The following is a 115,343-nucleotide window of genomic DNA, read 5'->3' as shown; positions in this document are numbered from 1 at the left end:
ATGTTATCCGATTTTCTACCATGTCACTGACATCAGGATGATGAAACACTCTGACTTTACGTTGTGGCGTATCAAATTCAAGGATTACACCTGGCTCAAGACTGTCCAGAGCCATCCGGATCATGCCCTCCTCTGATGGACAATCCATTTTAGGCACGTGGTATTCGCTTATATATGCCCCTTCAAATAACTTGTCGTTGCTAGCAATATCTTGCGTTATATCAGTAGCATCTGCTTTGCAGTCACGGTTACATTTCTGGCTCATAGGTATACCTTGCATTTTTTGATATTGGCTTTCCCCCTCCCCGGCGGAGAGTCCTCGATACGAAAATGGGCGAGCTTTCAGCATTAATGGGGTGTTGGTTCAAACCATCTTGCTATTATAAAGTATTGCCGACTCCAAAATAGAGCCGGCAGATTGCTAGTTAGTGTTTCTCCTTCAACTTACCTTTTGAAAACCAGGCAAACAAAACGGGCAACACAAACAATGTTAAAAATGTGGCTGTTATCAGCCCGCCTACGATAACACTGGCAAGCGGTTTTTGTATCTCTGCTCCAACGCCATTTGATAGCAACATCGGTATTAGGCCTAACGCAGATGTTACTGCTGTCATCAATACCGGTCTAAGCCTGGATACGGCACCATCAAAAGCGGCTTCACTGACAGGTAGGCCATCCTTGATACGCTGATTGATACTTTCAACCATCACTACACCGTTAAGTACCGCGACGCCAAACAGGGTAATAAATCCGACCGAGCTGGGCACTGATAAATACTGCCCTGACAGCCAGAGTGAGAATACCCCACCAATAATGGCTAGAGGTACATTTACCAGAATCAGCATAGCCTGACCAACCGAAGCAAAGGCAAAATAAAGCAACAAGGCGATAAGCGCCAGCGATAATGGCACGACCAGCGACAGACGCTTTTGTGCTCGCTGTTGATTTTCGAATTGTCCACCTATATCCACGGAGTAACCCGTTGGCAAATCAACTTGTTCAGCAATCGCTGCGCGAATATCTGCTACCACGCTGCCCATATCACGCCCTTGCACATTGGCCTGAACGACTACTCTGCGCTGAACATCATCGCGGCGAACCTGCGGCGGGCCGGAAGCAATATTTACAGAGGCTACATCACCAAGGCGAACCCAGGCTCCTGAAGGTTCCTGCAAACGAAGGTCAGCAATAGTTTCGCGATCTTGGCGAAAACGTTCATCCAACCGAACATAGATATCATAACGTTCGTTACCATTGATGATTTGTCCAGCGCTGGCACCGCCAAGCCCATTTCGAACCACTTCCATGACATCCGCTACGTCAAGTCCATAACGAGACAATGCGCGGCGATTGGGCTTTACGACCAATTGAGCTTCACCGACAATTTGCTCCATGGCAACATCGCGCGTACCGTCGATCTTTTTGACCACTGCCTCAATTGCCTGCCCTTTTTCAGCCAGCACATCAAGATCTTTACCAAAGAGTTTTATCGCTAGTTGCGCTTTAACCCCCGATAACAGCTCATCCACACGGGTGGCAATTGGTTGTGAAAAATTGAACAGCAATCCGGGATGTTGTTCCAGCTTTTGCTCCATCAGGGATTGAAGTTCATAACGATTATCGGCGCTGGTCCATTCTGGCACTGGCTTAAGACCAATATAGATCTCAATGTTATTCACTGGCTCTGGATCACCGCCAATTTCGGCACGTCCAATGCGTGATAACGCATAGGTGACTTCCGGGAATTCCATCAGCATTGCTTCGAGTTTTGGAGCGACTTCAAGCGCAGTATCCAGGCTGGAGGACGGAGCGAGAGTTACCCGGAGGTTGACCGTTCCTTCTTCGAGTTCAGGCACAAACTCGGTACCCAGACGCGGTATTACTAAAGCTGCCGCAACCACGAGCGTTACAGCAATACCAACGACGACCTTACTGTGGCTCATAGCCCACGACAAACCCTTGCGGTAGAGTTTATCAAGTGGTTTCAAGACGAAACTCTCCCGCGGGCGTATCCCTTTGCGAAACAGGTAGGTGGCTAATGCTGGGACTATGATTAAAGCTACAACCAGCGCGGACAGCATAGACAGCATGATACTGATAGCCATCGGCTGGAACAGTTTGGCTTCGACCCCTTCGAAACTGAATAGCGGCATGAAGACAACTAAAATAATTGCTGTCGCAAAAAATATAGGTCTTGCTACCTCTCTGCCAGCTTCTTGCAAGCGTAAAGCAATCCCATGGCTATCATGAGCTGCATCAACAGGATCTGGATCATCCTGAACCATTGTCTGTCTATCTTTGTCATGGGTGGCATCGGGATGGGTCAAATGTTTGAACATGTTTTCGACCATCACTACAGAGCCATCCACGAGCATGCCAATGGCCACGGCAATACCGCCTAGAGACATTAAGTTTGCCGAAAGACCAAACCACGCCATCACCATCAAAGCAATACCGATGGAAATTGGAATTGAGATCAGTACCAGTAAGGTAGCACGCAAATTCATTAGGAACAGCGCCAAAATGACCACAATGAAGACAAACGCCAGTAACAGAGCATTGACAACGGTATCAACCGCTTGCGTCACCAGATCGGCCTGATCATAGTAAGCCTCGAACTTAACTCCTTCCGGTAACGCCTGATTAATACGCTCGATACGGGCATTAACCCCATCAATGGTGCTTTTGGTATTGGCGCCTAAACGTTTTAATACAATGCCTGAGACGACTTCGCCTAGTGTCTCAACTTTCCCATCCGAAGTTCGGCGTGTCATGGTCACTGCGCCCTGGCGGATTTCGCTACCCAGATTCACTTTGGCTACATCCGATACGGTGATAGTGGTGCCATCCACCGTTTTCAGGGGAACTTGACGGATCTGCTCCAGCCCTTGCTTGCCATGATCGAGCCAGCCGGTACCTCGGATCACCAATTGCTCCTGACCACGGTTCATATACCAGCCGCCAACATTGGTGTTGTTACGCTCCAGAGCCGCCATGATATCGTCCTGGGTCAGATCGTAAGATAACAGCTTTGACGGATTCAGATCGACCTGATACTGACGCACCTCACCGCCGAAAGACAGCACATCAGTCACGCCTTCGGCCGGGATAAGCAACAACTTGACCACCCAGTCATTTAAGCTGCGTAGCTCCATGGCATCGAAACCCGAACCGGGTTCGGCAACCAGTAAATACTGATAGACTTGCCCCAGCCCAGAAGTGTTTGGCCCCATTTCGGGTGTACCAACGCCCTCTGGAATCAGCTCTTTGGCAGCCTGAAGTCGCTCGAATACCAGTTGCCGGGCAAAGTAAATATCAGTGCCTTCCTTAAACACAACAGTAACGCCAGACAAGCCAGTCTTTGAAATAGACCTTACTTCTTCTACATCAGGCAGAGCGTACATGACAGCTTCAATCGGATAGGTTATCAGCTGCTCGACTTCCTCAGCAGCCAAGCCAGGAGCTTCAGTATTGACCGAGACCTGAACGTTGGTAACATCCGGAAATGCATCAAGATTCAGCCTTGGAATAATAAAAAAGGCGCTGACCGTTAGTGTAATGAGCGCAATCGCCACCAGCAAACGGTTAGTGACCGCCCAATCGACAATTCGATTAAACATAGAGTCTCCTTAATGCTTAGTGGTTATGCGGATCAAAACCGCCTTTGGCGATTTGTGAAGCAACAAAAAAGGCACCGTCGGTAACAATACGTGTTCCGGGAACAATGCCGTTAATTTCACGCAACGAACCTAGTGCTCGCTTTAGTTCAACTTCTTGAGAGCGAAACTGCCCTGGACTCTCTTCTACAAAAATTGCCCAGTCTCCATCGGGATTTCGCATCAGTGCTGACTCTGGCACAGCCAATACCGGCTCTTCTGTACGAAAACGGAAGAAGACCTCTGCAAACTGTCCCGGATGCAGCCTATGCTCCAGGTTGTCCACCAATAAGCGCACTGTTCGGGTTCGTGTAACGGGGTTTATGGTATGTGCTTCTTGGGATACCTTGCCTTGAATTCGGATATCACCAGCCACAATGTCAGCCAATGTACCGAGAGGAAGTGATATAGACTGATCTGCTGGAAGGTGTGCTTCGACCCAGAGCTGCTTCTCATTGGCCAGCTTGATCAGAGGAGAACCAGCTTCGACGCGCTGCCCCTGCTCGAAGTCGTCAGATAACACAGAACCATCGGTTTCGGCACGTAGGGTATATTCGCCCAATGCCTTAATATCTTGCGATGCCAGAGACTGCAAATCTGACTCAGCTAACCCATAGGCCTGCAACGTTGCCCGAGCAGCCTCCCAGCTGGTTTTGGCCTGGATATAACGCTGCTCTCCAACGGTTTTGCGACCGAGCTTGCGGACTCTTTCCCATTCAGGCCAAGCGGTGCGATAGTCTGCCTGGGCCTGCGCCACATCCTCACTGAACAGGGTTACCAGTGGCTGACCTTGTTCGACATGAGCGCCCAATGCTACGTGACGACGTAATACAACGGAAGCTACTCGCGGTGACACTATGTAGCTAGTGTATCCATTAGAAAGAACTTCCCCTGGTGCGTAGAACTCATAATCAACGCGCTCGGCAGTGAGAGGAGCAACCTGGATATCAGCAATCGTCATTTGAGTAGCATTTAGTGCCGTAGTGGCAGAAGCTTCTTCTTGATGCCCATGTCCATCTTCTTCAGTATTACTTTCGCTGTGTCCCGCATCATCATGACTTTCATTGTGGGAACTATCGCTAGACCCATGTTTTGTATCACCATGACGCTCATGTTCATCCGTGGCATTTGATGGGTGCTCCTTGTGAGACGCATCATCCTTATGCTCAATAACCTCTTGAGCAGGCTTGCTCTTATCATGTTCGTGCGCCTCACCACTCATCGTTTCTGCAAGCCCTATGCTTGGTGCAGTCATTGCGGCGCTTAGCATCGCTATCAATAATCTATTCATGTTCATTATCCTATCTTTAATTCAGTGGCTTAGTCGCAGTTGGTGCAACAGCTCTGAGCTGGCCGGAGTGCAGCAACACTTCGGTTAACGCAAGTTGTGTGTGCTTTTCGAGTGAGATTCCTGCCAGCAGGCTCTCCGAACGCTGGTTGAGAGCGAGCAGGTAGTCAGTTGTTGATAGATCACCGCTTCGCCACTGGCGTTCCAACAAGTCAGCACTATTTTCAACTCTGCCACGAGCCAGCTCGAGCCAGCGTCGGTATTGCTCGTCATAACGTTTCCAGGCAGCTTGTGCAGCCTGCCAGTCAAACCGTAGATTGCGATAAACGGCCAAGAATCGGGCCTCTGCTTCTAGTGCTGCACGATTAGCCACACGAGTTTCGGCACTGTAGTCATTACGTACATTCAAAGGAATCGAGAAGGTCAGGCCGACAGTATTTTCTCCACCGTCGCGACCAGCATTGACTCCAAAGGTCGGCTCTGCTTTGGCTGCGCGGCGGGTTGCTTCGGCCTCTTCCTTGATGGACTTCCAGCGAGCCTGAGCGCTGGCAACATAGGGATGTTGTAACAACTCCTGGTCAGTAATGGACACTGGCTCCGAAGGCCAGAAATCTTCGGGAATGCCTCCTTTTTCAGGAGTCCACTGTGGCAAAAGTTCGCGCACTCTGCTTTCGGCTTTTTGCAAAGCGACTTCAAGCTCAGCGACCTGTGCCAGCTGTTTTGATAAAGATAGAAAGGTGAGCTCAGCATCAATAGTGCCTATATCCCCTGCTTTTTGGCGCTTTTCAGCCACTTGCAATAATGCATTAAGCTGCTCTTTTTGTGCCTGAGCAATAATGGCGGCTTGATTACTGGCACGCCACTCAACCAATGCTGATAGAGCCTCAGCAGTCTTACTCATAACCTGTTGCTGATACTGGGCTTTGGCTGCTTGTCGGATAAAAGCCGCCTGCTGCTGTTTAGCACCTCGTCTATCCCACCAGTCAACCGTTTGAGAAACACCTACACGGTAGTTATTTTCTTCACCAACCTGTTCCAGCTCAGAAGATAACTCCGGGTTGTAAAGTGGCTGTTCCGCTGCGTCCGCAGTAGCTTCCGAGCCTTGCAGTTGCTCGCGGGCCGCGATGATGTCTGGGTGCTGCTTTATCTGTGATGCCAGCCAGCGCTCCCAATCAACGGGTTGCGCTTGCGCCGAAGCCGACAGCAAATAAATAACGGCACACATCGCATAAGAAACGGATAGTTTCTTCATGAAATTTCCTCACAATTAAAATCAAAGTACATCAGGTACAGCTGGGTTGGCATTTGCACAACGCTATACCTCAGAATAAAAGTTTATTTGTACTGTATTTAACTGATCGGAGGGGGATTATCAGGGAAGGCTATATGGGAACGGTAATGGGAAGGGTTGCCTAAAATAGCACCCTTTTGATAAAGAGAAGCAGAGATATCTTGGCGACCCAGAAAGAAAGGGTGTGATGAGCCATGACAGTGACAACAATGGTGGCAATCAAGCTGGTAGCTTTTGCTCTTTTCTGATTCTAACCAACGCTTGTCATCATCTGGTATTGGAGAAGAGTGAGCTTTTTGATGCTCGTGATCAAAAGTAAGATGCTCAGAACCGGATTGATGAAACTGATGAACGTCCGCCACAGCAACTACCGATTGCAGGGCAATCAATATGGCTAGAGCGAAAGTTAAAAGTTGACGGTTCACGGTAAAAAAGAGTCTCTACTCGTTCTCATAAATGCAGGGCAGTAGACTAGCAGATTATCAGTTAGTTCACAAAAGATAAGTGGATACTAACCAACTATTACACAGCTTTGTGCTTAAAGGCTAGCTTTTAGACTTGGCTACTTCCTGTTTTTTTGCGAGTTTCTCGGGCGATTTCAATTCCTCAACCTCATGCTCTAGCTGAACAACGGAAGTGTTTAGCTCATTGTTTTCTTTGGTTATAGCATCAAGTTGCGCTAGTAGCTCCTCTCTGTCAGTACTGGCTGACTGCACCTGTTCAGTTAACGCTTTTAATGAGTTTTGAAGTTCGCGCTGTGACTTGGCCAACAACCGCTTTTCGGTGATTAGCTCAGCGTTCTGACGGTTCAACTGCGTGAGTTCTGACTGTTGAGAGGCAATGGTTTGCCCCAGCTTTCGCTGCTCTGCTCGCAATCCCGACACTTCTTCAGCGTGCTTGCGCTCTTGTTGATCACGCTGTTCTTTAGCGGATTCGCGGAAGTGGCTCAAGTTGTCATAACTGTGTTGCAGACTCTTCTCCAGATCGATAATTCGTTCATCTTTTTGTCCACAAACGGCTGTAAGTTCTTTCAAGTCACTTTGAATACCTTGCAACTCAGTGTTCAGTTGCTCACTCTCACGGCTAGCAGTATTGAGCTTCGCCTGTAGTGAGTGAATGTTATCACTTAGAGCTTTATTTTGCTCTGTGGCTTGGCTTAACGACTCCTCAAGTCCTGACTTTTCTTGATTCCAAGACTTACGCTCTTTATCAAAGGCTTGCTCCATGTCTTCAATGGTTTTATTCGCTTCAGCGTTGAGCCTGGCAGCAAGCTGGCTTACCAGGTGCCCAATGGCGTCGGAGACTTTGACCTCGGTGAGTGTACCGTTAGTACGGGTCTTTTTAATGTCTTTGAGGTATTTTGAGATGGTGGTTTTGGAGCCAGTGTTACCCAGCTCAGCTCGTATTGCATCAATTGATGGGTTATTTACACCCTGTGAAGTCAATGATTTATATGCTTTTTCAACGTCAAATTGAGAGATGCCTGTGCGCGCCATTTTTTAAGTCTCTGATTATTTTGTAATGTAATACATAATATGTATATACATATTATTACTGTGTCATCTACGTGTCTATAGCTTTCGAAAATTCATTTTAGATAATAGTAGATTATCTATTGTGATGTGCGTTTTTGGGCGATATGATGAGGCAAAGCCGTACATAACACGCAATCATGCCCGATTCTAAAAATACTGATTTAGTCAGCTTTTACGTCAACGCCGCCACTCGAGAACACACGGTACGCAGTTACCGTGCCGCCGTTGAGCACTATGAGCGTCACTGGGGCGGCCTGTTACCTGCAACACCTGATGCGATTGCGCAGTACCTCAGTCACTATGCCGATAAGTTGTCGTCCAGTACCTTAGCACATCGTTTGGCCGTACTCGCTAAATGGCACAATGAGTACGGTTTTCCCGATCCCACGAAAGCTCCCCTGGTTAAACAGGTGATGAAAGGCATACGTCAAACGCATCCGTACCAACCTAAGCAGGCTCGACCGCTTCAGTTAGAAGAGCTCGACACCATTATTCAGTCGTTGGATTCATTGATTACAGAAAGTAAAGATTACTGGCAGCGCTTAAGGCATATCCGAAACAAAGCCATTCTGCTGCTCGGGTTCTGGCGAGCCTTTCGTGCAGATGAACTCACCAACATCTACATTGAGCACGTAATCGTGATCCCCAATAAAGGAATGTCATTGTATTTGCCAAACTCCAAAGGCGATAGAAACAATAAAGGTACGACCTATAAAGTACCGGCTCTGCAAAAACTCTGCCCAGTCACCGCCTATCAGGACTGGATAACAGCTGCTGAATTAACCGAGGGCCCACTGTTTATCGGGATCGATCGCTGGGGGCATTTCAACCAACACAATATGACGCCGAATACCATCATCAATATCGTGCGCGATTGCGCCAGGGATGCAGGGCTTGAGCATCCTGAGAGCTTTAGCAGTCATTCTTTACGCCGAGGATTTGCTTCATGGGCAGACAGTAATGATTGGAGTCTCAAAGATTTAATGGAGTACGTTGGTTGGAAAGATCCCAAAACGGCTCTACGCTACATAGATTCATATAATCGAATTCAGCAACGCTTTATTGAGCCACTCAAGTAGTGCAATACAATAAAACTGGAATGAAGACTACAATGTTCCACAGGCCTCATGAAATATGAATGTTAAGCATTAATTCAATATAGAGTGAACTTGAGCACGAAATGTCTAGGGCGGGTTCATTAAACTGCGCAACATTAAATATTACTATAGGTAAGGTGCAAGGTGTAGCGACTGAGCTAAACAGCTGAACCTTTAAAAGGTAACCAAATGATCAAGCCACCTAATTGGCCATGATATCCGTGGACGTTATTTTATATCTCTATGACAACAATCAATGAAACCGCTTACCCGCGCATTAAACCCAACATGAGTCAGTCTGAATTATAGTCTGTATATACACCGACACCAGAGGACATGGCCTATATTCGCCAGCATCGCCGGCGCAAATTAGATCAGCTTGCCCTGTTAGTTCATATTAAATTAACTCAGCGCTTAGGGTATTTTCTCAAATCTTCTGACATCCCAAACAAGATTGTTACTCATATTTCTGAGCTGATGAAAATGGGCGACACTCCCAAAAAGTACTTAGCACGCTTTGACAGGGGTGGGAGTCGAACCCGTTTAAAGATTTTAGTGAGGCGGTATCTAAACATTAAGCTTATTGAGAATAATAATACAGCAACATTATTGCTTCATAAGCTTTCATCCGAAGCATCAGAAAAAAAGCATGAGCTCGCTGATGTTATCAATGTAGTTATCGAGGAGCTGGTTAAACAGCGCTATGAATTACCAGGCTTCTCAACTCTGGTTAAACATGCCAAATCAGCTAAAAAGCAGGTCAACGATACCTATTTCAAGCAAACACATAAAAAGCTGAATCATGAGATGACAATTGAGTTGGATAAAATGCTCAATAGCTCTGGAAGAAAAACGCGCTGGGACTCGATTAAACGGGAGGTCAAAAAGCCTACAAATAAAGAAGTCAAAAGCTACCTTCAACATTTGAAATGGCTACAAGACTTGGTCGAACGATTGCCAAATATGGAATTCTTACCGTTAACGAAAAAACACCATTACACTTTAGAAGCTCGTTCACTGGATGCTTTTCACTTAAAAGAAATGAAGCAAGCTAAACGTTACACACTGATGGTGCTATTGATCCAGTCAAAATTAAGTCAATCGTTAGACGATGTGGCGGGTATCTTTAAGCGTAAACTGAATAAGTTGCACCAGTCTGCGGAGACTCGGCTGATGGAATACCACCAGGAGCATACTCAGCGAACGGAAAAGCTCATCAACCAATTTCGTAATGTCTTAAAAACTTATGGTGATAATGAAGCTGACATACAGCCGTCACTGGAAGATATCCGAAACGCCATGAGCGAAGAGCCATCAGTACTATTGGCAGAGTGTGAAGAGCACTTAGCCTATGCCGGAAATAATTATTATCCCTTCATGCTTAAATTGTATAAGCCGCAACGAGCCCAGCTTCTAAACTGTTTGGAGCTTTTAGAGCTAGGCTCATCATCTGAAGATAATTCGATCCTAAGGGCGCTAGAAATCATCTTGGAGTATCGAAATACCCACAAGCAGGAGCTCGGCCACTATGATGACTTTGTCGCACAGCCTTGGATGAACGATAAATGGAAGAAGCTGATATTCAACGCAGACACGAAAACGATTAACCGCAAATACTTCGAGTTATGCGTGTTGTCTCGGATCAAGAACGAACTCAGTTCAGGTGATTTATTCATTCGTTACAGCCAGGAGCATTCAGATTATCGTAAAGAACTAATCAGTTGGGATGAGTACGAACAAGGCCTGCCTGAATACACCAATATGCTAGGGTTTTCAGAGGATAGCAAAACCTTTGTGACTGAACTAAAAGAAACGCTTAGCGAGTTATCAGCTCAGGTGGACGAGCAATTTCAATCCAATGAGTTTCTAGACTTCAATAACGATCAGCTTGTGATCAGAAGACATCAGAATACTCCAGAGCCCAAACAGCTCAAGCAGCTGGATGAAGCCTTACGAGACTCTCTTGAGGAAAAGAGCATTGTCGATATTCTAGTGGAATCAGAGCAATGGCTGGACGCCCACAAGCTATTTAAACCCATATCAGGCTTTGAGAGTAAACTTGATAATCCGCGCAAGCGCTTTATTTCAACGCTTTTTTGTTATGGCTGTAATCTTGGCCCAACTCAAACGGCACGCTCCATCAAAAACTTAACCCGCAAGCAAGTTGCTTGGCTGAATCTAAAGCATGTCACTGAGGAGAAGCTTGAAAAAGCTATTGTGAAAACCGTGAATGCTTATAATAAATTTGAGTTGCCATCTTACTGGGGTACAGGCAAATCGGCCTCTGCTGACGGAACCAAGTGGAACGTATATGAGCAAAACCTGTTGTCAGAATATCATATCCGTTACGGCGGCTATGGTGGTATTGGCTATTACCATGTCTCGGATACTTACATCGCGTTATTCAGTCATTTCATTCCTTGCGGCGTCTACGAGGCTATCTATATTCTTGATGGTCTCATTAAAAATGAATCGGACATTCAACCTGATGTGATTCATGGTGACACTCAGGCTCAAAGCACGACTGTCTTTGGCCTAGCTTACTTACTCGGTATTGATTTGATGCCCCGAATACGGAACATCAAGAAGCTGGTATTCTATAAAGCGGATGGTCGCGTTAAATATAAACACATTAACCGATTGTTTAGAGGTAATATTAACTGGTCACTAATAGAGCGACATCTGCCTGATATGTTGCGTGTGGCGCTGTCTATCCAAGCCGGCAAAATAGCGCCATCGACCATACTCAAACGCTTAGGCACTTACAGTCGGAAGAATCGACTGTATTTTGCGTTTCGGGAGTTAGGACGAGTGATCCGAACAGCATTCTTACTGAAGTACATCGGTGATGTGGAGCTCAGGCGTACCATTCATGCAGCCACCAACAAAAGTGAAGAGTTCAATAACTTCACCAAGTGGTTGTTTTTTGGCGGTGACGGCATTATTGCTGAGAATGTCCGGCACGAACAGCGTAAGGTCATTAAGTACAATCAACTTGTAGCTAATCTGGTTATTTTGCATAACGTTCAATCCATGTCAGAAGTTCTATCGCAATTGAAGCACCGTCAAATCCCAGTTTCAGAAGAGGTGCTGAATTTTCTTTCACCGTATCGAACCGAGCATATTAATCGCTTCGGTGATTACCATCTAGATTTAAGCAAAAAAAGTAAAACTCTGAATTACAAACTGGATATCACAAAGAGCCAAGTTCCGTAGTAGTGGGTGAGTCGAGTTTGCATGATATTGAATACACCCTTGGTAATTACAAGGAGATACGGTATAGGTGTTAGAAGTGAAAGCTTCCGATAGACATATCTGATAACTGTGTGCAGATCAAAATATGCAACCAAGATTTTTGAAAGATTACTTATAATTCATGAGGTTAAGTATATTTTTGGTCGATTTGTAACGAATCGTGGCCGTACCTCAAATAGCGTACAACAAGCTTATGGCGAACCGAGTCTTGATTAAAAAACGACTCCCATTCGCGATGTTTTTCAGTGACGTCAGAGGGTAAAGGCATCGGCTTTTTTGAAATTGTGATAGCCCAGCTTAATCAAACTCTTCAATACCGCCTGTACTTGCGGAGGTAAAGGCGCCATACCATAGGGCATGGCGGATTTTGGATCAATTAAGAGGTAATCATCAATCTCACTTTTAGTCGAACAGGATAATCTGCGGTTGATATCCAGTGGGAAATTTTCAGGTAATATCCGACCCACTTGAAAAGTATTCTGTGATGTTACGTTAATGAGTCTGAATAGGACATCACCATTGTGCTGCGTGCCACCTGTTGCCGACATCCCTGACGTTATCACCTCATGAAACCCCAGCCTTCGCCTGTCGGTGACGGATTGATTATCTACAAAAAGCCTTGTGGTGATGCCTTGATGGGTTATAAACAGTTGAGACGTTGCACCGCGCAAAAGTCCATCGTAGGAGCTGAGTTTCAGTTGACATGGAGCTCATAGCAACCATGGCAGACCATACATCGGCAATTCAAAATTTTCTTTACGTCGGTTGATTTTGGCATCAACAAGCCGTCAGCCAAGACGTTGGCAGCAACAGACAAACTTCACCAGCTTCTTTATTAAATACAAGAATTTCACAACCAACGTTTAAGTATCATAGCCACACGTCCCTGCCACCTCGTTACACCATCACGCTTTTTCCAGTCGTTAAGTGATATACATTCCGACAATGATAAATCCTCAATGAACTGCTGCTTGAGCTTTCTCGCCAGTTGTTGGTCGATGGTTGCAAGGTTCAGTTCGTAGTTTGTGAATAAACTTCGATAGTCCAGATTGGACGTACCCACCATCGACCAATGATCGTCGGTCACCACGGTCTTTGCGTGCAGTACCCGGGGCAGGTATTCGTATATCTTTACACCAGATTCAAGTAGCGATGCATAAATATGTCGAGCGGCCCAGCGCGCTATGCGTACATCGGTTTTGCCGGGGACCAATAGCCGGACATCCACACCCCGCTCTGCCGCCTTGCATAATTGCCTGAGCGTATGATTGTCGGGAACAAAATAGGGTGTCGTCAGGTAAATATACTTTTTAGCCTTGCTAAAGGCTTCCCCATACACACAGCGCAGACGGTGGCGACAGCTTAGCGTTTGATTGTGCAGAAGTTTGCTACCTTCGGCCTTTTGTAGAGGCTGCGAACGCAGCTTCCCGTGCCAAAATGCATCAAACAACTGCGCCGCCACGCTGACAAGCGAACCATCAAAGCTCACATGGGTATCACGCCAACGGGCCTCACCATAGTGTTTGCAGGAATTTTCCTTGTGAATATTGAAACCGCCGAGATAGGCGATACGGTTATCAACTATCAGCAATTTACGATGATTGCGGTGGTTATAGCGCCATGGTCTGCGCCAGCTCCAACGGTGGAACCAGCGCAGTTCCACACCATTATCGCGCATGTGATTTTGCATCTTGCGCGAGAACCAGAACAGGGAACCCGCGGCATCGATATGAACTTTCACTTTAATGCCAGACCGCGCCCGTTCAATCAACGCCCGACAAAACTCTTGCCCCACTATATCATCGGCAAAAATATAACTTTCCAACTGTATGCTGTCTTGTGCCCTGTCGATCGACCTCAGCATCGATGCATAGAGTGCATCACCTTCAATAAAGAGTCGGAAGGACTCGCTACTCATGTGTGGCAGCTCCGTACACCTACAATCAGATGTATTCGTGTTCATAATGTTATGCAATTCCTAATTGACCTCTCTCAGTTATCAGAGTCCAGATTGGAAATCTCAATTAAATGCCACCACTGGCTTCTCCTAGGAATAAACATAGGCACTCGCTGCTGGTACGTTAGATACACTCGGCCAAACTCTGCCTGCGCTTTTTTTTCTTTTTTCCAACATGACGTAAGCGAACACAATCACGCGAAACAGGACAACAGAAAACAGCGTGAACTAATTGACAACACATCCGTCGAATAATGCAATAAACAAACTGAAATACTAAGGATGTCGAACCAAACCTGCAACCTTGCAGTATGTTGTAATAACTGCTGTATGCAATGTAAATCGCAAAGGCTATCACGATGCCAAAACCTATTGGGCAGGGGAAATCGGTATATTCGGTAGTTTATTATCTGATCTTTCTATCATCTATTTACCTTTTAAATTTTCAGAAGAATTCGTTTTCCGGCACCATACCTTACCATGGCCTAGCTAACTCGTTTGTCCATCAGCACCGATTTCAAGCACTTTATTGTCTAGATAATTTGGGGAGGAATAATCAAGTTCGTCGGTGCAGGGACGCCCTTAAATACCCGCCCTGCGAGATCAAACTTTGAACCGTGACAGGGGCAAAAAAAGAGTGCATGCTTAACTTCTGCTCGTCCATCCGGCTCATAGTTAGGCACGCAACCCAAATGGGTACAGATACCCACTGCCACAAAAACCTCCTTTTTGATACTGCGATAAGTATTCTTGGCGTAATCAGGTTGTTGATTAACTTCCGAATCCGGGTCCCGCAATTCTTCACGGTGACTTTCGAGATCCAGGTTCTTGAGATTTTGGCGGGTTCGCCGCAACACCCAGACCGGCTTGCCCTGCCACGCAACCGTAATCATTTGCCCCGGCTCGATTTTGCTGACACCCACCCTCACTGACGCACCCACAGCTCTGGCTTTAGAGCTAGGGTTCCACGACTGCACAAAGGGAATGGCAATACCAACCAATCCAGCCCCAGCCACAAACGAAGTGGCGCCTATCAAAAACCGACGCCGGGTTTCGTTGGGTTCATTAATATCGTTCATATACATTTTCCCAAGTTAACAAAGTGATTTTTAACTTTGAACAGTAGGCATCAATGCTGGTGCTTACCGTCTTCGTGTAGTAGTCGTTGCCGTCTATTCGAATGCAAGAACCACCTCTCGCCCGCTGCGATCAGTAACATCGTGATAAGAGCAACACCGATAACCCACGGGTCAGCGTTCAGTTTCACCCAAACAAAACCGAACAGTGTCAGCAAATCGAAAATAATGGCTACAATCGGTACCCAGCGCATTGCTTTAATTTCATCCGCCAAATAACGAATCACGCCCCAATGAATGGCAATGTCCATGACCAGATAAAAAACAATACCCAGGGCGGCTATCCGCGACAGGTCAAAAAAGGCCGTAAGAAAAATACCGAGTACCACGGTATAGGCAAGTGTATGTTTTTGGATACTTCCCGGCATGCCGAAATGTCTGTGGGGAACCAGTTTCATTTCGGTCAACATAGCCAGCATCCGGGACACCGCAAAAATACTGGCAAGAATGCCGCCCGCAGTTGCCGTCATGGCAATTGCGACTGTAAACCATACTCCGTATTCTCCAAGCGCTGGTCGCGCAGCCGCTGCCAGGGAGTAATCGCGAGTATCTATGATTTCACTCAGGGATAGGTTACTGGCTACTGAAAAGCCAACCAGGGTGTAGATGACTACACACGCAACAATAGAGATAACGATAGCTCTTCCAACATTTCGCTTAGGATCGATTACCTCAGATCCACTGTTGGTAATGGTGGTAAAACCTTTAAAAGCCAAAATCCCGAGAGCGGTAGCACCAAGAAAATTTCCGGAGACTTCAACGTTACCCATGTGACCGAAATCTAGCGCTAGGCTATCAGCCACCCACACACCGATAATGCCGAACACCAAAATTCCGCCAATCTTTAACACTCCGATAAACCCAGCTACCTTTTGAATAAAGCGGTTACTTAACAGATTGACGATAAACGCAAAAATAATCAGCCCCACACCCAGCATCGCCACCATTTGTCCGGATTCATCACCGCCGAATAATTGCATGGTATAGGAGCCAAACGTGCGCGCCAGGAAACTCTGCGCGATCACCATGGAGAAGTACATCAACAGGGCATTGAACGCTGTCGGCAAGCTGTCGCCATAGGCCTTATGTAAATACATTCCTATCCCTCCGGCTGAGGGATAGGCATTGGAAATTTTGACGTAAGAGTAGGCACTGAAAGAAACGACCATCGCTGCTGCCACAAATGCCAGCGGGAACAGTACGCCCGCCATTTCCGCCATTTGCCCGGTCAGTGCAAAAATGCCTGCGCCTATCATGACTCCTGTCCCCAGCATCACGGTACCGGAGAGCGTTAAGCTACCCTTATCATAGTGAGTCGTGCGATCTGTGTCTTGCTTCATTCACTCTCCTCCCGAACTTATTCTTTGTAGAACTTCTGCTACGATGAATTTGTCACTACACTGATTCGCTTCCAGCAAGCCCTGCGTATCCAATGTGCCACCGCGGTTGCGATACCCAAATGCCAAACAACGGTCACTACCCAGATCTAGAGGTCGACAAACACCTAAAAGAACCTCAGGCCGCATATGGGATACAAATACACGCAAGCGAACTGAGTTATCAAAAAATTGTGACTTCTCTACAAGCCTGCTGACAATGGCCTTTTCATGCTCGTCGCGTGGAATCCTAAAACGGCCAGGTTCAAGCAGGTATGTGATACGGCTGCCAATGCCATTATCTCGCAATGCCTGACGGACTTCATGGCACACGCGTAACTGGTAGGCTCCAACCGCCACCAGTTCCACAACGACGGTGTCATCCTCTTCCACTGTCAGAGCGCCCTCTTCGACCAATTGTTGAGCCTGTTCAGAGCTGAAAGTTGTCGTGATTTCCTGTTTGGGAATGGTCATCGCCCAAATTTGGCCTTGGCTCTGATAGCATGCATCAAGGCAGGCAACAGCAGTGCTAGCATCTGCGGGATAAACAACGCGCGTCATATCGCTCATTTCACCTAACAACACTTCACCAAACGATGAATCCTGATGGGATTGCTCATTTTTGCCATTCTCCCACAAATGTGAAGTAGCAATAACCGGAAGCGATAGCCATCGTGCAGGTCGATTGAGTTCTTTTTGGTGCCGTGCAAAAATTATTTCCTGACGTAGTGCGCCAATCATTTTCATGGCAAAGGCTTCATAACTGACCACCAGATTCATGCCACCTTTATTGGCCAGTGCCGCGCTTACTACGGCCTCCTCATTAAGTGCGGTAATGACAGAACCATGTATCGATTCGGCCACACCATCTTCCGGGTTTAATACTCGATGTTTGAGAAGATCCAACGTTTTGCCCATGCGATTACTTCGCAATTCATCAGGGTTGCCGATACGTACGCGCACGCCCGGATTGGCGAGATGCCACTCACACAAGCGCTTATCTACGGCTGCCATGGGTGACAATGCTTGCCCCTTTTCGCACTGTGGTGAAGCAGTTGGTAGTTTTAAAACGACATCACGCTGACCGAGCGCATGGTATTTTTCCGGTACCCGGTTATCCGCCTTATGTTGTGTTATTTTTTCGATTGCACTGGTCAGCTCAGTACGCGGCAGAAAGAGCCTGGCAGCGTGTTCATTGAATAGCTGCCGAGCCCCGGCATCGCTACGAGGGTTGCCGGGCAAAGGCGTGCCGTGGGCTGCATTGGTGCCAGCACCGTAAAAACCGTAGCCTTTTTCCGTTTCGGCAATCAGGTACGGCAGTTTCACCGGATAACACATTTTTCCTGCACGAATATGTGCACTGCAGGCTTGCAAGCGTGCTTCAGATTCAAATATTCCCCAGATAAACGCAGCTGGATCGCGCCCGTCGATGGCGATCGGATGAAAGTCGTTCTGCTCCAAATGCTCATAAAACCAGGTCAGGCCGCCCTGCTGATACATGGTGGAGCGCTGATCAATACGCCGGCCATTGGCGATCATCACCGGTGTTACCAGACCACAGTCCTCGGCCCGCCACCAACGGCTGGCCCAGTCACTACCGCGCTGTTCTTCAAAAGCACCGTCACTCAGGAATGCCACCAGGCGTTCACCGGGCAGAGGCATATGCACGTATTGCAGCTCGGCAAAACCCAGGTAGCCACCTTCAATCAAACCGCCCGCCGTGTGTGGATTGACATGACTGCCTAATGGGACACCGGGGCAACCATCATCCGTAATCGCGTAGCTGTAAAAATCCTTGGCCAATTGCGACAGACCTTCATCACTTAGGGGGTAGCGCTCCCCCTGTTCCGGATAGAGGTTCTGCAGTAACACATTGACCGCGTCTATGGCCGCCACACAGTGGCCCTGCCCCATCAACCAACTTCGGGTTATTCCCGTCAGACGGTTAGCTACCATGTAAGCTACATAAGCAGGCACCATATTGAGCGAGCCGCCCGTATGTCCCTGAGGATTGGACTTAAAATCTTCAGCGTCGAGGGAATTACCGGACAAGTCCACTTTGGTGCTGTAAGTCATATGCACCACCAACCACATCGCCGCACTTGTCAAACGGTCAGCAGCTGACAAAATATCCAGCACATCTTCAATTTGTTGGAAGCGCCCTTCACACACCAGTTGCTGGCACAGATCAAATATGCGAACTTGTGTTTCATCGCTGTGTTGTATAACCCCGTATCCATCTGCCCAGTGGGCAAAAGCCGAATAGGTTTCGCGATAAAGTCTTGCACGCTGTTCGATGCGATGGTGATTTTGTGGGTCAATTGTATACATATTACATCCTTAGTCGGCTACTGAAAGCAGCTAAAAATCGTCTGCGAATTGTTGTTGTACCGCGTGTAGCATTGTACTGGCTTCATCGACAGCGACTACCCGGCACTGTACTTTTGATGTCTTAGAGGAGAGTAATATAGGCAGGTCACCGCTGGCCGATTGTGAACGTAACTCGATGCCCAAATGTGATAACCCCGATAATAACTCTCGGCAAATGGCCAGGCTATGCTCAGCAACGCCCCCACTGAGCACAACTCCATCAAGTCCACCTAAAATCGAAAAATATGCTCCCAATGTTTTCTGGAATCGATATCGAAAAAGGTCAAATGCCAGACGACATTGAGGGTGTTCACTTGCAAATAGATCAGCCATATTATCTATGCCTCCAGACAGTCCCTTCCAGCCGGCTTCCGTATTAAGAAGATGATCGATTTCGTTGGAGGACCAACCTTCCTGTTGCTGTAACCAAATCAGTAAACCGGGATCAATCTCACCGCTGCGTGTTCGCATTAGTAGGCCGTCATTAGGGGTAAAACCCATGGTAGTATCCACCGGTTTGCCGTTGCGAATCGCCGTCATTGAACAGCCGCTACCCAGCTGTGCGGTCACTAGCGAAAATTGTTGCCGATACGGATTTTCTATACACCACTGACGCACCATATCTTGGTGCGCAAAGCCGTGAAAACCGTATCGGCGCAACTGATGCCGTTCAATCAAATCCAAAGGCAGGCCGTAGATTTGTGCCACGGCCGGTAGGTTGATAAAAAACTGTGTATCAAATGCAGCAAATACACGAAGGGACTCATCATACTGCTGACAACTTTCGATAAGCTCGATAGCGACCCTGTTGTGTAACGGCGCCAATAAATCGAGTGCTTTGAGTTTATTGAAAATGTAATGGCTGACCTCTATCGGGTGTGAAAACTGCGAACCGCCGTGCACTACCCTGACAATCACAGCGAAAATCTTATAAGCCGCTGTTGCTGACACAATATGCTGAAACACATCGCTCCCAACAATTGTCAAGGCAATCTGTCCATGATCAATCGCAATAGGATCTTCATTGAGATCCTTGGTGAAGCTACAAAAGACCGTCCACTTTATGCTGGAACTGCCGGGATTAAGAACCAATATGCAAGTCATAACAGAGTCTTGCTGCTAGTCTTAGTCCAGCAAACGGTTATATATAGCAGCAAGTAGCCATCCCAAAATACCCGCTACTAGAGCCCAGGCTATCCCTCCCCAAACTACACCGGTAATGGTCAGATGCCAGCCCATATCCTGCAATTGCATGTGTAGCATATCTCCGGATATGGACATAGCCATTGAAGGAATCACCGCCACTAGGACACTGCAAATAACCCAAAATACAATGGCACTGATTAAGCAGGCCAGGCCAAATTTAAATGTATGTAGTTTCATACCAAAACTCCTTCTATCGTGTAAATTTACCAGTCTACAAATCGCTAAACCGATTTGACGATTGCACTATGCGCATCATTTCGTGTTCCTCCAGCGAAAGTAATGAATTCAATAACTCCATAGCTGATGGAATTTCCGCGCGCGATGCCAGATAGCGATATAGTTCGATAACCTGCTGGTGTTGCTCGATAATCACGTCCATAATCTGCGAAGCATTGAGTTCGGCAAAAGGAGTGTCACAGTGGGCGTGTCGAGTAATAGGGTGGCGATTTACATATTCATAACACCAGGTTTTGAGAGCGCTTGCTTCTCCGGATTTTTCAAAACCACTGACCACATCTTTCAATGTTTTTTCATGTTCGGAAAGATATGTCAGCATCATCCTAGCCCGCTCATCAAGGTTTTTATTTGCGCAGTGGAACAAACACTGGCTCAAGTGCTGGTGGAACTCTTTAGTCCAGTGTAGTACATCTTTCAGGGTTTCAATTTGCATGATCTTTTCCTCTTATTAACCTTGTACGTATTTCAAAAAACCACCTCGATTACAGATGCAAAATATCGCGATAACCGGCAACATCGACCTTATAATGTGTTTGTTCCTGAAAATGTACACGCAAGCCTTCCAATGCTTCAGGGTCACCGTGAATCAGTTTAATTGGCGTTGTACTTGCCAGTTTTGACTGACGTAGCCATTCGGTAAGTTCGAGATAATCCGCATGCCCAGAAAGTCCCGAAATTACCTCAACATCTGCCCTCAGAGGAATCCAACTACCATGGATTTTAACAGCACCGACACCTTCAAGCATCTTAGCGCCTCGCGTTCCTCCCGCTTGGTATCCGGTAAACAGCACTGTTGTTCTAATATCACTTAATAATCGTTTAAAGTGATGCAGAATTCGCCCCCCGGTGGCCATCCCGCTACCTGCAATGATGACATGGGGAAATGCCTGTCCTGCCAGCGCCTTAGATTCATCTACTGTGCGGGTATAGGTAACCTGATCACACATACGGTGACATTGCTCATTGCTTAGTCGATGTTGTTCGCTGTGATGACAAAATATGTCCGACACCTTGATAGCCATAGGACTGTCGAGATAGATAGGCAGCCGTGGGATGGCTTCCTGCTCCATCAAACTCGCAAGCAGATGCTGTAAAGCCTGCGCCCTACCTACGGCGAATGCTGGTACCAGTAAAACACCACCGTTTTTTGCAACGCGATTAACTACGGCAGCTAATTGTTGAGCAGCGTCTTGTGGATCGTGCTGTCGATTACCATAAGTGGACTCCATCAGTAACAAATCAAGTTCAGGCAACGGGCGTGGCGGTTTCATTAACACGTCATCGAAACGTCCCACATCACCAGAGAACCCAATGCGTTTGCCTTCCGCTTCAATGATGATACTTGCTGCACCGAGAATATGCCCCGCCGGTTGCAGGTAAAAACGAATATCACCGACTTCAACCTGCTCATCAAAGTCAATCGATTGAAATAGAGCCATACTCGCTTCGGCAGTTTGACGGTCATAGAGCGGTTCGGGGTGTTCGTGTTTGCTTAATTTATGCTTGCTATAGTATTTCGCATCCTCTTCTTGAATATGACCACTATCGGCCAACAGGATCTGGCACAAGTCTTTAGTGGCGTGATGGGTGATAACCGGACCCCGGTATCCTTGTTTATATAAGGCGGGTATATAGCCAGAGTGATCTAAATGCGCATGAGTAAGTAAAACAGCATCGAGCTTGTCGATATCCAACGGTAGGGACTGCCAATTGCGCTCCCTTAACCATTTGTAGCCTTGATACAGGCCGCAGTCTATCAGCACTTTGCTACGTTCAGTTTCCAGCAGAAACTTTGAACCGGTTACGGTTTCTGTGCCTCCTAAAAAGGTAATTCTCATAAAACTTCTCCTGTGAAATCTGATCTTGTTAATTGCAGCATAGAATTAATGGCTGTCATCAGTCGCGGCGAGATATCAATAGCATTGGAGGAATGTGGAATGGTGTTAGTTGTTGCCAGCTGGCTTAAACCGGCTTTGATCAGGACTTGATCGGAATCATCGGCGAAAATCCCATGTACGGCAATACATTGAATGTGTTCGACGCCCTTGGATTTAAGGTATTTTATGCATTCCAGAATGGTCTGCCCGCTCGATATCACATCATCAATAATAACGGCTGTTTTATCTCTGTATGCATCAATGTTTGGCAAGGAGACTTCTACATGACGATCACCGAAACGCTGTTTCTCACCGATCACAAACGGGTGCTGGCTATAATTGGCAATATCAGATACCCATTGTTCACTCTCACTATCAGGCCCTACCAACAATAGATTTGTTTTTGATTTTAACCACTGTGCCAATGCCGGAGCACCTTGTACAACTTGACTAGGTACAGTGTAAATTTCGTCGAGGGAGTGATAGCGATGTAAATGTGGATCAACTGTCACCAACCAATCTATATGTTGAGAAAGGGATTTGGCAAAAATGCGTGAAGTCACTGCCTCCCCATCTACAAAACGGCGATCTTGGCGCATATAGCTAAGATAGGGCGCCACCAAGCCAACTTGCGAAGCCCCCAGTTCTCGCAGGGTTTCGACCAAAAATAGTAACGGCAGATACTTCGCATTGGGGTGCGACAAATCAGCAACAACAATACAGACACGCCCTTCCACATCGGAGGTGATACGTAAATAGGATTCGCCATCGGGAAATTGACGTACGTCAAACTTACCACGCTGCACACTCTTCGTCTTTGCAAGTGAATCCGCCAACGAGTGATTGTCCAAGCTAAACACTAAGGGTTTCCTTCCTAAAACTGTCTTCGACTCACTCATGAGGCATCTCCAATGGTAAAAATGTTGGATTGTCGGTAATAAGCCAATGCGTATTGCAATTCGCCTTCTGTGTCACTGTACAGTGTGAACAGTGGTTCACCTCGCTCTACCTTTTCACCGACACTTTTATGCAAGCGCAAACCCGCTGCTGCGACATTGGGCGCTCCCGCCAGTTTCGCCAAGCGCGCTAATTGGCGATTATCAATCGTCTGCAAAGTGCCGGTTGATGCGGTGGTTACCGTATGTTGAAAATCTGCAGAAGGCAAAGATTTCATCCCGCCCTGGGCCGCTATAATTCGGTGAAATTGTTTCCACGCCGCACCGCTATCAAGAATTTCGGTAGCCTTTTGCAAACCTTGTTCATAGGTTTGCTGATACGCCAGGGAAAACAGATGGGCCGCCAAAAACAGTGCCCGCTCTCGAAGGTCCTCGGCAGCATCGCTGCTGCGCCGCAAAACAGCCATTACATCGCGGACTTCCTCTACTGGACCAACACCGCGCCCGACGGGCTGACTACCGTCCGTTATCAAGCAACGAACCTGAAGTCCGCACGTAGCACCAACCTGTGTAAATAGTGAAGCGAGGCGATCGGCGTCTTTTTGCGAACGCACTTTTGCAGTAGGGCCGACTGGAATATCAATCACCACATGGGTAGAACCCGCAGCGATTTTTTTCGACAATACCGATGCAATCAACTGCCCTTCGCCATCAAGATCCAGCGCACGCTCAATTCGAATCAATAAATCATCGGCGGGGCTAAGATTCACCGCCCCACCCCAGGCGAGACAGCCGTGAGTTTCTGCAACAACTCGTTGAATCTGTGAGAGGCTGAGATTGACTGTCGTCAGGGCCTCCATGGTATCAGCTGTACCTGCCGGTGAAGTGATGGCACGTGAAGATGTTTTCGGTATGGTTAATCCTGCTGCACTGATAATCGCTACCACTAAAGGAGTGGTGCGATTACCCGGCAATCCACCAATGCAATGCTTATCCAGCACCATGGGTGAATCGGGCCAGCTTAGACGTTTACCGCAAGCCACCATGGCCTGTGTCAAGGCAATGATTTCATCCACATCCAGACGACTGCCCGCACAAACGCTGAGAAAGCTGGCAATTTCGATATCGGAATAACGATGGTCGCTTATGTCCTTTACGATCTCGGTGACTTCCTCGTCGCTGAGCTTATGGCCAAATATTTTTTTGCGAACAGCTGCCAGCGATGTCACCACCGGTGCATGACTGACGCTAATCGATGTCCCTTCGGCAACTCCCAGCCGTTGCATGGCGATTTTGGATAAGCCAGCGCTGCCTGGTTCAATGACCTTCTCATCCACCACGTTGATCGTTGCGATTATTTGGTTTTGGCCATCATCCACTGAAACGCGACTGTTAGCCGTAAAACCTTCTGAGCGGCAGATATGGCAGTCACTGCGCATATAAACAACAGGTTCCTGGTGGGTATCGATACCTATATCAATAACTTTAAGAGCGTTTGCTGATCCCATCTTTTTCACCGTCATTGCTATTTTCGCTTGTTGTGTGGTGGTGACTTGTGACAACTCCACGCCTCATGCTCCGCGTTATCTTTTATGTTTTCATCCACAAATTTATAATATCCTTCTTTGAAATGCGTCCACCAGTCTTGACCAACCTCGATACCATATTTAGCCAACACATCTTCAATACCATCCAGACTCAAGCGGGAAGCATCGTATGCAAGGTTTAAAACCTGTGACCTTTCGTCAAATGAAACCGCATCCAAACCATACAATTTATCGATTTCTGTTATTGCATCGTGGATATTACTAATTTTCTTCGCGTCAAGTTTTAAATGACGAACAACGAGATTGACTTCAGACACACCCAGTCGGTGCTCTTCTTGTTTCATAATTTACCTCCAATATCTAATCTCTGTTTACAAACTATTTCTCATCACCAACAGTCTATTATTTGTGTTGATGCTCGCTAGATTTGCTTGCCTCAGATTGACGATCCATCATCCCTATGTGTTTTTCCATCATATCCATACGTTTTGTCATATCCATTTTGTCCATTTGCTTACCGCCTTTCATGCCGTTCCCCATATTAATCATCTGCATACCTTCTTTCATTGTGTGTATATGCTCATCCATTAATTATTGACGTTTTTCTGGGGCGGTTTCGGCTTTGAATTTTTGCCATCAATTCATGCACTTTTCACATATGTTCATGCATCGCCATCATCTGCTAATGGTTCATCATGATCCTACTGTTAGCGCCTTGGTTTTTATCACCGTGATCATGCGCATTTTCTGCAAATACTGGTGAAGCCATTGCCGTAGCAATAACGACGGCGGAAACCATAGTTCTGATAGAATTACGTTTCATTGGTATATCCTCAATAGTTTGAAGCGGCTTTATTGGTAGAAAAATTAGGTACCCACCCTGGGGTCGATTCCATATAGCGAAGATACACGTCGCCAAATTCCTCAATCGCCATACGCTCTTCACGCTTAGCGAGCCTCACGTACACTACAACTAAAACCGGAAACATCACCAGCGTCGGCAGGGTCGGCCACTGCAACAAAAAACCAAACATAATCATGATAAAAGCGATGTATTGCGGGTGTCGGCAACGCGCGTACCAACCGGTAGTCGCTAAGGAACGGGTTTGCTGTGCTTTGTGCAAAACATTCCACGACGAGGCGAGCAGAAAGAAACCGAGTACGATCAGAATATTGCTAGCGAGATGCAGTGGATCAAAATGTGGATCACCGTCAAATCCCAGCAGGGTGTGTAGTAGATGGCCATTTTCATGAGAGAGAAAATCCACGCCGGGATATTTTTCTGCCAACCAACCAGACAAAAAATAGATGGTTAACGGAAAGCCATACATCTCAGTAAAGAGCGCAATGATAAAAGCTGAGAACGCGCCAAAACTGCGCCAGTCAGTTTTTGTTTTCGGCTTGGCAAAACTGAACGCAAAAAATATGAATATAGCCGAATTTAGTATTACCAGTGTCCAAAGGCCGTAAGCAGAATCACCGTGCATGGTTAATCTCCTGTGTTAAATGGATTTAATGGTGGTGTCGGTTTTCACTTTCCCGGCGACCATCTTCCAGTCCACGCTGATAGGCATCCTGATCTGACTCACCTTCATGCTGATGATCTCCACCATGACCACCGTGCCCTCGGTTGACTCCATGTCCTCCGTGCATAAAAAAATGCATAAAAGGACATGCCAGTAAAATCAGGAACGGTAGAAACTGCCAGACATGCTGCCGATGTTCGATCAATAGAAAATACGTGGCAGCGCCGATAAGCCCCAATGCTGCCAGCCCTTTTGGAGTTAACCAGAATGATGATTTTTGCGTTGCCATGTCACACCTCACTGATGAAATTTAAAGTCGCCGTCTGTCGCACTGCACTTATCATGAATCCAGAACAAGTCATTCACCGGAACAATGCAAACCAGCCCTTCGCTATCAGCGTTGACGTGTGCCGCCTCTACAACCACTTGCGCGATGTCATTGGCCTGCTCTGACATGGCGTAAACCTCCATTTGAATGTGCTTAATCAAGTGATTCTCGTTAAAGCTGTCGAAGTATCGACCGCGACCACGCACCGGGTGCAGGGTAAAGCCTCTAACGCCGTGTTTGATCAGCGCATCTTCTACGTCTTTCAATCGAAATTCGTCAAAAATGGCGGTTACTTTGCCTCCGACGGTTGTCTTGTTGTGGCGCTATTCCCTAATTCACTGTGATCTGACCGCGATACATCTGCATCTGGCAATGAAAGGCATACTCGCCCGACTTCAATGCTGGCAACTGGATGGATTTCAGTTTGTTGAGCGGTAAAGTGTCGCTGATTTGCAGTGCGGGAATCAGCAATGTTTCGGAGCAGGGTGATTCATCTTTACGTATGAATTTAAGCTCAACCGACTCCCCTGCGGGTACTTTAATTCGAGAGGGCGAATAGGTGCCATTTTCCACCGTAATCACCAGATCATTTTCACCCAACGCTGCCTCTTTGGGTTTGTATAACCAAAACCACCATACGATGAGTGCGATTAAAACAACGCCTACAATATTAATTATTAACATATCTACTCTCCCAAACGGGTTGCTGTTGGAATTGCCATTAGTGTTCCTGTGCCTTGAAAAAGCGTAGTCGATTGGCATTGGTCACGACCGTAAGCGAAGAGAATGCCATTGCGGCACCGGCAATCACTGGATTCATAAGCATACCAAGCAAGGGATAAAGAACACCCGCGGCCACAGGAATACCCGCCACGTTATAAATAAACGCTCCGAACAGATTCTGTTTGATGTTACGCAGTGTTGCCTTGCTCACGGCAATGGCATCAGCGAGTCCATGCAGTGACCCGCGCATCAGGGTAATATCAGCGCTCTCAATGGCGACATCGGTGCCTGTGCCGATGGCAAAACCCACATTGGCAATTGCCAGCGCCGGTGCATCGTTAATACCGTCGCCCGTCATGCCGACCACTTCGCCTTCCATTTGCAGCTCCTGAACTTTTTTTGATTTTTCTTCCGGTAATACCTCGGCGAAAAACTCCTTAATACCGACCTTTTCTGCAACCGCTTTTGCAGTGGCGCGGTTATCTCCGGTCAACATGACGACGCGGATGCCGTTGTGTTGCAACCGCTTGATAGCGGCAATGGAGTCTTCCTTGATGGGGTCAGCCACCGCGATAATCGCTGAAAGTTGGTTATCCACGGCGAAATAGATCGGTGTTTTCGCCTCGGACGCCAGGGTTTGAGCCTTTTCGACAAAACCGCCGAGTCCAATATTACGCTCCCGCATCAGTTTTTCATTGCCGAACAACAAATTTTTGCCATCCACTTCCGCCTGTACGCCGTGGCCGGCGATGGCATTGAAATTAGAGACCTTCCCTGTTTCGATATCTTTTTCCTGGGCAGACTCGACAATTGCCAGTGCCAGCGGATGTTCGGAGCCAGATTCCAGCGTTGCCGCCAATTTCAGTATGGTGTCTTCATCCTGCTCTCCCGCGACTACAATGTCGGTAACCTTAGGGGCACCCAGGGTGATGGTGCCGGTCTTATCTAGAATCATTGCCGATATCTTTGATGCAGTTTGCAGGGCTTCGCCATTACGAATCAGCACACCCGCCTCGGCGGCTTTGCCCACACCTACCATGACCGACATGGGCGTCGCCAGACCCAAAGCACATGGGCAGGCGATAATCAGTACCGTGGTGGCCGACACGATGGCAAACGCCACGGCGGGAGCGGGGCCAAAGTTGAGCCAAACCAAGGCACTGATAACAGCTATAATCATCACCACAGGAACAAAATATGCGGAAATTACATCAGCCAAACGACCGATAGGTGGTTTGGAGTTCTGCGCGCGTTTGACCATATTGATAATTTGCGCCAATGCGGTGTCTTTACCGACACGGGTGGCCTTGAACAGAATGGAGCCGGTTTTATTGATGGTGCCTGCCGCAACACTATCGCCAACGGCTTTTTCTACGGGCATTGGCTCACCGGTTAACATAGACTCGTCAATGGCGGTATGACCTTCAATGACGTCACCATCGACAGGGATTTTTTCACCGGGACGTACACGTACCACGTCGTCCATCAGCACCTGTTCAATGGCGATATCCAGTTCCTTATCATCGCGAATCACTCTAGCTGTTTTCGCCTGTAGACCAATCAGTCTCTTAATGGCCTCCGATGTCCGACCGCGAGCTTTTAATTCCAATGCCAAACCCAGATCGATAAGGCCGATAATGATAGCGGTCGCCTCAAAATAAACATGACGGGCCTGCTCGGGAACGGCGGCGGGGAAAAATATCACCACCATGGAATACAACCAAGCCGTGCCGGTACCCAGCGCAATCAAGGTGTCCATATTGGCGGAGTGATTCAAGAAGGATTTCCAGGCGCCGACAAAAAAATGTTTGCCTGAGAAGTACAAAACGCCAAAGGTCAGTATGCCAACGATCAGCCAAGCGATTCGCTCGGTTGTGGTATTAACATTAACCTCCCCGGTAATCAGCGCATAGGCCATTAACGGCACACCCAGGGAAAGGGCGATCCAAGTTTCTTTCATCAGGCGCTTGTAATAAGCCTGATCCGCCTTTTCTTTTTCAGCCAGCGCATCATCCTCGCTTTCTGCGGCCGCGAGCTTCGCGTTGTAACCTGCTTTTTCCACCGCCTTTACCAGATCAGCTGCTTCGGCGTTGCCCGTCACACTCACAGTGCGCTGGGCGAAATTCATCTCTGCATTTTCAACACCGGGCACCGCCTTTAACGCTGACTCGATTTTTCCAACGCAACTGGCGCAGCCTGCCCCCTCAATGATGAGTTCGTGTAGACCAGCGTTACCAGCTTGATCGTGATGATGTGCATGATGATCATGAGGGGGAGTTGCGGTCCTACCTTCATGGCAAGAGGAGCTGCCCGACTCCGTATTGATTGAACTCATACTTGACTCCTGATTTGTTCAATGACAGTTAACGGATGACTACTGCGGGAAAGCCCCCGCGTTTCAATGCTACAACAAGCTGATCCGCCTCAACTATGCCAACGACTGAAGCAATACCTGTTGCCAGATCCATGGATGCCTCACTAACCCCGGAAACGGATTTCAAAATCTGTTCGATACTTTTCACGCAACCTCCACAGGTGGCACCCTGAACCTGCAACCTATGAAGTGGTTGTGATGGTTCCCGGACATTGTTGGCGTCAGAGACCGTAGATGAAACCGATGACTTTCCTGCGCAGCAACAACCACGTTGTTGTTGATTTCCGTTCGACGTTTGGTGTGTATTCATATTCATTCCTCCACAGAGAATTCTTCAATTAAATGGCAAAGCATATGACCCGTAGGTGCCTTGTCAGGCTTCTGATTCCACTCCAACACAGCGCGTTGCATCCGCTCCTTTAGTTTCAAAGTTTCAGCAAACCTCTCTTCGGTTTCATGCAGGCGCTGGTCAATCAGGCGGCGCACAGTCGGGCAAGGTGTTTTTTTCTTGTCCGCATGGCTGAGAATTTCCTGAATATCCTCGACCGAAAATCCCAACTGCCGGGCGCTTAACACAAACCGCAAACGCTTAACATCGTTATCGCTGTATTCCCGATAACCATTGGCCCTGCTTTTGGTCGGATTCAGAACCTTGATCCGGGTATAAAACCGTACAGTATCAGGCGTAATCCCCAACAATCTAGCGACCTCGATGACTTTCATGCCACCCTCCTCTTGATCCAGTCATGCCATCCTAAGCTTCCGCCGGGATCAGGACCTTGATCTGAGTCAATCACCGGTTATAAACCCAGGTGATACACTTGGGTTTATAACCGCGCACTAAAGGAGGTTATACACCTGTGTCATGAACACAGGTCAAGCATTTTTAGCGTGCGGATTCATGCCATCTATTAGCTATGTTAATGAGAAGAGACTGACACTTAGATGACCCCAACATTACATAGCTGCAATGTTGGGGAGGGCTATTTGATCCGGATCAACTCGATTGAAATCTGGCTAGACACCTTTATTAGCGCTTTCTCCAAAGAAGGTAAACGGCTGGCAGCACTAGTAAAGTCAGAATGACCGAGCTCAACATCCCGCCGACCATGGGCGCAGCAATACGACTCATCACTTCCGAGCCAGTTCCTGCACCATACATAATCGGCAACAACCCGACGATAATGGCGGCAGCTGTCATCATCACCGGACGCACCCGCAAACCAGCACCGTGTAATACCGCGTTGTACAGGTTTTCTAGGCGAGGTTCCATGCCCTTTTGCGCACACTCCTCCAGCATATGACGATAAGCCTGGTTGAGATACACCAGCATGATAACACCAATTTCCACCGCGACACCGGCCAGCGCAATAAAGCCCACTCCTACTGCGACTGAGAAGTTGTATCCGAGCAGGTACATCAGCCAGATAGACCCCACCATCGCCAGGGGCAAGGTCCCCATGATGATCGCAACCTCAGCAAAACTGCGGAAGTTAAAATAGAGCAATACGATAATGATGGCCAGCGTCAGCGGCACCACATAGGTCAGTTTCTCTTTGGCTCGCAGCATGTACTCATACTGCCCGGACCAGTTCAGCGAATAACCTGCCGGTAGCTCCACCTGATCGGCCACCACATTCATGGCCTCTTTGACGTAACTACCAATATCCACCCCATCGATATCGACAAATGTCCAGCCGTTTAGGCGGGCATTTTCACTCTTGATGGCGGGTGGACCGTCCTCCACATAGACGTTCGCCACGTCCGCAAGGGCAATACGTTGGCCGTTGTTTGTCACGATCGGAAGCAGTGCCAGTTGCTCTGGGGAATTACGGAAATCCTGTGGGTAACGCAGATTCACCGGGTAGCGTTCCAGGCCTTCAATGGTTTGGGTGATATTCATGCCGCCGATGGCTGTAGCCACCACCTGTTGTACATCAGCAATATTCAACCCGTAGCGCGCGGCTTTTTCCCGCTGAATATCCACCTTGATATAGCGCCCACCAGCCACCCGTTCAGAATAAACAGATGCCGTGCCCGGCACGTCTTTCAGGACTTGCTCCAAGCGCTTGCCGATCTTTTCAATTTCCTTGAGGTCAGGTCCGGCCACTTTTATTCCCACAGGGGTTTTTATGCCTGTAGCCAACATATCGATACGAGTTTTGATAGGCATCACCCAGGCGTTAGTCAGGCCTGGGAATTTTACTAACGCATCAAGCTCCTTTTTAAGCGAGTCGGTGGTCATACCTTCGCGCCATTCATCCCTAGGTTTGAGCTGAATAAAGGTCTCGATCATGGTCAGTGGTGCCGGATCGGTTGCCGTTTCTGCCCGACCGATTTTGCCGAACACGCTTTTCACTTCCGGCACAGTGGCAATCAGCTTGTCCGTTTGTTGCAGAATCTCACGCGCTTTACCGATGGATAGTCCTGGATATGTCGTCGGCATATACATCAGGTCGCCCTCATCAAGCGGCGGAATAAATTCGCTGCCAATTTTACTCACCGGCCAGAATCCGATAACCATCACCACTAAAGCTAATGCCAAAGTGGTTTTTGGCCGGTTAAGCACAGATTTCAGCGCGGGCATATAGACGGCAATCAATGCCCGATTTAGTGGGTTTTTATGCTCAGACAAGACCTTGCCACGAATAAAATAACCCATTAGAACCGGCACCAGGGTTACCGACAACGCGGCACTGGCCGCCATGGCATATGTCTTGGTGAAGGCCAGAGGAGAAAACATCCGTCCCTCTTGCGCCTCCAGAGTAAACACCGGCACGAAACTCACGGTGATAATCAGCAGGCTGAAAAACAGCGCAGGCCCCACTTCAGAGGCAGACTCCGCCACCACTTGCCAGCGATTTTCCTTGGTTATTGGCGTACGTTCCATGTGCTTGTGCATGTTTTCAATCATCACTATCGCCCCGTCGATCATGGCTCCGATGGCGATGGCAATACCGCCTAGAGACATAATATTGGCGTTCAGCCCTTGCAGGTGCATCACGATAAAGGCCGTGAGAATCCCTACGGGTAGACTGACAATGGCCACTAGACTGGAGCGAATATGGAACAAGAACACCATACACACCAGCGCAACGACGATGAACTCCTCCAACAGCTTATGCCATAAGTTGTCGACGGCGCGTTCAATAAGACCGGAACGATCATAAACCGTAACGATTTCCACACCTTCGGGAAGACCCGACTTAAGGGTTTCCAGTTTGGCTTTAACACCATCAATGGTTTTCTGGGCATTTTCACCAAAGCGCATCACCACGATTCCGCCGACGGTTTCGCCTTCTCCATTTAGTTCGGCGATTCCCCGACGCATCTGCGGACCTACGTCGATATCGGCCACATCTTTTAGCAGTAGCGGCGTACCCTTCACATCAAGACCCAGTGGAATATTGGCCAGGTCCTTGCGCCCCTGGATATACCCGGAGGCTCGCACCATGTATTCAGCCTCTGCCATTTCCACTACCGAGGCGCCCACTTCCTGATTACCGCGTTGGATCGACATCTGGATATGCGACAAGGGGATGTTAAAGGCACGCAGCTTGTCTGGGTGTACCTTGACTTGGTACTGCTTCACCATGCCACCCAGAGCAGATACTTCCGACACACCGGGTACGGTTTGCAGCTCGTATTTCAGGAACCAGTCCTGAAGGCTTCGTAACTGGCTGATGTCGTGTTTACCAGTGCGATCTACCAGCGCGTACAGGTAAACCCAACCAACACCCGTAGCATCTGGCCCCAGTTGTGGCCGGGCGTTGGCTGGCAAGGTGGGCGCAACTTGCGACAGGTATTCCAGCACCCGCGAGCGCGCCCAATAGGCGTCGGTATCCTCATCAAAAATGACGTAAACATAGGAGTCACCGAAGAAGGAATAACCACGCACGGTGACCGCACCCGGTACCGAGAGCATGGCCGTGGTTAACGGATAAGTGACCTGATCTTCCACAACCTGTGGCGCCTGCCCGGGGTAGCTGGTTTTGATAATCACCTGCACATCCGAGAGATCGGGTATAGCGTCAACTGGTGTATTTTTAAGTGACCAAGCACCGGCTCCCACCAGGATCAGAGTAGCCAGCAATACAAAAAAACGATTCTGGACGGACCAGCGAATGATGCCCTCAATCATGACTTGCCCTCCCGGGTATGCTGACTGTGTTCCATATTCATCGAGCCGTGGTTCATGTCCTCATGGTTCATGTCCTCATGGTTCATGTCCTCATGGTTCATGTCCTCATGGTTCATGTCTTCATGGTTCATGTCCTCATGGTTCATGTCCTCATGGTTCATGTCCTCATGGTTCATGTCCTCATGGTTCATGTCCTCATGGTTCATGTCCTCATGGTTCATGGATTGATGTTGACCGTGATCCATTTCCAAATCATCGGAGCTAATAGAGGGATCACCATCGGCCATCGGCATGTCATGGGATCACCATCGGCCATCGGCATGTCATCAGTAACCGCATCGGGTCGATGGATTTGACTGATCACGTAGTTGTTGTCGCCCTCTCTTGTAACCTCTACATGCAGCGTCATGCCTGGCTCAAGCCCTTCGAGATCTACCTCGTTCGCAGCGGTAAAATCCATGGTCATGGCGGGCCATTGCCAGTCATCGATGGCATCATGCGCCAGCGTCAGCATCCGGTGCTCGGCCATCAGGCTTTTAATACGTGCGCCGACCCAGACCGATGTGGGTGCCGCAGTCTCAGCCTTATCATCCGAACCATGATCCATGCGCCGAAAGTCCGAGGTTTTGCTGGACTCGGAATCAATCAGAAATTGTGCTGACGTCACAATGCGGTCGCCCTCATCAAGCCCCGACAGGATTTCCGCGTGATCATCAGTGATATGCCCAACCCGCACAGCAACGGATTTAAATCGGCCTTCACCCTTGGCCAGCACAACACGGGATTGACTACCGGTACGAATCAAAGCCTCCCGCGGAATTAACAAGGTGTTATCCATGGGCTCCGCATCAATGCGCATCTGCGCAAACATACCCGGTTTCAGAAAGCCGTCGGGATTGTCAAAATGCACTCTTACCTGAGCCGTGCGAGTCGTGGTGTTAAGGCTCGGGTAGACATAGTCGACCTGGCCCTGCCACTCACGCCCCGGTAAATAACCCAACTGCATATGCACTCGATCACCCATCTGCACCAGGGAAGCTTGTCGCTCAAAGACTTCACCAATCACCCAGATATGCTCCAACTGACCGATCGCCATGATTTCCATGCCGGGTTTTACAAACATGCCTTCGCGCGCCATGAGGTTGTCCAGCACGCCAGATTGCGGTGCTGTGATGGTGATGGTCTGGCTCACCTTGCCGGATTTTGTCAGTCGGTTGATTTCTGATTCCGGCACCTGCAGGGATGCAAGACGCTCCTTAGCGGCTTCAATCAGCGTGGCGTTATTGCGCTTTAGTGCCAAGAGTAATTCCTCCTGCGCATTAACCAGTGTCGGTGAGTAAAGCGCATAGAGAGGCGCCCCCTGCTGCACTGGATCACCAGAGGCTTTGACGTAGAGTTTTTCGATCCAACCCTCCACCCGTGGGTGAATATCTATCAAACGATCTTCGTCGTACTGCACATAACCCACGGTATTGACCGACACGTCCATCTGGCCGCGGGTAACGGGTGCCGTGCGTACGCCAAGGTTATTGACCACATCCGGCGAAATGGAGACGGTGCCAATCTCTTGATCACCGCCAGCTTCTTCGTACACCGGAATCAGGTCCATCCCCATGGGGGATTTACCTGGTTTATCACGCTTGTAATTAGGGTCCATCGGCGCGACCCAGTATAGTGGTTCATTTTTGGCAGTGACATCACCAGCATCTCCCGCCACCGGCCTACTCCAGGACGCTGAGTAATAAGCAATGATTGCTGTCGCAATCAGCAACGCAACGGTAATGAAAAATGATTTATTCAATTGAATCTTCATGGGGTCATTCCTTCAGTCGGTTGCCGTTTGTTGCAGGGGACTGCTTTGCGGCAAGAGATAGTTCAATTCAGCAATGGCTTTGAGTCGGTCGACATTGATGGTCAGGAAATCGATTTTGGCGTTTAGCTCGGCAATGCGGGCTCGCACCGCTTCAGCAAAGTCACCATCGTCGTTGTTATAGGCAGTCAGGGAGGCTTCAGCCTGTTCCGCCATTTGCGGCAGTAGCTGCTGATCGTAGAGTGCGCGGCGCTCATTCAGGCGCTGTATTTGCACGAGTATTGTGTCCAGTTGCGCCATCAGTTTTCGCGCCATCAGCAACTTGTCCGTTCGAACTTCCTCGACTCGGGAGGTAGCTGCACTGACGTCCTTATCTTGCCTATTGCCTGTAAAAATCGGCAGATCAAATGTGACGCCAACCGAGAACAAATCGGCGCGATCACGGCCCATGGGGTCATCGTCCCGGTAGCCGTACTGGGCGGTAAGGCCCCACTCGGGCTTGTACTTTTGCTGGGCCAACTTAACCCCGGTCTGCATGGCCTCGATACGCTGGTCAAAGGCCAATAACAGGGGATGCCGATTGATCTGTTCATAGAGCCAGCGATCATTTCTAGGCTTACTCATGACTAAAGTTGGCTCCTCACCCAATTTGCTGGATAAGGTTCGCGCCAACGGCAGACTGGCTTGACCACCAATCCACTCGGAGAGTCGCTGCTGGGCGGATTCCAGTTGTTGTCGCAGCATCGTCAATCGATCATCCAGCCGGGTGAGTTCCAGTTGTGCCCGGATAATATCCTGCTGGCGGGCGCGGCCCAGTGCGGAGGAATAGCTAGCTTTGGTGGCATCCACCAGATGTTCAAACAGTGAGCGATCCTGTTCAATCAAACGGATACTTTCCTGCGCCCGGTATGCGTCCAGCCATAACTGAGTAACTGTCACTGTCACTTTGTCCTGACGGTCCTGTCTGAGTAAAGGTTCCTGGGCCGCCAACTCCTGCTTCTGGCGGCTCGTTAACGCCAGACTATCTCCGCGTGGAAACATCTGACTAACACCCACAGTCAGCTGTGTCATAGGCTCCTGATTAATATCGAAACTATCGGTCGGGAAGTTAGCCGCCATCAGACTGACCTTGGGATCAGGCAGGGTTGAGGCGGAAATGGATTCATTGGTCAGTGCTTCTTCTCGGGAGTGACTGCCGTTTAACCAGGGGTCGGAGGTAATCGCCTTCGCAATTGCCGACTCCAAAGTCAAGGTATTGGACTTGCTTTGAGGAAGCTGTATTTGAGTAAATTGTTCTTGGGCAACTTTTTCTTGGGCAAAAGCAGGAAGCCCCACCAACAAAAACAATAATAAAAAACGCCGTTGAATGTTCATCGTGATACGTCCTATTGCTGATCGCGACTGTTCACTGAAGCAAACACTTCTGCTGAACCATCATTTTTAAGCAACCACACTTGGTAAGGCATAAATTTGTTGCCCATTTCCATCCCGGGGCTGCCCACAGGCATGCCCGGCACGCTCAGGCCAATGGAACCCTCCGATGGATTTTCCAGAAACTGCTGAACGAAGTGTGCGGGGATATGACCTTCGAACACATAGCCGTCACTCGTCACCGCCGTATGGCAGGACTGGTATTTGGGTGCAATGCCATGATCGGCTTTAATGCGATTCAAATCTGCCGGGTGGTGAATTTTGGCCTCAAAGCCGGCGTCTTCCATGTGCTGGACCCATTGCTGGCAGCACTGACAGGTGCGACTTTTATAAACATCCAGTGTGGCAATTGATGCGGTTTTAGCGGCATGTTCTTCGCCTTCCGAACAAGCGGCGAGGAACAACAGAGAAACAATCAGCGCAATATGGCGCAGATAATCAGGTAAAGGTTTCATGGTGACTCCTAATCACGAGACGCGATGAGCGCATTCAGTGGTGCTCATGCGTTTAAAATAAATGTGTTGGGAGTTTTGCTGACTCCCGCTTAAAAAATAGTCAGAAGCCCGAATTTTAGGCGTACCGACCCTATGTCAGCGTGAAATGGGGGGACGGAATAGCGAGGTAATGTTCTGAGTAAGGAGGGAAACCGAATATTCTGCATTAAGTGTTTGAGAAAATTGAACGGAAAACGGAGACTGTGTGCTTACACCCGCTACACTTGCAGAAATACAGTTCATCTGGGAGCAATCATTCTGATTGCAACAGCCACTCGCACCAGCATTCTCAGCTCCGGCGTGGACCAGATGATCCATATGCGCAATATCCGTTGTTTCTACCATTGCAGGAGCGGTGGAATGATGATTCATCTGTTCGCAGGGCAATTTCACAACAGCAAACCACTGGCTGGTAAAAGCCAGTAACGCGAAAATTGCTATGTAAAGTCCCAATTTGTTAAATCGCATAAAATAATTATACCGCTAATTACATCAGGTTATTCTGCTTTGCTTGGATCTTCAATTCTTTGATCAACGTTGAGATTAATTAATGAGTTTAGCATTTCATCATCTCTAAGTTGTAAAACTTGATCGTGCGAAATGTTGAAGACTAAACTCTAGTAGTAATATTATCAAGCTATAATCCTGACAGATAAATGACGCTTAAATTACAATATCGTCATTAACATAACTTATGTTCATGTTATACCCAAAGGGTTCACAGTGGTACCGCATAAAGATTGTCACCAAAAATCCACCGTGTGATATCCGTTGTAAAACAGAACACCCATTTTGAAGCGGTCTCCAGCCACTGATTGAAAATGTTTCAGTCCGGTAAAATATCTTACGCTAAACGTTGCTACTGCCTTGATCTCAACGGTAAAACAGTCACCAGTGGCGTTCTAGATGATCACATCAACCTCCACCTTACCCTTGTCCCAGTAACGGCAGCAGTTCAACTACTCCACGATCCGAACGAACTGTTTGCGTTATTCGTTGTAGACAAAAGATTCCAACATTAAACCTAAATCACCTGGCTGCTTAAGCAGGCGTTACCAGGTCAGGCCACGAACCGCACGTGTAAGTTATGGCTCAAAGGCGCTTCCTGGTTCAGCAGTTTGACTAGAAAACTAGAGCTATGCGTCTGAAACTAACAGTCTGAAAGTTTTATCAGTCGTACCGAGTCCATTCGGACTGGCCAGTGAAAATAATAGCCCGGGCAAGAACAAGGAATTGTCGAGACCTGTCAGAACAAATCGTCCAATCGTCCGCGGCTCGTCCACAGCCTGCTTGATAGAGACGAACAGCTCTGGCAGGCGTTGAACCTCGTCGAGTGCAATGCGTTTTGGCAGCAAATTGCAAATAAATCCGACGGGATCAGCTTGGACGGTCTCGAACTTAGCCTAGTCGTCCAACGTGATGTATTCCATGTCTTCAACGCAATTTCCTCGATAAGCCCCTTAACTAGGGTGGTTTTACCCACCTGACTAGGCCCCATCACTAAGACTGCTGGATTTTGCTCTGAGCCTCTTAGACATCAATTTCAGAAAATCGTCGGTACATGAATGGTTCTCGTCTAATAAAGTAATTAATTAACGTCCAATTGTTATTGTAATAGCGTCTAATTAATATAATCCGCGCCATGCGGCTAAAGAAAGTCAAATACACTCATAAAACATCGTTATCGAAATTGCTCACGAGACTGGACTCAAGGGTTCCCAATGACTGCTAAAAGACGTAACCAGAACCACGCATTGATGCTGTCAACAAAGGAAAATTGAGTTAATGGACCTCATCTACCAGATAGCCTATCCACGGATAAAATCGGATATAACCCAAGAGTAGTTGAAGGGGTCTATACGCCGCCCCAAAGAGAAACGATTTGCACTGCGCCACTATAAACTGTCGAGTGCATCACTTTGAGGTTAATGGTTCAGATGAAGACCACTCAACGATTAGATCAATTCGTTAGCCTAGGTGAAATTCCAAAGGTGAGCATCGCTAACATCAAAAATCAATGCCGTTTACGGGAAACACTCAAGGATCTACAATCCTATTACTCATCGGGTGCAAAAGTCAGTAAGCCATAGGCACCTACACGAGAAAGAATAAGGCTCAGAAAAGATAAAATGAGCAAAGTGCCCAGCTGACACAGGGCACTTTAGGCATAAAATTTAAAACACTATTTACCGAAGGTGGCTCGAATATAGCCAAGAACAGCTTTGACGTCGGCATCAGTCAAACTAGCGTTACCGCCACGAGGTGGCATGGCCATGGGCGAACCAGGACTCTGAAACCCGTTAATCATGTTGCTTAACAGTTCTTCATCATTTTTGTTCAATGGGCCTTTGGCGTTGGTGAAATCCGGTGTGCCAGGCAAAGCACCCTTGCCGTCGCTGCCATGACATGCGATACAAGAACTTTTGTAGACTTCTTCACCAGATAGTTTTGAGCTAATCTGATTTATAGATACGGGCTTTGATATTTCCTTTTCAGGTGGCGTGTTAGATGCTTGCAGGAAAGCAAGAATATCTCGTGCATCCTGCCCCGTTAAACCGGCTCGAATACGCATGTGATTGACAGTAGTTTCCCAGTACTCATCCGATAACTCCTTCGGATCACGCATGTTATGACACCGAGCACAATTATCCGCCCATTTTTGGGCACCCTTTACAGCATCATTGTTTGCTTTAGCATGCGTCGGTGTAATGATGCTTACAGCCAGGAACAAAGCCGCAATACTGGCAACAAAAAGATCATATTTCATACTTTTACTAATATTCATTTCACTTCTCTCCTAAAAACCGTAAGCCAATTGTAATTTCACAGTGTCCTGTTCACCTGCGATTGATGAGTCATAGTCTTTCATTTCATAATTGAACTTGGCGATAACATGGGGTGCAAACAGGTAATTCAATCCAACTGTCCGTTGAGAGTAATTTTCGCCAAAATGAGGCGTCTGCAATTCGCTGGTCCGAATAACAACTTCAAGGGGGGTCGTTGGAATTTTGTAGGCCGCCTGCAGATACCAAGCCTTCCATTCACCAACCTCAGCATCATCAAACTCAGAAGGACCTAAATAATCCTCAGGCAGGTCATCGCTGTGAAGTGCAACACCAGCACTACCTTCACCAATCTCGGTTTTGATATATTCACCTCGCAACTCTAGGTTCTTCCAGCCATAGCGAAAATCGGCACCTATAGCGTCATAATCAAACTCACCCGATGATTCAATATCAAGCTCAGGCCCATCATGTCCACCCGCAAAAGCATCCGTCACAGTGGCTTTACCTTTAGCTGCAGAAATCCCAATTTCGAGACCGGAAAATGGCAAAAACCCAAACCGGCCACCAAATGATTTCTTCCCATCAGGGTCATTGGTACGGCCTTCGGTTTCTACTTCCTCTATAGCGAGTTCGTAATCCCCTTCATGCTGCTCTACTACAGCGGCGAGAGTGGGCCCATTTCCAATATAGAAAGCATAATTGGCACGCATCTCACCTACAGGAAAACCGCCACGCAATTGCAAACCCGTCTCACTTAGTGGAGCGGCTCCACCATGGCCAAAACCGGCAGGCGCCGATACTGCCTTATTGATCCAGCTAGGGTGCAAATTTTGGCGAAATTGTCCAATTGGGCTTAAAAATTTACCCGCGACAAGCGCAACAGAGTCGTTTAGAAACAGGTCAACAGAGGCATATTCCAATGCCAACTCAGTTCCACCATCAGCAGTATTTGACAGCTCAAATTCTGTCTCGAACATCAACCAGTCTTGATAAGTATAATGTATGATAGGGGCTACCATTACTTTGTTAAAAGCACCGACACCAGAATCCGAGTCCGCGTACTCGACCGATCCATAACCTGCCATGTGAAATGACGAATCTGTATTCCTTGTGGCCGCCGCGTTTTCCAATCGTTCAACTTGCTTTTGAAGTGCATCGACCTGCTCCCTGAGATTGTCGTCTTCATTGTCAGCATAAGCAGCAACTGGCAGTATTGCAGCCGTTAGTGCCATAAGATGCACTTTAAGTTTTGCTTTCTTCATGGGATTTCCCCTTAGTTGATTATCAATATCTACAAGAGTGATTCGGATCACAGACCAGAAATGTTCTTTAGTTATGATAACGAGACGAAGATGACACAAGGCTTACGCAAATATTGCAGGACTGTAATGTTGATGCGTTTAGACTGATCTAGATCAACTCATTCGCAATAACTGATTAAGATCAGGAACGAAGAGACATTATTTCGTTCTTTAGGTTCATGTCTGGTAACGCCACTCTTGCTGACAAGAGTAATTTTCTGATGTATCTATTGAAATAGAGAAAGAACTTGAGATCTTTACCAGAATCAGCTAAGTGTACTGTATGGGACGCCAGAAAAAAAATTCGATATGTATAAAAACCAAATTATCAAATAGTGAACCAGCCCCCACAAAGCCTCATTCCTAAACCGCCCCATCTATATATAAAAGCTCATAAGTGCCCCTTCAGAATAACAAAATCCGCCACAATTGTTTTTGTTTTATGATCGTTGCTGTCTGTAAATTAATTTTTTACACACTTTCGTGGACAGTAATTTTGTGTAGTGAAAATAGAATTTTTGTATTAAATCACTCTAATTGTTGACGACAATTGGTGCACTAATAATTTTAAATCGTTGCAGTAATATCGAACTTTTTTAATTATTCATAATAATGGGATATACAGTATTTAAAGAAGTTTATAGGTAGCAAGGATACGCCACCTCACTCAATCATCAGGATGGTTTCGATTCCGTTGCGGCTACAGCTTGTCCACTCTTTGTAACTTGTATGTAGATGGTTTCTGATGTCTCTGGGTGTTTTACTTCAAGCAAAAAGTTACCACCAATGATGTCGATAAGTGTGACATTTTCCTGACTGATACTTTTCCATTGGTCTCCAAGTTTTCCTACGTCGAAGCCAAAGTCTTTAAACGTCATCTTTTTCACCGTTGTAGCAGCTACCAATACAGCTTCTTGATCACTAATGATGCCATGACCACCGCCATGGGCTGAAACTTGCGCGCTGCCCGTGATAATTACTAATGCTGCTAAAATGCTAATAAGTTGTTTCATGATTACTCCAATTTACTGTTTTAAACCGATAACTTCGAATTCACCTTCGACAATTAATTGAATTGCCACATCCTGGTCCGAGTTATTCTTCCAGTACCAACCGTGCGAACCTGCAAAAGGCGCTGTGAATGAACCTTTCATTTCGGCATTGGTCGCTATAACGTAACTTTCAAAATAACCCGTGGTGTCACCTTCAGGCTCACCATGAAGATCAAAATAAAGTGATTGACCATCAGTCATCCACTCATATTTAAGCTTTGAGTACTTTTCCATATCAAACTTGTACTCAATTCCCCTACCCGCAGGCACTGTGACCTCAATAACTTTGCTTTGAGCATTTGTATCACTGCTTTGCTCAGTCATAGTTTCTGAATTTTCTTCAGTTTGGCTTTGTGATAAGACTGTTAAGCCGAGTTTTTCTCCTATACCCGTTGGATCGATATTGTATTCCGATGGTAGGATTATTGTTACCAGCGCAATTGCTGAAATAACTAAAGCGATAATTGTCGCTTTGAGTAAACTTTTATTACTAACTGTTGGTTGCATAAGATGTCTCTTTAATTAATTTAAATAGTAACCAGTAAGCTGGTAGCCCATTAACATAAATCCAGCACTCATCAATAGTGTATTGGTGGCTATAGAAAAACGTTCATAAGAAGGCAGTTTTCTCCAAGCGTTCATCACCAGAAGGATTATGCCAAGTGCTGCGAACTGCCCTATTTCTACACCAATATTAAAACCAATGATGTTGCTTAATAAACCATCTTCAGGTAATTGGAATTCCTGTAATTTGGTAGCAAGACCAAAACCATGGAATAAACCAAATATTAGTACTGCTAATTGAGTATTTGGCTGTTTTCCAAATAACCGTTTAAAGCCTCCGAGATTATCAAAGCCTTTATAAACCACCGATAAGCCGATAATGGCATCTATGATGTATGGGTTAACATTGATTTCGTTCAATACTCCATAAAGTAAGGTGATGCTGTGGCCAATAGTGAACATCGTGACGTACAGCAGGACATCCTTGCTTTTGTATAAGAAGAAAATGACACCGACCAGGAACAACAAATGGTCATATCCAGTGACCATGTGCTTAGCACCTATATAAAGGAAAGGGATGAACTGCACTCCGGTATTGTTTTCCAGAAAACTACGAGTGCTGTCATTGACACCATGAGCAAATGCATCAATTGATCCAAAGGCTAATATAGCCACAAATATCTTCAAGAATAGAAAGATAAATTTTTTATTCACTGTTTTGCACCTTAATTGGAGTAACGTCTTTGTGTAGTAATTTATAGAGTGCGGGTATTACAAATAGTGTTAAAAGTGTGGATGAAATAATACCACCGATAACGACTGTCGCTAAAGGTCGCTGTACTTCTGAGCCAATTCCAGTATTAAGAGCCATTGGAATAAAGCCCAGAGATGCAACGAGTGCTGTAGTCAATACAGGCCTTAGGCGAGTAAGAGCTCCTTGAAAAATTGCCTGGTCTATTGTTAGACGATCTTTGATTAGCTCTCTGATGAACGAAACCATTACCAGTCCGTTTAATATTGCTATACCCGACAAAGCAATAAAACCGACGGCCGCTGAAATAGAAAATGGAATATCACGAAGCATTAAGGCCGCGACCCCACCAGTTAATGCAAGCGGTACGCCAGAAAAGATAATAAGTGCATCTTTTATAGAACCAAGGGCAAGGATCAGTAAGCCAATAATCATCAGCAGTGTTAATGGCACAACAAGGCTAAGTCGATCTGATGCAGACTGAAGTTTCTGATAAGTACCACCATATTCAATCCAGTACCCAGCAGGAATTTCAACGTCCTTAGTAATAGCCGATTGAATATCTGCAACAAATGAACCTAAATCTCTTCCTCTGACATTGGCGGTGACAACTACCCTTCTCTTGCCATTCTCACGATTAACCTGATTTGCACCAACAACCTTTTTTACAGTTGCTAACTCCTGCAAAGGCAGTACTGTTTTATGATTAATCTGAATAGATAATCGATTCAGGTTATCCATATTAGAACGGCTTTCTTCATTAAGTCGAACCACTATATCTGAACGAATATCACCTTCATAAAACTTACCTGCTACGGTACCACGCATTGCGGTAGCGATTTGTTGTTGAAGCAGTGATTTAGTAATTCCATATTGAGCAAGCTTCCCTGTATCAGGCTCAATTACCAACATAGGAAGTCCAGTAATCTGCTCTACCTGCAAATCGGCAATTCCCTCAACCGAGCCAATTGCCCCTTCAATTTCATCGCCGATTTCAGCCAGTTTCTCTAGGTCGTCACCAAAGACTTTAATCGCAAGTTCTGCTCTTACACCGGCCAACAACTCATTAAAACGCATCTGAATTGGTTGCAAGAATTCGTAACGATTGCCCGGTATCTGGTTAACAAGATCTGATAACTCCTGAACGATCTGAGCTTTTGGTTTATCGGGGTCTGGCCACTCATCGCGAGGTTTCAAGATAATAAAATTATCCGCTACACTCGGTGGAACAGCATCGGTCGCCACATCGGCAGTACCAATTTTCGCAAATACTCTTTCAACTTCAGGCATTTCTTTAATTTTTTCTTCAAGACTTTCTTGCAGCGCAATGGCCTGACTTAATGAGGTACCAGGAATTCGTAATGCATGCATGGCAATATCGCCTTCGTCAAGATTAGGTACAAACTCACTACCCAGTCTTGTCGCCTGGTAACCACTAATTACAACCAGCAGTGCGGCAACAGATAACACTATCCAACGAGCTTTTATGACCCAGCCAAGCGCAGGCTGATAAAGCTTAGAGGCGGCCTGCATAATGTAATTACGCTTTTCTTTTACAGGTTTCTTAAATAATAGTGCTGTAGCAGCTGGTACAAAGGTTATCGATAACAGCATAGCACTTAGCAATGCAATAACCACGGTGATGGCCATTGGATGGAACATCTTCCCTTCAACACCTTCCAATGCAAATATTGGAAGATAAACCGCTGTGATAATGAAAACTCCGAACATTGCCGGGCGGATGACTTCTCTTGTTGCATTGAAAACGATATCAAGACGTTCGCGCAAAGGTAACTGTCCCTGTTGGTGACTATTTTGGCTAAGTCGCCGTAAACAGTTTTCAACAATAATAATGGCGCCATCTACCAACAAACCAAAATCTAAAGCACCAAGACTCATCAGGTTTGCACTGACTCTGGTCTGTACCATTCCGGTAATCGTCATCAGCATTGCAAATGGAATAACCAGAGCAGTTAAAAATGCAGCTCTAATATTTCCCAGCAACAAGAACAAAATAACGATAACGAGCAACGCACCTTCGGTGAGGTTTGTCGTTACCGTTGTAAGTGTCTCATCGACTAACTTAGTTCTATCGTATACTGCAGTTGCAACAACACCATCAGGAAGAGTTTGATTGATTTCTTTCAGTTTTTGACCAACAGCATGTGCAACGGTACGGCTATTCTCACCAATCAGCATGAACACCGTGCTCATAACAACTTCACGGCCATTTTGAGTTGCTGCACCGGTCCTTAATCCGTGCCCTTCTGTTACTGTTGCAACATCCGATACTCTGACACTTGAGCCATTTTTAGTGCTGACCGGAATTGACTCAATTGCCTCCAGTGAATCTACCTGCCCTGGCACTCTAATGAGCCACTGAGCACCACTATTCTCGATAAATCCGGCACCCTGATTGGCGTTATTTTGCTGAATCGCCGAAATAACATCGCTTTGAGTAAGGCTAAAAGACAGCAATTTTTTTGGTTCGAAAGCAACCAGTATTTCTCGCTCATAACCACCAATGGGATTAACTTCAACAACGCCAGGGACTCGCATAAGTTGTGGGCGAATGATCCAATCATGAACCGTTCTTAAGTCCATAGGAGTGATTGGCTCGCCAGAGTCATTAACAGCACCTGGCTCAGCATCAACGGTGAACATAAAGATCTCACCCAGGCCGGTAGCAATAGGACCTAGCTGTGGTTCAACACCTGGTGGCAACTCAGATTTTGCAGAAAGAAGGCGTTCATTAACCAACTGCCTTGCAAAATAGACATCGGTTTCGTCGTTAAAAATAGCAATTACTTGTGACAAGCCGTATCGTGAAACCGAACGCGTATTAGTCAAACCCGGTAGTCCGGCTAAAGCTGTTTCAAGTGGGTATGTTACTCGCTGCTCTACCTCAAGAGGCGTGTAACCAGCTGCTTCTGTATTGATCATGACCTGTACATTAGTAATATCAGGTACTGCATCAATTGGCAGCTTTTTAAAGTTCCATAAACCGAGTCCAGCTAAAGCAAGAACCCCGAGTAATATTAAAAAGTTTCGCTGTATCGAAAAGCGTAAAATTTTATCCAGCATTACTCACTCCTAATGGTCGTGTGATGCGCCGGATTTTTCGATATCGGCTTTGATAATGAAACTATTTTCCGTGACGTACTCTGTGCCAGGCTCTAGCCCACCCAGAACTTCAATCCACTCAGCATCCTGTTCGCCAAGTTCAAGCATTCTAACTTCGTACTGCTCCCCTACTTTCGCATAAACTACTGTAAAGTCTCTAAATGCCTGTAAACCAGTACGTTTTACGGCTAGTTGAACTTCTAGTGTATTAACTTCGATTTGAGCAGTTACAAACTGTCCTTCGCTTAATCCCAGTTCGGTATTGTCAACTTTGACTCGATATACTTTGGCTTGATCGGATCGAGTTTGAGGGAGGCTACTGTCAATAACTGATTTGATCGGAGTGCTCAAACTATTAACACTTAACTCAACCGGTGCATTCAACTTTACTTTTGTCCGATCAGATGGGAAAACCGCTAACTCTGCTATGAGACTGTCAGTAGCAGTTACTTCAATCAATGTCTGCTCATTAGCTTGCTCGCCTTCGCTTGCAAATAGGCCTGTAACCACTCCTGAAAGTGGTGAACGGATAGAGTAAGGACTTAGACTCTCGTTACTTTCAATGGTCAATAAAGTTTGTCCTTTTTCAACACGGGCACCAAGTTCTACGTGAACCTTGCGCACCTCGCCATCGAATCGAGCTTTTAGTTGCCTTTGTGCTCCCGGTGGCCATTTTAACACTCCATATACTTCAATAGTCTGGTGCAATGTTGCAGGGCCAGCGATTTCAGTTTCTATCCCCATTGCATCGGCGACTTTGTCAGCAATCTGAGTTCTTCCCTCAAAATTTTCATACTCCCAACGATACGATTGGCCTTGATGCTTTGCTGAAACCGTAACTAAAAATGAGTGTGGTTCATAAATGACCATATCGCCTCTTAGGTAGTCATTTTCAGGTTTGAAATTGATATCATCCACGACACCGCCTAAGCGTGTAAGTTTGACGTTTAAATCTACTGATTCAGGTGCTAAAGTTTCGCCATCTTTTGTGGCCCATACGCGAAACTCAGGAGGAACTCCCGTTTCAAATATTGAAAGCTCAATTGCAAAACCATCTTGGCGTAACATGCGTCCATTATGAGGCCCTTTTTCTACAACCACTTCTTTTTCAGCAGCCCCAGAAAATGCAAAGGTTTCTGTAGAAAAACAAACCGAAGCCAAAAATAACAAGCCGACTAATATCGATTGATAGGTAAGTTTGTGCATAATTAGTTCTCTATGGTTTCTAATGTAGTGCCAGTCAGACGCTGCAATTCAATATTTTTCAGGTGTAGCATTTTGTAGGCATTGATTAATTCTAAATGAGCGACTAAATAATCCTGATGAATATTGAACCATTGAAGATAGCTTGTGCGCCCTATTTGATAAGCTTTATTAACCTCTTCTTTAGCTTCTTTTAAAAGAGGGATTATTTGTTGCTGATTGACGTTAATGACATGCTTGCTGTGTTCAATTTCTTGTAATAAGACATAAAGCTGAGTGTAAAGCTCTCGCCTTAGGACCTCAGACTCAACTTCATAAATAGATCGCTCAGCTCGCAAAGACTGGATTTTTCCGGCATTGCTGCCACTGCTGCCAAGAGACACAGAAAAACCAGCAACGATACCTACGTCACTGGTTCTTTCGTAACGTCGTAGGCCTGTAGAAAATTCCCATCTTGGCTCAGCTTCTATACGCGCCAATTCAATTTGTGACTCCAGGACTCGGCTTTTATTAGCAAATGCTAGCAGTCGAGGATGTTCTTTGAGTTTGGCCATAGATTCATTCAGATTATCTATAGCAGGTATTGAAAATAAGTTTCCTTTGGGAGTCATCAACTTAGCTTCTTCACCAAGATTATTCATGAAACGTCTCTGTGTGGCTTTCAACTCATGCTCCAAATCTTCAATCATCAGTTCAGAGCGAGCAACATTCGCTTTCATCTGTATGGTATCGATAGTTGAGCCTTTGCCCCTTTTATTCAGACTGACAATGGACTCATAAGCTTCCTGGGTCTGCTGTAGATTTAGGCGTGCCAGTTTGATTTGCTCTTGAAGTGCTATGTGCTCAACAAAAGTTTTGGCCGTATCAGAAGATAAATCTAATGCTTTAATTTCACGTTCAAAACTAAGCTGTGAAGAGGCTTCCCTCGAAGCTTTAATTCGACTATCAACCAGGTCCCCATCAAGTATCCAGCTTATACCGATGGTAGTCTGAGCAGCATCAAACCCGCTGTAATCACCAGAGCCAAATGCATCTTCAATAGTCACATCGAGCTGTGGCTTTTGGCTCACACCTGCCTGTTTGGTAAGAGCATCAAATTTTTGCTTTTGGTAACGATAGCGGGCCATCTCAGGATGATTATCTAAAGTTACTTGTATAGCTTCTGATAGACCGATCTGATGGCCGACATTTGAAGTTTCTGCTACTGCATTGATACTAAAAAGAGTTAAAAGTGCCGTGAGAAGCATTGTGATATTGAACTTAGTTTTTACTGAAAACCGATTGGCAATCGGTTTGCCAGGCCTGTTCAATGAATTATTAAACGACATAAGTAACCTTAATTAATGGTTGAATAAAGATTCTACGAGGTGATGAGAGGCATCAATTGCGGAAAGCGTTACCAGCATCATTAAAATGATACCGATAATACTCATGCCTTTAGGTAAAACAGTTAGAGCATTAGGTGCAATTAACTGCTCAACACGTAAGCTGATATGCTCACTACCGAAGTGGCAGAAACTTAACTGTGATTTATGCATTTTTTGAAGTCTTGCGACCTTCACCAATGTTGATGCAACATCTACAGCTTTATATGACTTAGAGACTTCCTGATCCGCAATTTGCTCAAGTGCCAAGATATAATTTTGTTTGATCTGAAGTCGTATTTTACTCGGGTAGAAAATAGTCAACAAATTAAAAAGATACTTTGATAAAGCGTCTTTAAAGTCTATGTGTGCCTTCTCATGCTTCAACACAATATTAAGCTCATTTGAGGACAGTTGTTGCTTTAAGCCAATTGTTAAATAACACTTTGGTTTGATAATTCCAGCGACAAATGCAGCGGGACTTTTACTGTCTAATAAAAAGTAGTTTAAATCGTTACAACGTCTACCGGTATGTACACCACTCAATAGATTCAGACTTTTGATGTCAGAGCGCTGACTACGCCACTGTCTGACAGCCAGAAACAGCTTCCATAAAAAATACAGTATAAAACTAACCAGCAAAAAACCATGCCAACTATTGAAGTTAAAAACATAAGCATGGTGCCAATGAGCAATATTATTTAGGATTTCGTGTGAACCTGTAATTGAGAGGTAGAAAAATGCAGTTACAACCAAGCTAAGAATAAAAGGAGATACTACCCATGATAGTAGTAGGTTTTTTCTAGACTGCGGACATAGAGCCATTAGCTTTTTTTTAATTAATAGCCAGCCTATCGATTGAAGCGCGTGAGCTATAAAAAGCCCCATCAAACCGATGCTTGCTAAATTAAAGACTAAGGCCCAGTCACCTATTATCATATAACTCGTTAGCCCCTGGCCTGTCTTTGTTTTTGTATGAGCTGTTCAAGCTCTTCAAGTTGCGAGTCATCGAGATCTGATGATATGGATGAAAATGCGGCGATAAGACTATTTTCACCAGCACGAACAAAGTCACTGGTGACATTATCAATTAACTTTGCAATCAGGTGCTCTCTATCAAGTTTAGCCTTGTAGTAATAGGCTAAACCCTTCTTTTTGCGAGAAAGCAGACCTTTCTTGTAAAGGCGATCAAGAGTGCTCTGAATGGTATTCAAGGTTCCCCCACCACGTTGATTAGACAAAACAACGTGTACCTGCTTCGCATCTGAATCAGGATATTCCCATAAATACTGTAATACTTGCTTTTCGAGCTCGCCTAGAACCATTTTAAGTACTGGTAAAAAAAAGGTTAAGCGATAATTACATGCATAAAACCGATTGTCAATCGGTTTTACAAATGAGCTTATCTCTACACTAAATTTTAATTAAGCGTGACGAACACTACTTCAATTGAGTTTATGAAATAAGTATTGGAATAACTAATCAATAAAAAAGCCCCATTTTAGGGGCTTTCTAGTATATAGACTTAAGGAACTGCTTAGTGCTCATGCGGCTCGTCATGAGAGTGAGTCGCCTCTTCTTCCTTGTCAGTAGGCTCTTTTACTTTAGGCTCTTTGTAATCTCTTGATGATGAATGTGTATGCACCACTTTCCACTGTTCGTTTACTTTGCGGAACAGGAATGTCTGGTAGCCTGATTTATCAAACTCATAGCCCGTTTTGTTGACCTTACCTTTGACTCGTGTGTCAGCAACAGCCCAGGCAAAGTTATTTTCAAAATGGATTTCAATATTTGAGAACTCCAGAGATAAATATTCTAAGGCATCTTTTTCAGGCTCTACATGGTGAGTGACAAGATCATCAAGTCCTTCGTTTTGACCACCAGACTCAACATAGCGTGCCCCCTCAAAATCCAGGAAGTGCTTACGGAATGGAGTACCGTCGCCATTTTCCCAGCCGTATTTAATATCTGCGATAATTGATTTAATAGCAGCGGTGTCATTGTCATCAGCACTGCGTTCATTATGATGGCCATCTGAACTATCATGGTCATGAGCACTTTCTTTTGTGTCAATAGTGCCCTGTGAATCTGCATGCTGCTCATCTTGATCACCATGTCCCTCACCATCAGCGTGTTCATGGTCATGCCCTTCCCCGCTTACTTCAGGCAATGACATGACACCAAGGCCATGACGATAAACAAGCTCCCCGCCTTTCATTGCGGTTACTGACACAAGTATTAGAGCAGCAACAAAGAAAATCCCAGCCAAATTTTGCTTTAACTTTGGGACAATGAAGTACAAAGCTGCACCAATGATAAACACAATACTGGTGGCTATTGCCCAGTTTCTGTGGTCAGTCATGGCCAGGTGTGAGGGTGTGTCATGGGCCACACTGTAATAGGCCTGCAAACCGGTGGCTACAGTCGCTAAAACAGCAATAGCACTGAGAACAACCAACCACTTTTGAGTACTTATAAGTGCTGATGAAGCCTTAGAAGAGAATAACCAAATAAACAGCTGTAGAAAACCAGCAATGACTAGGAGTGAAACAGTAAAGTGAACAAATATTGGATGCCAATTTGGTATTATTTCAAACATATTACTCCCCGATTAAATATTGAAGTTATATAATTATTGAACAGTCTTTGATACTAGCATTAAAACAGCTTTTAGGTTCTTAATCGATATTAAATCAAAAATCATCCCAATAGGGTCTGTCTCCAAAGAAAGATTGCAAATGGTCGATAAAACTTCGAACTTTTGCGGAGAGATATTTGCGGTGTGGATATACTGCGTATAATCCGAGCGGATCCTGCTTATACTGTGTAAGAATCGGCTTTAATTTCCCTTGAGCAATATAGGGGCCCACTATAAAAGTAGGTTGCAAGACAATTCCTGCTCCTGCAACGGCAGCCTTGGTCAGAACCTCACCATTGTTAGCTACGATGCTGCCTTTCTGTTTATTGAGGATTAGCCCTTTATTCTTAGTGGACACCAGCGCGGGTAAATCCTCATTTCGATAACTGTAATGCAGGTACCTGTGCCCTTGTAGATCTTCTAAACTTTGTGGCTCTCCATGTTTTGCCAGGTATTCAGGCGATGCACACATCATCAGGTGAATTGGCGAAATCTTTCGTGCTATCAGAGACGAGCTCTCTAACTGACCAATCCGAATGGCTAAATCAAATCCCTCTTCTACAATATCAACTTTCCTGTCGTTAAGTTGAAGGTCAATGGTAACCGCCTCGTATTGCTGCTGAAAATCTGCCAGTGGTTTTCCCAAATGCAAAGTAGAGAATGACATTGGTGCGCTGATTCTCAGTCGCCCCTTTGGCTCATCGCCCTGCTCTTTTATCGAGCCCTCAAGAGCATCAATATCCGATAGAATTTGCTGCGCTCTTTCCAGGTAAGCCAATCCAGCTTCGGTTACAGTTACGCTGCGCGTCGTTCTGTGTAACAGACGAACCTTAAGTTCAGATTCTAGTTGCGATACATATTTACTTATGAGCTGGGTTGAAGCTCCCAATTTTTCGGCCGCAGATGTAAAAGAGCCCTGTTGTGCTACTGCTATAAAGGCCTGCATTAAATCAAGTTTATCCATACCACCTCAACTTTATAAACATATTATTGATAATAACTCAACAAACATAGCATTTATCGTCATTATTTATAAGAGTAATATGGATTCGTCAACTTAATCAGGTCTTTTGGAGAGTAATTATGAAACACACATTGTTAAAACATTTCTTTGTACAGAATCAAAGTTGGGCACCGCTCGTCATCCGTATACCACTTGGTATTATCTTTATGGCTCATGGTGCCCAAAAGCTATTCGGCTGGTTTGGTGGTTACGGTTTGGAAGGAACTGGCCAGTGGCTGGCTAGTGTGGGTTTTGAGCCAGGTTATATCATGGCTCTATTAGCCGGCAGTGCGGAGTTTTTTGGTGGTTTAGCCCTAGTTCTAGGGTTGTTAACACGCCCAGCAGCGATTGTTACTGCTTTCACTATGCTGATGGCTATGACCGTGCATATTGGTAATGGACTATTTGTTAGCAACAATGGTTATGAATTTGCCTTAATTCTTTTAGCAGCATCTGTATCGCTGGCAATATCAGGCGCAGGCAAACTATCGGTCGATACGATTGTTAAAGTTAAAGCTTAATAATGAAGAACTCCTACTCATAACAAATGGGTAGGAGCGTTTCTAATTAAAATTACAGTCGTTGTTTAGGGGCTAATTTATCCTCAACAACTTGTCCATTTTGACGATAAATAACCCCTTTCTTCATTACGAAATCTACGTCAGATATCAAGTTCATATAACGCAATACATCACCGTCTACAGCAATAATATCTGCCTGTTTTCCAGCAGTTATACTACCCAGACGATCTTGAACACCCATCATAACCGCTGGCCAATACGTCGCTGAACGAATAACGTCCATCGCTGGAATATTCATATCATTGGTCAGTACGACCATTTCGTTCCAGGTACTCTGGCAGTGAAATTTTGTCGGAATGCCACTGTCAGTACCGATCAAGAAAACCACCCCAGCTTCTTTAAGCTGCGAAATTTTCTTTTTTAAAGTCGGTTGACGTAAAGGTGTTAACTGCATGTAATCAAGTTTACCTGGATCGGTTAACGATGCTTTGATGTCTTTAATGGTGTCGGACTTCAAACCTCTGTGCCAACAAGTATTATCAAGACGCTCTGGGTTCTTAATTAGCTCGGGATATTGATAAAGACCTTCAACTGTCGGGGTCCAAAACAAAGGCCCTCCAGCGACACGCCCAGTTGCTGTGCGCTCTTTTAAAAGCCTCATAACGTCTTCAGGATATTCTGGCGCTGTGGTTAAGCCAGTATGCTCAAAATTATCAACACCAATTTTTAAACCAACTCGGATCTCATCGGGACGATGAGAGTGGCCGATGACTTTTAAATTATTTTCATGAGCAGTATCGACAATAGCTTGAGCAACTTCTAATTCCATTTGATCCTGATCGACCAGTTTAATCATGTCGACGCCGGCTTTTGCTAGCTGTCTGACTTTCTGTTTGGCTTCACGAACAGTTTTAACGCCCCAGCGATAGTGCTCAGAGCCAGGATATGGCTCATATTGCAAAAATGGACCGGAAACAAATAAATTGGGCCCCGCTATCTCGCCCTTCTCTATCTGATTTTTGATTTCGATCGAGTCCTCAAGGTTTGCCCCTAAATCTCTAGCACTGGTTACGCCTGCAAGTAATAGTTGAACTGCGCTGGCAGGCATAATCTCATCCACTTGGCGCTCACGATAAGTCGGTTGCCAATGGCTATAATCCGCATGTCCGTTCAACATCAGGTGAGCATGGCTTTCCCAAAGCCCTGGCAATACATCCATACCTTCAGTTGATACTACTTTAAAGCCATCCGGTATATTGAGCTGCCCTACTTGACCAACAGCTTTGATAATCCCATCTTCAACAAGAACTATACTATTAGCTAGTGGTGGTCCACCGTAACCATCAATTAAACGGCCGCCTTTGAGCGCATATTTTTCTGCAAGTGAATCATTCGATGTCAGTAAGGTAAGAACTAGTAAAATGCCTGAAAGGAATTGAGAACGTTTCATTATTAACCCCAATATTAATTAGAGAAAATACCATAGCTTTTATAAATGGATGAAGCAAGATGAGACAGGTATTTGGTCACTGAAGGATTATAGTGGCAAGGATGTAATAACGTAGAAATTTACCTGTTGTCACAAGCATCAGGAACCATAGCAGCCTGATCCGTAATATGCCGGCCATGACAGTCAGTGGGTCACCGATTATTGGAACCCATGCAAAAAGTAGCGCGATGATACCATATTTTTTAAACCGTTCTTCTGCTCGAACAAACTCGCTTTCTGACATCCGTAACCATTTTTGAATAACGGTCTTACTGGCCCAGTATCCTAATCCATAGTTTGTTAAAGAGCCGAGAACATTACCAATAGTGGCGATTATCACGAGGTTCTCTGGCGATAAACCATTGAGTAACAATGCCGTTAATACTAGCTCAGAACTAAGAGGCAGGATCGTGGCAGCTAGGAATGAGGCTATGAAAAGTCCGAGGTAGCCAAGTTCGGTGAAGTATTCCATTAGCTAACTAAGATAGTAATTATGATTTAAGGTAGCTAACACTAAACAATTCGTCTTCATCAAGCCAGCTTTTTTGTAGAGAGAACCCTGCTTTTTCAGCAAGCTCAGCAATACCATCCAGTGTGTATTTATAAGAATGCTCTGTATGGATTAGCTCGCCTGGCTCAAATTGTATTTCATGACCAAGGATACTGTAGCTTTGCTCTGTTTTACTTCTCAGATACATTTCAATACGCTGCTTACTGCTGTTATAAATCGCATGATGAGAAAACTGGTCTATTGCTATATTTGAGTTGAGTATTTGGTTAATGTGCCTAAGTGTATTGAGGTTAAACTGAGCAGTGATTCCCTCCTCATCATTGTAAGCAGCGTGCAGGATATCATTTTCTTTATGTAAATCAACGCCAAGTATTATCCCGCCATTATTACCTACAAGCTGATGCATATTCTTTAGAAACTGAACCGCAGCTTCAGGCTCAAAATTACCAATGGTGGAGCCCGGATAGAATACATGCTTTTGCATATTTTGATATTTGGCGGGCAGGACGATTGGGTCGGAAAAATCACTAGCTATAGGCTCTACATGCAGCCATGGATAGCGTTGCGATAATCGTGCTGCTGACATTTGCAGAAATTCTTCTGAGACATCCTGGGGTACGTAAACGCTCGGGTGAATAGCTTCAAGGAGATATTCAATTTTTGTGCAGTTACCGGCACCGGGTTCAACGATTAATGAACCTTTATTAATAAAGGTGGCAATTTCATCAGCTTTATCAGCCAGAATATTCAGCTCAGTTCTCGTCGGATAGTATTCTTCAAGTTCAGTAATTTTTTCAAACAGCTTTGAGCCATGATGATCATAAAAATACTTTGGGTTGATGTTTTTTTGTTCGCTGGTTAAGCCATCAAGTATGTCTTGTTGTTCTGCGCTAATATTTTGTGTTTTTGAATTCATTGGAGGGGCTCAATTAATTAGCTATCGCGGGCCAGACGAATACCTGAAAACTGCCAGCGCGCATCTGGATAGAAAAAATTTCGGTAGGTTTTGCGAATATGACTTCGACTGGTAACACATGAGCCTCCTCGAAGCACATATTGATTGCACATGAACTTGCCATTGTATTCACCAACAGCACCAGCTGCAGGTTTAAAGCCAGGGTAAGCTGAATAGGCACTGGAGGTCCATTCCCAAACGTCACCAAACATTTGTTTCAGTTTATCAGACTCCTTTGCAACAACTGGATGTAGAACATCATCTTCAACGAAATTACCAAAACCTTTGGCCAGCGATTTACCGGTAGCTATCGATTCCCACTCTTGCTCTGTCAATAAGCGCGCCCCACTCCAACGTGCAAAGGCATCAGCTTCATAGTAGCTAACGTGAGTTACAGGCTGATCAAGCTGTAAAGACTGCACACCATTTAACGTATAGATATACCAGTTGCCGTCTTGTTGATACCAGTAAAGTGGTGCTTGCCATTTCTGATTTCGAACTGCATCCCAGCCATCGCTTAACCAATATTGTGGGTCTGAATACCCACCCTGCTCTATAAACTTCAGATACTCACCGTTGGTTGTCAGTCGATTGGCCACTAAAAACGATTGCCGATAAAACTTATGCTTAGGTGTTTCATTGTCATACACAAAACCAGATTGGCTTATCGGTGAATCAGTTTGATTATCTCCTATGGACACAAGTTGTTCATCAAAAGCTATCCACTCAACTGGAGGAAGTGACTTGTCTTCAGGCAAGCTATGCACTACAGGTTCTGAAGAATCACGATAGGCAGGAAAAATAGGGTTCTGGAACAAGTTGTACTTTATATCAGTTAACAGCAATTCCTGATGCTGCTGCTCATGATTGATGCCGAGCCTTATCAGGCTAATAACTTCGATAAGACTATCGCTATTGACGTCAGCTAACTGATTGAGCAATTGTTGGATTTTTTCGGTAACAAATTGTCGATATCGATAAATTTCTTCTACATCAGGCTTTGATAATAATCCTCTGTTAGGGCGAGGATACTGTTCACCAATTGAGTTGTAATAGGAATTGAAGAGATACTCATACTGCGGATCAAAACATGAGTAGTTTGATTGAAACTTTTTGAGAATAAAGGTTTCAAAAAACCAGCTTGTATGGGCGAGATGCCACTTTGCTGGACTGGTTTCAGCGATTGCCTGTAGATTATAGTCTTCAGGTTTCAGCGGCTCACACAACTTTTCAGAGAAATTACGAACGTTAACAAAGTCAGCTAAGACTCGCTCTACATCGTTACTTTTTTCTACTGATGTTGTTTGTTCAAGCATCTACTATAACCTTTCCCGAAATCCATACTGTGCCATCTTCCGCTCCTGAAAGCTCTGGTGATTCATACTCGATATCTATTATAGCTCCAACATCAGACAGCTGCTGTGCTTTTAATGAATGACGCTTCAACCGATTATTCCAATAACTACCTAAAATCCTATTCGCAGATCCGGTAGCCTTATCTTCATTAACGCCATGCTGTGGTGCGAAATAGCGAAGGTCATAATCAAAACCTTTGGCTTGAGACCTGGTAGTAGCTATTAATGCTCGCTCTGTTGCGAATGTTAATTTATCAAAGCTAACAGCGAGTTGTTTTAAATCAAAACCCTCTGGCCATTCAAAAATCCAGTACCCATTACTTGGGCCTACTTTAGATACTTCAACAGGTAAAATGTTACAGCAGTCTTCAGCCCAGTTTGGAATTGACGCTGGTTCGATTAATGCCGGTTTAAATCCAATCCAAACCCGTTGGTCTTCGTCTATTCTAGCTTTGATATGTGAAGATTGGGTGATAAATTCAACAGGCTCCGATAACTGAATTAAACTTTTTTCATACAAAACCTTTGCTGCAGCCAATAAGCCATGACCACAAAGCTGAATTTCAGTTTCTGGGTTATAGAAACGAATGTGATAGGAGGAGTTGTTATCGGACGGCCAGACAAAGCAGGTTGCCGATATATCTTTGCGCTTGGCAATATCTTGCATTTCTTCGTTGGATAATGGTTCTTCCTGCAAAAAAATTAACGCCTCAGTACCAGCGTAAAGCTTGCCATAATAATCGCCACTGAACACTGATACATGAAAAACGGATTGTCCATCGAAACCTTCCATAAGCTCCCTTAACTTTGAATATAAGTTCTAGCCTACTTGATTTGATAGATTATTCAAGCATCTGATTTTATTGAGTTTTATTCTTGAGAACTCGTAGGAAAATAAGTTCTCCTGCAACAATTAAAGACAACCCGATTAAACTTGCCCAGATAACAAAGGGATCCATTTGCCATTTAATCCAAAGGAATACAGAGAGTATGATGACATCCAGTGCGATGGCTGTTAAAACAATCATCGGGTTGGCACCTACATCTTTCCTCAACTTAACCAATACGCCCCAGTGAATAGCAATATCCATAATGATATAGAAAATAACACCCATGGAAGCAATTCGACTTAAGTCAAAAAATAGAGTCAAAAACATGGCAATAACGACGGTATACACCACATTATGCTTTTGAATATTTCCGGGCATACCTAGATGGCTATGCGGAACCAACTTCATATCAGTAAGCATGGTCAGCATTCTGGAAACGGCGAAAATACTGGCAATAACACCCGAAACCGTCGCTACAATCGCAAATAACACGGTAATCGTCAGTCCCCATTGTCCAAAGGCTGGTCTTGCCGCTTCAGCTAAAGAATAATCACGAGCAGAAACTATTTCGGGAATACTAAGATTACTGCTAACTGAAACCGCAACCAGTAAATAAACAAAGGTGCAAATGCCAATCGCAATGGCAATAGCTCTAGGAATATTCTTCTTAGGTTCGGTGAGTTCATCACCACTATTAGTTATTGTGGTGAAGCCCTTATAAGCTAAAACACTTAAAGCCACCGCTGATATAAAACCCCAGGCTGGGTCTATGTTTAAATTATCTGTGAGCTGCGACCGATTCGCGGTATCAAATAGACTATTGAAATCAAAGCCAGCAGCCCATAAACCGCCCAATGCTAACAGGAATAAGCCAATGGCTTTAATGAAAGCCATCACTACGGAAAGCCTTTCAATGTATTTATTACCTATAATGTTAATCAGAAAAGCAAATACCAGTAACAATGCTCCTAATAACGGAACGGCCCACTGTCCTAACTGCTCAATCTCAAAAAGCTGTAATGTATAAGTGCCAAATGTTCTGGCAACCAGGCTTTGGTTAATGATCATCGAAAAGAACATTAATAGCGCAAAAATTGCCGTAGTAGCCCCCTTTCCATAAGCCTTTTGTAGAAACATAGCGATGCCGCCGGAAGAAGGATAGTTTTGTGAGAGTTTGATGTAGGAATATGCGCAAATACTGGTAACAATCATGCCAGTAAGAAAAGCCAGCGGGAATAAGGCATTGGCTAACTCAGCTATTTGCCCCGTTAAAGCAAAAATGCCAGCGCCTATCATGACGCCCGTACCCATTGAAACAGCGCCCAATAAGGTTAGCGATTTTTTCGAATCACTCATGCAGACTCCATCAATTGGTTTTGATACAGCCTACGTGAATGAAATAAATTTTCAAGCTGGAGCTTTTTCTTCCATTAAACCTACAAGGTTATCATCCGGATCGCGAAGGAAGCCAGTCCACAAATCGTGATCAGGCATATTGGCTGCCAATTGTGGTGCACGCTCCTCTTTTGCGCCCTGCCCCACGAATTCCTTATAAGCAGACTCGATATCAGTGACGTTAAAATACAGTATCGAGTTCGCGCCGACAGCTCCAGCGCCTTGAGGGGTACTTAGCATGATCCTAACGCCATGGGCATTAAGAAAAGCTAAATTAGGGCCTGCACTAAAGAGAAACTCCAAACCCAAAATGTCTCGATAGAACTCTAAAGCTTTATCAACATCGCTGACAGTAATAGCAATTTGTTTGATGTTAGAAACTTGTGAACTCATGATAAATCCTTTAGAAGTTATAACTTAAACACTGAAAGCCTATTGCTGGTGCCTCTTGCACCTGCTTGCGTCGCCCCTGCAACCACATAAATACTATCATCAATCGTAACAGCTCCTAGACCATGACGTGGTACAGGCATATCGTCGATGTGTTGCCACTTATCTTCTTTTGGGGAGTACTGCCAGACTTTTTTATAAACGCCACCGCCATTGTCAAAATACTCACCGCCAAAAACATAAATATGATTATTCAGTACAGCCGCCGCAAGGCCCCCTTGCGCTTGTGGTAATGGCGCAAGCTTACGCCACTTGTCTTCTTTGTAATCATAAACTTCATGCGTATCTAGATTGCCACCTTCAACGGTTCGGCCACCAATGACGTGCCATAATTTATTATAATATGCACCAGCCGCACTGTTGCGAGCAGTAGGAATCGGATGTGCGCAATCCCAGGTCATCCTCTCAGGATCGAACACTTTGTGGCTACTGGCGTCAGTGTGATCACTCCAGTTACCGTTACTCAATCCTTTAGGTCTTCTTCCGCTGGCCAGATGAATACGACCATCAATAGCAGTACCTACAGTTTCACACAGCGGGTAACTCATGTGGTTTGGATATTTGCGCCAACGATTGTTTTCTTCATCAAGCACCAAGACATCTCGACTGCCGGTCCAGCTACCACGCTCGGAAATGGTAAAACCACTAAAAGCGAAAAGTTTATCATTATGAGACATCAGGAAAGGATGGTGTCTTGGTTCAGGTAATGCAGTCGACAGTTCCCAAGCGTTCGTTACTGGGTCATAAGTAACGACATCCGACAAAAGCTCAAGCTGATTATCTTTAACCGTTAAACCACCAGCCACATAAATCTTGCCTTTATGAACCGCTGGATAAATTTCTTGAACATTAAATGGTAAAGAAGCTTTTGTTTCCCATTTAGCCATACCCGGTAAAGCAATAGCCGAAGCAGACAACAAAGAACCTTTTAAAAATGTACGGCGTGAGAGCATTTATAGTTCTCCTAGAATTGCTATTTAACTCTTCTTACGAGAATCATAAGCAAGCCATGCATAAATAACCAGTAGAAAAGGAGCTGCCATCATTGAGAAGTAGGCCATTCCTAATACCACAAAATATGCCATGTCATTGGGTGAACGCTCCTCCGGTTTTATGCCCGCCATTATATTAAATACGACGTGCTCAAGGTTAAGAATAGACAAGACAACAACAATCAGTGTTAAGGGAAGCAATGTACCAACCACAATTCTCATTACAGAAAGACGGGCTAAACTTTTCAGAAACCATACCAACAAAGCCACCCGCCAGGTTGCTACGATTGCTAGAAACCAGGCATTTGTACTTTGTGCTGCCTCAAGACTCATAAAGCGTTCCACAGGAATTGCGTAAAGAATAGCCGGAGGTGAGGTTAGAGTAATAAATATTAGAACGTTCTTGTAAGACCAACGGACAGGTTTTAATGGAATAAGTAAAAGCCAGATAGTCAGGGCAAGTATAAAGACATAACCAACAGAACCCAGTCCTAAATATTGCCACAATTCTGCTCTAGGGCTATCCCAATAACGGCCTATTCCGGCAATCCAGGTAAAAACAAGACCAAACAAGAGGTATCCATGCCACTCAGTTGAAATAGAAGCTGATGGTCGGCGGAAAGTAAGAATTCTTACAGTGTCTATAGTTATTTGTTTTAATGAGTTCATTGTTTTCTACTTTATTTCTACTTGCAATGACTAAGAGCGGTGCGTCACGACGCAGGGGCTGCCCCTTGGGTACCCTACAAGAGCAAATACTAGACAGCTGATTTTAAATTGCAATAAAAAAAATGCCTGTGAACTTTTCAGCAAACAGGCATAATTGGACTAACGTTAAGGGGTATTCAGTAAAAGGGCTACCTTGCCAAATAACCGCCATCGATATTGATGGCCTGGCCAGTAACAAAACTCGATTTGTCTGAGCAGAGCCACATGACACTGTCAGCTATTTCTTCCGGCTTTCCGACCCTTTCCATAGGTTGCAATTTTGCAAACTCTGCCTGGATCGCCGGGTCGTGGTTGGTAATGCGTTCAACCATTTCGGTCATGATCACTGCTGGGCAAATGGCGTTGACGCGAATATTACGAGTGGCGTATTCAAGTGCTGCTGTTTTGGTGAGCTGAATAACGCCACCTTTTGACGCGCAATAGGCGGGTAAATTCATAAAGCCTACTTCACCGGCAATGGAGGAGATATTGACGATCACACCACTACCCTGCTCGCGCATGATGTCTAGTTCATGCTTCATGCCATAGAAAACGCCATACAGATTGACTTTAATAGTCCTATCAAAGTTTTCAAAAGTGCAATCAGCAGTTTCATTCTGTTCGCCTTCAATACCGGCATTGTTAACTGCATAATCAAGACGTCCATATCGGTCTTTGATAGTTTCAAAAAGGCGTTTAACCGAATCTAAATCGGACACATCGGCTTTTACGAATAAGGCATCACCGCCATTCTGTCGAATGCTGTCGGCCAGCTTTTCACCACGCTCCTGATCGACGTCACTAATGACCACCGAGTCGCCACGTTCTGCAAATGCTTCTACGATTGCCTTTCCTATCCCCGCACTGCCACCAGTAACCAGTGCAACTTTTGAATCTGTGTTCGCCATAATGTTTCCCTTTTCCTTGATATTGGCCCTAGAGTTAGATTAACTCTTTATAGAATGGATTTCTTGATATATATCAAAAGAAAGGTCAATTTTAGTTTATAGTAGAATGTACTGCATTTAGTGATTTAAGGAGGCAAACGAATGAGCAACCTTGCAAACAATGAACTGGAAATACAGTGTCAGGAAAAGCCCTGCTCTGCCATTGAAAGAGTCATCACACCTCGCGATAAGGACTTGGGTGAGTTTATGGTACGGCGCTCAATCCCCACAACTGAACAGAAACAGGTTGGCCCTTGGGTGTTCTTTGATCACATGGGTCCGGCAGTATTTCAGCCCGGTCAAGGCGTTAACGTTCGTCCACATCCACACATTAATCTCGCCACAGTAACTTATCTATTTGCGGGTGAAATCCTTCACCGTGACTCATTAGGTAGCGAACAGCCCATTCAACCTGGTGATATTAATTTGATGGTAGCTGGTAAAGGCATTGTTCATTCTGAACGTGAGCGCCGTGAAGTAACTGATTCGGTCCATCAGTTACACGGTTTACAGTTATGGCTCGCCTTGCCTGAAAAGGATGAAGAGATTGATCCAGCTTTCTATCATTACTCGAGCGCGGATATTCCTGAGCTTGAGGTTAATGGTGTAACAGTTAAGGTTATGATGGGGAATGCCTTCGGTAAAACATCGCCAGTAAAAACTTTTGCTAAGACCATTTATCTTGAGGCAAGCTTGGATCATGAACAAATACTATCGCTTCCAGAAGCCGATGAGCGTGGGCTTTATGTGGTCGAGGGTGAAGTTGAAATTGATGGTGTCACTATTGAAGAACACTCAATGGCTATTTTGAGTGGAAAGCCCGGATTAAAAGTTACCGCTATAAAATCTAGCCGCGTGGCTCTGATTGGTGGCGAACACTTAGGAAAGCGCTACATCGAATGGAACTTTGTTTCCAGCCGTAAAGAGCGGATTGAGCAGGCTAAGCAGGATTGGAAAAATGGCAAATATCCCAAAGTGCCCGGGGATGAGCTAGAATTTATTCCTCTGCCTGAATAAAAATCACGAATTTGATAAGCTCATTTAAATAAATGTATAACTTTAAAAAGGAATGCTAAATGATTGATATTAATTGGTCTCTTGTGGGAATGCACAGCATAACCTTAGCTGCAGCCTATGTATTGGCACTTCCTATTGCACTGAACCGTGAGGCAAAAGCACGCGGTGCTGGTTTGCGTACATTTCCGTTGGTTAGCATCGCGGCCTGTGGTTTTGTTCTTATTGGCATAGACATATTCGATGGCTCAGACGCTGAGGCTCGAGTCGTATCAGGAATAATCACTGGTATTGGTTTTATCGGAGGTGGCGCTATCTTAAAAAATGATAATAAAGTCAGTGGAACTGCTACCGCAGCCAGTATCTGGGCAACGGGTGCAATAGGTATTGCCGCTGCCTACAGCCGATACGAAGTCGCTTTATTAATTAGCATCATTACATTCTTTACACTGCATTTTGGCTACAATGCTAAAAAGGTAGTCAAAGAAAGTGACGTCAAAGCAGAAGAGAAAAGTTAATTTGTGACAAAAGATAATTATGAATGCTGTGGCTGCGACAACGAGGAGTCCCATGAGCCAAATAGCAACCTGGAACAATACCACTCAGTAAGCCACTTTAAAGTCCCAAAAATGGACTGCCCCTCTGAAGAGAGGATGATCCGAATGGTGCTAGATGATATTGAGCCCAAGGTTGCCATTCAATGTGACATTCAAAATCGAACGGTTGCGATTTATCATCAGAATAATCTTGAGCAGATTAAGCACAAAATGGATTCCCTCAACTATGGAGCATACATAGTTAAAACAGAGTCTGTAGAATCAACAAAACTGGCCTCTATTCAACAACAGAATCGGGATCATGATGCTCGACAGGCCAAAATCTTAAAATGGTTACTGCTAATCAATGGCATCATGTTCCTGGTTGAAATGACCATTGGCTGGATTGCTCAATCTACCGGCCTAATTGCAGATTCTCTGGACATGTTTGCAGATGCTACAGTCTATGGGATGGCACTGTATGCAGTCGGACATACTGCTAAACAAAAGTTAACAGTAGCTCATTTGTCTGGGTGGTTGCAGTTGTTATTAGCTTTTGGAGCATTATTCGAAGTCTTTCGCCGCTATTGGTTTGGTAGTGAGCCCACATCTGATCTAATGATGATCATTGGACTGCTCGCCTTGCTAGCCAATGTGGTCTGCTTATGGCTCATCTCCGCACAGCGAGAACAAGGAGCGCACATGAAGGCAAGCTGGATTTTTTCAGCAAATGATGTCATAGCCAATGCTGGCGTTATCCTAGCCGGCGCTCTGGTTGCATGGACTGGTTCACGATACCCTGACCTTATTATTGGTTTAATCATTGGCATGGTTGTTTTATTCGGAGCTATTCGGATTTTGAAACTTAAGTCCTAGCTTACAACTCTTAACTTTTTAAGTCTTCAGGTCAAACCACACCGCTATATAACTTCGGCTTGATCCAGGTCAAGAGCTTTTTGCTCGCTAGCCGTTAATCTTACGCTCACATTTTTATAGCTGAAAATATGGGGCTTCTGTTATGGCACATGCAACTGAACAGTCTGAAAATCATAATTATTTAGGTCTTCGCGGTATTGAGTTTACTGAATTCGCCAGTCCTGACAGCGATTACATGGAAAAGGTTTTCGCGGCCTTTGGCTTCTCTAAGCTAAAGAAATTTAAAGGAAAGGACATCTATTACTATAACCAGAATGACATTCATTTTTTAATCAATCGGGAGCGAGCTGGCTTTTCACGTGAGTTTGCCAAAAGTCATGGGCCAGCAATTACCTCAATGGGCTGGCGTGTTGATGATGCCGAAAAAGCGTTATCCATTGCCATTGACCGTGGTGCAAAACCCGCCAATCCTGAAGACACCGATCTTCCCTACCCTGCAATTTATGGTATTGGCGATAGCTTAATCTATTTCATTGATACCTTTGCGGGTTCAGAAAGCATTTCTCAAGACAATCCAGGCTCTATCTATGAACAGGATTTTGAAGATTTAGACAATCCTGTCATTGTAGAGAATAAAGGCTTCCTACGCATCGACCACCTAACCAATAACGTATACAAAGGCACCATGCAGAAATGGGCTGATTTCTATAAAAATGTTTTTGGCTTCAGTGAAGTTCGTTATTTCGATATTAAAGGCCAGGAAACAGCACTACTGTCTTATGCACTACGCTCTCCGGACGGTAGTTTCTGCATTCCTATTAATGAAGGCAAAGGCGACGACCGTAACCAGATTGATGAATACCTTAGAGAATATAATGGTCCTGGCGTGCAGCATATTGCTTTTGAAACCAATGATATTCTGGATTCACTCGATAAGCTTGACCACTCTGTCATAGAAACATTGGATATCCATGAAGATTACTACAAAACCGTATTCGATCGCGTGCCCAATGTTCGCGAAGATCATCAACGAATTCAGGATCATCAAGTGTTGGTGGATGGTGACGAAAACTCATACCTGCTTCAGATTTTCACCAAGAATTTGTTCGGCCCAATCTTTATAGAAATTATTCAACGTGCCAATAACCTTGGGTTTGGCGAGGGTAACTTCCAAGCTTTGTTTGAGTCAATCGAGCGCGACCAAAAGAAACGCGGCGTACTGTAAGGGGAGTAAAATGAAAATTGAACAGATACACCACGTAGCCTATCGCTGCAATGATGCCAAAGAAACAGTTCAGTTCTATACCAAAGTATTGAATATGGATTTCATTCTGGCGATTGCCGAAGACCGAGTACCCTCTACCAAAGAACCAGACCCTTACATGCACCTGTTTATGGATGCAGGTAACGGAAACATACTTGCTTTCTTTGAGTTACCTAACTCGCCAAAGATGGGAAAAGATCCCAATACACCTGAGTGGGTCCAGCATATTGCGTTTCGTGTAAAGGACGAAGCCGCATTAATGCAGGCCAAAAAAGATATTGAAGCGCACGGTATTGAGGTAATTGGCCCGACCAATCATGAAATTATTAAGTCCATCTACTTCTTTGATCCAAATGGCCACAGACTGGAGTTAACCTGCATTACTGCCAGCAATGACATGATGCGTAAGCTCGATGAAGTCAAGTGGGATATGTTGGAAGAATGGAGCAAAACTAAAAAAGCTCCTAAACACGCTGACTGGCTGCATAGCGAAGAGTTTGCCGAGGTATAACGATGACGGCTTATCAAGCTAAAACACCTGACCAAATTGGTTTTGTTGATTATACCGAGGAAGAAAACGGCACTTGGGAAATTCTTTATAAGCGCCAGATGGAGTTAATTAAGGGCCGAGCATGCGATGCCTATATGGATGGCCTTGAACGCCTTCAAATGTCCAGCAACAGTATTCCTCAGTTACCGGACATTAACCGTGTTCTCCGCAAAGAAACAGGCTGGGAAGTCGCTGCAGTACCAGCTTTGATACCGTTCGGTAAGTTCTTTGAGTTATTAGCTAATAAACAATTTCCTGCTGCAACCTTTATTCGAACTCGAGAAGAAATTGATTACCTACAGGAGCCGGACATATTCCATGAAATTTATGGACACTGCCCGCTTCTAACCAATCCGGTGTTTGCTAAATTTGTTGAAAATTATGGCAAACTTGGTTTGGCTGCTTCTAAACAGGAGCGCGTCTATCTGGCTAGAGTGTTCTGGTTTACGGTCGAGTTTGGATTAATCCAGCAGGCCAAAGATGATTTGAAAATCTATGGTGCAGGTATCCTCTCTTCTACTGAGGAAACTGTTTATAGCCTGGTAAGTGATAAGCCTGTTCGTAAACCATTTGACTTAATGACTGCGCTTAGAACGCCTTATCGGATAGATATTCTGCAAACAACATACTTCATCATTAAGCAGTTTGAAGATATCTACAACATCATGGATAGCAATATTATCGATCATATTCATGAGGCCATTGAGCTCGGTGATTTTGCAGCTAATTTTCCTGCAAAATCATCTGAGCCTATGAAGAGTAGCTTCAAAGATCAACACGACTGTTAACCACTGTAACCCAACTTCAACCCTATGAAAAAACCAGAACTATTGTCCCCCGCGGGGACATTAAGAAATATGCGCTATGCCTTTGCTTATGGCGCTGATGCCGTTTATGCGGGACAACCCAGATACAGCTTAAGAGTACGTAATAATGACTTTGGCCTGGATAATATTGGCATCGGCATCGAAGAAGCTCATGCGCAGGATAAAAAGTTCTACATCGCCAGCAACATTGCGCCTCACAATAGCAAAATTAAAACATTCATGGATGACATCAAGGAAGTGATTGCCTTAAATCCTGATGCCCTGATTATGTCTGATCCCGGACTAATCATGATGGTTCGCGAAGCTTACCCGGAACAGGAAGTGCATCTTTCAGTGCAAGCCAACGCGACCAACTATGCAACGGTGAAGTTCTGGTATCAGCAAGGCATCAAGCGAGTCATTTTATCGCGCGAATTGTCGATTAAAGAGATTGAGGAAATTAAAACTCATTGTCCCGAGATGGAACTTGAAGTTTTTGTGCATGGTGCTTTATGTATGGCTTATTCGGGCCGCTGTCTGCTTTCAGGATATTTTAATCATCGCGATCCGAATCAAGGCACTTGCACCAATGCCTGTCGCTGGAAATACGATTTGCACGAAGCCACAGAAAACGAAGCAGGCGATATTATTGCAGTGAGCCAATTAGAGCCAACCGTGCAAACAGTCGATCCTCAGTCAGTGTTTTTATTACAGGAGAAAGAGCGCCCCGGCGAGTATATGCCTGTGTTTGAAGATGAACATGGCACCTATATCATGAACTCAAAAGATTTGCGTGCTGTACAGCATGTGGATCAGTTTGCTCGAATGGGAATTGATTCGCTTAAAATCGAAGGCCGTACCAAGTCACACTATTACGTTGCTCGTACAGCCCAAGTCTATCGCCAGGCCATTGATGATGCTGCGGCTGGAAAACCCTTCAATATGAAGCTAATGGATGAGCTAGAAAAGCTTGCTCATCGAGGTTATACCGAAGGCTTTTACCGTCGCCACGTACACGATGAATATCAAAACTACGAAACTGGTAATTCAATTCGCGACCGCCAGCTTTTTGTCGGTGAAGTCAGTGATAAAACCGATGATACGATAACCGTTGAGGTAAAAAATTGTTTTGAAGTTGGCGATACCCTGGAAATTATGACACCAAACGGTAACCAGTACTTTCAGCTCAATAATATGGAATCTACAAAGGGGCAGTCTATGGAGATTGCACCGGGTTCAGGCCATCGAGTGGTTCTGCAACTTCCAGAAGGTGTTAATGTTGACCATATCGACTCCATGTCGTTGCTAATGAAGAATTTGTAGAAACAAGTAATTAATTACTCGTTCCGGGTAGGGGCGGACCTGCGTGTCCGCCCGACTAGCATGTTATTCGATCTTGATAAGGGCAGACACGCAGGTCTGCCCCTGAAGGATCCCATTATAATAGATAACTAATTCAAATAGTTAGCAGTAATCTGGCTCAATTAATAAGTAGCACGTCATTGCGAGCGAGTAAAAGGAGCGCGGCAATCTGGTCAAAAAGACTACTGAAATATTCTTCACGAGATTGCCACGTCATTCGGTCAAAAAATGACCTCACGACTCGCAATGACAAGGCTATTGTTGAGCTAAAGCTTTAACGCAAACTCCTGGGGATTACTCAAAGTCTGCCCCTACCGATAGCGCTATTGTAATACTGAGCATAAAGATGCATTAAGAATGCTTTTATTGATATATGTCAAAGTCGCATCAATTAATTACGGTATGGTGTCAAGTGAAAAATAAAGAATATTGGAGATGACTATGACCCGTTTGACCAACATATCGCTTGCCGTGGCTACAGCCCTTTTGCTCGGCTCTACAGTAACGCAGGCAAGTGAATCCAAACAAGAAGCCAGCAGTTTTGCCGAGTCGCTGGAAAATACCGACGTTAAATGGCATTTCCGCTATCGTCTGGAAGACGTTGATCAGGATAATGCACTAGAAGATGCAACGGCCTCTACCCTGCTTTCCAGGGTAACACTTGATACCCAGTCCTATAATGATTTCAGCTTTAAACTTGAGGTTGATAACGTCAGCGCTGTAACTAACAGAGATGATTATAACAGCACATTAAACGGCAATACCGATTATTCGGTAGTAGCCGATCCAGAAGCCACAGAAATCAATCAGGCTGCATTGACCTACAGTGGCTTCGATAACACCAAGGTAATAGCGGGCCGTCAACGGATCAATCTAGGCACACAACGTTTTGTAGGCGGTGTGGGCTGGCGTCAGAATGAGCAGACCTATGATGGTGTTCTGATAAATAATAAATCCATTAACAATACGAACCTTACCTACGCTTATGTAAACAACATCAACACTATCACCGATGGAAATGTTGATACACGCAGTCATTTCGTAAACTATGATTGGTCTTTAGCAGATAGCATGAGCCTAAACTTCTATGGCTATTTTCTGGACTTTAAGGAAGCGCCATTAAGTTCAACCAAAACCATTGGTGCGCGCTACAGTCTGAAGCCAACGTCTGACCTTCCCTTCTTTGTAAATGCCGAATATGCCAAGCAATCAGAATACGAAGATAACCCAAACAATTTAGATAGCGACTATCAGCTATTGGAAGTTGGTTACCAAATGCAGAACATAAGCTTCATTATTGCACAGGAAGTTCTGTCTGGTGATGACTCTGTATCAGGACAAGCATTTCAAACTCCTTTAGCTACTAAACATAAGTTCCAGGGCTGGGCTGATCAGTTCTTAGTAACTCCAGACGCAGGCATTGAGGATACTTATTTCGCAGTTAATGCAAAGTTCTCAATGCAATCATTTGGATTGGTTTATCACGACTTCAAAGCAGAAGCCACTTCTCAGGATTACGGTTCAGAAATTGGGGTCAACTATACATCCAAAATTGATAAGAACTTAAGCTTTGTGGCTAAGTTGGCAGACTATTCGTCGGATGGTTATTCAGTCGACACACGAAAAGTATGGCTCATGTTGGTTGCTAACTTTTAACTAGCTGACATGGTCATTATTTTGGCTTAAATAAATATAGAGAGATTATGATGGAAGCTATGCAACTTACAAACCTGGCGCCGACACTGCGCCGCAACGCCATGTTTAACTGCCTCAGCGATGAACAGTTACAAAAGCTACTGGCCATCAGTAAACTTACCTACTTTAAGCCAAATAAGCCTGTAATCAGTCAAGGACAGCCCGCCAAGTACTTTTTTCTAGTGCTTGACGGGCAAGTCAAGCTGCACCTGATTTCAACCGAAGGTAAGGAAAAAATCATTAAGTTCGTAAATGGCAATGATACTTTTGTGGAAGCTTTAATGTTTTTGCAAAAGAAATTCTACCCTATAAATGCTACCAGTACTAAGCGTACCCAGATATTAGCGGTACCTAGTGAATACTTTTATAACCTGCTACATAACAATAGCGATCTTGCTATGAAGATGCTTGGTAATATCTGCCTTAAAATGCGTGGCCACATCAATGAAATAGAGATGCTTACCGTGCTGGATGCATCACAGCGTGTCGCTCGCTTCGTCTACGATATGATGCCACATGATATTGACGATGGCGGCACTTTCCCGATCAACATTTCAAAAAAATCCATAGCAGGGAAACTATCCATTCGTCCTGAAACTTTCTCCCGATTACTAAAGAAATTTGAAGATGAGAATGTATTTTCATTTAGTAATGGCAAGGTTACCGTGCTACAAAGGGATCGTTTGTCTGAATATTATTTAGAATCGAGTGAGGGGGTGGCTAGCCTGTAAATTTACTAACTCTTTACTCTACCCATTTAAACTTATTAAACATGGGCTCTATTGCAGTGCAGAGTTGCTGACGGGTTTCCTTATCAACCATAGAGTAGGAAAACTCATCACTGCGCAGGCTTTCATCAAGAGTGTTCTTATTGCGGGCAATTTGCAGATTATAATTTTTTACACCTTTTGAGGCTAAGGTTTCTGCAAGCTTTAAAACACGCTCCGGATTGGTTAAATTCCAATGTACAGTTGTCCGGCATTCGTAATCCACACCACTTTCCAGTAGCATATCTAGACTTTGCCAATTCGCCTCGGCGGCTCCATTAACACGTATGATAGCGTCTCCATATTCGGGCAAATCTTTAACATCAAAACCCACCCAGTCGACATTAGGAAGAACTGCTTTAAAACGCTTTGGTGCAGAACCTCCAGTGTGCAACCCCACTTTGAAATCCATAGCTTTGACTGTTTCAATTGCTGGAACTAATGCTGATTGTAGTAATGGTTCGCCACCACTAAATACAACAGCTTCAAGTAAGCCTTTTCGCTTATGCAGAAATTCAATTAGTGAGTGCCATTCATAAGATTGATCAGCCTTGGTGGGTATCAACTCAGGATTATGGCAATAGCGACAGCGCCAGGCGCAGCCCTGGCAATAAATTACACACGACAGATGATGAGGAAAATCTATAGTAGTAAGGGGCGTGATGCCCCCTACTCTTAAGGCTACATCTGACTTAATGTTGCTGACAGATTGCGATTCCTTGAGCATTAAGCACGCTCTTTAAAATGTTGACGTTCTTTGTGTTCAGATTGCTTGCCTTTGTTAAAGGCTGACACCGGACGATGGTAGCCCATCACTCGTGTCCAAACTTCACACTTTTGGCGATCTTGGTTGTTAAGTTGCATTGTAGGTTTCTCCTTTGTTGTTGAAAGCTTTAGGTCATACTTATTTAAGTGATACAAATTCACTAACTCAGCATCCTGTAAATAAAATTCAAACATCAGCAACACACCTTTTCACTATTCTGTCCGCCTGACTTTTGAACCAAGACTTCGTCACAGCGAGGACAATATTCATGTTCACCCTGCAAATAACCGTGTACAGGACAAATCGAGAACGTTGGTGTGATGGTGATATAAGGTAAGCGGAAATTGGTTAAGGTTTTACGAACCATCTTTTTACAAGCTTCCGCACTGGAAATGCGTTCGCCCATATACAGATGCAGTACGGTGCCACCGGTATATTTACTCTGTAACTCATCTTGGAGTTCAAGAGCTTCGAAAGCATCATCAGTGTAGCCAACCGGTAATTGCGATGAGTTTGTATAGTAAGGGGCATCTTCATAACCAGCCTGAAGAATATCTGGATAGCGTTTCTTGTCTTCTTTAGCAAAACGGTATGTTGTCCCTTCGGCAGGTGTCGCTTCCAAATTATACAGATGACCTGTTTCTTCCTGGAACTGCACCATTCGAGAACGTACATGATCGAGCAGTTCAATCGCTATAGCATGCCCCTCTTTTGACGTAATATCGTGCTCATCATTGGTGAAATTACGAACCATCTCATTAATGCCATTGACGCCAATTGTTGAGAAGTGATTCCGTAATGTTCCTAAGTAACGCTTGGTATACGGGAATAAATCACTGTCGATGTAATGCTGAATAACCTTGCGCTTAACTTCTAAAGAGTCTTTAGCAAGCAACATCAGCTCATCAATTCTATCAAGCAAGGCCTTTTTATCACCTTTATAGAGATAGCCGAGTCGTGCGCAGTTGATAGTGACAACACCCAGAGAACCAGTTTGCTCAGCAGAACCAAACAAACCATTGCCGCGCTTAAGTAGTTCCCGCAAATCGAGTTGCAAACGACAACACATCGAACGAATCATATTCGGTGAAAGCTCTGAATTGATGAAATTCTGGAAGTATGGCAGGCCGTACTTTGCCGTCATCTCAAACAGTAAATCTGAATTTTCAGATTCCCAGTCAAAGTCCGGTGTAATATTGTAAGTTGGGATTGGGAAGGTAAAGACACGTTTCTTGGCATCCCCTTCTATCATAACTTCAATATAAGCGCGATTAATCATTTCCATTTCTTTTTGCAGATCACCATAGGCAAAAGGCATTTCCTCGCCAGCAATAATAGGGATCTGTTCACGCAAATCTTCGGGACAAACCCAGTCTAGGGTAATGTTGGTAAACGGGGTCTGAGTTCCCCAACGTGAGGGAACGTTTAAGTTATAAATGAACTCCTGAATGCACTGTTTTACATCTTCATACTTCATGGCATCTTTACGAATATAAGGTGCCAGATAGGTATCAAAAGAACTGAAAGCCTGAGCGCCTGCCCATTCGTTTTGTAGAGTTCCTAAAAAATTGACCATTTGTCCAATGGCGCTTGATAAATGCTTTGGAGGGCCAGAATCAATCTTGCCAGGGACACCATTTAAACCTTCGTGCAACAAAGTTCTCAGCGACCAGCCCGCACAGTATCCTGCAAGCATATCAAGGTCATGAATATGAAGATCAGCATTACGATGCGCTTGGCCAATTTCTGGCTCATAAATGTGATTAAGCCAATAGTTGGCAATAACCTTTCCAGAGACGTTCAGGATTAAACCGCCCAAAGAATAGCCCTGATTGGCATTAGCTTTAACCCGCCAGTCGGAGCCCGATAAATACTCTTCCACCGATGAGGTAATATCCAGCAAGGTTTTTTTATTCTCACGAATCTGCTTGTGTTTTTCGCGGTACAAAATATAAGATTTGGCGGTCGTAAAATACTGATTCACAGCCAGACAGTGTTCTACAATATCTTGCACCTGTTCGACAGTCGGCACAGTCAGATTGGTAAATCGAAAACTTAAAACATCAATTACCTGACGGGTTAATTTTTCTGCTTCATCAGCGTCAAATTCCCCAGAAGCTTTACCCGCTTTTAAAATTGCTTCATAAATCTTTGAGCGTTCGAACTTGGCTTCTGACAAATCCCTCTTTACAATCTTGATTGGCATCGGTGCCTTTTCTATTTCTATACCCATATCATTATCTCCATTGCTATCTGCTCGCTGGAATCACCGACACAGATTCAATATATTGTGTTCTCGACATCGATTTAATCAATATGTGGTATATCAATCCTTGATCTAGCTCAATCTAAACCTATATTTTTTATACTTCTTAATTGACTCAGATCAATTGCTACTCGCCAGCTAAGCGTTACATTGACCACCCAGCTAACAGAGACATTTTGGTTGGTGTTTTATGGCAACAAACGAAAAACCTCTTGTTTATTCATGCTCGGGTTGTTCCAACCTCGCGCAAACTGCGAATCACCTGGCCGTCACCCTCAATGCAGAAAAAAAGGCAGAGATGTCCTGTATTGCCGGTGTTGGTGGAAACGTCCCTTCGTTGGTTAAAAAGGCCAAATCGGGACGAAGAATCATTGCCATTGATGGTTGCCACCTGGCCTGTGCGAAGGCGTGTCTGGCTAACCATGGAGTAGTTCCAGAACAGCATCTGGTATTGACTGAGTATGGTTATAAGAAGCGTTATAACCAGCCGGTTTCGAAAGAAACTGTTAATGACTTACTAATAAAAGTTCGTTTGGTTGCGGAAAATCTCTCAAAGGCCTAGTTTCGGTTAGTTGAGACTCCAAAAGCATTCTAGTTGATTATGATCAATACGCCCTTGAGTGAATCACACTACTCTGTTTAAAACATCTTAGGATAAAAGATCATGAATTTAGAGTTTTTAGCACCATACTTTTTAGGGCCTTATGGAGAAAACAATGACGTTTTCGAGAAGGTTCTAACAGAGTTATTGCGCGACCATATTTATTGGCGTCGAAACATCCACCCGGAAGACTTACCGGCGATATCTACTTTTGCGTCACAATCGCCAGAGTATCAGGAAGCGATAGCCAAGATGCGCACGGAGCTTCATAAGCTAACCGCTTCACTAAAAAAATCTGTTCCATTCTTTAGTCCTCGCTATATCGGACATATGTGTTCCGATTTGATGATGCCGGGTTTGATAGCGCAAATGGTAACGACACTTTACAACCCAAATAATGTGTCATTTGAAGCAGCAACCGTTACTGTCGATCTTGAATTAAAAGTTGGCAAGCAATTTGCTGATATGTTTGGTTTTAACACTGACCCTAATAAGTCACCTTGCGCCTGGGGACATTTAACCTCCGGTGGCACTGTGGCTAACTATGAAAGTCTATGGAACTTTAGAGCCGCAAAGTATTACCCCGTTGCGCTTGCAGAAGCGGTAAAAAAATTAGAACTTAAATTACCAAATAGCATTATTCTTAATGGCAAGCTGATAGAAGCTAACTTATGGCAATTAACAAACTTATCGATTGATAATGTTTTGTCTCTTAAACATGAAACAGAAAAAGCGATAAATGAAGCTTATCCGGAAATTGCTGAACAGTTTAGTGACTGTGTCGATCAATATCGAATTGAAAGCGTTGGCCCAGCCTACTTCTATTCAAACCACCTTGGTCTGAAGCAGCCACTGGTTCTAGTCCCTGGTTCTGCACATTATAGTTGGCAAAAAGCAATGCGAGTGATGGGGTTTGGCTCTGATCAACTGGCTAAAATTCCAGTTCACTCCAATATGCGATTAGATGTGCATGCCCTGCGTAAAACCCTAGAAGGAGCTTTAAGCAAAAACATTCCTATACTGGCTTGTGTAGGTATTCTAGGAACCACAGAGTTTGGCACGGTAGATCCTATACATAAAATTTTAGAGTTGAGAGACGAATTCAGTGCCAAAGGCTTAGATTTTTATGTTCATGTTGATGCGGCATGGGGCGGTTATCTGGCCAGCATGTTCCGCCAGATAGATGGTTCAACCATGAGCCATGGTAAAGCTAAAAAGATGTTCAAATACTTCCCTTCTAAAGAAGTATTTAACTCGATAACCAGCGTTAAGGATGTAGACTCGGTAACCATCGACCCGCACAAGCTTGGGTATTTACCATTTGGTGCCGGAGGCTTCATTAGCCGGAATCAGAATATTACTGATTTGCTGACACAGGAAGCTCCCTATGTATTTGAAGAGATGGATAAGTCTATAGAAACGCCGGCAACAAAGCAGTTTGAAAAATTAGGACAATACATTCTGGAAGGTTCGAAGCCAGGTTCGGTAGCTGCCGCCAGCTATGTCACCAATCAGGTGTTGCCGCTTGATTACAAAAACTTTGGCAAAGTGATACGCCAGAGTATTAAAACTTCAGAATATTTTTTCGACAAACTGCTTGAGCTAAAAGAAAAAATCAAGGGTCGAGCAAACTTATGTTTGCCTTACACACCTGATACTAATTTGATCTGTATCGTCATTAATCCCGTAGGTAATAAATCAATTACATACTTGAATGACTTCACTAAACAAATTTATCAGCACTTAAAAATATCGCGTGACAGCTCACCAAAGGACCGTGAATTTATCGGTTCAAGTACGCAAATCATGCGTAAAAACATTAGTGACCATCATGCTGTCGAACTGAGCGATATGCTGGGTATTCAGGAAAAATACTTTGTTAAGGAAGTGAAAAATAAAACTCTTGAAAGTGATCGCATTATGCTACTACGTCACACCATTATGAATCCATGGCTAGCTAATGACACTAATGGTAATGACTATGTGGTTAAGTATTGTGATTATCTAGAATCACTAATCCTCAAATACTTAGATATTGAATAAAGTAAACACATCCCCTTTGTGTGTCATGACTATGGATAGAAGTGACACACTCGCTTTACAAAAATTAGTAATAGCCTAATACCACTTTTTATACTTAAACCAAGCAAGTAATGCGACCGCTATAACAATGCAAAATAGTGATACATACATAAAGGCGCTTTCTTGCTCCAACCCTGGTAATCCCGCTACGTTCATACCAAACACACCGGTTAAAAATGTTAACGGTAAGAATATCGCCGAAATTATTGCTAGAACATATAAGCGGCTATTTTGCTGATGAGCAATTCTTGCAAGATACTCTTCTTGCAGGACAATGGTTCTTTCTCGTGTTAATTCGATATCCTCTAATAGTCTTGTAAATTTATCGAGGTCATCCCTGATATTATCTAAATCTTGTCGGGTGATAATTGGACTTTGACTGCGATAGAGTTTCTCCAACGCATCTTTTTGCGGTGTTAAATAACGTTTGATGGTCGCACTCTGGCGTCGTAGGTGACTAATTTCTGCATAAAATTCGTCAAAACCAAGACCTACTAATGTATCTTCCTGCTTATCGAGATTTACATCAATTTCTTCGAAAAACTCTTCTACCCGTATGGCCAACCTTTCAACCAGCAAAGAAATAAACTCACCGCTGGTCTTTGGCCCAGCACCCTGCTCTAAGGCCTGCTTAATATCAGAAATTGACCAGCTATGCCGATTACAGCTGGAAATAATGGTGTCTTCCGTGATCCAAAGCCTGATTGATATCATATCCTCCGGATGTGAACCTGGATTAAGGTTTACACCACGCAGACACATCAGCATAAAGCTATCTTCCATGTAAAAGCGTGGACGAGTTTCGGCGCGCAACAAAATATCCTGCGCTACCTCATTGACTCTAGCTTCCTGGTCGAGCCAATCTTTAGCTATTTGAGAAGTATAATTAATATGATGCCAGGTCAAAGTATCACCTGAATGCATCGTATCAATTAAATCAGGACTGACTAATCCTCCTTTTCGATTTAAATGTAGGCTAACAATCGGTGGATGATATTTCTCTGTCATATCGACTATCCTTAGCTCTGTTTATGGCTTTTCTCAGTCTCTTCTACCGAGTCTTCGGCTTTATTACCTTTGGACTTATCTTCAATAGATTGTTGAGAACCTGAATTTTCAAGTTTTTTTGCCAGCTGCTTTGCAACGTCATCGGCAAAATGCAGGTGAACATCTCTTTGTGGAAACGCGATGACGATATCATTCTCACGGAATCTCTTATCAATTTCGAATCTCAGGTCACTGCGAATACCACGCAACTCTCTAATGGTATTAATCTGTGCCCAGTACCATATCTCAAAGAGCAATGCGCTATCCCCAAAATCTTCAAATATAACTGATGGCTCAGGGTCCTTTAGAACGTTTTCGTTGTTACTCAAAATGTCGAATAGAATGTCTCTTACTTTTTCAACATCGCTGCCATAAGCAACTCCGACTTTAATTGAATTACGAATATTCGGATCGACAAGTGTCCAGTTAATAAGGTTGGATTGAAGTAATGTGCTATTTGGGATCACCATATGAGCACCATCAATTCGGCGAATCATAGTAGAACGGTTACCAACCTGAATGACTCTACCCAACTGGCTATCCATTTCAACCACATCATTAATTCGGACGGGACGCTCTGACATCAATATCCAACCACTGATGAAGTTATCCATTACATTCTTTGCACCGAAACCAACACCGATGGCAATTGCACCGGAAATAAAGGCAAAGGCAGTTAATGGAACATTTAGAAATGATAAGACAGTTATGACGATGATGCCGAGCATCACGAAGAAAACGAGTCGCTGAATTATGATGACATTGTCATCACTGATATTCATAAGCTTAAGAATTTTGCGACCAATAAACTTTGCCACAAAACGGCTAACGAGCCAGGCTAAAATAACAAACAATAAAGCCAGCAATAGTTGCCACAAATTGATGCTTGTCCCCTCTTTTAAACTTATCAGAGGCTTGCTCATTATTTCTTCGAATTTTGAAAGTGTGCTCAACAAAAGTGGTAGTGCTTGCATGGATTGGTCTCTAAGTATGTTTCTTAATCCTTTTTATTATATCTCATACAAAAAAGCCAGCGGAATGCTGGCTTAATCGAAAAGGAGTGATTAGTTTTTAACCGCCTTTTGTTCGGCTAGAAAGTTGGCCGCGATTTCAGGCTTTTCTCTTATCATGATTAAATCCGATAAGATATTGGCAGCTTCCTTAAGGAACAAGTCTTTTTGGTCTTCATCAACGATGTCAGTAATGTTGCTGGACTCTGTTTCTTCCTCATCTTCTTCCGAGGCTAACTCTTTTAAAGGCTCAAGACCTTCAATTTTCCGGCGAAGATTTTCACGCTCCAGTCGTATTTCATCATTGCGCTTACGTTCCGCCAACCGTTTTTCATAGTTCAACGAAACCACTTTCTCGTCACGACGTTCAGTCGCTCGAGTAATATCCTCTTCCAGGAATGAAAACTCCTGACTTGAGCTTTTTCGCTCCTGATGCTTAGAACGCAAGAATGGAATGACTTCCTGAAGACCTTCTGTTTTCTGGAAGTTTGTGGACTTTATAGTGTCCCAGACCAAAGCATTGTCGTAAGAGCTCTCGCCATATTCTTCAACGTCAAAAATAGTAGGAAACTCAATATCCGGTTTAACCCCTTTATTTTGAGTACTCTCACCGGTAACACGATAGTACTTTTCTACGGTTAACTTAAGAGCACCAACCTGTGTTTCAGGGTTTCTGATGTATTGATTCAAATCAGCAACGCTTTGAACGGTTCCTTTGCCAAAGGTGTTTTCGCCAAGAACGATACCACGACCGTAGTCCTGAATTGCACCAGCGAAGATTTCAGATGCACTGGCACTTCCACCATTAACCAGCACAGCAAGCGGGCCATGGTAAGCTACTCCAGAGTCTGTGTCTTTAAGCACACGTAGTCGGCCTCTACTATCCCTACCTTGGACCACTGGACCTTTATCAATAAATAGGCCAACCAAATTGACAACTTCAGATAAAGAGCCGCCACCATTATTTCTGAGGTCGATCACCAAACCATTAATTTCTTGCTTATTAAGTTCTTTAATTAGCTTCGCAACATCTTTAGTTGTACTGGTGATTTCACTTTTGCCATCGCTATTAGAAGCAACGGTTTCTGAATAGAAGGAAGGTAATTCGATTACACCCATTTTAAAGTTCTTGTCATACTGCTCTACTTCAAGGACTTTTGATTTGGCAGCCTGGTCTTCAAGTTTGATTTCCTCACGGACCAGACTAACAACCTTAGGCATGCCATCTCCCGATTTGGTATACGGGATGATCTGTAGACGGACAGTACTACCGGCTTCGCCACGAATTAGATCAACGACGTCATCATTTCTCCATCCTATAACATCGACCATTTCGCCCTTTTCACCTTGAGCAACGCCAATAATTTTGTCGTTAGGATGAACTTGGCCAGACTTGTCAGCCGGCCCTTTGTTCACGATGGAGACAATCTTAGTAAACATGTCTTCCTGAGTGAGAACTGCACCAATACCCTGCAGTTTAAGGCTCATATTAATAGTGAAATTTTCAAACTGTCTTGGGGTGTAGTAATTCGTATGGGGATCGATAGCTGCACTTACCGAATTCATGAAGTAGCCGAAAACATCTTCACTTTTGGTTTGTGAAAGTCGGCGGATTGCCGATTCATATCGCTTTGACAGCTTTTCTTTAATTTGCTCATTAGTCTGGTCAGCAAGCTTTAGATTTAAAGCATCATTGAGCACACGCTTTTTCCAGATGTCATTCATCTCCTTTTCATCTTTCGGCCAAGGAGATTCACGACGGTCATACTCAAACTCACTATCAGAGTCAAAATCAAGTGGCTTCTTGAGTTGCTCTAAAGCAAACAGATAGCGTTCACGGAAACGCTCCTCAAATAATGCAAAGAAATCATAGGCCAGTTCAATACGACCAGTTCTTAGTGCGTCATCGAACAAGGTCTTGTAATCGTTGAGCTGCTCTATATCTTTTTCATAAAAGTAACTGCGATTAGGGTCAAGGGCTTTTAAAAACTGATTAAAAGCTTCTTCTGAGAGTTCATCATCAAAATCAGGATGTTCATAATGACTTTGCATTAACAGGAAAGAAATTACTCTGCCTGTCTCACGAAACTTATTTTCTGGCTTTATACTTAAACTGGCCGGCTCAGGAATGACGAATTCTTCCGCCTTCTCTGAAGGTGCATTTTTAACTTCTTCCGCCTGAATGCTCAGCGGAATTGTTAAAGCCAGTAACGTAACCAACCATTTATTTTTGTTCATCTATGTACCTTTAATGGGAAATCTTTCCAATAATGACTCTTCTCTATGCTAAAGGTTGCGTATATTTACGTAAATTACAAGCCATAGAGTGTGTAAAAGTATGTAATAAAATAAAAAATCTTTAAATATCAATGCCGTATAGAACGATGAAGAACCAATCCATTAGGGCCAGCAGCTATTTCAGCCTCTTTCTGGTTACCATAAACGCCCTCAAAAAACTGAATATCTCTCGCAGCATCGTAGTTTGAAGCAGTATAAACCTCATCGGGATTTGACTGGTATCCACGTACCGGCACTTTTACAACCTCCGGTTTACCATGCAGTTCATGGCTTTCGACATAGCGTTCAGCCTTAGGTTTCTTGTCAAAAACGGCTATATCCTGATCGCCATCAAGTAAATGAGTTTCAATCACGTAAACGTTCATAAGACCTCCTTGGACTTTTAACTACCTAGTTTTCAGTGTAGCGCTCAGATTTGTTTCTCACAAGTGAAGCATTAATAAGTCCGTTAAAAGTCACAAAATATGGCTGAAAACCCTACCGATCAAATACTTTAGCCATAAAAAAAGGGCCCTGGTAGGCCCTTTAGATGATTTAAATCAGCTTACATAAAAGCCTGTAAGCCGGTCTGTGCTCTACCTAATATCAGGGCATGAATATCATGAGTACCTTCATAGGTATTTACAGCTTCCAGATTCATGGCATGACGAATGACGTGGTACTCATCTGCAATACCATTACCACCATGCATATCACGAGCCATGCGAGCAATATCAAGAGCTTTACCACATGAGTTACGTTTAACCAGCGAAATCATTTCGGGCTTGAAACGTTTTTCATCAATTAAACGGCCAACTCTTAATGAACCTTGCAGACCCAATGCAATTTCAGTTTGCATGTCAGCCAGTTTTTTCTGGAACAACTGCATCGAAGCCAATGGCTTGTTGAACTGTTTACGATCAAGGCCATATTGACGTGCAGCGTGCCAGCAAAACTCGGCTGCACCTAATGCACCCCAGGAAATACCATAGCGGGCTACGTTCAAGCAACCAAATGGGCCTTTAAGACCTTTGATTTCAGGGAATTTGTTTTCTTCCGGAACAAACACATTGTCCATAACGATTTCACCGGTAATTGAGGCGCGTAGTGCAAACTTGCCTTCAATCTTAGGTGCTGATAGACCTTCCATGCCTTTTTCTAAGATAAAGCCACGAATGTCACCCTCATCGTCTTTTGCCCAGACAATGAACACATCAGCAATCGGCGAATTTGTAATCCACATTTTGCTGCCGGTTAAACGGTAACCACCATCTACCTTCTTGGCACGCGTTTTCATACTCGCAGGATCTGAGCCAGAATCCGGTTCAGTCAAACCGAAACAACCTACCCACTCGCCTGTCGCTAACTTTGGCAGGAATTTTTCTTTCTGCGCTTCTGTGCCATAGGCATTAATGGGGTGCATAACCAAACTGGACTGAACTGACAAAGCAGAACGATAACCTGAGTCGACACGCTCAACTTCGCGAGCTACCAGGCCATAAGCGACATAGGAAGCACCGGCACAGCCATAGCCATCAATCGTTGATCCTAGCAAACCAAGTTCGCCTAGCTCGTTCATGATTTCGCGATCAAAAATTTCATGACGATTTGCCTCTAGAACGCGAGGCATCAGTTTTTCCTGACAATAGTCACGTGCAGCATCACGGATCATACGCTCTTCTTCCGTTAACTGCTCATCGAGTAATAGTATGTCGTCCCAGTGGTCAAGTAATGCTTTAGACATGATATAAATCTGTTTGGTTAAGGGTAAAAAATTGAAGCACCGAATATACGCAATCTGGCCTTAATTAACCAGTGGTTATAAACACATCTGACCAGAAAATAGAATAAAAGTGCCCAATCCTTGGGCTAGATCAATCCTTTATCAGGAGGGATAGAACTTATCGTGCGTTATAGAAGCGAGTTATGGCGACTGCAAAGCCTGCACGGGATACTTGATCATAAGGGTTAAATTGAGCTTTGATGGTCGGTTCTAAATCGAACATACCCTGCTCTACAGAAAACTGAGCATTTAGAATACCTAGGTCAAGTGCTAGCTGGACATAACCTTTGAACTCTTCGGGAATCATATTCTGATCCTGAAGAACCACTCTGTCAGCTCCAAAGATAGCGGTAATATCACCAGAGAAGCTATTGGCTAGTTCTTCCAATCCAAGCGACTGAACCAATGAATAAGCGACATCCAATTTGTTTACACCAGCGTTTGGGTTAAACATGTTCCCGTTAGCTGTCATAACCGGATCTGTTACTTGTGCTCTGTCTCGAAGTGGAGAGCCAGTCTGGGTTACAGCGTTGATTGCTGAAGTATCACTGGTTACATCAAGGAATTGCACGCTATCAGCTGCATTTGACTGGCGAATGCCTGCACCTAGTGTTAGATAATCAGCCATTTGCGAACGGCTTATAGCTTCATCAGGTGCAAAACCATCAGCTAGCGCATCGACAAGTTGTTCACTAACCGCTGTTTCGATAAAAGCCTGTGCAGGATGACCAACAACGTCATTTAAACCAACGAAGCCATCGGTGCGGGTAATTTTAACCACAGCATCAATTTCGCCTGGTAACGCATAACCATTGGTAGCATTGACTGGGTCAACATCAACGCCTGATACTCCCCCAATACCATTGGCACGCAATGTCCAGGTACCGGCTTCGGCTGGTGCTGTTACCGCGATATTTTGACCCAGTACAGGCAAAGCAATGCTTGAACCATAACGCTTACCACTTGGGCTGGTTAAAGACATGCCTATAGTGTTATCGCCAACATTGGCACGAACCATCAATAATGAAGCTTCGTCGTTGACTTCGAAAGTAACACCTTCATTTTCACCAACTGGGCTAAATGGAACAGTTATCTCGAATTCACCTGCAATGGAAGTTTGTGCCGCTGCATTAAATTCACGTTGGATCTTCGTCGTTTCGCCAAAGCTTTTTGTTTCATCAAGCACAGCTTTAACCGCAGCATAAGCATTCACATAACCTGCGCCACTTTCCCAAGGTTCAAGACCAGGCATATTGGTGGCAGTATCTTGCAGGATACGCTTAACTTCACGCCAGGTAAGGTTAGGGTTAGCTTCAAGCATTAAAGCAACGATACCTGATGCATGAGGTGCAGCCATTGAGGTACCACTCATGACGGTATAGTAAGGCACATGATTGGCATCCATTACTTCGCTGTCAGAAGTAATGCTCAAAGCACTAAGGCTTGATAATGATGCGCGCGCAGAAATGACATCAACGCCAGGCGCTGTAATAGTCGGGCGGTCTTCCCAAGTGAAAGTCTCACCATCAACTACTGCTTGGCCAGTTTTGCCTTTTACGCCACGTGAACTGAAATCAGCCAGATTGCCTTGTTTGTCACCCGCAGCCACAGTAATAACCCAAGGTGCTTTTTTGAAGTTACCTGTGATGGTTGCTTCGCCTGAACCAGAGTTACCGGCAGAGAAAACAACAATAACGCCGTTATCACTCAAAGCTTTTGTGGCAACGTTTGTTGGGTCATCAGGATTGAAATCAGTACCTGTGTCGCCAGTATTACCAAACGAGTTGGAAATAACACGAATGTTATAGTCAAACTGGTGGGTTAAAGCGTAATCAAAACCACCCAGTGTATCTAAGATGAATAGACCTGCACCTGAACCATAACCAATCAATTTTGCGCCCGGTGCTACACCTTGATATAGACCACTCGACATAGCACCGTTACCGCCGATAATACCGGCAACGTGAGAGCCGTGACCTCCACCAATATCCGTGTTAGCAACATCTTCCTGGTAGGTAATTGGCAGAATGCCTGATAGAGAGTTTAGATTGACCTGAGCCAAAACGTTTTGCGTAACATGATTTGGATATTTAATGTCGCTATGAGTACCATCAACACCAGAATCGTTGATAACCACACCGATACCACGACCTGAATACGGCATACCCATATTACGCATTGATTGATCATCGCGTAAGCGGTCAACACCAGTCAGCTCAGTAGAACCATCATTTTCTAGAGTCAATGGCGCGTTGTACCAGACCGAACGGACATCATCACGCGAATAGATTGCATCAATTTGTTGCTTGGTCGCAGTGATACCCACCATCGGCAAGCTATTGAAACTCACACCGCTGGTGACACCCAAGTTTTCAAGCGCCTGTAATTGTGAAAGAGAAGCTGGCTCATTGCCTTCAAAGGTTACAATTACTTCGAAAACTTCTTGCTCAGTTGCATCTGACAGAAGATCAGAAAGTTGTGGGCCAATCGATTTGGCATGACCAGCCACTGCAGATAAACCTAATCCGGCAGCCAGTATGGCACCATAGATAGGTTTTGTTTTTAAGTTAAATTTACTCATGTTAGGAAACCCCCATTGGATTGAGAGCTTGAGCTTCCCACAAAGTAATTAAAAGAATAATTGGGGAAATCCCCTATTGCATAGAAGTGATGTTACCTGTCTTTATAATTAATTAGTGCCAAAGAAATTGAAATATATAGGATTAAACTAACAAATTATGCTTAGCTGCATAACGTACCAATTCAGCGGTATTAGACACACCTAGCTTCTCCAGCACTTTGCCACGATGGTTTTCGGCAGTTTTAACACTTATATCCAGCGCACGCGCGATATCTTTTGTTGTTTTTCCGTCAACTACCAGATGGAACACTTCACGCTCACGCTGAGTTAAGTTTTTATATGGATCCTGCCATTCTTTATCGGGTTGTGAGTATTGAGTGGCTAGAACACTGGCTGCATATTGGCTGTAATAAGTTTTGCCACTGGCTAGTGCTTTAACGGCATCAATCAACTCTTCACTGGCACTGTCCTTTAGCAAGTAACCCGACGCGCCTGCTCTGACCATATGAATGACATATTCCTGCTCCTCATGCATGGTCAATACTAGGATTTTGCATTCGGGTAATTTGTCATGAATTCGTTTAACCACTTCCATGCCATTGAGTTCAGGCATTGAAATATCAATAACCGCCACCTGAGGTCTTGTCTCCAGCGCTTTCTCAACCGCTTCAAGACCATTGGAGGCTTCGGCGACTACCGTGCAGTCAGCATCTTTACTTAATAAACTGACTAATCCCTGTCTAAGAATGGTGTGATCATCCGCAAGCATTACTCGAATCATGTTAGAGCCCCCCTTCACCGATGGAGCCAGTAATCACCACTTTGATCTCACAGCCCTCGCCTGGCTGAGACTCAACCATTAATTGACCGCCAAAAGCGGCCACCCGATCTCGCATGGCAGATAAACCAAACCCTTCAACTGATTCAGATGTATCTTTGGTCATGCCCACGCCATTATCCTTAATTTTGAGCACCAGCATCCGCTCGGTTGCAATTACGGTAATATCAATATGGGTTGCCTTGGCGTGTTTAATTGCATTGGTAATTGCTTCCTGTACCACTCTGAAAACCAATGTCTGCGTTTCGTCATCAAGATTAACCGATAACTGCTCATGCAGATCAATTTTGATCGAATTCTTTTCACCCATAACTCGTGATAACCATTGCAAAGCTGGGATTAAACCCAGGTCATCTAGAATTCTCGGTCGCATCAGTCGGGATATTTCACGAGTATCGCTTAGCGCTTGTCTAGCCAGTGTCAAAGCTTCGTCTAGTTCTTTAGGGTCAGGTTCACCTTCCTTGTGCATTTGCTGCAATTGGTTAATTAAAGCAGTCAACAACTGCCCTACACCGTCATGCAATTCTCGAGCAATATGCTTTCTTTCATCTTCCTGGACTCGCCATACTCGTTTCGCCAGAGTGCGCATTTGCTGATTGCCGCTAAGAAGTTCCTGTGCAATCTTTTGTTGCTTCTGGCTAAGTTCATTAACCAGCTCTGAAATATCTTTGTCACTATTCATCGTTCACACTGAGCTCCATTATGTCATCATCAAAAGCAACAATGTTTTGTTGTTCTATAAAACCGGTACGTGAATCCTCAGGCAGTTGCTTCAATAGATGATTAAGTTGTTGTTGTGCTCGTTGGCGATAAAGCGCTGGTGATTCACCTGAGTGTTCAACCAGTAAAGCTCGAAGACGATTTAGCTGGAAGCTTCTCCAGTAATCCCCCATTCTACGCAAAAGCAGATCTGCTTCATTTAATGATTGCTCTAACATTTCCCAATCATTATTAATGAAAAAGTAAGCAGCTTCTAACTCTAATAGATGAATATATTCATATTGATGAAGCGCCATATCATAAAGACGTATTTGTTGAACAAGCTCAGGAAAGCCTTCTTTATTCGTTTTCAGTGATCGTCTAGCCTGATCAAGTAAATATCGTAGCTTGGTTGCCTCGGGGATGTTGGTTTTATCAAACATCTCGACCAGAAATTGCTCTGACTGGAGTGTTTTCTCGTCAGTGCGTAACAGCAAGGTCTTATAGTAAAACTGTTGCTCAACGCTTCCTTTATCAATCACCAAGTCATTTAATGCTTTAAGCTGCTTCTGTAAAGCATCCTGATTACCTGTAAGAGAATGCCAGTCTGCAAGCCATAATCCAAACTCAATCACGCCACGGATATCGTTACGTTCCTGTAACTGCTGATAAAGGGAGTCCAACTTAGGAAGACTTTGCTCGAAATTACCCTGCAAAAAACTAAGCTTTGCGAGGTAAGCTTCAGCTACTAAGGCCTCCTCAAATAATCCCAATTCCTTTGCGTCCTGCAGAGCTTTCTCGAAGATAAAATAGGCGCTGCGCCAATTGCCCATGGCGAGTTCCATTTGCCCAAGATTTTCACGAACCCGGATAACACCCACCGGATCCTGAACTTTCTGATAGGCCTGCTCGGCCTGTTGCCAGTAGACTAATGCATTTTCAGGATTTGATAACAAATAATAGATAAAGCCGATATTATTCATACTTTCGGCTTTAAGCCATTCGTCTCCGAGATTAATACGCAAAGATAATGCCTGACGATAATTCTCAAGAGCTTTCTCATACAGCCCCTGCTCCTCATCTATAATGCCCATCTCGTTAAAGGCATTGGCCTTGCCTTCGATGTCATTAAGAGACTCATAAACAGCAAGACTCTGTTCAAGATAATTAGTAGCCGCTTCGTGTTGTCCCTGAATAGAGTGAACAGATGCGAGGTTTGACATACTCGTTGCCACACCATTTTGATCATCCGCTGTTTTACGCTTATATAAACCCTGTTCATAATAGTCTTGGGCGAGCTCTAAATTACCAAGACGCTGGTATGCAACTCCAATGGCATTAAGCACATCACCTTCTAAATTAATGTCTTTGAGTTTTTTAGCGATGACCAGAGCTTTAACCAAATAATCATCAACAGCGGTTTGCGCGTCACCTGACCAGATTGACACTTTTGCCAGTTCAAACCAGGCACTTGGATGATTTGGATCCAGGGCAACGACCTGTTGTAGCGTTTGCTCGGCTTTTGGAAACTGCTGTGTTGTAACGTAGAGTTCAGCAAGTGAAAATTTAATATCAATGTTTAACGGGTATTGCTCAATAAGGTTAAGATAATCCATCTCAGCCTGTTCAAACTTTTCTGCAAGCTCATTCAAAATAGCGGTTGAATGAATATGAATGAAGCTTTGGTCTGGACTTAACGATTGGGATTTAGCAAATGCGTTTTCGGCCTGTGCAAACTCTCCAGTGTTTAAATAAACTTGCCCAACTTCAAACCACAAATGTTCAGAATCAGGCTGCTCACCAATTAACTCATTCAACTTGGCTTCAGCCTGCGACCACTCACCCTTTTTGATTAACTCCTGTACTTCACTTTGCAGAATAAACGCTTCACTGCTTTCGATAGAAGCTTGCTGATTAATCTTTAAAGATTGGTTGAGATCAGATATCAATTTTCTGACAATAGAGTCGGCAGACTCAGACTGAATGACAACTTCTGAGACCTGTTGCTTATTAACCGTATTGCCCGATATTGATAAAACTTCGACAATCAGTGAGTTTTCATCTTTGCTTGAAGCTATCACCCTTGCACTAACAATTTTATTAACCTTTAACAGATCCGCCAGCAAAAGTATCTGGTTATCATTCAGCATGGATTGATAACCAAGCAGATCAAGTGTTTCTAACACACGATCATTATTAACCAGCCTTAACTCCGGGTATTGAGTCAATTGATAATGAAGATAATCTGGTATGCCATATTTAATCCAGTTATCAATGGGCTGCCCTCGCGTTTCACTTTCGAAAGGCAATATGGCCAGCGAAGTATGTTGTGATGGAGCTATTGGTTGAGTTTGATAACGCCACCATAAAACTCCAGCCAAAATGATAAGGGCAAATGCAGCGACCAAACCGAATGTCTTATTGGCTTTTGTCTTTGGAGGCTGTTTGATCAGCGCATAATCTATCGCCAGCTGCAAATCTTCAGCAGATTGATAGCGCGAATTACTGTATGGAGAAATCAGCTTGAGTACTACTGACTTAAATTTTTTAAAGTCTGATCTTGATACTGGAAAGTCTTTGGTTCCTTTCTGTTTTTGCTCAATTAGAGCATCGAGTGAATTTCCATCAAAAGGCAATCTATTACATAAAAGCTGATACAGAATCACTCCAACAGCATAGAGATCTATGCTGCTGCTTATGACATTTTTTTGCAGGTATTCTGGCGGCAAGTATTGTGGTGTTCCACTAATGATGCCCTGCTCTTTTGATTCAGATAATACAGCAAGGCCAAAGTCTGCCAGATATAGCTGATCATTATGAGCGATAAGGATATTTTCTGGCTTGATGTCGCGGTGGTAAATATTGTGGCTCTCAGCAAAGCTCAGCGCACTGATGACCTGATTGATATAGAGCTCAATCTGACTCTCTGAGAAAGTATGCCCCGATTTATCATTCTGTTCCATTTTCTGTTCAAGGCTTTCTCCTTCGATCCAGTCCATGGTAAAAAAGTGCAGTTCTTTATCAGTATAGTATTCATGAACCCTGACGATATTGGGATGCGAGAGCTGCCTGAGCAGAAGGATTTCTTTTTTGAAATCAGCAAGAGCTTGCTGATTTTTTGATATGAAGGAATGCAGGACCTTTAGCGCAACAATAACATCGAGCTGCAAGTCTCTTACTTTATAGACAGCACCAAATCGACCTACACCCTGTAACTTTTCAACTTGGAAACGTCCAGCCAGAAGGGTTCCAGTTTCAAGAATTTCAAAGTCTTCAATTACTTGAGTCTTTGATAAGTCCCCAGAATCTTTTTGGCTTTGCTTCGGGTCATCATTCACCATTGAAGCTTAACCTTATAGAATTAATGCACGAGTTGTAATATCGGTTTATTTAACAGGCTATCATAACTTCTTGATTCTGGCACCCGATTCATGAGATTGGTTATTTGATTCTGTAAAACTATGGCTTCGGAACTTAATGTTATCTGCTGACTGATAATGGATAAAATATCCATGTCTAAATCAGTTAATACTTTGGTGGACTCTTTACTGTCCGTATAAACCACACCAATTAATTGGTTATCTGAAAATAGTGGAACGCAGGCCAGTGCAGCAATCTGCTTGCGCTGAACACTTTCGCGCTTAGCAAGCATGGCGTCCTGACTGACGTCCATTGCTACTACCGGATTAGCACTATTGATAGCTTTCATCATAGCGCCGACACTCCCTTCAAAAGAACGGTTGTCAAAGTCTGCATTGGACATGCCAAGAACAGCTCCGACTTTTAGGCTTTGAAAGTCGTTACCAAGCATTACAAGACCTCGTTGAGTGCCCATTAAACTGATAACGGAATTGAGTTGTTCCTGCAGCGTTTCAACCAGCAATCCATCTGCAACATGGTTTATTGATTTAGATTGCTCAAGACGCCATTGATTGTGGGACTCGATTGCTTGTAATTGTTGTGCCGTTTTTGCTTCAAATAAACAATCAACTTCCCCTACAGAAATAAGTTCATTTCCATTTAGCAAGCTGGCCTCGACTTTTACACCATTGACTTTTGTACCATTCTGGCTCGACTGATCGTTCAAATGCCAGCCATCAGCGAGATGTGACATGAGTGCATGCTGCCTAGAAACCGTGGGATGCCTCAAGACCAAATCACAGGAGCTAGCCCGACCAATTCGATAGTCGGACTGCTCATAAAGAAATGCTTCGGTTGCGGGTTGGTCTGAATAGCAGACCGTTATTTTTGCTGGCATGGTCGTCTAATCAACATTAGTTAACAAGACGCAGGCTGAATCTTAGCGTATTGGCATACGCAATCAGCTCACCGGCAACATTGTCGATGTCACGACTTGAACGCCAGACATTCGGAATATCAGCTGGATCTGCCTGCTCAATGATTCGACTGAATTCATCAACTTTGTTACTAGCCAAGGTATAGTTTTGCTGAGTAATCAGTTGCTGAACTTCACTTAGCTTACTGCTTAACTGACTATAAAGTACCGGGTCGATTTGAGTTGAAAATGTAGCAAGACTATTGCTCAAACGGTTGTACTTAGTGTTTACAACAGTCAGTACAGGTCGCAAATCAGCGACAATTAGAAATTGCGAAAACTTGCCTGTAGTTCCGCGTGCACGGTAGCTACCTGAACCCATGGTCGCAGTTATATCTTCAAACTGACCATTTAAAGGTGCTTTGAAGAAACGTAAAGGAGTTCCTGGCAAATAATCTAAATTATGGGTGTGTATATCTACCGTAGCCAACCCTGAAAAAGCGAATCCTTTATTTGAAGGTGGCTCGATGGTAATGAGCATTGGAAATGCTGCCTGAAGATTAATATTGGTGACATCGGACAGTCTGTTAAGAATATCTATGTCGGTAATATCAATTAATTCTGCAGTAATACCTATATTGTCTGCGGTTAATCCCACAGAATTTTCAAAAGTTAAAGTTAAATCAGCTGATACGTTCCCTGTAAGATTGATTACCGCTTCAACTTTATTGCCCTGTACCGTAAGTTCTACTGGATTTGCCTTACTGGCAATTGAGCCAAGGCTCATAAATAGAACAGCTACGCTTAAGGCTAGAGCTTTAAAAGCTGACATCATCTTTACCTCGCAACGTGAGAGAAATATTTCATTAGATATAACTAATGCAACACTCCGATTCAAAATACTTAAATTTATGCATTAAAGCAAGAATGCATTACAACAAATTGATTAAAAAGTAGGCGTCCCTGCCTACTTTTATCGTATTTTCAATAGTGGTTAACAAATTACTGAATGAATTGAATCCAGTTAATAAGTTAACTTATTGATAATACGAATCGTAAAAGCGACCAATTAATACAGCGTACTCCGCACGGCTAATTGATTCACCAGGCTCGAAGTAAGCAACTAATTTAGGCTGAAGGTCGAATGGACCCTGTTCAACATTAAAGCGGACGCCAACTATTGATAAATCAAGCGCTAATTGGACATAACCGCGAAGCTCAGCAGGGATATCGCCCTGGTCAAGAACAGGTATAGCCTGACCATTGTAGTCGACCGTTATATCGCCGCTGAAAGCCTGTGCTTCTGTTTCCAAACCTAAGCTTTGTACCAGAGAGTAAGCTAACTCTACTCTGCTTACATTGTCATTTGGACGGAATTTACCACCATCGCTCAACATTACTGGTTGCTGTATTTGAACACGGTCTTTTAAAGCACCGCCTTTAGCACTGGCAGACTCTGCATAAGCCGCTAACTCTAGCCCTACATCAGTAAAGTTAACTTGCTCTTCGTTTAACAAGTCACGATATTGACGAACAGCAGCCCCCATCACTAAATACTGAGCCAACTCTTTACGTTTTAAGGCTCGATCCGGACGGAAGAACTTGTCGTTAAAGCTATCAACTAAACGCTCGCTGGTTGCGAACTGAATGGCGTTTTCAGCTGGATGTCCGGCAATATCATCAAGACCTTCATAACCACCCGAAGTAAAGATGCCAATTTGCCCACTGACGACTTCTGGAACACCTGGTCCATTAGTTGCTCCAGTTGGGTCAGCTTCAACCCCAGATAGCGACGTTAAGCCATAAGCAGAAAGCTTCCATGTACCTTCTTGAGCAGGTGCTGACACACGCATCGACGTTGTAAGAACCGGCAAGGTCAAGTTGCCAAAGTACTCGGTTCCATCAGGCGCTTCCAGTTTGAGCTTGATGGTATTAGCCAAAGACTCAGCAGAAGCAGAAATAAATACGGCATCAGGACCAACGGTAAATTCATGAACATCTGGCTCACCAACTGGCGAATACAGAACTTCAAAAGCTTCTGGCTCTGCAGGTGGAAGTACAATTGAGTTACCGTTGAAGCTATTAAAGTTGTTTACCGTGACTTTATGACCAGCATCGTAATTGAGGGCAGCTGCTACTGCCGCGTAGGCATTCACATAACCCGCACCTACTTCCCAACGCTCATAGCCAGGCATATTGGTTGCAGTTTCTTGAATCAAACGCTTAGTCTCGAGCGGTGTAAGATTAGGATTGGCTTCAAGCATCAGTGCAATAATACCTGCAACGTGCGGTGTTGCCATCGAAGTACCAGAAATCATTGTGTAATAAGGAAGATACTCTGTTTCGATAGCATCTAAGTCTGCATCGCCTCCATTGGAAACCAGATTAGTTTTAGCACGGGTTGAAATAATATCGACACCAGGAGCAACAACAGACACTTCATTGCTATATGTCCACTCAGTACCATCAGGCATTGTAAATGTGCCAGTTTCATCGCGCTGACCACGAGAAGAAAAGTCAATCAACGTACCCTGCTTTGTACCAGCACCTACCGACATGCCCCAGGGAATTTGAGCATATGGGTTATGGGTATCTTCGCCTGGGCCATCGTTACCGGCAGCGAAAACTGAAATCATACCCAACTTATAAGCTTTGTAAGATGCTACAGAAATAGGACCATTCGGTTCATATTTACCGCTTGATCCCCAGGAATTGCTCATCACTCGAATCGGCGAATTAAAATCATAGATATGGGTAATGGCGTAATCATAACCACCCAAAGCATCCAGAATCGATAGACCCGCTCCCGAACCATAACCGACTAACTCAGCATCTGGAGCAGCACCTTTATACTTGCCATCTGAATGAGTACCCCAGCCTGCAACAGTACCCGCACAGTGGGTACCATGACCAACGTTTAGATCCGTATTTAACTGACCTTCAATCCAGACCCCACGTACAGGAGTTAGCGTTAATGCCTGAGCATGAGCAATGGCCTGAACGTTCTCGACTACTTTTGAGCCGTATTCAAGATCAGCCAGAGTCGCATCGATACCTGAATCGTTGACCATGATGGTAACGCCTTTACCGGTAAAGCCAATACCGTTTTGCTGTACGAACTCTTCACTTTGCAACTTTTCAGCACCCGTTAACTCGCGAGCTTCAGCGTTAAAATATTTCAGGCTGCGATTGGCAAAAACAGAACGGACGCCATCCATTTTGCTGATTTGCTCAATCTGTAGCGGAGTTGCAACAACACCGATGATTGGCAGAGATTGGAACTGAACACCTTCAGTAATTCCCAAGTCCATCAAAGACTGGATTTGCTCTGGTGCCAGCTGGTCAAGTTGATCGAAAGTTACTACAGCCATAGTGCTTTCGGTAACTGACATGGTTTGTAAGTTCTGCTGCAGCTCACTGCCGATAACGGCTTCTGCTGCTGCGTTCATGCTAAAGCCAGCTAATGTCGCCGCCAGCGCTAGTCGTTTGATTTGTGTGTTCATTAATACACTACCCCTATGTGTGTTTAATAGATTGATGTTTCATAACCCATTGCAAGTCATTTTTGACTTGTTAGCTATCGGTGCAAATACTCAAATTGCATTAGGGAAAACCCCTAATCATGAATAGACACAGTTATAATTTTTATGGAATGAGAATTAAAAAAGAGGGCCCGAAGGCCCCCAACGCCTCTCACGAGCAGTTACTGAATCAGGTTTGAAACCTCTACATCGATTGTGTAGTCAGTTGAAACGCTGATATATCCGTTTACGCGTAAGGTGTAGTCACCTGCCTGTTCTGGTCTGAATGAAATAACTTCAGGGTTATCCAGAGACGCACTGCTAGCAACAACATTTCCTTCAGCATCTAGCATTTGGAAGTCCAAGTCAGCAACACCGCCCCAGCTCAATACCGCATCAATCGCTACTGCATCAGCGCCAACGCTAATGACATGATCATTGAATTGGATGTTTTCAGCCGATGGACCAATGTTGCCTTCAATAACTTGCTGGTCAGTATTGATTGAGGTTCCATTATCAACAAGTTGACCATCCATTTTCAGGCCATCAAAGTTAATGGTTCCTTCAACATTTTTGATAGACAGGCTGTGTACTTGTGAAGTGTCCAGGTCACGCAACACGAATGACTTCGAGCTAGTTTCAGGTGAATAGAAATCTATGATGCCTTTACTTTGACCATTCAAGAAAACTTCACCATGTCCACCTTTTGAGTTGGCTGTGTAAAGAATCTGAATGCTATCACCGATGAAGTTAAACATTACTTCGGCATTATTGCGTCGGCTTTGTTGGTAGCTGCCGTCAGTGCTATCCGCATCAGATTTAGTGCTCCAGCGTGACACATAGTCGATCATAGAATCAGTCTCTGAAACTACTTTCCAGTTGCCCTGAGATGACCACTTTGTTGCGCCAGCCATAAATTCAGCACGCTTACCTTCAGTAACACGAGCTTTTTCTACAGCAGCTTTAACGTTGATATAACCGCCACCCACTTGATGGAATTCAAAACCTTCCATTGGGTCAGCAGTATCACGAATGATTTCTTCAATCTGGTCAGGAGATAGATCAGGATTAACCTCTAGAAGTAAGCCTGCTACACCAGCAACGAATGGAGTAGCCATAGAAGTACCGCTCATTCCTGCATAATAAACATCATACTCTGGATATTCAGGGTCAAGCACTGGACCTAGTAATGGTAGTACTGTATTCAATGCTTTTGTAGAAATGATATTACTGCCTGGTGCAGTCACATCAGGAGCTTTGAATTCGTCTCCTGCAACACCACGACTAGAGAAGTTAGCTAAACCGCGATCTTCGGTACCAGCCGCAACGTTGATAGTCCATGGAGCAACACCATAAGGGTTAAGAGTATTATCACCCGGGCCGTCGTTACCAGCAGCGAATGTTACAATAATGCCCTGCTTATAGGCTTCGTATGATGCCTGATTGGTAGGGTTGTTTGGATCAAACTCTGCTCCACCGGAACTCCCCCAACTGTTGGTAATAACATCAATACCGTATTTCTCTTTATTACCAATGGCATAATCAAAACCAGCCAGTGCATAAAGAATCGAGATGGCATCACCAGCACCTAAACCTACCAGTTTCGCATCAGGAGCGATACCGTCGTGGTAATTTGCACGGCGAGCATCATCGGCAGAAGCTGCACCAGTACCCGCTACCGTACCTGCAACGTGGGAACCGTGACCTGAACTGGTGTCACTGTTTGGAACACCCTCAAGGAACACATTCAAACCGCCAGCTAAATCGAGATCGCCAACGATTTTGACGTTCTGTACAACTTTAGAGCCTAACTGTAAGTCAGGGTGTGTAGCATCAACACCTGAATCTAATACAGCAATAGTAGCACCACGGCCCGTGACATTCTCAACGTCATGAACATAATGTCCGCCAGTGATTTCACCAGAGTTGTAGTTGTAATATTTCAAAGGAGCATCATAGTAGATACTTTTGACGCGCTCATCTTTGGCAAGTGCATTAATTTGCGCTTTGGTTAGAGTTGCACCAGCCATTGGCAAGGTTTTCATCGCCAAGTATGGCTGACCAAGGTTTGCCATGACATCATTAAGTTGCGATTGGTCATGGGTAGTCACAATAACTTTGGTTGGCGTTAACGCTGTAGGTAACATTTCTGTTAACTCAGGTCCGATAATAGCGTCTGCGTGAGCGGTCCCTGCTACGGCTGCCAAAACACTGGCTGTGATAATTGATACAGTTGGTTTCATGGTTTGGTCCTCGTAGTCAAAATAATAATTATTTGGTCTCGACTACGACTATGCACAAAGCCAATGAAATCAGGTATTAGGTAAAGCCCCTAGATCATGCAGGGGGTTTCCCCTAGATGAAGACTTTATAAAGGAAGTTGATTGGGGGTTGGTTAAACGGTAAATAATAGCGTGTTCTATTATTGTCATTCCCGCGAAGGCGGGAATCTATTCACTTTTTAACCTTTCCTTTAATCTAGTTTTCGCCGCTCGGCGAGCTACTTTTCTTGCGTGGTCAAGAAAAGTAGCCAAAAGAAGACCACCCCGATATTGAGGCCACGCTCCGCGTGACTTCCTGCGCCACTCCCAAAATACTTAACGCACCAGAATTTACATCACGTCCCTGTGCTGAAAATTCTTATCAAAATCATCCACGATTTTGATTGCTATATTTTGTACGCGCCTTAGCTCAATATAAAGGGGATTATTGGTGCGACACTCAGCAAATCAGTAATACTTCGACCAAGAATATTAACTGACTTTCTGAAGCTTGCTCTCTGACTGAGAGTTATTTGCTCACAATTTAATACTGTAGGTATTTAAAATAACTACAGAGGATTGCCCTTTCGATCCAACATTATCGGCTCGCCATAACCAAAGGCTTTGACTCTCTCTAACTGAGTTGCGGCGTCACCAACGATAACGTAGATCATTTCCTGCTCATCAGCATATTTTTGGTAGATATTTTTGACTTCTTCTACCGTCATAGCTTCAAGCTGGGCCTGCTCTTTTTCAATAAAATTGAATGGTAAATCAAACTTACTGACCTCATTCAGCATGGTCAGCAAATTATTGATGGTTTCGTATTCACGAGTACTTCGTTTAATCAGAAGGTTCTTGGTGGTTTCCAGATCCTGCTGAGTAAAGGTTTCGTCATAATTTGCAATCAGATCTTTGAAAATCTCCAAGGATTCAAGAGTAACGTTTGCACGCACCTGCGAATAAGCCATGAAAGGGGCTATATAGCGGGCTTTACCAATGGTTGAGTAAGCACCATAGGTATAACCCTTTTCGATACGCAGGGTCTGGAACAAACGTGCACTGCCGCCTGCACCCAAACGATTCTGAGCAACTGTGAATGGGTAATAATCAGGATCGTCACCACTTAAGCCACGTTTACCCACAATAATGACGGATTGCTTGGCATCGGGAATGTCAACAAAGAAGACTTTTGGTGAGTCAAATGACTTTGGCTCTTCGTATTCAGGCAACTCAATTAGCTCTCCATCCCACGATTGAGACAACTGCTTGATACCTGTCTTTACCTGCTGATGATCGATTTGGCCAACCACATGAATCGCTGCATTTTTTGGTGACAACGCCTTATCATAAAAAGCTTTAACGTCATCCAAGGTAATAGCGGCAACAGAGTCTGAAGTGCCCCCGACAGGAATGCCTGCACGATGCTCATCACCATATATCTGGCTATAAAAGCCTCTACTGGCAACTGCAAAAGGACTAGCTTCGTTTTGCTTGATTTCATTTAATTGCTTAGCCTTCAAGCGCTCGAATTCTTTGGCATCAAAGCGAGGTTTCAGCAGCATTTCAGTCAGCAACTCCATGGTTGGTTGGTAATTTCTTGCTAAGGTTGTACCAACCACAGAAATAGAGTCGATACCGGCATCAAACCTTATGCTGGCACCTAATAATCCAATCGCATCTTCTAGTTCTTCTGGAGTTTTATTAGCAGTACCTTCATTCATCAACTCAGCTAATAAATTGGCAACACCATACTGCCCTTCGGTTTCCAACCAGGCGCCACCATCAATTCGCATTGCAAAACTCACGATGGGAAGCTCGTTATGCTCCATCGTATAAATTTCCAATCCATTATCAGCCACTGACTTAGAAATTTCAGGAATGGATACTTTTGGAGTTTCACCTAATGGTGGTTCTGAACGATCATGTTTGGTTGGAGTTTTTTCATAATCAGCCAGTGCATCAGCATCAAACTCTTCTTCTGCACCTTGAACAATCTGCTCTTCTACTACATTGGCTTTTTTTGAGCCTTCGACAATCAAGGTTGGTTGATCTTCAGGAACAAAACTAGTCATGATGAAGTTTTGATCTTTAATGTATTCGTCATAGACACGCATTATGTCTTGGCGCGTAACGCTTTTGATATTGGCAATGTCTTTCGCAACGTATGCCGGATCACCAGCATACTCATTATAGATGCCTAACTGGAATGCTTTACTAAGAACACTCGAAATACCGTTATAAAAAGAAGTCTCCTGTCTGGCTTTAATGCGTTGTAAATCATTATCGCTGAAACCTTCTTTCTCAAAATTGGCAAGAGCCTCCTGAATGCCTTTATAAACTGCATCCAAATCAACTCCCTCGTTGGCTCTTACTCGAATGGTAAAAGTTCCTGCAATTTCATTAGAGCCGTTATAGGCTGCGACAGATGGAGCTAACTTTTGTTCCTCAACCAGAACTTTGTAAAGATGGGCTCTTTTACCCCGGCTCAGGATTTCTCCTAATGCATCCAGCGCATAGGAGTCCTTGTGATATTGCTCGACCGTCGGAAAAGTTAATCGAATTTCAGGAACTTTAGCAAAATTATCCAGATGGTATAATTTTTTAGTTTCTTCTAGCTGAACTGACATGGGCTCAGGATCTTTTACTGCCTCAGATGGTTTTATTTCACCAAACCATTTCTCAACCATCTTTTTGGTTTCATCAAAATCAATATCACCAGCAATAACTAATGTTGCATTAGATGGACCATAGTATTCGCTGTAAAACTCTTTAACATCAGCAAGAGTAGCAGCCTGTAAATCGTCTAGGTCACCAATAACAGTCCAGTTGTAAGGATGTCCCTCAGGATATAGGTTTTTGAGAATGACATGCTGAGTATGACCATAGGCCTGATTATCAACACGCTGTCTTTTTTCATTCTTAACAACCTGCTTTTCTCTTTCCAAGGCACCTTCGGTTACCGTGTTGATCATAAAACCAAGGCGGTCTGAATCGATCCACATTAACTTCTCAAGAGCATCTTTGGGTACCACTTCGTAGTACATGGTTCCGTCAGTCCAGGTTCCGCCATTACGGGTGCCACCAAGTTCTTCAATCATTTTACGATTAGCACCTTGAGGAACATTCTCAGAGTCATTAAATGCCATGTGCTCAAAGAAATGGGCAAAGCCGGTGCGGCCTGGTTTTTCGCGGTTTGAGCCAACATGAACGATTGTTGCCATGGCTACAATAGGATCAGACTTATCCTGATGAAGGATGACTGTTAAGCCATTTTCCAGCTGATATTTTTCAAATGGAATTTTAAATTCGGTTTCTTGGCTAGACTGAGACTTTTCAGAGGATGACTGTTTGTCGCTAGTTCCGTTATGTTGGCAGGCAACGGCGACAAAAGACAGAGACAGTAGAAACAATAGCTTTTTCATTGGTACTTCCTGATTGTCTGACTAAAACATAATTGGGCTTATTTACGGCATTAGGTGATTGTAACCACGCTTTTATCAAATAGCATTTTGTAATTGTTAGCAGTTATTTCACATAACTCTTCGTAGCTAATATGGTGTAAATCAGCAACAAACTGCCCTACTTCTTTGACGTAGGCAGGTTGATTGCTTTTACCTCGATAAGGAACAGGAGCTAAATAAGGTGAGTCGGTTTCAATTAGAAGCCTATCCAACGGGATCTGGCGACAGACTTCTCTTAACTCTTCCGCGTTTCTAAAGGTCACAATTCCTGAAAATGAAATATAAAAACCCAGCTCCAATGCAGCCTTCGCCATTTCAAGACTTTCAGTGAAGCAATGCAATACGCCTCCGCACTCCTGAGCCTGTTCTTCTCGAAGAATATCAATCGTATCCTGACGAGCATCGCGAGTATGAACAATTACGGGCAGCTTAGCTAGACGGGCGGCCTGGATATGTTTACGGAAGCTTTCCTGCTGTAATTTGTGATTCTCTGGCTCTTTATTATAAAAGTAATCAAGTCCGGTTTCCCCAATAGCCACAACTTTAGGGTGTTTTGCCTTCTCAACTAATAACTCAACATCTGCTTCAGACACTGCATCATAAAGCGGGTGAATACCTACTGAGCATGAAATATCATCATGAGCTTCTGCAATAAGCCTAACGTCATCGAACTTATCCAGAGTAATACCAACACACAGCATGTGCTTAACACCACGGCTACGTGCAAAATCTAGAGCTTTATTAAGGTCGTTATCGTATGCACCCAGATCAAGGCGATCCAGGTGACAGTGTGAATCTATGAGCATAAGAAATTATATAGAATTAGAAATGAGTTACATCGTGTGGGTGGGTTTGTCAGAATCAAGTCGACCGGCTAACAGGTTCTCAATTTTATTTTTAGTTTGACCATTATCCTGATCGCTAAATTGAATACCGATACCGGCGCGCTTATTACCCTGAGAACCAATTGGAGTGATCCAGACAACTTTACCTGCAATTGGCAATTTTTCTGGCTCATCAATGATGGCAAGCAGCATGAAAACGTCATCGCCCAGATTATATTCTTTATTGGTTTGAATGAAGATACCGCCGTTTTCAAGAAACGGCATATAGGCTTTGTATAGATCTTCTTTGTCTTCGACATGAATGGTTAATATGCCGGGACCAGTTCTTTCTATCCGCATTGGGTAACTGCCTTAATCATGAAAGTCTTAATAACCATCAACCAGTTTATAATAAAATTAACCTAATGACTTGTATTTACTGGCAATTTGGGTGACAAAAATCAATAAGCTTTGCCACGATGCCATTAGATTAACGGGACTTTTTTGCTTAATCAACCGTTGGAGCTCATTTATTTTCTCAAGCAACATCAACCAGCCCTGACCATTAATAGCCTTTGCCAGCAATCCTAACTCCTGTTTTTGCTGAACAAAAAGCAAATCCCCATCTTCGTCGGTCTGCTGAATTAAGAGAATATCGCGCACCATCAACTGCATCCAGAATGCCACATCAGCAAGCTCTTCATGCCAAAACTGAGCCATTTGGACAGGAGTTTGATTACCTTGCACCAAATCCGTCATCTGTACAATGAATTCAGCATACTTGAGTGTATCACCATTAACTCCGAAGTCTTCAGCTTTATATGGAGCCTGTGGAAACAGGTTAAGCGCTGCTTCAAGGGCCTGTGTCATATGTCCCTGTCGTTCTGTTAACCACTCCCTGACTTGCTGCGGTTCATCTACGCTAAGTGATAAAAGTTGTGCTCGACTACGAATAGTTGGTGGCACACCCTGCAACTGTGACGTTTGAAGAATCAGCAGGGTATTATCCTGTGGCTCCTCAAGGGTTTTCAGTAAGGCATTGAAAGAACTAGCGTTCATAGCCTGAACATTGGCAATATTGGCTACTTTCCAGCCGCCCTGATGTGAAGACTCCTGCATTGAAGCAATCAACTCACGAACCTGCCCTACTGAGATTTGAGTTTTATCCTGTTCGATATCAAGCAGGTGATAGTCGGGATGATGACCAGCTTCGAATAAGAAACAGCTTTTACACTTACCACAGGCTTCCTGTTGACGATTCAGACACAACAACCATTGCGCCAAACTTTGGGCAAAAGTTTCTCTCCCTATTCCCTCAGGGCCCATTAAAAGGATTGCATGAGGTAACGAACCCTGTTGGAACTGGTCCTGAACTCGCTTGAATCGACTTTGATTCCAAACCTCAACCTGCGTCATAGCATAGAAACCTGCTGTTCATAGAACTGAATTAAAACCTGTTTAATTTGCTGCTGAACCTCTTCCAGGCTGCCGCTGGCATCAACAACCTTTACCCGCTCAGGTTCTTGCTCGGCAATCTGTAAATAACCATTGCGAACTTGCTCGAAGAACCCTATTTTTTCTTCTTCAAAACGGTCTACCGGACCGCGCTCCTGAGCACGAGACAAACCAATCTCTACAGGCAAATCAAGCAGAATAGTCAGATCAGGCTTGAAGCCCTCAAGCACCCAATGATCCAGCTCAACTAATTTCTCAAGGCCTAATGCCCTGCCTGCACCTTGATAGGCAAAACTGGCATCACTGAAACGGTCGCACAATACCCATTGTCCCTGTTCCAACGCTGGCTTGATTTTCTGGCTGACATGTTGCGCGCGAGCCGCATACATTAACAATAACTCACTCTTTGCATCCACCTGCTCATCACGCTTGGACAAAAGCAGTTCTCGAATCTCTTCGGCCATCGGTGTTCCACCAGGCTCCCGGGTATGAAGCAACGATATGTTTTTTGCCTCAAACCACTCTTTGATAAAAGCGATGTTTGTGGACTTTCCAACGCCCTCAGTACCTTCAATGGTGATAAATTTGCCTGTATGTTTTGTCATCATTCTGTCCATTGGCTATTATCGATTTAGTTGATACTTGCGGACTGCGCGATTATGTTCTTCTAACGTCTTGCTGAAGTGATGGCTACCATCACCTTTTGCTACGAAATAAAGGGTTTCCCCCGGCTTGGGGTTCAATGCAGCTTGGATGGCCTCCCGACCGACCATAGCAATAGGAGTTGGTGGTAAACCTCTGTGAACATAGGTATTCCATGGATGTGGGTTTCGAATATCTTTACGACGGATATTGCCATCAAACTCAGGTAACAAACCGTATATAATCGTTGGGTCAGTCTGCAGCAACATATTCTTAGCCATACGCCGTACGAATACACCAGAAATTTCAGGGCGTTCCGCTGGTACGGCGGTTTCCTTCTCTATGATCGATGCCATAATCAAGGCTTGATAAGCTGTCTCATACGGCAATCCATCAGCTCGACCTGACCATTCTTCGTCTAAAATAGCCAGCAATCTATCGTGAGCACGCTTTAAAATATCAAGGTCGGAGTCGCCTTTGATGAATTGATAAGTGTCGGCATAAAACATACCTTCTGGATGAGACTGTCCAACAAATTCCATGGATTTAAAAATGTCATCATATTCCTGACCGTAATCAATCTCATGCACCAGCTCAGAGTTTGCCTGCAAAGCAACCAGCAACTCATAAATATTAGATCCTTCAATCACCGAAAACTGGTACTTGATGACATCGCCTGCTACTAGCTTCTGCAGAACATCCACCGCAGTCATATCTGGGGTGATATTATAATTACCCGCTTTTATAGAACGCAGTTCAGGTTTCAGTTTGAGCAATAGTTGATAATAGTAAAATTGCTCAATAACGTCTTCTTCCTGCCATTTACGACCAAGACTATAGGCAGTAGTGCCCTTTTCAACATCCAGCTCTTGTTCAAGCCCCAATGGCTGTTGAATAAATTCTTGGAAACCATTCCATAAATACCAGGTAATTCCGGAAAAAATAAGAACCAGCAAGATAAAGAAAGTAAGAATAGGTTTTTTCATCAATTCTCTTTAGATCATTTATTGTAATAGGAGTTATTGTTTGCACTCTTAGAATGCAGACTGACGATATCTATAAGCTAATTCCTGCCAACCAGGAAATAACTCATAATGAGTTGCCCCAATGGTGCACACAGGAATAATACCGACTATTGCATTAGATACCAAGCAGTAGCGAGATGAAGCCATGTCTTTGTGAGTTATTTGGGCTTCCACAAAGTCAGGCTGATTATTTAATAACCAGCGACGAACCGTACCATTAACTCCAGCCTGGTCGAGTCTAGGGGTTTGCCACTGGTCATTACGGTAAAAATAGATATTCGATTTAGTACCGCATATCACTTTGTCATTAAGACTCATAATGCCATCAAAGCAATTTGCAGAAATTTCTTCTGTAGCTAAGACTTCCGCCAGGCGATTACAGTGCTTTAGACCCGCCAAAAGAGGATTAATGCTCGGTGGTGTACGACACAAAGATAAACTAACACCAGAATCAAAGTTTCTTGGAGCTTTTAAAGCAGACCAGCTTAAAATTCGCTGTAGATGGGGTTTCGCAGGAGCTTTATAGCCACGCAAACCAGATCCACGAGTAATCGTCAACCGCACCACTCCATCAGAACACTCAGAAATTGTCGATTGCTCTCTAATAAAACCCAGCAGTTCGGATTGGATCATTGTGAGGTCTAAAGACGGGAATCCGAGCTGTTCTGCACTAAAAGACAAACGCTCAGCATGCAACGCCCAATGCTCAACCCTACCACCGCTAACTTTAATGGTAGTAAAAAATGCATCCCCATACAGCAAGCCGCGATCAGTTGTAACGATATGATCGCATGACCTACCATTAAGCCAGGTATTGGCGGTTTGTGAATTGTTGTCTTTAGAATTCATCAAAGCATTCTAATAGAAAACCAAGTGAGATACAGCGCTAATTTATATGGTTTATTATTACAAGACTGGCAATAAAAAAAGGCCCTCATAAAGAAGGCCTTTTGGTATGCTGAAAGATACTTACTATAACTTACTAAAGATCAGTGTGCCGTTGGTACCACCAAAACCAAACGAGTTACAGATTGTGTTATCAATCTTTGCTTCCCGAGCGCTGTGGGGCACATAATCCAGATCACAGCCTTCACTTGGATGATCAAGATTGATGGTAGGCGGCGCTACCTGATCACGAATCGCCAATACGCTGAAAATGGCTTCAACAGCGCCTGCAGCTCCCAGCAAGTGACCTGTCATGGACTTTGTAGAGCTGACCATAACGTTACGCGCAGAATCACCAAAAATCGTTTTAACCGCATTGGTTTCCGCTAAATCGCCTGCCGGTGTTGAAGTACCATGAGCGTTAATGTATTGGATTTCTTCAGGGTTAAGATTCGCATCCTGCAATGCATTTTTCATCGCACTGGCTGCGCCCTCTCCATCAGCTGGTGGTGAAGTAATATGGAAAGCATCTGCGCTCATGCCAAAACCTGTTAATTCAGCATAAATCTTTGCGCCACGTGCTTTAGCATGCTCATACTCTTCCAATACCATTACACCAGCGCCGTCACCCATAACAAAACCATCACGGTCTTTATCCCATGGGCGTGAGGCAGCATGAGGATCATCATTACGAGTTGAAAGTGCTTTTGCTGCAGCGAAACCACCGATAGAAACGGGTGTTGAACCTTTTTCAGCGCCGCCAGCCAACATGGCATCAGCATCACCATAAGCAATCATACGGGCAGCATGACCAATGGAGTGAACACCTGTGGTACAGGCTGTCACGATAGAAATGTTAGGACCTTTCAAACCATACCGAATCGACAGGTGGCCTGAAATCATGTTAATGATAGAACCAGGAATGAAGAATGGCGAAATTCGGCGTGGGCCACGTTCATGATTCAGCAAGGTCGTTTCTTCGATAGTAGTCATACCACCAATACCGGCACCAACGCAGGCACCGATGCGATGAGCGTTTTGATCATTTACTTCTAAACCAGAATCTTCCCAAGCCTGGGCGCCAGCAACAATACCGTACTGAATAAAAATATCCATTTTACGGGCGTCTTTCTTTTCCAGAATTGGCTCTGCTTCAAAGTTTTTAACCGAACAGACAAATCGAGTGCTCAAATTGCTGGCATCAAAGTCCTCGATCATATTAGCGCCGCTTTTCGATGCCAAAATGCCGTCCCATGAATCTTTAATGTTGTTACCCAGTGGGCTTAGCATCCCTAAACCGGTAACTACAACTCTGCGTTTACTCAAGGAAATTACCTCTCGTTAAGTATTCAGTTTTCAGCTCTTGATTAGCCTTCAAACTCCTAGCTTATCAGAACAGTTCTTCAGCCGTTGACTGGTTACGTGCCCAGTTTCTCATCTTATAAAAACACAAATGGGCAAAATACTTTCGTATTTTACCCATTTATAATTCGCTAAATATTACGAATAGATTGCAGACGAGTTAAATTACGCGTCAACATTCGCCTTAATGTAGTCAATAGCGGCTTGAACTGTGTTGATTTTCTCAGCTTCTTCGTCTGGAATCTCAGTATCGAACTCTTCTTCAAGAGCCATTACCAATTCAACGGTATCCAATGAATCCGCACCTAAATCATCAACAAAAGAAGCTTCAGCAGTCACTTCTTCTTCTTTAACACCTAATTGCTCAACAACGATGTTTTTTACGCGTTCTTCGATAGTACTCATCTGTTTTAAATCCTCTTGTATATCACAGTATTATACTGCGACGGTAGTTTAGTTAACTCCAGCAAACTTGCAAGCCTAAATTGACTTTTTTGGCAAAGGTCAGACCTGCATCAAGTTTTGCATAATAGCAGAATTGGCCGGCATTTTAATATGATAAATCATGAATTTAAAGCGGTTAGCATTCCTGTAACACAATTTGCTACTCAGAATAAAACAACCGTTTAAACCATATGCATACCACCATTCACATTAATTGTTTCGCCAGTTATGTATCCGGCGTCATCAGAAGCCAGGAAGTTTACAGCACTAGCAATCTCCTCTGGCTGACCTAAACGAGCCATTGGGATCTGATCAAACATGGCCTGGCGTTGATCGTCATTTAGAGCTTTAGTCATATCTGTATCGATAAAACCTGGAGCAACAACGTTTACGGTAATGCCACGAGAACCCACTTCTCTTGCCAATGACTTAGAGAAACCAATTAAACCAGCTTTAGCTGCTGAGTAATTAGCCTGACCGGCATTGCCCATAGTGCCAACAACAGAACCAATAGTAATGATGCGGCCCCACTTTGACTTCATCATGCTTCGCAAACAGGCTTTAGAAAGACGGAAAATTGAAGTCAGGTTGGTATTCAAAATACTTTCCCATTCATCGTCTTTCATGCGCATTAATAAATTATCGCGGGTGATACCAGCATTGTTCACAAGGATATCGGGCGTACGTCCATGCTCACCTTTGATTGCATCCAATACACTTTCGATGCTTTCAGGATCAGTAACGTTAAGAGCCATGCCAGTTCCATTCAGACCGGCGGCTTTAAAATTTTCAGTAATTTTCTCAGCACCACTTTCTGAGGTTGCCGTTCCAATAACAGTTGCGCCTGATTGTGCTAAGCGGTGAGCAATAGCCTGGCCAATACCACGACTGGCTCCAGTAACTAAAGCAATTTTATCATTCAAACTCATATCTTTATCCTTTCAAACTCTTTCTAGTTATTGCTGTTTTATTCGGAAAGTGCAGCTTCAAATTTGTCTAGAGTACCGAGTGGTGAAGCGTTCAGCTCGCGGTCAATACGCTTAGCCAGACCACACAAAACATTACCTGGGCCACACTCAAAAAGGTTTAACGCACTTTCTGTTTTTAACTTTTGTACTGTCTCAGTCCATCGCACTGGATTATAAAGCTGACGAATTAATGCATCTTTAATCGCTTTTGGATCCGATTCTGCAGCGACATCAACATTATTAATCACTGGTATGACAGGAGTATTAATATTGATGCTCTCGAGCATGTGAGCAAGTTTATCAGCAGCTGGGCGCATTAAGGCACAATGTGACGGAACGCTTACAGGCAACGGCAATGCACGCTTTGCACCAGCCGCTTTACAGGCTTCCATGGCACGCTCAACAGCCGCGGCACTACCGGCAATAACAACCTGACCTGGCGAATTATAGTTAACCGCTTCAACTACTTCGTCCTGAGCAGCAACAGCACAGGCATCACGGACTTTCTCATCGTCCAGACCAATAATAGCTGCCATTTTTCCAGTACCTTCTGGAACCGCCAATTGCATGAACTGGCCACGTGCTTCTACTAATTTGACAGCGTCTGACAACTCAATAACGCCTGCAGCGACCAAAGCACTGTATTCACCCAGACTATGACCAGCCAGGAAAGCAGGCTCTGAGCCATTTTCCTGTTGCCACAAACGCCACAAAGCAACACTAGCCGTTAATAAAGCTGGCTGAGTAAACTCGGTCTGGTTCAATTTGCCTTCTTCATCCTTTTGCACCAACTGCCATAGGTCGTAGCCTAAAGCCTCAGATGCTTCAGCGAAAGTGTGTTCAATAATTGGATACTTATCAGCAAGGTCTGCAAGCATACCAACAGCCTGCGAACCCTGACCTGGAAATATAAATGCTGTTTTACTCATAATTAAATCTTTTTATTCAATAATTTATCTAATTTATTTAAAGCTAATTCTTATAAAGAATCAGCAGCGATTCACGTGTTCAAACTGCTAAATTTTTATTTATAAGCCTTCGTATATTGGATAAGCAAAGCACCATCCAACAAAAGTCTCTCTTGTTCTAATGTCACTAGGCCTTCCTTTTTGGGGTTATCCGACCTGAAGTACAACCTTACAATTTAAGAGCGGTGCGTCACGACGCACCCTACTTCTGAGATATCCAAAATTTGAAGCCGGTAGCTAAGATGAGACAAGGCATTTGATGATTTAAAGTGAGGAGGTTTAGTGCTCTTAAATAACGAGCTTTAAATCATCAAATAACGCAGTATCATCGACGATAATGGCTTCAAACCTAATACTTAATTAAGGCGGAACCCCACGTAAACCCACCCCCAAAACTCTCCAACAAACAAACATCGCCACGCTTAATGCGGCCATCTTCAATCGCTTCGCACATCGCTAGAGGGATTGAAGCGCTAGATGTGTTGCCATGACGGTCAACCGCTACAACGACTTTATCCATAGACGCGCCAAGTTTCTTGGCTGTTGCCTGAATAATACGGATATTGGCCTGATGAGGAATTAACCAATCAATATCTTCTTTCTGCATATTATTGGCTTCAAGAGTTTCATCAACGATCTGGCTAAGTGTTTTCACAGCGACCTTAAAGACTTCGTTGCCACGCATCACGATCTGCGGCTCTGGAAACTCGCCTAACTGCCCTCTTAGACCGTTATTGCAATATAAAAGGTCGCCATAGCCACCGTCAGCGTGAATATGAGTAGAAAGAATACCTGGCTCATCACTGGCCGTTACAACCGCTGCACCGGCACCATCACCAAAAATGACACAGGTTGAACGATCATCCCAGTTAACAAGGCGTGAGAGTACTTCCGTACCCACTACCAGAACGTTCTTACGATGACCGGTTTTGATAAATTGATCGGCGATACTTAGGCCATAAACAAAGCCTGGGCATGCAGTGGTAATGTCGAATGCCGGCACGCCGCCAATACCAAGCGCATGACCGATATAACAGGCAACGCTTGGAAACATTTTGTCAGGTGTTGCTGTACCAACCACAATCATGTCGATTTCGCTGGCATCGATTCCTGAATTAGCAATAGCTTTTTTTGCTGCTTCGAAACCCAAGTCAGAAGCCGACTGGTCATCAGCTGCGATATGACGCTTTTTGATACCAGTTCTTTCGGTAATCCACTTGTCGGTGGTATCAACCATCTTTTCTAGGTCAGCGTTTGTTAACACCTTCTCCGGCAAATAACTGCCCATACCAAGAATTTTAGAATATTTCACACTTACTACCCTTTCATCATTCACCGGATATTAATCTACAAATTGCTTATTTACTGACTTGTGAGACAAAATCCACATGAGTATCAACAAAACATTACGACCATCAGGCACTATTGAACTTTGATGTTAAAACTAGTGTTCAACTGGTAGTACTAAATGGCTTACTTTATTTTGGATTTCCTGAGGTACTTGACGTTCAATCTCAGAAATCGCTTTATTTATTGCACACAAAGTCGCTTTGATATCAGCGGAACCATGACTCTTAATCACAATTTCGCGTAATCCTAACAGACTTGCCCCATTATACTGGTCGGGGTTGATGCGTTTTTGGAAACTTTTTAAGACAGGTTTCACCATAGCCGCAATCAGCTTGCTTCGCCAATTGCGAGTAAACTCAACCTTCAGCTGATCATACAGGAAACGCGTAATGCCTTCACAGGCTTTCAGGACATTATTACCGGTAAAACCATCACAAACTATAACATCCACATCGCCATTAAATATCTGATTTGCTTCTACATAACCAACATAATTGATTTCAGCCTGTTTGCTCAAGATATCGCCGGCCAATTTGATGCTATCTCGCCCCTTGCTTTGCTCTTCACCAATATTAAGCAATGCGACTTTAGGGTTATCTTTTCCATCAACTGCCTGACACATGACATGCCCCATCATGGCAAAGCTGGTCAACTGCTCGGCACTGGCATCAATATTAGCGCCAAGATCCAGCATGTGGGTGACTGTATTCTTTTTATTGGGAAGCTCGGCAACAATCGCTGGCCGTTCAACACCGGGTAGCGTGCCCACAAGAATTGTCGCCAGCGCCATTAATGCACCAGTATTGCCGGCACTGACACAGGCATCGGCCACATTGTCGCAAACCAATTGCAAGCTGACGCGCATACTAGAATCGGATTTATTACGAATGGCCTGAGACGGCTTTTCGTCCATGGCGATGACTTCGGACGCATGCTGAATACGCAAGCGGTCACCGAAGATATCAAATGCTTGAGGATTGAACTGAGAAACCTGCTTTTTGACCTGTTCTTGATGGCCAACCAGGTAAATTGTGATGTCGGAATGGATTTCCAGCGCTTTTAATGCAGCTGGAATAATAACTGAGGGGCCATAATCGCCCCCCATACAATCTATCGCTAGAGTTTTAGTCACGGTAACAGGTCAACATCATTCGTTTGTTAACGGTAAATTTATCATTGTTTTAGCCAGCTTTGAAACCAGCAATCAATAATAAATCGTTTCGGACCAAACACTAATCTTTTTATAGAGCCTTGAAAAGCCTCTAAAAAAGAATTAAACGACTTTACGACCTTTGTAGAAACCGTCTTTAGTCACGTGGTGACGACGATGGATTTCACCAGTTTCGTTTTCAACTGATAAAGTTGGTGCGCTCAAAGAGTCGTGCGAGCGACGCATGCCACGCTTAGAGCGAGTTTTGCGATTCTGTTGTACAGCCATTAGCGTTCTCCTGCTTAATCAAACTTTAAATCTTTTAAGGCATTAAAAGGATTATCCTTTTCTGCCTGCTCAATTGCTTCTTCTGGAAGCTCACCTGCCTGATAAGTTTCCAGCTCTTTACACTCACCATATAAAGGAATGAGTGGTAGCGATAAAATCAGCTCATCTTCTACTGCTGATTTTATATCTAATCCGTCTTCCCCAACAAGCACAGCCTCTACGTCGTCTGGGACATTAGCCATTTGCTCTTCCGAATACACCGGACGCAAAGTTGCCTGTCGGTCAAGTTTGAACATAAAAGGTTCAGTGCAGCCCTGACAAACCAATTCGACTTCACCAGTGAGAGCCACATGCAGTGAAGTTGTACGAGTGTCTTTAACCCTTTCACCATTGATTTTACAGTGAATTTCGCCTTTTGAAGAGTTCAACAACTGGCGAAACCGCTCGAAATAATCAATCTCAAGGGTGGCATCTATTTCTTTGCCCTGATCCACAAACTTATTGGGACTGAGCGATGCCGGGAACCTGCGACTTGACATAGGCGCGCAATAATACATATATCTTGTGGTCTAGTCAAAGCAAACCCGCTATTTTTAAGCAAATTTTGCCTATTTGATTGCTTTTTTAGCCAATTCTTACACAATTGGCCCTAAGCAACTGATTCTCTGATAAAAACTGGGATAAAAAAGGCCAGATTAATATGCCACAACCACACATTATACTCGCCTCCTCTTCACCTTACAGAAAAGAGCTACTAAGCCGTATTCTGGATGATTTTGACGCTATATCACCGGATATTGACGAAACGCCGTTTCCTGACGAAGAACCCATAGAGCTAGTGGCGCGCTTAGCTCAGCAGAAAGCCTTGGCCATCGCAATCAATCATCCAGATGCGCTGGTTGTTGGCTCGGATCAGGTGTGTGTGCTGAATAATCAAATACTTGGCAAACCAGGAACCATGGACAAAGCCATAGAGCAACTCCAAGCCTGCTCAGGCCAAACCGTCACCTTCTACACCTCACTGTGTGTTACCAACGCAAATGAAACAGCCCAGAACACCACAGTAGTAGCCACTAAAGTTCTATTCAGGCAGTTAACAGAAACAGAGATCATCAACTATCTCGAAAAAGAACAGCCACTCGATTGTGCAGGTTCATTCAAATGCGAGGGGTTGGGGATTGTCTTATTTGAAGCAATTGAGTCAAAAGACCCAACAGCATTGATTGGATTACCACTGATAGCGTTGGCAACAAAACTCAGGGAGTTTAGGGTGGAGCTTATTTAAACAACTTGCTTTGTGTACTCTACAACTAGTCAAAATAATACTGAATCTGATCTATCAGACTACGGCAGGACTGCAAATAAGCGCCACCAAACAAGTTATAGTGATTCATATAATGGTACAGATTGTAGATAACCTTCTTCTGTGGGTAAACATTGGTTCTTGGGTAAACATCGTCGTAGGCTTTATAAAAGCTTTCACTAAAGCCGCCGAACATTTCGGTCATGGCCAAATCCGCTTCGCGGTCGCCATAATAGACCGCTGGGTCAATCAGCCAAGGGCCATGTTCATCAAACAAGACGTTGCCAGACCATAAGTCACCATGCACCAGACTTGGATGAATGCAGTGGCGGTTGAGCCAGGTTTCCAGCAAGTCTTTACGTTCCAAAATGGGATCTTCCAATAAACGTTTTACCTTGGCGTCTTTGATGAGGTTGGTTTGATAGAGAAGGCGCTGTTCAACAAAGAACCGTCCCCAGTGAACAAACTGGCCATTAACCTGCGGGTTTAGGCCAATATAGTTATCCTCATCGAGTCCATAGTAGCTGGCTTTCACTTTATGCAGATAAGCCAGTCCCTGACCTAGCTGCTCCATTAATTTTGGATTCCAGTTCGAGCTGTTGACCTGTTGCAAAACCAACTGCTCATCAGAAACCGTTTCTATTTTAGGAATATTTAAATGTGGTACTTGATGTTCCTGAATAGTCTCGCGCAACAGTTCTAACCCTTTAGCCTCCTGTAAAAGGTGGTCGGTAAATTTCGAACTATTACTTTTATGGAACATAGGATCTTAGATTCTCTGATTTAAGAGTTAGACAGCAGTTGTCGATAAATGGATACGCTTTCATCATCGTAACAACTGAAGATGATTTCTCTTAACGACTCTGCACTGTTAGCAAACATTCTGCATACGTTTACTGCGATATCTG

At 44.4% G+C, this 115,343-nt stretch carries 100 protein-coding genes and 3 pseudogenes (2 of these 103 cut by a window edge); 16 read left to right on the top strand and 87 right to left on the bottom strand.

From position 1 onward, the window contains the following. The 6 genes from CW740_RS06150 to CW740_RS06125 form a co-directional block, all read right to left on the bottom strand. A protein-coding gene (locus CW740_RS06150) for a cation transporter (protein WP_106646699.1) crosses the window boundary here: on the bottom strand, nucleotides 1–265 show its start. It extends 638 nt beyond the left edge of the window; 265 of the gene's 903 nt are visible here — the first part of the coding sequence; it begins with the start codon at nucleotides 263–265; its stop codon lies beyond the left edge, outside the window. Nucleotides 266–425: 160 nt separating this feature from the next. Next, the gene (locus tag CW740_RS06145) at nucleotides 426–3,620 is read right to left on the bottom strand and encodes an efflux RND transporter permease subunit (RefSeq protein WP_106646698.1); all 3,195 of its coding nucleotides are present in this window, start codon (nucleotides 3,618–3,620) and stop codon (nucleotides 426–428) included. A gap of 16 nt (nucleotides 3,621–3,636) precedes the next feature. Further along, nucleotides 3,637–4,947 (bottom strand): efflux RND transporter periplasmic adaptor subunit, encoded by a 1,311-nt coding sequence (locus CW740_RS06140; RefSeq protein ID WP_045980006.1) that lies wholly within the window; start codon nucleotides 4,945–4,947, stop codon nucleotides 3,637–3,639. Between the two features lie 16 nt (nucleotides 4,948–4,963). Then, on the bottom strand, nucleotides 4,964–6,196 hold the full coding sequence (locus CW740_RS06135; protein WP_018624879.1) for a TolC family protein: 1,233 nt from the start codon (nucleotides 6,194–6,196) through the stop codon (nucleotides 4,964–4,966). 98 nt (nucleotides 6,197–6,294) lie between these two features. Beyond that, nucleotides 6,295–6,660 carry a hypothetical protein gene (locus tag CW740_RS06130; protein ID WP_106646697.1) on the bottom strand — a complete coding sequence of 122 codons (366 nt, stop codon included), beginning with the start codon at nucleotides 6,658–6,660 and terminating at the stop codon, nucleotides 6,295–6,297. Nucleotides 6,661–6,780: 120 nt separating this feature from the next. Further along, nucleotides 6,781–7,731 (bottom strand): DNA-binding protein, encoded by a 951-nt coding sequence (locus CW740_RS06125; RefSeq protein ID WP_018624881.1) that lies wholly within the window; start codon nucleotides 7,729–7,731, stop codon nucleotides 6,781–6,783. A gap of 176 nt (nucleotides 7,732–7,907) precedes the next feature. Here CW740_RS06125 and CW740_RS06120 point away from each other — a divergent pair, with 176 nt between their 5' ends. Further along, nucleotides 7,908–8,849, top strand: coding sequence for a site-specific integrase (locus tag CW740_RS06120; protein WP_018624882.1), 942 nt, complete (start codon nucleotides 7,908–7,910; stop codon nucleotides 8,847–8,849). 261 nt (nucleotides 8,850–9,110) lie between these two features. Beyond that, nucleotides 9,111–12,083: pseudogene (locus CW740_RS06115) on the top strand (Tn3 family transposase). 290 nt (nucleotides 12,084–12,373) lie between these two features. On the opposite strand, the gene CW740_RS06110 reads toward CW740_RS06115, so the two are convergent. The 26 genes and pseudogenes from CW740_RS06110 to CW740_RS12430 all read right to left on the bottom strand — a co-directional run bounded on the left by CW740_RS06110 (nucleotide 12,374) and on the right by CW740_RS12430 (nucleotide 38,906). Beyond that, on the bottom strand, nucleotides 12,374–12,793 hold the full coding sequence (locus tag CW740_RS06110) for a fatty acid cis/trans isomerase (RefSeq protein ID WP_157826401.1): 420 nt from the start codon (nucleotides 12,791–12,793) through the stop codon (nucleotides 12,374–12,376). Between the two features lie 179 nt (nucleotides 12,794–12,972). Further along, nucleotides 12,973–14,040 carry a phospholipase D-like domain-containing protein gene (locus tag CW740_RS06105; RefSeq protein WP_198675043.1) on the bottom strand — a complete coding sequence of 356 codons (1,068 nt, stop codon included), beginning with the start codon at nucleotides 14,038–14,040 and terminating at the stop codon, nucleotides 12,973–12,975. Between the two features lie 528 nt (nucleotides 14,041–14,568). Further along, nucleotides 14,569–15,158: pseudogene (gene petA / locus CW740_RS06100) on the bottom strand (ubiquinol-cytochrome c reductase iron-sulfur subunit). Nucleotides 15,159–15,208: 50 nt separating this feature from the next. Beyond that, entirely contained in the window at nucleotides 15,209–16,555 is a 1,347-nt protein-coding gene (locus CW740_RS06095; protein WP_106646695.1) for an APC family permease, read from the bottom strand. Further along, the gene (locus CW740_RS06090) at nucleotides 16,556–18,922 is read right to left on the bottom strand and encodes a phosphoketolase family protein (RefSeq protein WP_106646694.1); all 2,367 of its coding nucleotides are present in this window, start codon (nucleotides 18,920–18,922) and stop codon (nucleotides 16,556–16,558) included. Nucleotides 18,923–18,952: 30 nt separating this feature from the next. Then, nucleotides 18,953–20,065: an acetate/propionate family kinase gene (locus tag CW740_RS06085; RefSeq protein ID WP_106646693.1), complete on the bottom strand. Its 1,113-nt coding sequence runs from the start codon at nucleotides 20,063–20,065 to the stop codon at nucleotides 18,953–18,955. Nucleotides 20,066–20,086: 21 nt separating this feature from the next. Next, on the bottom strand, nucleotides 20,087–20,344 hold the full coding sequence (locus CW740_RS06080; protein ID WP_106646692.1) for a DUF5676 family membrane protein: 258 nt from the start codon (nucleotides 20,342–20,344) through the stop codon (nucleotides 20,087–20,089). Nucleotides 20,345–20,378: 34 nt separating this feature from the next. After that, a complete protein-coding gene (locus tag CW740_RS06075; RefSeq protein ID WP_106646691.1) occupies nucleotides 20,379–20,837 on the bottom strand; it encodes an ATPase in 459 nt (152 codons plus the stop codon). A gap of 49 nt (nucleotides 20,838–20,886) precedes the next feature. Beyond that, a complete protein-coding gene (locus CW740_RS06070; RefSeq protein ID WP_106646690.1) occupies nucleotides 20,887–22,242 on the bottom strand; it encodes an MBL fold metallo-hydrolase in 1,356 nt (451 codons plus the stop codon). Further along, nucleotides 22,239–23,180: a ribose-phosphate diphosphokinase gene (locus CW740_RS06065; protein WP_106646689.1), complete on the bottom strand. Its 942-nt coding sequence runs from the start codon at nucleotides 23,178–23,180 to the stop codon at nucleotides 22,239–22,241. Before CW740_RS06065 ends, CW740_RS06070 begins: the two co-directional genes overlap by 4 nt. Next, on the bottom strand, nucleotides 23,177–24,685 hold the full coding sequence (locus CW740_RS06060; protein ID WP_106648056.1) for a thymidine phosphorylase family protein: 1,509 nt from the start codon (nucleotides 24,683–24,685) through the stop codon (nucleotides 23,177–23,179). Before CW740_RS06060 ends, CW740_RS06065 begins: the two co-directional genes overlap by 4 nt. Before the next feature lie 17 nt (nucleotides 24,686–24,702). Further along, a complete protein-coding gene (locus CW740_RS06055) occupies nucleotides 24,703–25,068 on the bottom strand; it encodes a hypothetical protein (RefSeq protein WP_106646688.1) in 366 nt (121 codons plus the stop codon). A 58-nt stretch (nucleotides 25,069–25,126) separates the two neighbouring features. Next, nucleotides 25,127–25,273, bottom strand: coding sequence for a hypothetical protein (locus CW740_RS12510; protein ID WP_198555380.1), 147 nt, complete (start codon nucleotides 25,271–25,273; stop codon nucleotides 25,127–25,129). 133 nt (nucleotides 25,274–25,406) lie between these two features. Further along, a complete protein-coding gene (locus CW740_RS12505; protein ID WP_198555379.1) occupies nucleotides 25,407–25,547 on the bottom strand; it encodes a hypothetical protein in 141 nt (46 codons plus the stop codon). A 10-nt stretch (nucleotides 25,548–25,557) separates the two neighbouring features. Further along, complete coding sequence (locus CW740_RS06045; protein ID WP_106646687.1) at nucleotides 25,558–26,211, bottom strand: methyltransferase family protein; 654 nt, start codon at nucleotides 26,209–26,211, stop codon at nucleotides 25,558–25,560. A gap of 25 nt (nucleotides 26,212–26,236) precedes the next feature. Next, entirely contained in the window at nucleotides 26,237–26,539 is a 303-nt protein-coding gene (locus CW740_RS06040; RefSeq protein ID WP_106646686.1) for a DUF2933 domain-containing protein, read from the bottom strand. A gap of 8 nt (nucleotides 26,540–26,547) precedes the next feature. Next, entirely contained in the window at nucleotides 26,548–26,862 is a 315-nt protein-coding gene (locus CW740_RS06035; RefSeq protein ID WP_106646685.1) for a P-II family nitrogen regulator, read from the bottom strand. 46 nt (nucleotides 26,863–26,908) lie between these two features. Beyond that, entirely contained in the window at nucleotides 26,909–27,262 is a 354-nt protein-coding gene (locus tag CW740_RS06030) for a cupredoxin domain-containing protein (RefSeq protein ID WP_106646684.1), read from the bottom strand. 37 nt (nucleotides 27,263–27,299) lie between these two features. Further along, nucleotides 27,300–29,636 carry a heavy metal translocating P-type ATPase gene (locus tag CW740_RS06025; protein ID WP_188459693.1) on the bottom strand — a complete coding sequence of 779 codons (2,337 nt, stop codon included), beginning with the start codon at nucleotides 29,634–29,636 and terminating at the stop codon, nucleotides 27,300–27,302. Nucleotides 29,637–29,664: 28 nt separating this feature from the next. Then, nucleotides 29,665–29,985 carry a heavy-metal-associated domain-containing protein gene (locus CW740_RS06020; protein WP_106646683.1) on the bottom strand — a complete coding sequence of 107 codons (321 nt, stop codon included), beginning with the start codon at nucleotides 29,983–29,985 and terminating at the stop codon, nucleotides 29,665–29,667. Between the two features lie 2 nt (nucleotides 29,986–29,987). Beyond that, nucleotides 29,988–30,398, bottom strand: a complete 411-nt coding sequence (locus tag CW740_RS06015; protein ID WP_106646682.1) for a MerR family transcriptional regulator — start codon at nucleotides 30,396–30,398, stop codon at nucleotides 29,988–29,990. A 307-nt stretch (nucleotides 30,399–30,705) separates the two neighbouring features. Continuing rightward, the gene (locus CW740_RS06010; RefSeq protein ID WP_106646681.1) at nucleotides 30,706–33,816 is read right to left on the bottom strand and encodes an efflux RND transporter permease subunit; all 3,111 of its coding nucleotides are present in this window, start codon (nucleotides 33,814–33,816) and stop codon (nucleotides 30,706–30,708) included. Continuing rightward, nucleotides 33,813–35,629: pseudogene (locus tag CW740_RS06005) on the bottom strand (efflux RND transporter periplasmic adaptor subunit). Before CW740_RS06005 ends, CW740_RS06010 begins: the two are co-directional and overlap by 4 nt. Before the next feature lie 12 nt (nucleotides 35,630–35,641). Further along, entirely contained in the window at nucleotides 35,642–37,000 is a 1,359-nt protein-coding gene (locus CW740_RS06000) for a TolC family protein (RefSeq protein ID WP_188459695.1), read from the bottom strand. Nucleotides 37,001–37,011: 11 nt separating this feature from the next. Next, nucleotides 37,012–37,512, bottom strand: coding sequence for a DUF411 domain-containing protein (locus CW740_RS05995; protein ID WP_188459696.1), 501 nt, complete (start codon nucleotides 37,510–37,512; stop codon nucleotides 37,012–37,014). A gap of 1,175 nt (nucleotides 37,513–38,687) precedes the next feature. Next, nucleotides 38,688–38,906 carry a hypothetical protein gene (locus CW740_RS12430; RefSeq protein WP_157826400.1) on the bottom strand — a complete coding sequence of 73 codons (219 nt, stop codon included), beginning with the start codon at nucleotides 38,904–38,906 and terminating at the stop codon, nucleotides 38,688–38,690. 582 nt (nucleotides 38,907–39,488) lie between these two features. Here CW740_RS12430 and CW740_RS12495 point away from each other — a divergent pair. Then, nucleotides 39,489–39,641, top strand: coding sequence for a hypothetical protein (locus tag CW740_RS12495; protein ID WP_198555376.1), 153 nt, complete (start codon nucleotides 39,489–39,491; stop codon nucleotides 39,639–39,641). A gap of 92 nt (nucleotides 39,642–39,733) precedes the next feature. Here CW740_RS12495 and CW740_RS05985 read toward each other — a convergent pair whose 3' ends face one another. From CW740_RS05985 to CW740_RS05930, 12 genes are all read right to left on the bottom strand, one after another. After that, nucleotides 39,734–40,336: a cytochrome c5 family protein gene (locus CW740_RS05985; RefSeq protein ID WP_106646679.1), complete on the bottom strand. Its 603-nt coding sequence runs from the start codon at nucleotides 40,334–40,336 to the stop codon at nucleotides 39,734–39,736. 12 nt (nucleotides 40,337–40,348) lie between these two features. Next, on the bottom strand, nucleotides 40,349–41,599 hold the full coding sequence (locus CW740_RS05980; protein WP_106646678.1) for a hypothetical protein: 1,251 nt from the start codon (nucleotides 41,597–41,599) through the stop codon (nucleotides 40,349–40,351). 713 nt (nucleotides 41,600–42,312) lie between these two features. Then, nucleotides 42,313–42,651, bottom strand: a complete 339-nt coding sequence (locus CW740_RS05975) for a DUF6488 family protein (protein WP_106646677.1) — start codon at nucleotides 42,649–42,651, stop codon at nucleotides 42,313–42,315. A 12-nt stretch (nucleotides 42,652–42,663) separates the two neighbouring features. Next, nucleotides 42,664–43,197 carry a hypothetical protein gene (locus CW740_RS05970; protein ID WP_106646676.1) on the bottom strand — a complete coding sequence of 178 codons (534 nt, stop codon included), beginning with the start codon at nucleotides 43,195–43,197 and terminating at the stop codon, nucleotides 42,664–42,666. 15 nt (nucleotides 43,198–43,212) lie between these two features. Then, on the bottom strand, nucleotides 43,213–43,908 hold the full coding sequence (locus CW740_RS05965; protein WP_106646675.1) for a HupE/UreJ family protein: 696 nt from the start codon (nucleotides 43,906–43,908) through the stop codon (nucleotides 43,213–43,215). Beyond that, entirely contained in the window at nucleotides 43,901–47,029 is a 3,129-nt protein-coding gene (locus tag CW740_RS05960) for an efflux RND transporter permease subunit (protein ID WP_106646674.1), read from the bottom strand. Before CW740_RS05960 ends, CW740_RS05965 begins: the two co-directional genes overlap by 8 nt. A gap of 9 nt (nucleotides 47,030–47,038) precedes the next feature. After that, a complete protein-coding gene (locus CW740_RS05955) occupies nucleotides 47,039–48,274 on the bottom strand; it encodes an efflux RND transporter periplasmic adaptor subunit (protein WP_106646673.1) in 1,236 nt (411 codons plus the stop codon). A 2-nt stretch (nucleotides 48,275–48,276) separates the two neighbouring features. Further along, nucleotides 48,277–49,599, bottom strand: a complete 1,323-nt coding sequence (locus CW740_RS05950; RefSeq protein WP_106646672.1) for a TolC family protein — start codon at nucleotides 49,597–49,599, stop codon at nucleotides 48,277–48,279. 12 nt (nucleotides 49,600–49,611) lie between these two features. After that, nucleotides 49,612–50,574 (bottom strand): M56 family metallopeptidase, encoded by a 963-nt coding sequence (locus CW740_RS05945; protein WP_106646671.1) that lies wholly within the window; start codon nucleotides 50,572–50,574, stop codon nucleotides 49,612–49,614. Nucleotides 50,575–50,582: 8 nt separating this feature from the next. Then, nucleotides 50,583–50,960: a BlaI/MecI/CopY family transcriptional regulator gene (locus tag CW740_RS05940; protein ID WP_106646670.1), complete on the bottom strand. Its 378-nt coding sequence runs from the start codon at nucleotides 50,958–50,960 to the stop codon at nucleotides 50,583–50,585. A gap of 212 nt (nucleotides 50,961–51,172) precedes the next feature. Beyond that, a complete protein-coding gene (locus CW740_RS05935; RefSeq protein WP_106646669.1) occupies nucleotides 51,173–52,234 on the bottom strand; it encodes a DUF2231 domain-containing protein in 1,062 nt (353 codons plus the stop codon). Nucleotides 52,235–52,328: 94 nt separating this feature from the next. Then, nucleotides 52,329–53,237 carry a LysR family transcriptional regulator gene (locus CW740_RS05930; protein WP_106646668.1) on the bottom strand — a complete coding sequence of 303 codons (909 nt, stop codon included), beginning with the start codon at nucleotides 53,235–53,237 and terminating at the stop codon, nucleotides 52,329–52,331. Between the two features lie 119 nt (nucleotides 53,238–53,356). Here CW740_RS05930 and CW740_RS05925 point away from each other — a divergent pair, with 119 nt between their 5' ends. Further along, complete coding sequence (locus tag CW740_RS05925; protein WP_106646667.1) at nucleotides 53,357–53,797, top strand: DoxX family protein; 441 nt, start codon at nucleotides 53,357–53,359, stop codon at nucleotides 53,795–53,797. A gap of 52 nt (nucleotides 53,798–53,849) precedes the next feature. Here the strand turns inward: CW740_RS05925 and CW740_RS05920 are convergent, their stop codons facing one another. The 10 genes from CW740_RS05920 to CW740_RS05875 all read right to left on the bottom strand — a co-directional run bounded on the left by CW740_RS05920 (nucleotide 53,850) and on the right by CW740_RS05875 (nucleotide 63,390). Then, a complete protein-coding gene (locus tag CW740_RS05920; protein ID WP_106646666.1) occupies nucleotides 53,850–55,247 on the bottom strand; it encodes an amidohydrolase family protein in 1,398 nt (465 codons plus the stop codon). 76 nt (nucleotides 55,248–55,323) lie between these two features. Beyond that, on the bottom strand, nucleotides 55,324–55,758 hold the full coding sequence (locus tag CW740_RS05915) for a YqaA family protein (protein WP_106646665.1): 435 nt from the start codon (nucleotides 55,756–55,758) through the stop codon (nucleotides 55,324–55,326). A gap of 19 nt (nucleotides 55,759–55,777) precedes the next feature. Beyond that, the gene (gene egtD, locus CW740_RS05910; protein WP_106646664.1) at nucleotides 55,778–56,713 is read right to left on the bottom strand and encodes an L-histidine N(alpha)-methyltransferase; all 936 of its coding nucleotides are present in this window, start codon (nucleotides 56,711–56,713) and stop codon (nucleotides 55,778–55,780) included. 17 nt (nucleotides 56,714–56,730) lie between these two features. After that, nucleotides 56,731–58,068: an ergothioneine biosynthesis protein EgtB gene (egtB, locus tag CW740_RS05905; RefSeq protein ID WP_106646663.1), complete on the bottom strand. Its 1,338-nt coding sequence runs from the start codon at nucleotides 58,066–58,068 to the stop codon at nucleotides 56,731–56,733. Further along, nucleotides 58,061–58,900: a PhzF family phenazine biosynthesis protein gene (locus CW740_RS05900; protein ID WP_106646662.1), complete on the bottom strand. Its 840-nt coding sequence runs from the start codon at nucleotides 58,898–58,900 to the stop codon at nucleotides 58,061–58,063. Before CW740_RS05900 ends, egtB begins: the two co-directional genes overlap by 8 nt. A gap of 67 nt (nucleotides 58,901–58,967) precedes the next feature. Further along, a complete protein-coding gene (locus CW740_RS05895) occupies nucleotides 58,968–60,293 on the bottom strand; it encodes an APC family permease (protein ID WP_106646661.1) in 1,326 nt (441 codons plus the stop codon). A gap of 51 nt (nucleotides 60,294–60,344) precedes the next feature. Then, entirely contained in the window at nucleotides 60,345–60,725 is a 381-nt protein-coding gene (locus CW740_RS05890; RefSeq protein ID WP_106646660.1) for a VOC family protein, read from the bottom strand. 17 nt (nucleotides 60,726–60,742) lie between these two features. Then, entirely contained in the window at nucleotides 60,743–61,735 is a 993-nt protein-coding gene (locus tag CW740_RS05885; RefSeq protein WP_106646659.1) for a Kelch repeat-containing protein, read from the bottom strand. 24 nt (nucleotides 61,736–61,759) lie between these two features. Further along, complete coding sequence (locus CW740_RS05880) at nucleotides 61,760–62,443, bottom strand: hypothetical protein (RefSeq protein WP_157826399.1); 684 nt, start codon at nucleotides 62,441–62,443, stop codon at nucleotides 61,760–61,762. A 188-nt stretch (nucleotides 62,444–62,631) separates the two neighbouring features. Continuing rightward, nucleotides 62,632–63,390 carry an SDR family NAD(P)-dependent oxidoreductase gene (locus tag CW740_RS05875; protein WP_106646657.1) on the bottom strand — a complete coding sequence of 253 codons (759 nt, stop codon included), beginning with the start codon at nucleotides 63,388–63,390 and terminating at the stop codon, nucleotides 62,632–62,634. A 141-nt stretch (nucleotides 63,391–63,531) separates the two neighbouring features. Here CW740_RS05875 and CW740_RS05870 point away from each other — a divergent pair, with 141 nt between their 5' ends. From CW740_RS05870 to CW740_RS05830, 9 genes are all read left to right on the top strand, one after another. Then, entirely contained in the window at nucleotides 63,532–64,446 is a 915-nt protein-coding gene (locus CW740_RS05870) for a pirin family protein (RefSeq protein ID WP_106646656.1), read from the top strand. A 59-nt stretch (nucleotides 64,447–64,505) separates the two neighbouring features. Continuing rightward, complete coding sequence (locus CW740_RS05865) at nucleotides 64,506–64,961, top strand: MgtC/SapB family protein (protein WP_106646655.1); 456 nt, start codon at nucleotides 64,506–64,508, stop codon at nucleotides 64,959–64,961. 3 nt (nucleotides 64,962–64,964) lie between these two features. Continuing rightward, a complete protein-coding gene (locus tag CW740_RS05860; RefSeq protein WP_264755068.1) occupies nucleotides 64,965–65,855 on the top strand; it encodes a cation transporter in 891 nt (296 codons plus the stop codon). A gap of 142 nt (nucleotides 65,856–65,997) precedes the next feature. Further along, a complete protein-coding gene (hppD, locus tag CW740_RS05855; protein ID WP_106646654.1) occupies nucleotides 65,998–67,080 on the top strand; it encodes a 4-hydroxyphenylpyruvate dioxygenase in 1,083 nt (360 codons plus the stop codon). A 10-nt stretch (nucleotides 67,081–67,090) separates the two neighbouring features. Next, complete coding sequence (locus tag CW740_RS05850) at nucleotides 67,091–67,630, top strand: VOC family protein (RefSeq protein ID WP_106646653.1); 540 nt, start codon at nucleotides 67,091–67,093, stop codon at nucleotides 67,628–67,630. Between the two features lie 2 nt (nucleotides 67,631–67,632). Continuing rightward, entirely contained in the window at nucleotides 67,633–68,457 is an 825-nt protein-coding gene (gene phhA, locus CW740_RS05845; RefSeq protein WP_106646652.1) for a phenylalanine 4-monooxygenase, read from the top strand. A gap of 24 nt (nucleotides 68,458–68,481) precedes the next feature. Beyond that, nucleotides 68,482–69,798 carry a prephenate-dependent tRNA uridine(34) hydroxylase TrhP gene (gene trhP / locus CW740_RS05840; RefSeq protein ID WP_106646651.1) on the top strand — a complete coding sequence of 439 codons (1,317 nt, stop codon included), beginning with the start codon at nucleotides 68,482–68,484 and terminating at the stop codon, nucleotides 69,796–69,798. Between the two features lie 480 nt (nucleotides 69,799–70,278). Beyond that, a complete protein-coding gene (locus CW740_RS05835) occupies nucleotides 70,279–71,493 on the top strand; it encodes an alginate export family protein (protein WP_106646650.1) in 1,215 nt (404 codons plus the stop codon). A 47-nt stretch (nucleotides 71,494–71,540) separates the two neighbouring features. Continuing rightward, nucleotides 71,541–72,263, top strand: a complete 723-nt coding sequence (locus CW740_RS05830; RefSeq protein WP_106646649.1) for a Crp/Fnr family transcriptional regulator — start codon at nucleotides 71,541–71,543, stop codon at nucleotides 72,261–72,263. Between the two features lie 13 nt (nucleotides 72,264–72,276). Here the strand turns inward: CW740_RS05830 and CW740_RS05825 are convergent, their stop codons facing one another. From CW740_RS05825 to CW740_RS05815, 3 genes are all read right to left on the bottom strand, one after another. After that, nucleotides 72,277–73,026: an anaerobic ribonucleoside-triphosphate reductase activating protein gene (locus tag CW740_RS05825; RefSeq protein WP_106646648.1), complete on the bottom strand. Its 750-nt coding sequence runs from the start codon at nucleotides 73,024–73,026 to the stop codon at nucleotides 72,277–72,279. Next, entirely contained in the window at nucleotides 73,026–73,163 is a 138-nt protein-coding gene (gene nrdD, locus CW740_RS12565; protein WP_026309329.1) for an anaerobic ribonucleoside-triphosphate reductase, read from the bottom strand. The genes CW740_RS05825 and nrdD overlap by 1 nt, the downstream gene beginning before the upstream one ends. A 95-nt stretch (nucleotides 73,164–73,258) precedes the next feature. Beyond that, nucleotides 73,259–75,298: a ribonucleoside triphosphate reductase gene (locus tag CW740_RS05815; RefSeq protein WP_106646647.1), complete on the bottom strand. Its 2,040-nt coding sequence runs from the start codon at nucleotides 75,296–75,298 to the stop codon at nucleotides 73,259–73,261. Between the two features lie 223 nt (nucleotides 75,299–75,521). Here CW740_RS05815 and CW740_RS05810 point away from each other — a divergent pair, with 223 nt between their 5' ends. Both CW740_RS05810 and CW740_RS05805 read left to right on the top strand, forming a co-directional pair. After that, entirely contained in the window at nucleotides 75,522–75,893 is a 372-nt protein-coding gene (locus CW740_RS05810) for a putative zinc-binding protein (protein WP_106646646.1), read from the top strand. 102 nt (nucleotides 75,894–75,995) lie between these two features. Continuing rightward, nucleotides 75,996–77,975 carry a pyridoxal phosphate-dependent decarboxylase family protein gene (locus tag CW740_RS05805; protein ID WP_106646645.1) on the top strand — a complete coding sequence of 660 codons (1,980 nt, stop codon included), beginning with the start codon at nucleotides 75,996–75,998 and terminating at the stop codon, nucleotides 77,973–77,975. A gap of 75 nt (nucleotides 77,976–78,050) precedes the next feature. On the opposite strand, the gene CW740_RS05800 is transcribed toward CW740_RS05805, so the two are convergent. The 28 genes from CW740_RS05800 to CW740_RS05665 all read right to left on the bottom strand — a co-directional run bounded on the left by CW740_RS05800 (nucleotide 78,051) and on the right by CW740_RS05665 (nucleotide 113,671). Then, nucleotides 78,051–79,022, bottom strand: coding sequence for a zinc transporter ZntB (locus CW740_RS05800; RefSeq protein ID WP_106646644.1), 972 nt, complete (start codon nucleotides 79,020–79,022; stop codon nucleotides 78,051–78,053). 11 nt (nucleotides 79,023–79,033) lie between these two features. Then, nucleotides 79,034–80,035, bottom strand: a complete 1,002-nt coding sequence (locus tag CW740_RS05795) for a mechanosensitive ion channel family protein (protein ID WP_106646643.1) — start codon at nucleotides 80,033–80,035, stop codon at nucleotides 79,034–79,036. A 90-nt stretch (nucleotides 80,036–80,125) separates the two neighbouring features. Continuing rightward, nucleotides 80,126–82,309, bottom strand: a complete 2,184-nt coding sequence (locus CW740_RS05790) for a carboxy terminal-processing peptidase (protein ID WP_106646642.1) — start codon at nucleotides 82,307–82,309, stop codon at nucleotides 80,126–80,128. 128 nt (nucleotides 82,310–82,437) lie between these two features. Then, on the bottom strand, nucleotides 82,438–82,734 hold the full coding sequence (locus CW740_RS05785) for a hypothetical protein (RefSeq protein ID WP_106646641.1): 297 nt from the start codon (nucleotides 82,732–82,734) through the stop codon (nucleotides 82,438–82,440). Between the two features lie 179 nt (nucleotides 82,735–82,913). Then, nucleotides 82,914–84,092, bottom strand: coding sequence for an acyl-CoA dehydrogenase (locus CW740_RS05780; RefSeq protein ID WP_106646640.1), 1,179 nt, complete (start codon nucleotides 84,090–84,092; stop codon nucleotides 82,914–82,916). A 157-nt stretch (nucleotides 84,093–84,249) separates the two neighbouring features. After that, complete coding sequence (locus CW740_RS05775) at nucleotides 84,250–86,712, bottom strand: S8 family serine peptidase (RefSeq protein ID WP_106646639.1); 2,463 nt, start codon at nucleotides 86,710–86,712, stop codon at nucleotides 84,250–84,252. Nucleotides 86,713–86,854: 142 nt separating this feature from the next. Continuing rightward, nucleotides 86,855–87,493: a response regulator transcription factor gene (locus CW740_RS05770; RefSeq protein WP_106646638.1), complete on the bottom strand. Its 639-nt coding sequence runs from the start codon at nucleotides 87,491–87,493 to the stop codon at nucleotides 86,855–86,857. 1 nt (nucleotide 87,494) lies between these two features. After that, complete coding sequence (locus CW740_RS05765; RefSeq protein ID WP_106646637.1) at nucleotides 87,495–88,232, bottom strand: sensor histidine kinase; 738 nt, start codon at nucleotides 88,230–88,232, stop codon at nucleotides 87,495–87,497. Further along, a complete protein-coding gene (locus CW740_RS05760) occupies nucleotides 88,225–91,590 on the bottom strand; it encodes a serine/threonine-protein kinase (protein WP_106646636.1) in 3,366 nt (1,121 codons plus the stop codon). Before CW740_RS05760 ends, CW740_RS05765 begins: the two co-directional genes overlap by 8 nt. A 20-nt stretch (nucleotides 91,591–91,610) precedes the next feature. Further along, nucleotides 91,611–92,507 carry an FHA domain-containing protein gene (locus CW740_RS05755; RefSeq protein WP_106646635.1) on the bottom strand — a complete coding sequence of 299 codons (897 nt, stop codon included), beginning with the start codon at nucleotides 92,505–92,507 and terminating at the stop codon, nucleotides 91,611–91,613. 16 nt (nucleotides 92,508–92,523) lie between these two features. Beyond that, nucleotides 92,524–93,357 carry a DUF6689 family protein gene (locus CW740_RS05750; protein WP_106646634.1) on the bottom strand — a complete coding sequence of 278 codons (834 nt, stop codon included), beginning with the start codon at nucleotides 93,355–93,357 and terminating at the stop codon, nucleotides 92,524–92,526. 205 nt (nucleotides 93,358–93,562) lie between these two features. Then, on the bottom strand, nucleotides 93,563–96,028 hold the full coding sequence (locus tag CW740_RS05745; RefSeq protein WP_106646633.1) for a S8 family peptidase: 2,466 nt from the start codon (nucleotides 96,026–96,028) through the stop codon (nucleotides 93,563–93,565). 200 nt (nucleotides 96,029–96,228) lie between these two features. After that, on the bottom strand, nucleotides 96,229–98,289 hold the full coding sequence (locus CW740_RS05740; RefSeq protein ID WP_106646632.1) for a S8 family serine peptidase: 2,061 nt from the start codon (nucleotides 98,287–98,289) through the stop codon (nucleotides 96,229–96,231). A gap of 587 nt (nucleotides 98,290–98,876) precedes the next feature. Next, entirely contained in the window at nucleotides 98,877–101,732 is a 2,856-nt protein-coding gene (locus CW740_RS05735) for a M16 family metallopeptidase (RefSeq protein ID WP_106646631.1), read from the bottom strand. Between the two features lie 50 nt (nucleotides 101,733–101,782). After that, complete coding sequence (locus tag CW740_RS05730) at nucleotides 101,783–102,577, bottom strand: TatD family hydrolase (protein ID WP_106646630.1); 795 nt, start codon at nucleotides 102,575–102,577, stop codon at nucleotides 101,783–101,785. 27 nt (nucleotides 102,578–102,604) lie between these two features. Next, nucleotides 102,605–102,955, bottom strand: coding sequence for a PilZ domain-containing protein (locus CW740_RS05725; protein ID WP_018624994.1), 351 nt, complete (start codon nucleotides 102,953–102,955; stop codon nucleotides 102,605–102,607). 57 nt (nucleotides 102,956–103,012) lie between these two features. Further along, nucleotides 103,013–104,011 carry a DNA polymerase III subunit delta' gene (holB, locus tag CW740_RS05720; protein WP_106646629.1) on the bottom strand — a complete coding sequence of 333 codons (999 nt, stop codon included), beginning with the start codon at nucleotides 104,009–104,011 and terminating at the stop codon, nucleotides 103,013–103,015. Next, complete coding sequence (gene tmk / locus CW740_RS05715; RefSeq protein WP_198555374.1) at nucleotides 104,008–104,658, bottom strand: dTMP kinase; 651 nt, start codon at nucleotides 104,656–104,658, stop codon at nucleotides 104,008–104,010. Before tmk ends, holB begins: the two co-directional genes overlap by 4 nt. Before the next feature lie 15 nt (nucleotides 104,659–104,673). Then, the gene (mltG, locus tag CW740_RS05710; RefSeq protein ID WP_106646627.1) at nucleotides 104,674–105,678 is read right to left on the bottom strand and encodes an endolytic transglycosylase MltG; all 1,005 of its coding nucleotides are present in this window, start codon (nucleotides 105,676–105,678) and stop codon (nucleotides 104,674–104,676) included. A gap of 48 nt (nucleotides 105,679–105,726) precedes the next feature. After that, nucleotides 105,727–106,566, bottom strand: a complete 840-nt coding sequence (pabC, locus tag CW740_RS05705) for an aminodeoxychorismate lyase (protein WP_106646626.1) — start codon at nucleotides 106,564–106,566, stop codon at nucleotides 105,727–105,729. 123 nt (nucleotides 106,567–106,689) lie between these two features. Next, on the bottom strand, nucleotides 106,690–107,928 hold the full coding sequence (fabF, locus tag CW740_RS05700; RefSeq protein ID WP_106646625.1) for a beta-ketoacyl-ACP synthase II: 1,239 nt from the start codon (nucleotides 107,926–107,928) through the stop codon (nucleotides 106,690–106,692). A gap of 201 nt (nucleotides 107,929–108,129) precedes the next feature. Beyond that, nucleotides 108,130–108,369 carry an acyl carrier protein gene (gene acpP / locus CW740_RS05695; RefSeq protein ID WP_012801122.1) on the bottom strand — a complete coding sequence of 80 codons (240 nt, stop codon included), beginning with the start codon at nucleotides 108,367–108,369 and terminating at the stop codon, nucleotides 108,130–108,132. Nucleotides 108,370–108,590: 221 nt separating this feature from the next. Then, entirely contained in the window at nucleotides 108,591–109,337 is a 747-nt protein-coding gene (gene fabG, locus CW740_RS05690) for a 3-oxoacyl-ACP reductase FabG (protein WP_106646624.1), read from the bottom strand. A 38-nt stretch (nucleotides 109,338–109,375) separates the two neighbouring features. Then, on the bottom strand, nucleotides 109,376–110,305 hold the full coding sequence (fabD, locus tag CW740_RS05685) for an ACP S-malonyltransferase (RefSeq protein WP_106646623.1): 930 nt from the start codon (nucleotides 110,303–110,305) through the stop codon (nucleotides 109,376–109,378). 388 nt (nucleotides 110,306–110,693) lie between these two features. Further along, on the bottom strand, nucleotides 110,694–111,656 hold the full coding sequence (locus CW740_RS05680; RefSeq protein ID WP_106646622.1) for a beta-ketoacyl-ACP synthase III: 963 nt from the start codon (nucleotides 111,654–111,656) through the stop codon (nucleotides 110,694–110,696). A gap of 132 nt (nucleotides 111,657–111,788) precedes the next feature. Beyond that, a complete protein-coding gene (gene plsX / locus CW740_RS05675; protein WP_106646621.1) occupies nucleotides 111,789–112,826 on the bottom strand; it encodes a phosphate acyltransferase PlsX in 1,038 nt (345 codons plus the stop codon). A 141-nt stretch (nucleotides 112,827–112,967) separates the two neighbouring features. After that, on the bottom strand, nucleotides 112,968–113,132 hold the full coding sequence (gene rpmF, locus CW740_RS05670; RefSeq protein ID WP_018625004.1) for a 50S ribosomal protein L32: 165 nt from the start codon (nucleotides 113,130–113,132) through the stop codon (nucleotides 112,968–112,970). Nucleotides 113,133–113,146: 14 nt separating this feature from the next. Continuing rightward, a complete protein-coding gene (locus tag CW740_RS05665) occupies nucleotides 113,147–113,671 on the bottom strand; it encodes a YceD family protein (protein WP_106646620.1) in 525 nt (174 codons plus the stop codon). 155 nt (nucleotides 113,672–113,826) lie between these two features. Between CW740_RS05665 and CW740_RS05660 the strand changes: the two genes are divergently transcribed. Beyond that, on the top strand, nucleotides 113,827–114,417 hold the full coding sequence (locus CW740_RS05660; RefSeq protein ID WP_188459727.1) for a Maf family protein: 591 nt from the start codon (nucleotides 113,827–113,829) through the stop codon (nucleotides 114,415–114,417). A gap of 25 nt (nucleotides 114,418–114,442) precedes the next feature. On the opposite strand, the gene CW740_RS05655 is transcribed toward CW740_RS05660, so the two are convergent. Together CW740_RS05655 and CW740_RS05650 are read right to left on the bottom strand one after the other, a co-directional pair. After that, the gene (locus CW740_RS05655) at nucleotides 114,443–115,198 is read right to left on the bottom strand and encodes a fructosamine kinase family protein (protein WP_106646618.1); all 756 of its coding nucleotides are present in this window, start codon (nucleotides 115,196–115,198) and stop codon (nucleotides 114,443–114,445) included. A gap of 20 nt (nucleotides 115,199–115,218) precedes the next feature. Further along, a protein-coding gene (locus CW740_RS05650) for an O-acetyl-ADP-ribose deacetylase (RefSeq protein WP_106646617.1) crosses the window boundary here: on the bottom strand, nucleotides 115,219–115,343 show its final stretch. It continues 382 nt past the right edge of the window; 125 of the gene's 507 nt are visible here — the last part of the coding sequence; the start codon falls outside the window, past its right edge — the gene reads right to left on this strand; the stop codon is at nucleotides 115,219–115,221.

The sequence above is a fragment of the Kangiella profundi genome (assembly GCF_002838765.1).
Lineage (GTDB): Bacteria > Pseudomonadota > Gammaproteobacteria > Enterobacterales > Kangiellaceae > Kangiella > Kangiella profundi.
The sequence above is the reverse complement of the archived record's forward strand: the minus strand, read 5'-3'. Positions and strand labels throughout refer to the sequence as shown.

Excerpts from the sequence above, each read along its gene's own strand:
- CW740_RS05730 (WP_106646630.1), bottom strand. The coding sequence starts at position 102,577 with ATGCTCATAGATTCACACTGTCACCTGGATCGCCTTGATCTGGGTGCA.
- CW740_RS06030 (WP_106646684.1), bottom strand. The coding sequence starts at position 27,262 with ATGTTAATAATTAATATTGTAGGCGTTGTTTTAATCGCACTCATCGTA.
- CW740_RS05780 (WP_106646640.1), bottom strand. The coding sequence starts at position 84,092 with ATGTCTAAAGCATTACTTGACCACTGGGACGACATACTATTACTCGAT.
- CW740_RS06000 (WP_188459695.1), bottom strand. The coding sequence starts at position 37,000 with ATGAACATTCAACGGCGTTTTTTATTATTGTTTTTGTTGGTGGGGCTT.
- CW740_RS05795 (WP_106646643.1), bottom strand. The coding sequence starts at position 80,035 with ATGCAAGCACTACCACTTTTGTTGAGCACACTTTCAAAATTCGAAGAA.
- CW740_RS05980 (WP_106646678.1), bottom strand. The coding sequence starts at position 41,599 with ATGAAGAAAGCAAAACTTAAAGTGCATCTTATGGCACTAACGGCTGCA.
- CW740_RS05870 (WP_106646656.1), top strand. The coding sequence starts at position 63,532 with ATGAGCAACCTTGCAAACAATGAACTGGAAATACAGTGTCAGGAAAAG.
- CW740_RS05880 (WP_157826399.1), bottom strand. The coding sequence starts at position 62,443 with ATGAACTCATTAAAACAAATAACTATAGACACTGTAAGAATTCTTACT.
- CW740_RS06105 (WP_198675043.1), bottom strand. The coding sequence starts at position 14,040 with ATGAGTAGCGAGTCCTTCCGACTCTTTATTGAAGGTGATGCACTCTAT.
- CW740_RS06145 (WP_106646698.1), bottom strand. The coding sequence starts at position 3,620 with ATGTTTAATCGAATTGTCGATTGGGCGGTCACTAACCGTTTGCTGGTG.
- CW740_RS06085 (WP_106646693.1), bottom strand. The coding sequence starts at position 20,065 with ATGACTTGCATATTGGTTCTTAATCCCGGCAGTTCCAGCATAAAGTGG.
- CW740_RS05740 (WP_106646632.1), bottom strand. The coding sequence starts at position 98,289 with ATGAAACCAACTGTATCAATTATCACAGCCAGTGTTTTGGCAGCCGTA.
- CW740_RS05735 (WP_106646631.1), bottom strand. The coding sequence starts at position 101,732 with ATGAAAAAGCTATTGTTTCTACTGTCTCTGTCTTTTGTCGCCGTTGCC.
- CW740_RS06125 (WP_018624881.1), bottom strand. The coding sequence starts at position 7,731 with ATGGCGCGCACAGGCATCTCTCAATTTGACGTTGAAAAAGCATATAAA.
- CW740_RS05815 (WP_106646647.1), bottom strand. The coding sequence starts at position 75,298 with ATGGGTATAGAAATAGAAAAGGCACCGATGCCAATCAAGATTGTAAAG.
- CW740_RS05810 (WP_106646646.1), top strand. The coding sequence starts at position 75,522 with ATGGCAACAAACGAAAAACCTCTTGTTTATTCATGCTCGGGTTGTTCC.
- CW740_RS05865 (WP_106646655.1), top strand. The coding sequence starts at position 64,506 with ATGATTGATATTAATTGGTCTCTTGTGGGAATGCACAGCATAACCTTA.
- CW740_RS05785 (WP_106646641.1), bottom strand. The coding sequence starts at position 82,734 with ATGAACGTTTACGTGATTGAAACTCATTTACTTGATGGCGATCAGGAT.
- CW740_RS06080 (WP_106646692.1), bottom strand. The coding sequence starts at position 20,344 with ATGAAACTACATACATTTAAATTTGGCCTGGCCTGCTTAATCAGTGCC.
- CW740_RS05985 (WP_106646679.1), bottom strand. The coding sequence starts at position 40,336 with ATGAATATTAGTAAAAGTATGAAATATGATCTTTTTGTTGCCAGTATT.
- CW740_RS06015 (WP_106646682.1), bottom strand. The coding sequence starts at position 30,398 with ATGAAAGTCATCGAGGTCGCTAGATTGTTGGGGATTACGCCTGATACT.
- CW740_RS06075 (WP_106646691.1), bottom strand. The coding sequence starts at position 20,837 with ATGCAAATTGAAACCCTGAAAGATGTACTACACTGGACTAAAGAGTTC.
- CW740_RS05830 (WP_106646649.1), top strand. The coding sequence starts at position 71,541 with ATGATGGAAGCTATGCAACTTACAAACCTGGCGCCGACACTGCGCCGC.
- CW740_RS05850 (WP_106646653.1), top strand. The coding sequence starts at position 67,091 with ATGAAAATTGAACAGATACACCACGTAGCCTATCGCTGCAATGATGCC.
- CW740_RS05925 (WP_106646667.1), top strand. The coding sequence starts at position 53,357 with ATGAAACACACATTGTTAAAACATTTCTTTGTACAGAATCAAAGTTGG.
- CW740_RS06020 (WP_106646683.1), bottom strand. The coding sequence starts at position 29,985 with ATGAATACACACCAAACGTCGAACGGAAATCAACAACAACGTGGTTGT.
- egtD (WP_106646664.1), bottom strand. The coding sequence starts at position 56,713 with ATGAATTCAAAAACACAAAATATTAGCGCAGAACAACAAGACATACTT.
- CW740_RS05895 (WP_106646661.1), bottom strand. The coding sequence starts at position 60,293 with ATGAGTGATTCGAAAAAATCGCTAACCTTATTGGGCGCTGTTTCAATG.
- egtB (WP_106646663.1), bottom strand. The coding sequence starts at position 58,068 with ATGCTTGAACAAACAACATCAGTAGAAAAAAGTAACGATGTAGAGCGA.
- CW740_RS06140 (WP_045980006.1), bottom strand. The coding sequence starts at position 4,947 with ATGAATAGATTATTGATAGCGATGCTAAGCGCCGCAATGACTGCACCA.
- CW740_RS05790 (WP_106646642.1), bottom strand. The coding sequence starts at position 82,309 with ATGAACAAAAATAAATGGTTGGTTACGTTACTGGCTTTAACAATTCCG.
- CW740_RS05950 (WP_106646672.1), bottom strand. The coding sequence starts at position 49,599 with ATGTCGTTTAATAATTCATTGAACAGGCCTGGCAAACCGATTGCCAAT.
- CW740_RS06025 (WP_188459693.1), bottom strand. The coding sequence starts at position 29,636 with ATGAGTTCAATCAATACGGAGTCGGGCAGCTCCTCTTGCCATGAAGGT.
- CW740_RS06045 (WP_106646687.1), bottom strand. The coding sequence starts at position 26,211 with ATGCACGGTGATTCTGCTTACGGCCTTTGGACACTGGTAATACTAAAT.
- holB (WP_106646629.1), bottom strand. The coding sequence starts at position 104,011 with ATGACGCAGGTTGAGGTTTGGAATCAAAGTCGATTCAAGCGAGTTCAG.
- rpmF (WP_018625004.1), bottom strand. The coding sequence starts at position 113,132 with ATGGCTGTACAACAGAATCGCAAAACTCGCTCTAAGCGTGGCATGCGT.
- CW740_RS05890 (WP_106646660.1), bottom strand. The coding sequence starts at position 60,725 with ATGAGTTCACAAGTTTCTAACATCAAACAAATTGCTATTACTGTCAGC.
- CW740_RS05775 (WP_106646639.1), bottom strand. The coding sequence starts at position 86,712 with ATGAGTAAATTTAACTTAAAAACAAAACCTATCTATGGTGCCATACTG.
- CW740_RS06055 (WP_106646688.1), bottom strand. The coding sequence starts at position 25,068 with ATGAAACAAGAAGAGCACCGACTGGGTGTGTCTGAAGTCAATCTCGTT.
- CW740_RS06135 (WP_018624879.1), bottom strand. The coding sequence starts at position 6,196 with ATGAAGAAACTATCCGTTTCTTATGCGATGTGTGCCGTTATTTATTTG.
- pabC (WP_106646626.1), bottom strand. The coding sequence starts at position 106,566 with ATGAATTCTAAAGACAACAATTCACAAACCGCCAATACCTGGCTTAAT.
- CW740_RS05750 (WP_106646634.1), bottom strand. The coding sequence starts at position 93,357 with ATGTCAGCTTTTAAAGCTCTAGCCTTAAGCGTAGCTGTTCTATTTATG.
- CW740_RS05875 (WP_106646657.1), bottom strand. The coding sequence starts at position 63,390 with ATGGCGAACACAGATTCAAAAGTTGCACTGGTTACTGGTGGCAGTGCG.
- CW740_RS05995 (WP_188459696.1), bottom strand. The coding sequence starts at position 37,512 with ATGAAACCTTTACCTGATTATCTGCGCCATATTGCGCTGATTGTTTCT.
- mltG (WP_106646627.1), bottom strand. The coding sequence starts at position 105,678 with ATGAAAAAACCTATTCTTACTTTCTTTATCTTGCTGGTTCTTATTTTT.
- CW740_RS05770 (WP_106646638.1), bottom strand. The coding sequence starts at position 87,493 with ATGATTCGAGTAATGCTTGCGGATGATCACACCATTCTTAGACAGGGA.
- CW740_RS05665 (WP_106646620.1), bottom strand. The coding sequence starts at position 113,671 with ATGTCAAGTCGCAGGTTCCCGGCATCGCTCAGTCCCAATAAGTTTGTG.
- tmk (WP_198555374.1), bottom strand. The coding sequence starts at position 104,658 with ATGATGACAAAACATACAGGCAAATTTATCACCATTGAAGGTACTGAG.
- CW740_RS05930 (WP_106646668.1), bottom strand. The coding sequence starts at position 53,237 with ATGGATAAACTTGATTTAATGCAGGCCTTTATAGCAGTAGCACAACAG.
- CW740_RS05940 (WP_106646670.1), bottom strand. The coding sequence starts at position 50,960 with ATGGTTCTAGGCGAGCTCGAAAAGCAAGTATTACAGTATTTATGGGAA.
- CW740_RS06120 (WP_018624882.1), top strand. The coding sequence starts at position 7,908 with ATGCCCGATTCTAAAAATACTGATTTAGTCAGCTTTTACGTCAACGCC.
- CW740_RS05885 (WP_106646659.1), bottom strand. The coding sequence starts at position 61,735 with ATGCTCTCACGCCGTACATTTTTAAAAGGTTCTTTGTTGTCTGCTTCG.
- CW740_RS05955 (WP_106646673.1), bottom strand. The coding sequence starts at position 48,274 with ATGCACAAACTTACCTATCAATCGATATTAGTCGGCTTGTTATTTTTG.
- CW740_RS06095 (WP_106646695.1), bottom strand. The coding sequence starts at position 16,555 with ATGAAGCAAGACACAGATCGCACGACTCACTATGATAAGGGTAGCTTA.
- CW740_RS06060 (WP_106648056.1), bottom strand. The coding sequence starts at position 24,685 with ATGGGATCAGCAAACGCTCTTAAAGTTATTGATATAGGTATCGATACC.
- CW740_RS05655 (WP_106646618.1), bottom strand. The coding sequence starts at position 115,198 with ATGTTCCATAAAAGTAATAGTTCGAAATTTACCGACCACCTTTTACAG.
- CW740_RS05835 (WP_106646650.1), top strand. The coding sequence starts at position 70,279 with ATGACCCGTTTGACCAACATATCGCTTGCCGTGGCTACAGCCCTTTTG.
- CW740_RS05765 (WP_106646637.1), bottom strand. The coding sequence starts at position 88,232 with ATGAATAGTGACAAAGATATTTCAGAGCTGGTTAATGAACTTAGCCAG.
- CW740_RS12510 (WP_198555380.1), bottom strand. The coding sequence starts at position 25,273 with ATGATTAATATGGGGAACGGCATGAAAGGCGGTAAGCAAATGGACAAA.
- CW740_RS06070 (WP_106646690.1), bottom strand. The coding sequence starts at position 22,242 with ATGAGAATTACCTTTTTAGGAGGCACAGAAACCGTAACCGGTTCAAAG.
- acpP (WP_012801122.1), bottom strand. The coding sequence starts at position 108,369 with ATGAGTACTATCGAAGAACGCGTAAAAAACATCGTTGTTGAGCAATTA.
- CW740_RS05970 (WP_106646676.1), bottom strand. The coding sequence starts at position 43,197 with ATGCAACCAACAGTTAGTAATAAAAGTTTACTCAAAGCGACAATTATC.
- CW740_RS12495 (WP_198555376.1), top strand. The coding sequence starts at position 39,489 with ATGAAGACCACTCAACGATTAGATCAATTCGTTAGCCTAGGTGAAATT.
- CW740_RS06010 (WP_106646681.1), bottom strand. The coding sequence starts at position 33,816 with ATGATTGAGGGCATCATTCGCTGGTCCGTCCAGAATCGTTTTTTTGTA.
- CW740_RS05975 (WP_106646677.1), bottom strand. The coding sequence starts at position 42,651 with ATGAAACAACTTATTAGCATTTTAGCAGCATTAGTAATTATCACGGGC.
- fabD (WP_106646623.1), bottom strand. The coding sequence starts at position 110,305 with ATGAGTAAAACAGCATTTATATTTCCAGGTCAGGGTTCGCAGGCTGTT.
- trhP (WP_106646651.1), top strand. The coding sequence starts at position 68,482 with ATGAAAAAACCAGAACTATTGTCCCCCGCGGGGACATTAAGAAATATG.
- CW740_RS05920 (WP_106646666.1), bottom strand. The coding sequence starts at position 55,247 with ATGAAACGTTCTCAATTCCTTTCAGGCATTTTACTAGTTCTTACCTTA.
- nrdD (WP_026309329.1), bottom strand. The coding sequence starts at position 73,163 with ATGCAACTTAACAACCAAGATCGCCAAAAGTGTGAAGTTTGGACACGA.
- CW740_RS05760 (WP_106646636.1), bottom strand. The coding sequence starts at position 91,590 with ATGGTGAATGATGACCCGAAGCAAAGCCAAAAAGATTCTGGGGACTTA.
- phhA (WP_106646652.1), top strand. The coding sequence starts at position 67,633 with ATGACGGCTTATCAAGCTAAAACACCTGACCAAATTGGTTTTGTTGAT.
- CW740_RS05745 (WP_106646633.1), bottom strand. The coding sequence starts at position 96,028 with ATGAACACACAAATCAAACGACTAGCGCTGGCGGCGACATTAGCTGGC.
- fabG (WP_106646624.1), bottom strand. The coding sequence starts at position 109,337 with ATGAGTTTGAATGATAAAATTGCTTTAGTTACTGGAGCCAGTCGTGGT.
- CW740_RS05960 (WP_106646674.1), bottom strand. The coding sequence starts at position 47,029 with ATGCTGGATAAAATTTTACGCTTTTCGATACAGCGAAACTTTTTAATA.
- CW740_RS05825 (WP_106646648.1), bottom strand. The coding sequence starts at position 73,026 with ATGCTCAAGGAATCGCAATCTGTCAGCAACATTAAGTCAGATGTAGCC.
- CW740_RS12505 (WP_198555379.1), bottom strand. The coding sequence starts at position 25,547 with ATGAAACGTAATTCTATCAGAACTATGGTTTCCGCCGTCGTTATTGCT.
- CW740_RS05900 (WP_106646662.1), bottom strand. The coding sequence starts at position 58,900 with ATGGAAGGTTTCGATGGACAATCCGTTTTTCATGTATCAGTGTTCAGT.
- CW740_RS06065 (WP_106646689.1), bottom strand. The coding sequence starts at position 23,180 with ATGAGTGAGTCGAAGACAGTTTTAGGAAGGAAACCCTTAGTGTTTAGC.
- CW740_RS05755 (WP_106646635.1), bottom strand. The coding sequence starts at position 92,507 with ATGCCAGCAAAAATAACGGTCTGCTATTCAGACCAACCCGCAACCGAA.
- CW740_RS05935 (WP_106646669.1), bottom strand. The coding sequence starts at position 52,234 with ATGTTTGAAATAATACCAAATTGGCATCCAATATTTGTTCACTTTACT.
- CW740_RS05800 (WP_106646644.1), bottom strand. The coding sequence starts at position 79,022 with ATGACAGAGAAATATCATCCACCGATTGTTAGCCTACATTTAAATCGA.
- CW740_RS06090 (WP_106646694.1), bottom strand. The coding sequence starts at position 18,922 with ATGTATACAATTGACCCACAAAATCACCATCGCATCGAACAGCGTGCA.
- CW740_RS05945 (WP_106646671.1), bottom strand. The coding sequence starts at position 50,574 with ATGATAATAGGTGACTGGGCCTTAGTCTTTAATTTAGCAAGCATCGGT.
- hppD (WP_106646654.1), top strand. The coding sequence starts at position 65,998 with ATGGCACATGCAACTGAACAGTCTGAAAATCATAATTATTTAGGTCTT.
- CW740_RS05725 (WP_018624994.1), bottom strand. The coding sequence starts at position 102,955 with ATGCGGATAGAAAGAACTGGTCCCGGCATATTAACCATTCATGTCGAA.
- CW740_RS05915 (WP_106646665.1), bottom strand. The coding sequence starts at position 55,758 with ATGGAATACTTCACCGAACTTGGCTACCTCGGACTTTTCATAGCCTCA.
- CW740_RS06040 (WP_106646686.1), bottom strand. The coding sequence starts at position 26,539 with ATGGCAACGCAAAAATCATCATTCTGGTTAACTCCAAAAGGGCTGGCA.
- CW740_RS05805 (WP_106646645.1), top strand. The coding sequence starts at position 75,996 with ATGAATTTAGAGTTTTTAGCACCATACTTTTTAGGGCCTTATGGAGAA.